At 53.8% G+C, this 85,163-nt stretch carries 71 protein-coding genes, 2 tRNA genes and 2 pseudogenes (1 of these 75 running past the window's edge); 51 read left to right on the top strand and 24 right to left on the bottom strand.

Annotated elements, in window-relative coordinates:
* The first annotated feature begins 248 nt into the window (after positions 1–248).
* The 29 genes from CA13_RS12550 (at position 249) to CA13_RS12415 (ending at position 32,723) form a co-directional block, all read left to right on the top strand.
* Positions 249–2,228 (top strand): amidohydrolase, encoded by a 1,980-nt coding sequence (locus CA13_RS12550; RefSeq protein WP_146397123.1) that lies wholly within the window; start codon positions 249–251, stop codon positions 2,226–2,228.
* Positions 2,221–3,834 carry an amidase gene (locus CA13_RS12545; protein WP_146397121.1) on the top strand — a complete coding sequence of 538 codons (1,614 nt, stop codon included), beginning with the start codon at positions 2,221–2,223 and terminating at the stop codon, positions 3,832–3,834. Before CA13_RS12550 ends, CA13_RS12545 begins: the two co-directional genes overlap by 8 nt.
* Before the next feature lie 67 nt (positions 3,835–3,901).
* Positions 3,902–5,236: a serine hydrolase domain-containing protein gene (locus CA13_RS12540; protein WP_146397119.1), complete on the top strand. Its 1,335-nt coding sequence runs from the start codon at positions 3,902–3,904 to the stop codon at positions 5,234–5,236.
* Positions 5,237–5,359: 123 nt separating this feature from the next.
* Entirely contained in the window at positions 5,360–7,180 is a 1,821-nt protein-coding gene (locus CA13_RS12535; protein WP_146397117.1) for an amidohydrolase, read from the top strand.
* 291 nt (positions 7,181–7,471) lie between these two features.
* Complete coding sequence (locus CA13_RS35050; RefSeq protein ID WP_419194248.1) at positions 7,472–7,624, top strand: DUF5993 family protein; 153 nt, start codon at positions 7,472–7,474, stop codon at positions 7,622–7,624.
* Between the two features lies 1 nt (position 7,625).
* A complete protein-coding gene (locus tag CA13_RS12530; protein ID WP_146397115.1) occupies positions 7,626–8,162 on the top strand; it encodes a disulfide bond formation protein B in 537 nt (178 codons plus the stop codon).
* Between the two features lie 704 nt (positions 8,163–8,866).
* On the top strand, positions 8,867–9,169 hold the full coding sequence (locus tag CA13_RS12525; RefSeq protein ID WP_146397113.1) for a hypothetical protein: 303 nt from the start codon (positions 8,867–8,869) through the stop codon (positions 9,167–9,169).
* Positions 9,170–9,357: 188 nt separating this feature from the next.
* Positions 9,358–12,111, top strand: coding sequence for a winged helix-turn-helix domain-containing protein (locus CA13_RS12520; protein ID WP_419194247.1), 2,754 nt, complete (start codon positions 9,358–9,360; stop codon positions 12,109–12,111).
* Positions 12,112–12,350: 239 nt separating this feature from the next.
* Complete coding sequence (locus CA13_RS12515; RefSeq protein ID WP_146397109.1) at positions 12,351–12,623, top strand: hypothetical protein; 273 nt, start codon at positions 12,351–12,353, stop codon at positions 12,621–12,623.
* Between the two features lie 106 nt (positions 12,624–12,729).
* A complete protein-coding gene (locus tag CA13_RS12510; RefSeq protein ID WP_146403625.1) occupies positions 12,730–12,903 on the top strand; it encodes a carbon storage regulator in 174 nt (57 codons plus the stop codon).
* Between the two features lie 58 nt (positions 12,904–12,961).
* Positions 12,962–15,400, top strand: coding sequence for an arylsulfatase (locus tag CA13_RS12505; RefSeq protein WP_473087508.1), 2,439 nt, complete (start codon positions 12,962–12,964; stop codon positions 15,398–15,400).
* 86 nt (positions 15,401–15,486) lie between these two features.
* Complete coding sequence (locus CA13_RS12500) at positions 15,487–15,726, top strand: hypothetical protein (RefSeq protein WP_146397108.1); 240 nt, start codon at positions 15,487–15,489, stop codon at positions 15,724–15,726.
* The gene (locus tag CA13_RS12495) at positions 15,671–16,900 is read left to right on the top strand and encodes a carcinine hydrolase/isopenicillin-N N-acyltransferase family protein (protein ID WP_146397106.1); all 1,230 of its coding nucleotides are present in this window, start codon (positions 15,671–15,673) and stop codon (positions 16,898–16,900) included. The genes CA13_RS12500 and CA13_RS12495 overlap by 56 nt, the downstream gene beginning before the upstream one ends.
* Before the next feature lie 27 nt (positions 16,901–16,927).
* Positions 16,928–17,623, top strand: coding sequence for a trimeric intracellular cation channel family protein (locus CA13_RS12490; protein WP_146397104.1), 696 nt, complete (start codon positions 16,928–16,930; stop codon positions 17,621–17,623).
* A 14-nt stretch (positions 17,624–17,637) separates the two neighbouring features.
* A complete protein-coding gene (locus CA13_RS12485) occupies positions 17,638–19,122 on the top strand; it encodes an amidohydrolase family protein (RefSeq protein WP_146397102.1) in 1,485 nt (494 codons plus the stop codon).
* A gap of 102 nt (positions 19,123–19,224) precedes the next feature.
* Positions 19,225–20,307 carry a CobW family GTP-binding protein gene (locus tag CA13_RS12480; protein WP_146397100.1) on the top strand — a complete coding sequence of 361 codons (1,083 nt, stop codon included), beginning with the start codon at positions 19,225–19,227 and terminating at the stop codon, positions 20,305–20,307.
* Positions 20,308–20,361: 54 nt separating this feature from the next.
* On the top strand, positions 20,362–21,864 hold the full coding sequence (locus tag CA13_RS12475; protein WP_146397098.1) for an amidohydrolase family protein: 1,503 nt from the start codon (positions 20,362–20,364) through the stop codon (positions 21,862–21,864).
* The gene (locus tag CA13_RS12470) at positions 21,864–22,193 is read left to right on the top strand and encodes a GTP-binding protein (RefSeq protein ID WP_146397096.1); all 330 of its coding nucleotides are present in this window, start codon (positions 21,864–21,866) and stop codon (positions 22,191–22,193) included. The genes CA13_RS12475 and CA13_RS12470 overlap by 1 nt, the downstream gene beginning before the upstream one ends.
* 64 nt (positions 22,194–22,257) lie before the next feature.
* Entirely contained in the window at positions 22,258–22,446 is a 189-nt protein-coding gene (locus tag CA13_RS12465; protein ID WP_419194246.1) for a hypothetical protein, read from the top strand.
* 416 nt (positions 22,447–22,862) lie between these two features.
* Positions 22,863–23,228: a SpoIIAA family protein gene (locus CA13_RS12460; protein ID WP_146397093.1), complete on the top strand. Its 366-nt coding sequence runs from the start codon at positions 22,863–22,865 to the stop codon at positions 23,226–23,228.
* A gap of 320 nt (positions 23,229–23,548) precedes the next feature.
* Positions 23,549–24,766 (top strand): cation:proton antiporter, encoded by a 1,218-nt coding sequence (locus CA13_RS12455; RefSeq protein ID WP_146397091.1) that lies wholly within the window; start codon positions 23,549–23,551, stop codon positions 24,764–24,766.
* A gap of 47 nt (positions 24,767–24,813) precedes the next feature.
* A complete protein-coding gene (locus CA13_RS12450; RefSeq protein WP_419194245.1) occupies positions 24,814–25,146 on the top strand; it encodes a potassium channel family protein in 333 nt (110 codons plus the stop codon).
* 341 nt (positions 25,147–25,487) lie between these two features.
* Entirely contained in the window at positions 25,488–25,709 is a 222-nt protein-coding gene (locus CA13_RS12445; RefSeq protein WP_146397087.1) for a DUF1656 domain-containing protein, read from the top strand.
* A gap of 57 nt (positions 25,710–25,766) precedes the next feature.
* Entirely contained in the window at positions 25,767–27,008 is a 1,242-nt protein-coding gene (locus CA13_RS12440) for an HlyD family secretion protein (RefSeq protein ID WP_419194244.1), read from the top strand.
* Complete coding sequence (locus CA13_RS12435; protein WP_146397083.1) at positions 27,005–29,182, top strand: FUSC family protein; 2,178 nt, start codon at positions 27,005–27,007, stop codon at positions 29,180–29,182. Before CA13_RS12440 ends, CA13_RS12435 begins: the two co-directional genes overlap by 4 nt.
* Positions 29,183–29,395: 213 nt before the next feature.
* Positions 29,396–30,949 (top strand): efflux transporter outer membrane subunit, encoded by a 1,554-nt coding sequence (locus CA13_RS12430; RefSeq protein ID WP_419194243.1) that lies wholly within the window; start codon positions 29,396–29,398, stop codon positions 30,947–30,949.
* A gap of 40 nt (positions 30,950–30,989) precedes the next feature.
* Positions 30,990–31,148 (top strand): SpoIIAA family protein, encoded by a 159-nt coding sequence (locus CA13_RS12425; RefSeq protein WP_146397079.1) that lies wholly within the window; start codon positions 30,990–30,992, stop codon positions 31,146–31,148.
* Between the two features lie 208 nt (positions 31,149–31,356).
* Positions 31,357–31,938, top strand: a complete 582-nt coding sequence (locus tag CA13_RS12420) for a DUF1254 domain-containing protein (RefSeq protein WP_146397077.1) — start codon at positions 31,357–31,359, stop codon at positions 31,936–31,938.
* Between the two features lie 536 nt (positions 31,939–32,474).
* The gene (locus CA13_RS12415) at positions 32,475–32,723 is read left to right on the top strand and encodes a hypothetical protein (RefSeq protein WP_146397075.1); all 249 of its coding nucleotides are present in this window, start codon (positions 32,475–32,477) and stop codon (positions 32,721–32,723) included.
* 500 nt (positions 32,724–33,223) lie between these two features.
* Here CA13_RS12415 and CA13_RS12410 read toward each other — a convergent pair whose 3' ends face one another.
* The 5 genes from CA13_RS12410 to CA13_RS12390 form a co-directional block, all read right to left on the bottom strand.
* Positions 33,224–34,756, bottom strand: coding sequence for a hypothetical protein (locus CA13_RS12410; RefSeq protein WP_146397074.1), 1,533 nt, complete (start codon positions 34,754–34,756; stop codon positions 33,224–33,226).
* A 63-nt stretch (positions 34,757–34,819) separates the two neighbouring features.
* A complete protein-coding gene (locus CA13_RS12405) occupies positions 34,820–35,722 on the bottom strand; it encodes a YybH family protein (protein ID WP_146397072.1) in 903 nt (300 codons plus the stop codon).
* Between the two features lie 56 nt (positions 35,723–35,778).
* A complete protein-coding gene (locus CA13_RS12400) occupies positions 35,779–37,458 on the bottom strand; it encodes an arylsulfatase (RefSeq protein ID WP_146397070.1) in 1,680 nt (559 codons plus the stop codon).
* 83 nt (positions 37,459–37,541) lie between these two features.
* Positions 37,542–39,284 carry a sulfatase-like hydrolase/transferase gene (locus tag CA13_RS12395; protein ID WP_419194242.1) on the bottom strand — a complete coding sequence of 581 codons (1,743 nt, stop codon included), beginning with the start codon at positions 39,282–39,284 and terminating at the stop codon, positions 37,542–37,544.
* Positions 39,285–39,488: 204 nt separating this feature from the next.
* The gene (locus CA13_RS12390) at positions 39,489–39,683 is read right to left on the bottom strand and encodes a hypothetical protein (RefSeq protein WP_146397066.1); all 195 of its coding nucleotides are present in this window, start codon (positions 39,681–39,683) and stop codon (positions 39,489–39,491) included.
* Between the two features lie 182 nt (positions 39,684–39,865).
* Between CA13_RS12390 and CA13_RS12385 the strand changes: the two genes are divergently transcribed.
* Entirely contained in the window at positions 39,866–40,831 is a 966-nt protein-coding gene (locus CA13_RS12385; protein WP_146397064.1) for a helix-turn-helix domain-containing protein, read from the top strand.
* Between the two features lie 90 nt (positions 40,832–40,921).
* Complete coding sequence (locus CA13_RS12380) at positions 40,922–41,014, top strand: sigma 54-interacting transcriptional regulator (RefSeq protein WP_146397062.1); 93 nt, start codon at positions 40,922–40,924, stop codon at positions 41,012–41,014.
* A 23-nt stretch (positions 41,015–41,037) separates the two neighbouring features.
* Here CA13_RS12380 and CA13_RS12375 read toward each other — a convergent pair whose 3' ends face one another.
* Positions 41,038–41,247: a hypothetical protein gene (locus tag CA13_RS12375; protein WP_146397060.1), complete on the bottom strand. Its 210-nt coding sequence runs from the start codon at positions 41,245–41,247 to the stop codon at positions 41,038–41,040.
* Positions 41,248–41,450: 203 nt separating this feature from the next.
* Between CA13_RS12375 and CA13_RS35045 the strand changes: the two are divergent.
* From CA13_RS35045 to CA13_RS12365, 4 genes and pseudogenes are all read left to right on the top strand, one after another.
* Positions 41,451–41,723: pseudogene (locus tag CA13_RS35045) on the top strand (bestrophin family protein); the annotation flags it as partial.
* A pseudogene (locus tag CA13_RS35040) lies at positions 41,672–42,133 on the top strand (bestrophin family protein); the annotation flags it as partial. The pseudogenes CA13_RS35045 and CA13_RS35040, both read left to right, overlap by 52 nt.
* 154 nt (positions 42,134–42,287) lie before the next feature.
* A complete protein-coding gene (locus CA13_RS35035; protein ID WP_419195182.1) occupies positions 42,288–42,539 on the top strand; it encodes a hypothetical protein in 252 nt (83 codons plus the stop codon).
* A gap of 212 nt (positions 42,540–42,751) precedes the next feature.
* Positions 42,752–42,976, top strand: coding sequence for a DUF4314 domain-containing protein (locus CA13_RS12365; RefSeq protein WP_146397058.1), 225 nt, complete (start codon positions 42,752–42,754; stop codon positions 42,974–42,976).
* Between the two features lie 280 nt (positions 42,977–43,256).
* Here the strand turns inward: CA13_RS12365 and CA13_RS12360 are convergent.
* The 3 genes from CA13_RS12360 to CA13_RS35030 form a co-directional block, all read right to left on the bottom strand.
* Positions 43,257–43,330 (bottom strand) — tRNA-Arg (locus tag CA13_RS12360).
* A 745-nt stretch (positions 43,331–44,075) separates the two neighbouring features.
* A complete protein-coding gene (locus CA13_RS12355; protein WP_146397056.1) occupies positions 44,076–44,744 on the bottom strand; it encodes a CDP-alcohol phosphatidyltransferase family protein in 669 nt (222 codons plus the stop codon).
* Entirely contained in the window at positions 44,737–44,979 is a 243-nt protein-coding gene (locus tag CA13_RS35030) for a hypothetical protein (RefSeq protein ID WP_419194241.1), read from the bottom strand. Before CA13_RS35030 ends, CA13_RS12355 begins: the two co-directional genes overlap by 8 nt.
* Positions 44,980–45,432: 453 nt before the next feature.
* Between CA13_RS35030 and CA13_RS12345 the strand changes: the two genes are divergently transcribed.
* Both CA13_RS12345 and CA13_RS12340 read left to right on the top strand, forming a co-directional pair.
* Entirely contained in the window at positions 45,433–46,176 is a 744-nt protein-coding gene (locus tag CA13_RS12345; RefSeq protein WP_146397054.1) for a type 1 glutamine amidotransferase, read from the top strand.
* Between the two features lie 49 nt (positions 46,177–46,225).
* Positions 46,226–47,464, top strand: a complete 1,239-nt coding sequence (locus tag CA13_RS12340) for a PQQ-binding-like beta-propeller repeat protein (protein ID WP_146397052.1) — start codon at positions 46,226–46,228, stop codon at positions 47,462–47,464.
* A 3-nt stretch (positions 47,465–47,467) separates the two neighbouring features.
* On the opposite strand, the gene CA13_RS12335 is transcribed toward CA13_RS12340, so the two are convergent.
* The 12 genes from CA13_RS12335 to CA13_RS12280 all read right to left on the bottom strand — a co-directional run bounded on the left by CA13_RS12335 (position 47,468) and on the right by CA13_RS12280 (position 67,093).
* Positions 47,468–50,236, bottom strand: a complete 2,769-nt coding sequence (locus tag CA13_RS12335) for an MMPL family transporter (protein ID WP_146397050.1) — start codon at positions 50,234–50,236, stop codon at positions 47,468–47,470.
* A 67-nt stretch (positions 50,237–50,303) separates the two neighbouring features.
* Complete coding sequence (gene mutL / locus CA13_RS12330; RefSeq protein WP_146397048.1) at positions 50,304–52,334, bottom strand: DNA mismatch repair endonuclease MutL; 2,031 nt, start codon at positions 52,332–52,334, stop codon at positions 50,304–50,306.
* Between the two features lie 260 nt (positions 52,335–52,594).
* A complete protein-coding gene (locus CA13_RS12325) occupies positions 52,595–54,064 on the bottom strand; it encodes an SGNH/GDSL hydrolase family protein (RefSeq protein WP_146397045.1) in 1,470 nt (489 codons plus the stop codon).
* A gap of 298 nt (positions 54,065–54,362) precedes the next feature.
* Positions 54,363–56,285 (bottom strand): hypothetical protein, encoded by a 1,923-nt coding sequence (locus CA13_RS12320; RefSeq protein WP_146397043.1) that lies wholly within the window; start codon positions 56,283–56,285, stop codon positions 54,363–54,365.
* Positions 56,285–58,657 carry an ABC transporter substrate-binding protein gene (locus CA13_RS12315; protein ID WP_419194240.1) on the bottom strand — a complete coding sequence of 791 codons (2,373 nt, stop codon included), beginning with the start codon at positions 58,655–58,657 and terminating at the stop codon, positions 56,285–56,287. The genes CA13_RS12320 and CA13_RS12315 overlap by 1 nt, the downstream gene beginning before the upstream one ends.
* Before the next feature lie 60 nt (positions 58,658–58,717).
* Positions 58,718–62,092 (bottom strand): outer membrane protein assembly factor BamB family protein, encoded by a 3,375-nt coding sequence (locus tag CA13_RS12310; protein ID WP_146397038.1) that lies wholly within the window; start codon positions 62,090–62,092, stop codon positions 58,718–58,720.
* 66 nt (positions 62,093–62,158) lie between these two features.
* Entirely contained in the window at positions 62,159–62,911 is a 753-nt protein-coding gene (locus CA13_RS12305; RefSeq protein WP_146397035.1) for an ExbD/TolR family protein, read from the bottom strand.
* 6 nt (positions 62,912–62,917) lie between these two features.
* On the bottom strand, positions 62,918–63,406 hold the full coding sequence (locus tag CA13_RS12300; protein WP_146397033.1) for an ExbD/TolR family protein: 489 nt from the start codon (positions 63,404–63,406) through the stop codon (positions 62,918–62,920).
* A 144-nt stretch (positions 63,407–63,550) separates the two neighbouring features.
* Complete coding sequence (locus CA13_RS12295) at positions 63,551–64,255, bottom strand: MotA/TolQ/ExbB proton channel family protein (protein ID WP_146397030.1); 705 nt, start codon at positions 64,253–64,255, stop codon at positions 63,551–63,553.
* A 61-nt stretch (positions 64,256–64,316) separates the two neighbouring features.
* Positions 64,317–64,514, bottom strand: coding sequence for a hypothetical protein (locus tag CA13_RS12290; protein WP_146397027.1), 198 nt, complete (start codon positions 64,512–64,514; stop codon positions 64,317–64,319).
* Positions 64,511–65,425, bottom strand: coding sequence for a hypothetical protein (locus CA13_RS12285; protein WP_146397025.1), 915 nt, complete (start codon positions 65,423–65,425; stop codon positions 64,511–64,513). The genes CA13_RS12290 and CA13_RS12285 overlap by 4 nt, the downstream gene beginning before the upstream one ends.
* Positions 65,426–65,491: 66 nt before the next feature.
* Positions 65,492–67,093: a hypothetical protein gene (locus CA13_RS12280; protein ID WP_419194239.1), complete on the bottom strand. Its 1,602-nt coding sequence runs from the start codon at positions 67,091–67,093 to the stop codon at positions 65,492–65,494.
* Positions 67,094–67,359: 266 nt separating this feature from the next.
* Between CA13_RS12280 and CA13_RS12275 the strand changes: the two genes are divergently transcribed.
* The 12 genes from CA13_RS12275 (at position 67,360) to CA13_RS12220 (ending at position 80,097) form a co-directional block, all read left to right on the top strand.
* Positions 67,360–67,432: transfer RNA gene (locus CA13_RS12275), tRNA-Phe, on the top strand.
* A 40-nt stretch (positions 67,433–67,472) separates the two neighbouring features.
* Positions 67,473–68,396, top strand: coding sequence for an ABC transporter permease (locus CA13_RS12270; RefSeq protein WP_146397022.1), 924 nt, complete (start codon positions 67,473–67,475; stop codon positions 68,394–68,396).
* 2 nt (positions 68,397–68,398) lie between these two features.
* Positions 68,399–69,781 carry an ABC transporter ATP-binding protein gene (locus CA13_RS12265; RefSeq protein WP_146397019.1) on the top strand — a complete coding sequence of 461 codons (1,383 nt, stop codon included), beginning with the start codon at positions 68,399–68,401 and terminating at the stop codon, positions 69,779–69,781.
* Entirely contained in the window at positions 69,775–70,974 is a 1,200-nt protein-coding gene (locus tag CA13_RS12260) for a class I SAM-dependent methyltransferase (RefSeq protein ID WP_146397016.1), read from the top strand. The genes CA13_RS12265 and CA13_RS12260 overlap by 7 nt, the downstream gene beginning before the upstream one ends.
* Positions 70,975–71,013: 39 nt before the next feature.
* On the top strand, positions 71,014–72,069 hold the full coding sequence (locus CA13_RS12255; protein WP_146397013.1) for a glycosyltransferase family 2 protein: 1,056 nt from the start codon (positions 71,014–71,016) through the stop codon (positions 72,067–72,069).
* A gap of 18 nt (positions 72,070–72,087) precedes the next feature.
* The gene (locus tag CA13_RS12250; RefSeq protein WP_146397010.1) at positions 72,088–72,540 is read left to right on the top strand and encodes a cupin domain-containing protein; all 453 of its coding nucleotides are present in this window, start codon (positions 72,088–72,090) and stop codon (positions 72,538–72,540) included.
* On the top strand, positions 72,537–73,310 hold the full coding sequence (locus CA13_RS12245; protein WP_419194238.1) for a class I SAM-dependent DNA methyltransferase: 774 nt from the start codon (positions 72,537–72,539) through the stop codon (positions 73,308–73,310). The genes CA13_RS12250 and CA13_RS12245 overlap by 4 nt, the downstream gene beginning before the upstream one ends.
* A gap of 230 nt (positions 73,311–73,540) precedes the next feature.
* A complete protein-coding gene (locus CA13_RS12240) occupies positions 73,541–74,656 on the top strand; it encodes a DegT/DnrJ/EryC1/StrS family aminotransferase (RefSeq protein WP_146397008.1) in 1,116 nt (371 codons plus the stop codon).
* A 17-nt stretch (positions 74,657–74,673) separates the two neighbouring features.
* Positions 74,674–76,008, top strand: coding sequence for a glycosyltransferase family protein (locus CA13_RS12235; protein WP_146397005.1), 1,335 nt, complete (start codon positions 74,674–74,676; stop codon positions 76,006–76,008).
* Positions 76,008–76,952, top strand: a complete 945-nt coding sequence (locus CA13_RS12230) for a glycosyltransferase family 2 protein (RefSeq protein WP_146397003.1) — start codon at positions 76,008–76,010, stop codon at positions 76,950–76,952. The genes CA13_RS12235 and CA13_RS12230 overlap by 1 nt, the downstream gene beginning before the upstream one ends.
* A gap of 184 nt (positions 76,953–77,136) precedes the next feature.
* Positions 77,137–78,807: an alanine/glycine:cation symporter family protein gene (locus CA13_RS12225; protein ID WP_419194237.1), complete on the top strand. Its 1,671-nt coding sequence runs from the start codon at positions 77,137–77,139 to the stop codon at positions 78,805–78,807.
* 3 nt (positions 78,808–78,810) lie between these two features.
* Entirely contained in the window at positions 78,811–80,097 is a 1,287-nt protein-coding gene (locus CA13_RS12220) for an alkaline phosphatase family protein (RefSeq protein WP_146397000.1), read from the top strand.
* Positions 80,098–80,107: 10 nt separating this feature from the next.
* On the opposite strand, the gene dusB is transcribed toward CA13_RS12220, so the two are convergent.
* The gene (gene dusB, locus CA13_RS12215) at positions 80,108–81,142 is read right to left on the bottom strand and encodes a tRNA dihydrouridine synthase DusB (protein WP_146396998.1); all 1,035 of its coding nucleotides are present in this window, start codon (positions 81,140–81,142) and stop codon (positions 80,108–80,110) included.
* A 24-nt stretch (positions 81,143–81,166) separates the two neighbouring features.
* Positions 81,167–82,015 carry a histidinol-phosphatase HisJ family protein gene (locus CA13_RS12210; RefSeq protein WP_146396995.1) on the bottom strand — a complete coding sequence of 283 codons (849 nt, stop codon included), beginning with the start codon at positions 82,013–82,015 and terminating at the stop codon, positions 81,167–81,169.
* A gap of 158 nt (positions 82,016–82,173) precedes the next feature.
* Here CA13_RS12210 and CA13_RS12205 point away from each other — a divergent pair, with 158 nt between their 5' ends.
* Entirely contained in the window at positions 82,174–83,223 is a 1,050-nt protein-coding gene (locus CA13_RS12205) for an SDR family oxidoreductase (protein ID WP_419194236.1), read from the top strand.
* 99 nt (positions 83,224–83,322) lie between these two features.
* Here the strand turns inward: CA13_RS12205 and CA13_RS12200 are convergent, their stop codons facing one another.
* Positions 83,323–84,654, bottom strand: coding sequence for an MFS transporter (locus CA13_RS12200; protein WP_146396989.1), 1,332 nt, complete (start codon positions 84,652–84,654; stop codon positions 83,323–83,325).
* A 403-nt stretch (positions 84,655–85,057) separates the two neighbouring features.
* Between CA13_RS12200 and CA13_RS12195 the strand changes: the two genes are divergently transcribed.
* Positions 85,058–85,163 carry the beginning of a hypothetical protein gene (locus tag CA13_RS12195; protein ID WP_146396986.1) on the top strand. 167 nt of this gene lie beyond the right edge of the window, so 106 of the gene's 273 nt are visible here — the first part of the coding sequence; it begins with the start codon at positions 85,058–85,060; the stop codon falls past the right edge of the window.

Raw genomic sequence — 85,163 nt, 5'->3', positions numbered from 1 at the left:
AATGACTTTGGCGGAGGCTACTTCGGCGACGACGACTACGGCGACTTCGGCGGATTTGACGACTTCGACTTTTAGATAGACAAACGACTCCTCTGAAGAGCGTCGGAACAACTATTGGCGGGACTGGGATGTAGGATACGCTTCCAGCCTGTCGTTTTGACCATGACAAGCTGGAAGCTTATCTCACTTATTGTTTGGACGATCCTAAATACTTATCTCTCTCCCCATCGACGCCAGCAGGAAATTCAATGAACTGTCACATAAAAGCAGTTGTGGGTTGTGTGTTCGCAATCGCGGTCTTACCGGCAATCGCGTTCGCCCAACAGAAACCAGCCGATACGGTATTCACCGGTGGCAAGGTCTACACCGTCAACGACGCTCAGCCTTGGGCCGAAGCCGTGGCAGTGACAGGCAATCAGATTGTGTTCGTTGGGTCCAGCGCCGATGCCAAAGCGCTCGTTGGCGATGACACCAAAGTCGTCGATTGCTCAGGCAATACGGTCATGCCCGGTTTTATCAGCGCTCACGACCATCTGATCGCTTCAAGTTGGACCGCCCTGGGTGCGAATCTCTATGACGCCAAGAACAAGGCCGAGACGCTTGAGCAGATCAAAGAGTATGCCGAAACGCACCCGGACGAAAAGGTAATTCGGGGCGTCGGATGGGTTGCCGATAAACTTGGGGGTCGCCCCACGGCGAAAGATCTCGACACCGCCGTCCCCGATCGCCCGGCGATCATGCTCGATTTCACCATCCACGACGCGTGGCTCAACTCAGCAGCCTTGAAAGCGGCTGGCATCACCAAGGACACCCCAGACACGCTTCCGGGCGTCACTTATTGGGTGCGGGACGACGATGGGAATCCGACTGGGGCGGCCATCGAGATTCAATGGATGCAGGCCTACATCGATATGGGCGCTTGGGACGCGGAGACGATGGTCCGCCAAAGCAGTGAAGAACTCTTCACCATCGCTGCCCATAACGGCACGACTACCATCCTGAATCCTGGCATCATCACGCCGAACGTCAAAGACACGCACGGCGGCATGGAACGCGATTTCGAGGCCGCGATGGCGATGCTCGCCGAATTGGAGCAGGCGGGGACGCTCAAGCTCCGTGTACAGGCACTGCCATTCTTTAAGAATGCGAAGGCTGACCCGGACAAATTTGTCGCTTTTGCTTCTCGGATGCAGAAGAAATTTCAGGGCGACATGCTCCGCTGTGATTTCGTCAAGATTCACCCCGATGGCAACTGGAACGGGCAGGTGTCGCCGCACCTTGAACCCTATGAAACCGGCAAGCAGGGTGCTTTCAATATCCAGCCAGAGAAGATCAAAGCGGTCACGCTAGCTGCCAACAAAGCGGGTCTGCATACCGTCATTCACACCGACGGCAGCGCAACGGGAAGGGCTGCCGTCGATGCCTGTGTCGCAGCGAAGGAGGCTGGCTACAAGGACATGCGCAATGCCATCCACCACTTCACCTGGATTCACCCGGACGACTACAAACGCACCATCGAACACAAAATCCCAGTCAACGCCACGCCCAACTTCTACAACGACTGGTCCAACCAGCGGGAAGACGCTTATCGGCTGCTTGGCAAGGAACGCACCGAATCTCAGTTCGGTCTCTACACCGACCTGCCGGGCGATGGGGTTAAAGTCAGCCTATCGGCAGATGTGCCCAGCACGCAGCCAAGCATGCAGGCGCCGCTGTTCTGTGTCGAGGGAGCGGTCACGCTGATGGACCCCAGTCGTCCAGGCGAATCAAAGCCGTTCCCTGAAAATCGTACGCCGCTGACGGTCGCGCAGGCGATTCGAGCGGTCACGATCGATGCGGCATGGCAGCTAGCGATGGATCACAAAATCGGCAGCCTCGAAGTCGGTAAACTGGCCGATCTTGTTGTGCTAGAGAAAAACCCGTTCGCGGTAAAGCCTACCGAGATCGCGGAAATTGATGTCGCGTTCACGATGATGGACGGTCGGTTCACGCACACACCAGCGGACCAAGATGTCGAGGGCGAATCGAAAGACAAGTTTCTCGATTCGCGCGAGGTCATTCCGACAGCTTCGTACAATGTGCCTCAATCCAAGGAATTGAAGGCGCTCGTCGCATCGTTGCGTTTTGCAAGCCGATTCTGTTGCGATCGACATCACGCCAATTGCCAAGAACAAGAATGCGCCGAGCAAGCGATGCTACGTGCCAGAGGGATGATCATGGATGAGTAATATCCCGCACTACCTAATCCGTGACTCAATCTTAAAAACCGACAACACAGAGCCCGATCCTATGATGCATCCCCGAACACTTGACCGCCGAGAATTTTGCAGAGCTGCCGTTGCGTCGGCTGCGAGCGTGACCGCTTGCGGACTGGGGGCAACGTCCGCACACGCCGCGACGTTTGAAGCGGATGAACTCTGCTACATGTCGGCTGCGGAATTATTGCCACTGTTTCGGTCTGGCAAACTTTCGCCCGTGGACCTGTTGAAGGCCCAGATCGCTCGGTTCGAAGCGGTCGGGGAAAAGACCAATTCGGTCACCTACACGCATTTCGACACGGCGCTGGCACAAGCGAAGGTATCCGAGAAGCGTTACGGCAACGGAACGGCTCGTGCGTTGGAAGGAATCACCGTTGGCGTCAAGGACGAGCACCACGACAAAGGCTGGATCGTTACTCGCGGCTCGGTTCTGCTGAAAGACAACAAAATGGATCGGGCTGACCCGATTGTCACCAAGTTGAAACGGGCCGGCGCGGTGCTGAACATCCAGACCACTGCTCCTGAGTTCTACATGAGCGGGGTGACCTATTCGAAACTCTGGGGCGTCTCACGCTGTCCGTGGAACACGAACTATGCGGTTGGCGGTTCCTCGGGCGGTTCCGGCGGATCGCTGGCAGCCGGACTGTGTACCCTTGCGACCGGGTCGGACATGGGTGGGTCCATCCGTCTTCCTTGTGCTTACAACGGGCTGTACGGATTCAAGCCACCGTTTGGTCGCGTGGTTACCGAGTCGACGCTCTCACATTTCAGTGGGACCGGCCCGATGGCGCGAACGTTTGATGACATGGTCGCAATGATGAATGTGCTGTCCGGCCAGACCCCGCACGAACCGGGGACGATAAGCAAGTTGTTCATGCCGCGGGAATACCGCCCCATCAAGGGTATGCGGATCGCGAACGTCGGGTCGATGGGGCTTGTGCCTCTGGACAAAGACGCCCGGCAGGGGTTTGCTGGCGGGGTGGATGACTTGAAATCGCTGGGCGCCGAAGTCGATGACGTAAGTCTTGAAGTTGATTGGGCGGAGATGGTGGAGAAGTTCATCGGCGGCGTGATGGCAGGTCCGATGGGCGCCGGTCTGGCCGCCGACATTGGCCGCATCGACGAGATGACAACGTACGCCGCCTACTTTGCGAAGAAGGCGGTCGCCCCCGGTGTCGGATCAACGCAGGCGGCCGAATTCGAAGCCTATGTCCGGTCCCTTTATGCGAAGATCTCCGATGCCGTTTTCAGCAAGGGCTACGATGCGATCGTGATGCCTTCTCTGGCGACGCCGCATGTGCCTGCGGACTATGACGTCTCCAAGGAAGGCTTCGAGCTCGAGGGCCACCAGATGCACAAGTCGTTCATCCTAGCTCTGACGGTACCATGGAACGTCCTTAATTGGTGCCCGGTCGTAAACGTTCCAACGCGTCTCAGTTCCCAAGGCATGCCGACGGGAATGCAGATCATTGGTAAGCCGTATCACGACTTGCAAACTTTTCAAATCGCCCACGCCTACAAATCCGTGGCGCCACGACTTTTCTCGGGTGAGAATATGCCCGATTTTCGTCGTTGAAGCATTTGCAAATGAGTCATCATTGGCTAATCGAAAGCAACCTGAACTGACAAAGAGAGTCTTAATCATGAGTTTTAGATATACGAAGTTTGTCCTGGCGGCTTTGGCAATGGCCGTTGGCTGCCTGTCCACGCATGTCGCTGCACAAGACGAGTTCGCGTCCGCTGCAGAGCTGAAGCTGATGGAGGGCTTCCCTCCGCCGGCGGACAAACGAGTTGATCGATCCAACGCGCTGATGACTCCGCCGTTCAATCGGTGGTCGTATCTGAACATGCGATTGCTGTATCCCACCGCTGGGATCGGCAACGCAAGTCAACCGATCAAGATGCCGGCGGAAATCGACAAAGGGATTGCCGCCTTGAAGGTGGTCAAACCGGACGCAAAGGGTGCGCCGACAAAGACAAAGGTCGACATGGAGACCTACTTGAAGGAGACCTATTCGGACGCCCTCGTCGTGGTCCAGGGTGACAAGATTGTTTATGAAAAACACCTCAATGGTATGGACGGAAATCATCCGCATCAAATGATGTCGGTGACGAAGTCGTTCGCCGGATTATTTGGGCTGCAGGCAGTTGCGGACGGAAAGGCCGATGAAGGAGAGGTCGTTTCGAAGTACCTGCCCGAATTGAAAGCTTCGGGTGCGTTTAGCGATGCGACGTTCAAGCAAGTTTTGAATATGACCAACGCAATGGACTTTTCCGAAAAGTATGCAGATCCGGAATCAGGCATTCAACACTATGGCGTCGTCTTGGGACTGATGAATCCGCAACCGGGAAAAACCTACGCGAACAGCATCTACGAATACCTCCCGACTCTGGGGAAAGACCCCAAGCACGAGCATGGCGATGTGTTCCATTACCAAACACCCAAGACGGATGTCGTTAACTGGGTTACCAATCGCGTCACCGGTGTGTCGTTTCAGAAGAACATGTTTGACAAGCTTTGGTCCAAATTAGGCACCGATGGCGAGACCTACGTTCTGTTGGATACGAACGCAACACTCTTTGCCGGTGGCGGATTGAACGCAACACCCAGAGACCTTGCTCGATTCGGAAGCATGATGATTAGCGGAGGCAAGTTTGGGGGGCAACAAGTGATTTCTAAGAACGTGATCAGTCAGCTATCCGACGGCGCTTCGGTCGAGGCTTTTGCGAATGGGCCGAGCTCAACTGGAATGATGGCGGCGGAAGATTGGAGCTACCGAGCCCAATGGTGGGTTCGCCACCAGAAGGGCAAGGAAGCATTCACAGCACTTGGTATTCATGGTCAGTGGATCTACTGCGACATCCATCGTGGAGTTGCGATCATCAAACAATCGTCTCAGCCCACATCTGCAGACGACTACTATGACGCTTACAACCTCAACGCTTGGGACGCCATCATTGGCCACTTGAGCAATTAGCGTCGGCTTTGATATCTACCGTTGATTAACGAAACAAGAAGCGTATTCCATGTCCAAGTCATCCGAGAACAGATCAAGGTATCGGCTGCTGGAAACACAAATCCAATCGAGAGGAATCCAAGTATGAGTCGTTGCGAGTTCAAACTATTACTTTGCCTGGCAGTGTTGTTGTTATCGCCCGCTTCGGCGGGAGCGCAACAGAAACCTGCCGAACTTGTCTTCACCGGCGGCAAGGTTTACACGGTCGATGAGCAACAGCCGTGGGCAGAAGCGGTGGCGGTGACTGGCAGAGACATCGTATTCGTCGGGTCCAGTGCCGACGCCAAGCTATTCATCGGTGATGACACCGAAGTCGTCGATCTTGAAGGTCGATTGATGCTGCCTGGTCTGATCGACTCGCATTGTCATTTGCGGATCGGCGGCCAAGCGAATTCGGTGATGCTGAATCTGTTCGAAACGATGACTGAACCCGCCGGCGTCTCAGCCGAAGTGATCCGCAATCACGCGAAAACGCTGGGGGAAGATGACTGGGTGCTAGGCACCGGCTGGAGTCCGAGCCAGTTCCCCAAACCGACGCGACAGGAACTTGATGCATTGGTGGGCGGTCGCAAAGCGATGTTGGCCGACGACACTCAGCACAACGGCTGGTACAGCACCGCGGCGCTTCAGTATTTTGGCATCGACGCCGATACGCCCAATCCCAAAGGCGGCGTGATCGTTCGCGAAGAAGACGGCAAGACACCCAGCGGACACTTGCTTGAAAAAGCTCACATGCTGGCCGGTTTTCGTCAGACGCCGCAACTGTTCACGCTTGCCCAACAGGAGACCGCCATCAAGAAAGGCGTCTCGCTTCAAAACGAGCAGGGCATCACGTCGATTATCGAAGCGGCCTCGATGACACGAGAGGGCGGCGACGATCCTTACAAGCGTGTCGCCGCAATGGGAGAACTCAACCTGCGAGTCTCCATTAATACAGTTCACTTTTCACCGCTGGATGACGAAGTCAATCTCAAAACGATCCAGGGCCGACCGTTCCAAGGCACCGAGATGTTGGATTGCCGAACAGTTAAATGGGCCATCGATGGAGTTCCGGGCACGATGGCGTTTATGTCCGAGCCCTACAAAGACGGAACCCACCCGCCGGCCAACTACGATCAGGATCGACTGAACAGAGAAGTCGATCGCTATACCGAAATGGGCATGAGGATGATGTTCCACTGCGAAGGCGATGCGGGTATCGACATGACACTCAAGGCGATGGAGTACGCCCACGCCACGGGCAAGCCATTGGGCATGGATGACCGGCACATCATGACTCACTTAGATCATGTTCAGCCAGACCACATTGAGCGAATGAAGAAACTGAACATCATCGCACAAGTTCAGTTCCACTGGGCGGCCGCTACCACGTACAACCAGACGACCGTATTCAAGAACGTCCGAAAGGAACTTGTCGACCAAATGTATCCGTTCACGGATCTGATCGACGCGGGTCTGCACGTGGGGGCCGGCGCCGACTGGCCAACGTCACCGGAGTGGAAACCGTGGGAATTGATGCAAGTCGGTGCAACGAGGACGATGCTCGATGGCGAAGGTGGCCGATTTCCTGGCGAATCACTTTCGGTGGAGCAGATGGTCAAAGCGTTTACCATCGAAGGAGCTTACGCGATCTGGCGTGAAGACATCATCGGTAGCATCGAGGTCGGCAAGCGCGCCGATTTGATCGTTCTCGCCAATAACATCTTTGAAATCAAGCCCGAGGAACTCAGCCAGACTCGCGTGCTGCTGACATTGCTAAATGGCAATCCAGTTTGGGGTGCAAAGAACTTTGAAAAGGTCCAGCCGACAGGAGAGAGCGTGGAATATGGCGACTATGTACCGGGCCATTTTTGCGAATTCACGCTGCCTGGAGTTTGGCGGCCCAAAAAGTCCGAATCTAAGTAGCATTCTGAGCGGTGGAGGTGACAATGCAAATTGTCTTACTCCGGTTGGCACAAAGGCTTGAGCCCATCGAGCCTTGGGGACTAGGAACGATTCGCTTTTAAACTTCACGTTAACATGTCAATGAACGAGCTGTATTGAAAAACGAATCGGTGCTGGCCCGTCACGGAACTGTTATAAGCGGTGACGCTTGAGTTTTGACGTTTCGCATTTCAGCGGTACTAACGAAAACTGAGATGGCAACAGGCGGGGCAACTAAGATGAGAACATTACTTTTCGATATCGGAGGAAAACATGGCTTTGGTATTCTTGCTTTACACGGCGGCATTCTGGTTCATTCACACTCGACGAAAATTCGCTGCGTTCATCACGCTTGGCGCCGCCACCGGAGCTAGCATCGGTGTCTTTCTCTATCACGCCGATTCGTCCCTTGGATTGAATTTCTAGGATGAACAAACAAGGTCTGTACGTCGCCAACACCTGTTGCATGCTCATCCTTGTCGGTGTCTTGTTAGGTGCCTTCTATTTCCAGTACGGCTTAGGCGAAGATCCTTGTCCTCTCTGTCTTCTTCAGAGGATGGGGATGATCGGTGTTGCACTCGGATTGAGCTTGAATACTTTCTTTGGGTTCAGCAAGAAGCATTTCGCTTTTGTCATTTTCACGGCGGTTGTCGGCTGCGGATTTTCAACGCGACAGGTATTGCTGCATATCTCGCCTGAACCGGGAGCCCCCCTTGGTTATGGAACGCCTTTCTTCGGCATGCATCTCTACACTTGGGGCGTCTTAATTTTTGTCGCCTGCATCCTTGGTTCGGCGATCTTCCTGTTTTTAATTGAAGATGAGCGCGAAGCACCACCCAGAGCCGCTTCCTGGTTCGAGAAAATCTCCTTCTATCTGATGTTCTTCATCTGCACTGCAAACCTACTATCAACGTTTCTGATGTGCGGTGTCGGTCCATGTTGCGAAAACGGTCCATGCCCGTGATGAGGGGCCTTCACCCCAATTCCCGATCGCCATGTCGGTAAAAGGGCGTGCAGATTGTCATCACGCAGCTCTGCGCGGACACTTTCGCCTGCGTTCGGTTGGACCAACCGAGATGGCGTACGAATTGACCAACTTGCGTTCGGTGGCTGACAACGAAACGAATTTCGCACGGTCGTTAAGCTACGTCAGACGTAGCGTCGCAACCCAGCGAGAAACCCCTGAAGAGTTTTCGCGATTTGCCGTCAGTTTGCCTCTGGTGCGAGTCGTTCAAGGGTTAGAGGAAGAACATTCCCGTGCCACGAATCCGCCCAAACGCATGAATAACTTAAGGGAGGAGGAGATTCTTCGCTCTTGTGTCTGAGGATTTTGTTTTCCGCCCAGAAAGAGATCCTATTCCTACCCAACACCGTCAAAGGCCGCGACCCGCTCAAGGAAGCCAGCATCCGCCCCATCGCCAAAACACTTGATTGGAAACAACAACGCAGAATGTGGCGAGCGATTAAGGACTCTCAACCTGTTAACCCGAGCCAAACATGAATCGTCCGGTTCGGTGGGGCGGAAGCAAACGGCGTGGTAACAAGCAGCCACCTTGTGAACCGAGAGCGCGCTAGTGCGCAGAGCAAAAACCATTGAGACGGACGCTGGCTCATGCGAAACTGGGACGGCCTAGTTCGAAAGAGAGGTTTCCGGCAAATCACCGAAACTTGAAAAACGCCCCAAACACGGCGTTTATTGACCTGCCAAGAATGGCTGGTGGAGACTCTCAACGTGCGGACTGGCCGGTCGGGCCAATTCCGCAGATTGAAAAGAGTACAGCGGAAGCAACGCTCTTCGTGATGACTCTCGGATCGATCGTCTTGCAGGCACGCACTCTTTCGCAGTTCATTGATGTCGCCGAGCGACTCGTCCGAATCGACTCCATCACATTTATTGTCCGAGAACTCGAACAGATTCAATCAGAATGTCGTGACAATCAAGCAGTGTCGTCGCTTTCGCTTGTCAACTAAGATAGTGGTCGCATCAGCACAAGCAGCCGTCGCGTTCGAACTTGTGGGCCGTGATGCTGCATCATCTCACTCGTTCATTCACTCATCGGTAACCGTTGTCCATGGGACCTCCGAAAATAGAGAAGCCTGCTGACACTGGGAGCACTGATTGTCGCGATCCGTCGCGTGGTAAGCAGGGCGAGCGTGTCGTGGCCAGCCAGAATCCGGTGACGACCATCCTGAAGACGAAGCTTAGGCCTCCGGTGATGGTGCCTGGGCTCGTCGAGCGGCCACGGCTTACGCACGCCTTGCAGCAGAATCCGCAGCGGCCGTTGACGCTCGTGTCGGCGCCGGCCGGCTACGGCAAAACCACGGTGGTGATTCAATGGTTGCATGCCAGCAATACTCAACCCGCCTGGCTGCAACTCGACGAACGGCAAAACGATCTCAGATCTTTTCTGAATCACTTCGTCTCGGCCATCGAAATGCACATCCCTGTGGCCTGTGTCAACACGATCGCTCTGCTGCAAGCCGCTCAAATGCCTCCTCTCGGTGTGTTGGCAGAAACATTGAGCAATGATCTGGATGCGATCGAGGAGCCCTTCGTCCTGGTGCTGGATGACTATCACCTGGTCGCCGAACCGGCTGTACATGAACTACTCGAAGACCTCCTGCGGTACCCACCCCGCTCGCTGCATCTGGTGCTGATTACTCGACACGATCCGCCATTGTCGCTCTCAGCGTTGCGGGCTCGCGGTTGGTTGACAGAAATCCGGCAGGACGCTCTCCGTTTCTCGCAGCCAGAGGTCAGAGCGGTTCTTCAGGAAATGGCGGGCACGACACTGAGTGATACGGCACTGGCGCACCTCGAATTAGAGATGGAAGGATGGATCGTCGGTCTGCACCTGGTCGGTTTGTTGTTGCGCAGCCATGCCGAACCTGAGGAATTCGTGTTGAGCTTGAAAGGGGGTTCGCAGCAGGTCCAGGATTATTTGTTGGAAGAAGTCATCTCCGCCCAGCCAGCAATGATCCGGGAACATTTGCTGAAGATATCTATTGTGGATCAGTTTTGTGCAGCGCTCGTCGAAGCGCTCACTCGTGTCGACGGTATGACGGACGCGCAAATGACGGGACGGGATTTCCTTGAGGAAATCAGACGAAGTAATTTATTCGTGGTCCCGCTGGATGTGCAAAACGAGTGGTATCGATTTCATCACTTGTTCCAAAACCTGCTGCAAGGGCAGTTGAAACGTTGCCACGGCAACGATGAAATCGCCGCATTGCATTTGAGAGCCAGCGAGTGGTATGAGGTCGAAAGTCTCATTGAAGACTCGATCGATCATGCCCTGGCGATTGGCGATTCCCAACGAGCGGCGGAAATCGTCGAGCGTCATTCCCGCGCCATGATGAATGAGGATGAGTGGCACGTCGTGGAGAAATGGCTCGCCCGGCTGCCTGACGCACAGGTGATGAATCGTCCGGAGCTGTTACTGGCCCGCGCATGGATTCACTATTACCGGCTGAATGTCACTGCGATTCCTCCGATTCTGGATCAGGTCGATGAACTGATGAGAAAGGACCCTGAGATATCGAATCTGTCCGGACAGGTGGCATTTTTTCGCGGGTTTTCTGAGCTCTTCAAGGGAGATGGCGTTACCAGCCTGAAACACATCAATTACGCGTTGGAACACATCCCGCTGACAGATCACGAATTCCACGCCGAGACCGAGATTATTTTCGGGCTGGCCGGGCAGATGCAGGGGGAACTTGTTCGAGTCACTCAAACAATCACCGGGTGGCTCGCGGCTCCGTCACCTCTGCACCCAATCCGCGAAACCCATCTCCTGATCACCTTGAGTTTTGTCTCCTGCATTGCCGGCGATCCGATGGGGGCGGCAGCAAGACTGAAAAGAATACGGTTGGTCGCCCGAGCAAACGAATTGGAATACCCGTTGGCGTGGTGCGACTATCTCGATGGCATCTTTCACCTTCAGCGCGGGGAGGTTGACCTCGCGATTGGATTTCTGAAAAAAGCCCTCAAGCGAAAACACTCCCAACACGCCCGCGCTGCTGTCGATGCAATCGTCGCTTTGGCGATCGCCTATCAGCTGCGAGGACAGACAAATCAGGCCGAAGCGACGCAGCGGACCCTCGTTGAATTCGTAAATAACCTTGGTCCGCTCTTCCAGCCTCTGGCTGACTCCTGCGCGCTGCGTCTGGCCGTCATGCAGGGACAATCGGAGGCTGTGCAGCGCTGGCTTGGGTTACCCACGCCGGGGGTCGAGGTAATGTTGTTTTGGTTCGAGATTCCCTGCGTTACCCGTTGTCGTGCGCTGATCGCAGATGGCTCGGCGGCCAGCCTCAAGACAGCGCAGGAGCGACTGCACGAATACGCGGTAGCCAATGAGGCTCAACATAATACCTGCCAATTGATCGGTATGCTGTGCCTTCAGGCGGTGGCTTACCAAAAGCAAGGGGAACAAGAGCATGCACTCAATTGCGCTGAAAAAGCCGCCCGGTTGGCCCAACCAGGCGGCTTCGTTTTCCCTTTTGTGGAGCTCGGCCCGCCGATGGCCCAGCTGCTGATTCAATTGCGCTCAAACAAGGTCGGCCTGGAGTTAATCGATCGGCTGCTGTCGGCTTTCCCCCATGAACAGGCGGATTCCAGACGGGTCGACGGTATTGAACAAACGGCCCAAGTCGTTGCGATGCCGACCAGCTCGCTGCCGCAACGGACGTCGAAATCCATCAATGCTCCAACTGACGCCCTCACCAACCGGGAACTCGAAACGCTTGAACTGCTGTCGCAGCGGCTTTACGACAAGGAGATTGCCAAAGTCATGTCGATCTCTATTTGGACCGTCAAGAGCCATGTGAAGCACATCTACGAAAAGCTGCATGTCAACAACCGCCGCCAGGCCGTGGCCAGGGCAGAGGAACTCGGGTTGTTGGCGGGCAAATAGGCCTGCGCTGGGCAGCGGCCCGAAGCTGCCGGCATCTGGCCGGCCCTGTTATGGTCACCGCAGGCAGCGACGGCAGGGCCTGAGCTGTGCGCACTGGGCGTCGATAGCTCTTCTTTTTGGGCCGTCTCCCTCGTTTATCACTCATTGTGAGTGATGCGATCTGCCTTGAAGGGCCGCATAATGATCTTCTAACGACACATAGAAACAGCGGGCGACGTGAATTGATGGAGGCGTTGAACATGCCTGACGAACAATGGCCACAAATTCAACCGGGTAAACCAGCTTGCTATCGCATCGCAGTGATGGGGCGGGTGGATGAACACTGGTCTGGACGCTTGGGTGGAATGCAGATTGCAAGCGAGCAACAAGACGATCAACCGATCACGATCATGACGGGTCAAGTAAAGGACCAAGCCGATCTCATTGGTGTTCTCAATACCCTGTACCAAATTCGCACGCAAATCCTATCGGTGAACTGTGAACCTTGTCATGAACCAGAAGCCAACCACTAGCGGGGTACCGCGAGGGTTCGACGTCACGACCACCGACAGCAATTCAAAGAAACACCAAAGTAACCACAAGCGAAGGAGAATCAAGCATGTTGGTCCGTTGTCACGGATGGAAGACGAATCGATCGTCATCAACGGAAACATCAAGGCCGTGGTGACGGCGATCCAAGGAGGAAGGGTTCGTCTCGGTATCGAAGCTCCGCAAAATGTGCCGGTTCATCGCCAGGAAGTCCACAACAGGCTGAAACGAGACACGACGGAGGAAGCACTTGGCGTCAGATGACTCACACCTGTTATTGAATCGAAAACACCTAAATTACACGAGGGATTTGAAAGTGAAAATGAAACAACAAACTGATTCGAACGCGTTTACGTCGGGTTATGCCAGGACCGAAGATGTACGAGCAACACCCGCGGCTAGAACCGTCGGCTCCATTCTGGTCGTCGCGATGCTTTTCGTATATGGACTGACGACGACAGTCGTTGTGGCTCAAGAAAAGGCACAAGTCGACCGCACGGAACTTCCCATCAAGGCGCCGTGGTATCCGCCAATCACCACACTGGACGCCCGCGATGCCAAGGCACCGCCGGTGTTCGAAGTCAAAGCACCGAAGGAGGCACCGAACGTGGTCGTCATCCTGCTCGATGATCTGGGCTTCGGTGGCACGAGTGCCGCCGGCGGCGTGATTGAAACGCCCCACTTTGACAGACTGGCCCGCGCCGGTTTGTTGTACAACCAGTTCCACACCACGGCACTTTGCTCACCGACTCGGCAAGCTCTGATCACCGGCCGCAATCACCATTCATGCAACCAGGCCAAGATCACGGAAGTCGCGACGGCCTTCCCCGGCGCGACCGGCATGCTGCCCAACGACATCGCGACAATTGCCGAGACGTTGCGACTGAACGGTTACAGCACGGCCGCCTATGGCAAGCACCACGAAACAGCCGTATGGGAAATTAGTCCCTCGGGGCCGTTTACTCGCTGGCCGAACTTCACCGGTTTCGATGAGTTCTACGGGTTCCTGGGCGGTGAGACCAATCAATGGTCTCCGGCTGTCTATCACAACCTGAACCGTGTCGAGACGCCGGAAGATCCGGACTATCACTTCATGAACGACATGGCCACAAAGTCCATCGAGTGGATGCGTTTCCAGCAGGCGCTCACCCCGGATAAGCCGTTCTTTGTTTACTTCGCTCCGGGCGCCGTGCATGCACCGCATCACGTGCCAAAATTTTACATCGAAAAACAAAAGGGCAATTTCGACGAAGGCTGGGACGTGATCCGCGAGCGAATCTTCGAACAGCAAAAGAAACTGGGCGTCATTCCTAAAGACACAAAGCTGGCGAAAAAGCCCGACGACATCAAGGATTGGAAAGATCTCTCGGCCAAAGAGCAGAAGCTTTTTGCCCGTCAGGCCGAAGTCTTCGCCGCGTTCCTCGACATGACCGATCACGAGACCGGGCGAGTCATTCAGGCGATCGAAGATATGGGTGAGCTCGACAACACGCTGATCTTCTACATCGCCGGTGACAACGGCACCAGCGCCGAAGGCGGGATGTCTGGGCTGTACAACGAGATGACGTACTTCAACAACGAACCGCAGGGTTCGGACATCGACTTCATGTTGAAGTATTACGACAACTGGGGCGACGCGAGCACCTATCCGCACATGGCGGCGGGCTGGGCTGTCGCTTTTGATTCGCCGTTCACGTGGACCAAGCAGGTCGCTTCCAATTATGGCGGCACTCGCAATGCGATGGCGATTCATTGGCCCGACCGCATCAAGGCGAAGGGCGAAATCCGCAGTCAGTGGCACCACGTGATCGACGTGGCGCCGACCATTTTGGAAGCTGCCGGACTCCCGGAACCGCGAATCGTCAATGGCACGCCACAGCGGCCGATCGAGGGAACCAGCATGGCCTACACCTGGGACTTTCCGAACGCGCCAAGTCAACACACGATCCAGTACTTTGAGATGTTCGGGAACCGCGGAATCTATTTCGACGGTTGGTTCGCCGGCACCTTGCACGTCAAGCCGTGGGCGAGCCCCGAAACTCGATTTACCGAGGACACGTGGGAGCTCTATCACGTCGCGGAAGACTTCAGCATGTCGACGGACCTTTCCAAACAACACCCTGAAATGCTGGCCAAACTGCAACAAGCCTTTCTCGGTGAAGCGGTCAAATACAAAGTGTTGCCACTGGACGATCGCCGGCAGGAGCTGTTCAATCCCAAGATCGCCGGCCGACCGGACCTGATGTTCGGACGCACCAGTCTGACTCTCTATGAGGGCATGAACGGACTGCTCGAAAACGACTTCATCAATATCAAGAACACCTCATTTGAAATCGTGGCCGAAGTTGAGAGCGGAGACAAACCGGCCAATGGGGTGATCGTCGCGCAAGGCGGACGCTTCGGCGGTTGGGCGCTGCACGTTAAAGAGGGAGTTCCGAGATACACGTACAACTATCTCGGTCTCAAGCACTCGGTCGCCGCGGGCACTGCCAAATTGCCCAGCGGGAAGTCGACCGTGAAAATGGACTTCGCCTACGACGGAGGAAAGAAACCGGGTGCCGGTGGCACGGCGACTCTCTACGTCAATGACAAGTCCGTAGCTACGGTGAAGGTTCCCAAAACGGAATTTTCAGTCTTCTCTGCCGACGAATCTGCCGGAGTCGGCATCGACATGGAAACCACCGTGTCCGAAGAGTACGACCGCGAGGGTAGCAAGTACACCGGCAAGATCGATAAGGTAACGATCACGCTGAAGAAGTAAGCCCTTCGACCCCGGGGCAACCGAACGCCGGTTGCCCCGGTTCGGTCGCGTGTTTCAAAAACTACGCTGGAGAAACGCTGTGGAACTTGACGGGCAAGGGCAATGCCTACGGCAAGGTGGGGGTGATCGAAGCAGGTGCGATGGCCGACATCGTCATCTTCAACAAGAACTTTATGGAGGATGTATCCATCATCGAAGATGCCAAGAACAACCTCAAGGTGATCATCAAGGACGGCAAAGTCTACAACAACACACTAAAGAAAGAAGACAATGAGCATTCTGAAAAACGAACCGATCTACCCCTCCAACGACGGCGACTACGCTAAACCACGGCACATCATTGTCGAAGGCACCAACGAGGAAATCGGCTTCGATCTCGGCACCCTCGCCAAGAACGAATACGGCACCAAGCTGGGCGTCTACGACGAACCGATTTATGCGGTGGCGCGACGTGAATACCTGGCCCGCAACTGGCCGGCGATGCTGGAACGTTCCCAAGGGGTGCTTCGTGCTTACGGTCTATCGGCGGACGACGTAGTGCACGATGCGACCGCTTTGCCTTACGACTGGTACGACGCGAGCCGAGGCAGAAGTCTGGAAGGGAACACCTGTTCGGCTGCCGTGCTACCCATTGAGAAGAGCGAAAACGGCGCGACGTTTGTTTCCCGGAATTTCGACCTGATGGCCATGGTGCTGTGGAGTGAACTCTTCGGCAAGCAGGCTCCCGAGGGGGCCTACCGGGGTTGGGAACGTGGCGTGGTTCTGGAGACCCGGCCCGACACGGGTTACAAAACCATTCTGATCGGTGGCCAGGAACTACTGTCGCCCTACATCGATGGCCTCAACGAAAAAGGTCTCTACATCTCGCTCTTTCACGATCCGGCAGGTGTGGGAGACGAAGCTGGCCCACCGTCAGGCCTGGCGATGTCCGGAGTCTCCATGGTCCAGGCGGTCGGGATGATCCTCGACTCTTGCGCCACCGTGGAAGAGGCCAAGCAGATGATCCTCAGCAATCGCATCATGCACATGATCATGACCGCCCACATGATCATCGCGGATGCCAAAGGCGCCGCCACCATCTTCGAGATCGAGAAGCATTCACAGGCGTACGTCTTTACTGACCGCAAAGCCAATGAACCGCTCTTCATTACCAATCACCCGGTTTACAACTATCCGACACCGCCGACGTATCCCGAGTTTGACGAGAGCAAGGAGCACAACACGTTTCAACGTCAGCTCATTTTCCGGGACGCCTACGCAGGTCTCAAGCCGCCGTTCAAGAAAGAAGATGCCACGGCAATGACCGATGCCGTTCATTGTTCTTTTGTCGATGATGAAAAGGCTGAGGCGGCACCCATGGAACGCACGTTGATCAATACGACTGCCGATCTCTCGAAGCCGGAGATCAGCGTCCGCTTTTACCTGGGGGACGTGGGTCCAATCGCCGGCACCAACCAGATGGAAGATCGCATGAGCGACTACTACACGTTTGAGTTTTGAATCACAGGCCAATCGAAAAAGGGAAAAATGTTACCACCAAGCGAACCGCTAAGCACCAGCATTCTGGCAATCATGTATGCCGGTGATGTGGTATTCGCCATCAGCGGAGCGTTGTGTGCGGCCCGGCATCGCATGGACGCGTTGGGATTTGTCTTGATTGGTACCATCACCGGAATCGGCGGCGGTACCACCCGCGATTTGCTGTTGGGGCGGACGGTCTGGTGGACGCAGGATCCAGCAGAGTTGGTGCTGTGCATGGTAGCGGCGCTCGCTACCTACTTTTTTATCAAACACGACATCTCCCAGCGGAAAGGGATGATCTGGTCTGATGCACTCGGCTTGGCCTGTTTCGGGGTAGTTGGATGTCATGTGGCGCTGGGTTTCGGCGCCCCGTTCATTGTCGCCGTGTTCCTGGGGATGGTGACTGCCACCGGCGGTGGTGTGATCCGCGATACCATGACCCAAACCCAGCCAATGATCCTCTGCGGCGAACTCTATGCGACTGCAGCCCTGGCAGGGTCTCTTACCTATGCGGTGCTGATCCAACTATCGCTACCGGAAGGCGTTGCTGAAGGACTGGCGTTTCTGATCGCGTTTTCACTACGGGCCGCAACCATCCTATTCAACATTCGAATGGGGCCGCCCGGTGAATTTATCCGCATTGGCGGTCGCAACGTTGAGCAAAATCCACAAGAAACGGTTACTCCACAGACTTTGAAATAAGAAGCAAACATAAGATGACAAAACAAAACGAACAATACGACATCGTCATCCATGGCGGCCGCGTGATGGATCCCGAGAGTGGCCTTGATGCCGTGCGCAACGTCGGCGTCAAGGGTGAAACGGTGGCGATCATCACTGAGGAAGCAATCGATGGCAAGGAAACCATTGATGCCACGGGACACGTGGTCGCTCCGGGCTTTATCGATACACACTCACATGGTCAGGATGCCTTCGCGTTCAAGTTGAAGTTGCGGGACGGCGTGACCACTCCGCTGGAACTCGAAGCGGGAGCCTATCCTGTCGATGACTTCTACAACGCATTCGAGGGGAAAGCTCAAGTCAACTACGGGGCCACCGTCAGCCATGCCTTTGGCCGCATTGCCGCGATGGACGGCGTGGATCCGAAGGGCTTTGGTCTCTACGGCGGAGCGATCAACGCCGCTGCCACTGACGGTGCGCAGTGGCATGAGAAGACAGCCGACGATCCGGAGGATTTGAAAAAGATCCTGTCCAATGTCGAAGCAGGATTGAACCAGGGCGCTCTCGGGATCGGTGTGCCAATTGGGTATTACAACAAGATTACGTCGGCGGAAATCTATGCAGTCTACGGCGTGGCGAAGCGTTACAAAACGTTTGTCGGAAGCCATGTGCGCTATATGTCCAACATCCAGCCAAGCGGTGTTCTGGCGCTCATGGAAGCGCTTTCGGATGCCTGGGTGCAGGATGTTCCGCTGCTGATCCACCATATCCACAGCACTTCCCTGGGCCGCACTCGCGAAGCTCTCGAACTAGTCGACAAGGCACGCGAACGCGGACTGAATGTCATTACCGAAGCGTATCCCTACGACTACGGTTCCTCAATCATTGGCGCCGACTATCTCGGCCCTGGATTCCAGCAGGCGATGGGGATGGATTACGAGGACATTACGTATGTGAAAACGGGAGAGAAGATGACAGAGCAACTCCTCGCCAAATATCGGAGCGGGGATCCTGGTGGCATGATGATGATGAAGCACATGAAGGAGCCCGATGTCATGGCGGCCATGAAACATGAAGGTGTCATTGTCGGTTCCGACAGCATGCCATTCATCGACGAGGATGGAAACATTCCCGCTGGGGACGCTCCTTTCGGAACGGGCCAGGGACACCCCCGTGGCGCCGGGTGCTTTGCGCGAACCTTGCGATTGGTGCGCGAGAAGGATCTTTGTCCGCTGATGACTGCGATTTCAAAGATGACCTATCTGCCGGCCAAATGGCTTGAAGAGTTCGCGCCCGACATGAAACGACGGGGCCGCTTGAGTGCGGGTGCCGCAGCCGATATCACCATTTTTGATCCGGAAACAGTGACCGACAACTCAGAGCCCGTTGCGGGAAAGATGACGCTGGCGTCCACGGGAATCCCCTATGTGCTGGTCAACGGAACGATCGTCGTCAAGGATTCGGAAGTGTTGAAGGATGTCTATCCCGGTCAACCCATTCGCAATGCAGTGCGGAGTTAAGGTGCAAAGTGGGACAGGCTTCCAGCCTGTCGTTTCAGGCATGACAGGCTGGAAGCCTATCCCACTTATTTCCCGCTCATTCCTAACCATGGGACTCACAAGATGCCTTTGAACTCGCCCGACCCTGCCAGAGAAACTGAGGAGACGCAGCGGCCGTCGCTTCCGGTGACCATTATCAGTGGCTTTCTTGGTTCCGGTAAAACGACGTTGCTCAATTATATTCTGAGCGAAGACCACGGGAGTCGTGTCGGGGTGTTGGTCAATGATTTCGGTGCCATCAATATCGACGCCAAATTGATCGTCGGTGTCGAAGGGGAAACGGTTAACCTCGCCAACGGTTGTGTCTGCTGCAGCATTCGTGACGATCTGGTGGCGGCTTGCCTGGGGATGTTGCAACGAGCGGAGCCGCCGGATCAATTGATCATCGAAACCAGCGGCGTGTCCGACCCCGTTGAGGTGGCGAACACTTTTCTGATGCCTGAGTTGCAACCCTTTCTGTCACTGAACTGCATCATCGGGGTGGTGGATGCCGAACAGCTGCCGTCGCTCACCGACGAACTGGGCGTCCTGGCACGGCAGCAGATTCGTGTCGCTGACATGGTGGTGTTGAACAAGGTGGACCTGGTCGGAACAGAAGCCTTGGCCAAGGTCCGAGCTCTCGTGCACCAGATTGCCCCGGGATCACGGATCTTTGAAACCCATCAAGCGCGGGTGCCGCTCAAATTGATGCTCGGTGCAGGACTGGACGAGGCCGGAATGCAGCACCCGGTGGCCTGTGCAGATCCCGTCGATCACGCAGATTCCCATAATCACGACTTTGATCACCCGTTCTCAACCTGGCATTGGAGCTGCGATCAGCCGCTGTCGTTGCCCAGGCTGCGGAGGGTTGTCGAATCCTTGCCGAACACGATCTATCGGGCTAAGGGCATCGTCTGTCTCGAAGAATTACCGACTTACCAGATTGCACTCCAGATGGTGGGCAAGCGAACCAGCCTCGCCGACACCGCACTTTGGGGATCCCAGCCACCGCGATCAGAAATCGTCCTGATCGCATCGCGGGGCGGAATCAACAGCGAGGCACTGCAAGCTGCTTTTGAGAACTGCATCGGGACTGGAGACGAATCGCAGTCACCGATTCTCCGACTGAAGCGATTGCTGGAAACGAGTCCCGCAGAAATCACATAACAGACTTTTCCGAAATGCCTCTTCAACAGAAAAGAACAAACCAGGAGATTTGAGATGACAAAACAAAACGAACTCTATGACATCGTCATCAACGGCGGACGCGTGATGGATCCCGAAAGTGGATTGGACGCGGTGCGCAACGTCGGCGTCAAGGACGGCCAGATCGCGATCATCACGGAGGAAGCACTCGATGGCAATGAAACCATTGATGCCGCCGGTCATGTTGTTGCGCCGGGTTTTATCGATGGTCATTCGCACTCGGCCAACGATGCCTTCGGAGTGAAGAAGGGCATCCTCGACGGACGAACAACCCAGATGGATCTTGAAGCTGGCGCCTGGCCGGTGGACGTCTGGTATGACCGCCTCGAGGGCCGGGCCCAGGCCAATTACGGAGCAAGCGTCGGCCATCTCCCGATTCGCGATGTCGTCTTCAGTGATATCACCACGACGACTGGGAATCTGTTTTTGGAGATGTGGAAATCCAAAAGCCAGTGGTCGGTCCATCAAGCCTCACCCGAGGAACTTGAGCAGATTCTTGAGCTCATCGAGCAAGGGATCCGGCAGGGTGGCTTGGGAGTGGGCACGCCGATTGGCTACGCGACCTCGGGACTCACCGCGTACGAAGTGAACCAAGCCTGGCGACTGGCGGGCAAACACGGGCTCTTCGCCACGGTGCATGGGCGTTTCTCAAGTCTGTCGCTACCTACCGAGGGTATTCTCGGCACGCTGGAGGCGATCGCCAGTGCCAATATGCATGGCGCGGGAATTCTCGTTCACCACTATCAAGCCCAGGTTCTCAGTGCGGTCGAAGATGTCGCCCGGATGGTTGATCAAGCACGGGAGTCAGGAGTGAAAGTACTTTTGGAGATGTATCCCTACACGTTTGGTTCTTCGGTGATGATGGCCGACTATCTGCATCCGGAAAACTATCAAAACAACATGGGTCACACCTATGGAGACATCACGCTGGTCAAGACGATGCAGCCATTGACCAAAGAGACTTATGAAGAAGAGGTCAAAAAGGAGCCCGGCGCCACGATCCTGTTCGAGCATTGCACGGAAAAGGATATGGTCAAGGCCATGGCTTGGCCGAGTGTCTGCCTGGGCAGCGATGCCGTGCCCTATATCGACGGTGAAGGCAGCAAGGATGCCGAGGGCGGAATGACCGTGCCCTATGGCTGTCCCGACGACGAAGCCCATGGGCATCCACGCAACGCCGGAACCTATGCCAAGGTGTTCCGGTATGTCCGCGAGCAGAAGGTCATGCCGCTGATGACCGCTGTGGCTAAGAGCAGCTACCTGTTGTGCAAGTTCATGGAAGAGTGTGGCGTGCCGCAGATGGCGGCCAAGGGACGCATGCAGGTGGGCGCCGATGCCGACATCACCATCTTCGATTCGGACACCATCACTGACAACTCCACCCGTGAGAACGGATCATTGGCATCGTCGGGAATACCCCACGTCATCGTCAACGGCGTCCCGGTTGTGAAGGACTCCAAAATTGTCGAGGGCGTTTATCCCGGCAAACCCATCCGTCGACCTGTTACGGAAGTGTGATGCAAAAAAATTCCGACATTGCTTTGGCGAAACGCCCCGATCAGGCATCGGTTCCCGTCATCGTAATCGGCGGGGTTCTCGGTGCTGGTAAAACTACGCTTCTCAATTGCGTTCTAAGTGAGAATCAGCGACATTCTGCAACGAATGCGGGGCAGCAATGGAAGGCCAACCGGGAGATTGGCAAACTCGAAAAGCGAGCGGACCATCCGGAAAATTACGCGGTGGGCGCAATTGAATTTGCCGCAGGCTGCGTCGAGGAAGCCGATCTTGCCACGCTGGAAGCAATTGAAACTCGCTTGGAAGCCGAAGATGCGAAATTAGACTCGTAGACGCAAAAAGTTAACAAAAAGCGGTAGAAGAAAGGGGGTAGGACCGGGTCAGGACCTGACCCCTTTGCACCTCGGTTGGCGGCCCCACGACATCGGATGGCTCAGTAGCGTACTGCAGTTCGTCGGCACGATTCTGTTCAACTTCAATACGTTCGACGCGATGATTCCGTCGCTGAATGGGTTCCAGCAGGACCTAGTGATCTGGGCACCCAACATCATTGGTTCGATCCTTTTCTTGCGTCGGGATACCTAACCTTCATCGAGACAATTCACGCCCATTGGGCCTAGAAACCAAAGAGTATTTCCTGGTAGGTCGTGTGATGATCGGATCACAACCTATCCGGCTTTTCCTATCGGTCCGCGTCCACAGCAGCAATCGAATTGATTTTGCTCATTGGCGTTTTCTCCTCAGGCAAAACGTGCCTCACGTTCTCTCAAAAGAATTATTGGGCGGCAATGAAAGGGATTCTCTGCACAACGCCTCACTCTTTTATCCCTCTCTATGAGTGATGTGCTTTCGCGGTTTCCACCTGCATACTGATGTGAAGACAGGACGGGCAATCCATTCCGTGGGGCGAATGATTACAAATGGTAGATGCTCGTGGAATTTTCGCATGCTGGTCCTATCACGAGAACAAATGCATCGATTGTGATTAACGGGAGCGACACATGGCTGCAGACTTAGAAATTACTTCCTCTGACATGTTGCTGCACGTGGAAGCGACGGGTCAGTTGACAAACGGATCGTATGTAACCTTTGCGGATGCTGTCGAACAGCACGCTCATGTGCACGGCAAAGTTCGTGTGTTGTTCGAGATGCGCAGCTGCATCGGCTGGACGCTCGGTTCGAATTGGAAGAACATGAAGTTCGATCTTCGGCACTGGAAAGCGATCGAGCGTCTGGCCATCGTCGACGAGGTCACATGGCTGGAAGAAATCGCATGTTTTTGCCGGCCGTTTACCTGGGGAACGATCGAGTACTTCGACCATTCCCATTTGGATGAGGCGAAGGATTGGCTGACCACATCGTTGTGAAGTCATTCGGCCAAACGACCGTTTACTCAATACCACCATGCATTTCGCCTGAAATCACTCGTTTATCCCTCTTTATGAGCGATGTGCTGTCGTGGTTTCCACCTGCATACTGATCTAATCACCGCACGGGCAATGCAATGGCCTTTGCTAACTGCGATGCAAGATCCTTTCCGTGGTCATCCACACCGGGATGTCAAGCGATTCTGCAGCAAGCCTTTGATGCCTGCGCTGTGATGGGAGACGAAACACAATTGCGGATCCTGCGGCTGACGCGCAAGCTCGGGCTTCGTGAACCAGCCGATTCAACGAAAGAGTAAACCATGTCCGGGTATCAGATCCTAACCGTTTTCGCCGCATTCGCGTTCGCATACAGTCTGATTGCGTCGCGGCTTGAGAAAACACCGGTCAATGGTGCGTTTGTTTACGTCGCAGTGGGCATGCTTTTCGGCCCCCATCTGCTCGGTCTGATTGACTTATCGGTCGATGGTGAAGCCATCAGCCGGTTGGCCGAAATTGCACTCGCGATTTGTCTTTTCACCGACTCTTCCAATGCCAACCTGAGCGTTCTGCGGCGCGTCGAGGCGATTCCCGTGCGTCTCTTACTGATCGGCTTGCCACTGACCATTGCCATGGGACTCGGATTGGCTTGGTGGATCTTTGGTGATCTCAGCTTTTTTGAAATCGCGCTGATCGCAACGATGCTGGCGCCCACGGATGCGGCGCTCGGGAAAGCGGTTGTCACGAATCCGGTCGTGCCCGCGAAGGTGCGGGAGAGCCTGAATGTCGAGAGCGGTTTGAATGACGGCATCTGCGTGCCGGTGATCTTGTTCTTTCTCGCACTGGCAGCTGGCTCGGTCGAAGCTTCCGAATCCGCCGGGCTCGTTATGCAATTGCCACTGGAAGTCATTGGGATCGGAGTGGCGGTCGGTCTTGCACTTGCGGTGGTCGGCGGATTTGCTCTGCGAAACTGCGCGAGCCGCGGTTGGGTATCGGACACTTGGTTGCAGATGCCGATCATTGCGCTCGCTCTCTTATGTTTTGGTCTGGCGCAGTGGCTGGGAGGCTCCGGATTCATCGCGTCGTTCGTTGGAGGTCTGACCTTTGGAGCCTTAACCAAGCAGCACAAAGAGCAATTTTTGGATGCTGCGGAAGGCACGGCCGACGCTGTCGCCATGGTGACCTGGTTTACATTCGGGACGGTGATCCTCGGTCTGCTGCTGCCTGGATTCAGCTGGCAAGTGTTGGTGTACGCACTTCTCAGTTTGACCGTCGTGCGGATGTTGCCGGTCTTCTTGTGCCTGATCGGAACAGGATTCCAACGTGACACGTTGCTATTCATGGGCTGGTTTGGTCCCCGAGGACTGGCCAGTATTGTCTTCGTGGTGATGGTCGTCGGCGAGAAGTTAACGGGCAACGATACGATTGTGGCAGTGGTGGTCTGGACGATCGTTTTGAGTATCGTGTTGCACGGACTTTCGGCCAATCCACTCGCAGCGAAGTACGGGGCTCGCGTCGACGCACGTGGCGGTATGATTTGACACCGTTGCGGCGATCGTCACGACAATCAAACATGGATACCTGTGATATGAACAACGAGCAAAACGAATTTTTTACCGTCGTTCGATTCTTCTCAAAGTACGTATTCATCGTCCGTCATTTGTTCATCGTACTGCTTGTGCAGATGGTATTGGGCGGCGTCTTGATCTCGTATCTCGAAGGTCTGCAAGTAGGCGAATCGATCTACTTCGCCTTCATCACGGGGCTGACCATTGGTTATGGCGATATCGAGCCAGTGACCACTTGGGGACGTGTGGTCAGCGTCGGGATCGGGATAAACGGGATGCTGTTTACGGGATTGACGGTTGCGGTTGCAACGCGGGCGTTAGCCGATACCGTCAAACAATTCAGCGGAGAGTGATCATCCGCTCACCCCAGACCCAAGCTGCGGCAAACCCACTTGGAAATGGTAAAGGGCATGTGAACAAACGCTTCGCAGCCATTTTCCATCCCAACGCCTCACTCATTTATCCCTCTTTGTGAGCGATGTACTTTCGTGGTTTCCATGTGCATACTCATTAGTGCAACAGCGACACCGTTGGCTTCACCTTCGGGAGCGGCGTTCTGATCATCGTGCCGATTCTCAACGGTACGGTCGGTCCGTATTCTGTGTATGCGATGTCGGCCGTGCCGGTAGGGTTAGTTCGACCGCCTTATTTTTGTTCGTGATTGATTCCGTGCTGCCGTCATTCGTAATGGAAAATGGCCATGTTCAACGATATTCCATGCGAAGTTGAGATACTGGGGCTGTACTTTCCGCCACTCTTTGTATCGATCTTGGCCGGTCTGTTCTGCGCATTGGTCCTCGCGAGGGTATTTGATTTGTTACGACTCGACCGCTTCTTCTGGCATCCTCCCTTGGCCTTCACTGCGCTGTGGTTGCTAACGACAACACTCATTGGTCTGTTCATTATCAGACCCTAAACAATCATGACAATACAAAGCACCCTCAAGAACGTCGCTTCGAAACTGCCAACATTCGTGTTGTTTCTCGCTGCGCTTACGGCGGCGTATTTCGTCTATCAACGTTGGACGAATCAACCGTGGACCCGTGATGGACAGGTGCGGGCGCACATCGTCGAGGTCGCGCCCCGGGTGTCAGGCTATATCGTCGAGGTGGTGGTGAAGGACAATCAATTCGTCTCCAAAGGCGACTTGCTCTTCAAAATCGATCCCAGCGACTATCAGTTGGCAGTCGATCAAGCCCAGGTCCAACTGGATCAGGCACGTGAAGACGTCGAAGCGTTGGAGGCGGGCTTGAGAGCGGCGGAAGCAACCATCAAGCAGCGTAACGCCGCTGTCACTTCGGCAGAAGGTCAGATCGCGCAGGCGGATGCTGGCATCCAATCTGCGGAAGCAGTTGTCACCGAGGCTGAGTCCGGCATCGAGTCAGCTCGCGCAATGATCGCAGAAATCGAAGCAAATTTGGCAGAAGCCCAGCGCGAGGCCGAAAGAGCGAAGCGTCTGGCGAAGAGCAAAGCTGGCTCCGTGGAAACGGCTGAAGCCAAAGCGTCAGCCGTCGATGCCGTGAAGGCTCAACTCCGCAGTGCGAATGCCGGCCTCGTCCAGGCACAAGCAGCCGTTAATCAGGCCCAAGCCGCCGAGGGAGAAGCTCGAGCCCGGTTGGTCATCTCGCAAAACGGCTTGGCCGAGGCTCAGGCCGCGGTGATTACCGTCAACGCGGACCGGGACAAGGCTCAGGCAAATCTCGGTCAGCCCGGGGATGCCAATGTACGCGTCCGGACAGCCAAAGTCCAACTCGAAAAGGCGCAGCTCAACTTGAGTTGGACCTCGGTTTTCGCGCCATGTGACGGCTACATCACCAACTTTGACGTCGATCAGGGACAGTTCGGTTCGACCGGGACACCGATCGCCGCATTCGTCGATAGCGGCTCCTTCCGGGTGGATGGCTATTTCCAAGAATCCAAGCTGAGACATATTCATCCGGGTGACCGTGCCATTGTCACCCTGATGAGCCATCCAGACATCAAACTGCGCGGCGTAGTGGACAGCATCGGTTACGCGGTCAATCCTCCGGGCATCGCCAATACCGAAGGTAGCGCAAATCTGGTGCCCCAAGTCCAGCCGACGTTTGATTGGGTTCGCCTGCCGCAACGGGTGCCAGTCCGCATTCGCCTGGAAGACGTGCCCGAGAGTATCCAACTGGTTGCCGGAACAACCGCGTCGGTGGCGATCGAACCCAACCGGCGGAACTCGAAATGAAGAGTCTGTTCTTAGGATTGGACTCCGCACGGCTGTTACTTGCGCTGAAGACTTGTCTGGCAATCGTCCTGGCTCTCGGAATCACCCTCAGTCTCGACTGGAAACCGTCCTTCATGGCCATCCTGATGGTCACCATGCAGACAGCATTTTTTGGAGCGACATTCAAAAAAACAATACTCTATATTCTCGGAACACTCAGCGGTTCGATGACCGGAGTCGCCATGATTGCGATGTTCGCGCACGATCGCCGGTTGTTCATTCTGGGCATGGTTGTGCTAACGGGGATTGGACTTTACCGCCTTCAGAAGAGCCGGGAACCGTACGCCTGGATGATCTTTCTTGTCACTCTCGCCCTTGCCGGCTGGTTGCCCGCCGCGCATCCATCGGCCGCTTTCGACATTGCAGTCATGAGGGCCACGACCATTTGTGTTGGCGTCATCGTGGTGTACTGCGTCCACGGGATCATCTTGCCCGTGCGCGCTGGCAAGGCTTTCGAACGTCAACTCAGCGCTTTCGTCGATGGCTGCCGGCATATTCACTCGCTGGTCAGCTCTGCCGTCGCTGGTAACGAGCCAGATGTGGAAGCGTTGAGACGGGCCGAAACAGCTCAAATCAAGACGATTGCAGCGCTGCGAAGCACGCTTGACGCAGCCACGGTAGATACCAAGCGTTTCAAGCAATTTCATGTCGGTTACCAGCAGTTGATCGGTCAGCTTCAGGATTTATTGCTGGCGCTCCTCAGCGTACGCAGCAGCATCACGAGTAGCCGTAACCTCACATCGCCGATCATGGGTGATCATTTGCATTCTACGATGCAAATGATCGATGGCGAATTGAGAGGGCTCGCGAGCGATCTCGTACGCGAACGCGACGCCGAGGCGCTAAATCGCGAATCCACGACGGGTGAGTCGGATCTCGGCAGACTGGACACGAGCGAATCATTGCAGGACGCGATGATCGCAGATCAACTGAACATCGTCGCGTCCAGTGCTGCAAAAGTCCGTGCGGCGCTGGCCTGTGTTGAGGATCCCGGCCAAACGTCTCCGCCGCCTCCCTCGCCAACACGCGAACCGTTCAGCCTAAGAAGTGTACAAGTCCAAAAGGCCGCGTTGGGCAGTGTGGTGATGCTGCTGACCATATTGCTTTTCATACAGACGCAATGGCCGATGGGTTTGTCGCTGGCGATGATCTTCCTGGTGCTGGCAATCTGTTTCAATTGCTTGATGCCGCTGATGATGATCAGTCGCCAGATGTTGCTCAGTCTCCTCGTCGGCCCTTTGATCGCGGCCGTTCTGTACTTCGGAATCATGCCACGCATCGACCAATACGTGGAACTCATTCCTTGGCTTGTGGTAGTGTTCGTACCGTTGCTGTATTGGCAGTCGAACCCAAAACCGCAAGCCAGCCTGCTGGCCATGTTCTCGTCACTGTTCCTGATCGCGCTGTTGTCCTTGGATGAGCAGCGGCAGTCGTACTCCTTCTCTTCGTTCTTCGAAATGTGGCTCGGCTTGTGTGGCGGATTCGGAGTTCCGGTGTTGATCTTTGGTCTTTTTTCGACGGTTGTTCCTGAACAGAAGTTCTTAACGCAGGTCCGTTCCTTCTTTGCCGGATGCGGCCAGTCGATGCAGAGTCTGACGAACACTCCGCCAGATTCGCCAGCAACAACAACGACCATTCAATCCGGTCGGAAGCAACGACTGGGTCTCATCAAGCAAATGCATATGTGGTCGAGACTGGTCAACTACCGACGGTTTCCAGACGCATACGGCCGCCGTACGCAGGCGATGGTGGAATCGATCCAGCGGGCGGCACTCTGGCTCGAATCTGCGGAGGATTCTCGTCGCAAGTCCGTTGACTCGATCCCTGATCCGCTACGCGATCCCTACCAACGACTTTACGATACCTGCGCTGCATCCTTCCAATCAATCGCTGACGCGCTTGCCAACCTCGAACCGGCACCGGATCTGCCGGACACCACAGCACGGATTCGCGACATCGAATCGCAGTGTGCCGAACTTCGCCGATCGGCTGCTGAAAACGACGAGGTTCAAGCATCTGTCTTACGGACGATGATTGCCACGGCCCACCTGCGCTGGTTGGCTAACGCGATCAGTGATTGTTGCGACAACGCGAACCATATCGACTGGAAAGAGTGGAATCGGAACCACTTCTAGTGTGAAAAGGCCTCCGATCGTAACGATTGAACCGCTTGTCCCAGCCCATTCAAGTTCGATCAATCGCTCTGTAACAATTAGCCGATTGCAAACGTTATACGGAGAATTGCGAATGTTGGAACAGTAAGTATTGGAAGGACAGCGATGCAACGCCAGCAACCTACAAGTAGACTCTCGCACCGACCGACTGCACGGACCTGGATCTGCGCGTTGATGGTCGCCTGTGTGCTGTCCACCGGTTGCTCGTTCCGACAATGGGCTCGCAATGGCTACAAGGTCGGGCCGAACTATCGCAAGCCGATCGCACCGGTGGCCGAGAACTGGATCGACAGCGACGACCCGCGGGTCCTCAGCGAGCCGCCAAAGTATCCCGACTGGTGGTCGGTCTTTCAGGATCCGGTACTGGACGGCCTAGTCGAAAGTGCCTACCAGCAGAACTTGTCCTTGCGTGAAGCGGGACAGCGTGTGCTGCAAGCTCGGGCACAGCGGGCCATTGCCGTGGGTGGGCTCTTCCCTCAATCGCAAGCTTTGGAGGGTAGTTACACAAGAGCGCAAATCAGCGAAGTCAAGCAACCGTTTCTTGAACCAGTTCCGGGGTTATTTAGTCGCAACTTCGACGCCTGGTCGCTCGGTGGCAACCTGAGCTGGGAACCGGATATTTGGGGTCGGTTCCGTCGGGCTGTGGAAGCAGCCGATGCCAATCTCGACGCCTCGGTCGAAGAGTACGATGCGATTCTCGTCTGCCTGATCGCCGAGGTTGTAACCGCCTACGTTGACCTGCGGACGTTCGAGCAGCGACTCGCCTATGCTCGCCGAAATGTCCAGATTCAAGAACAGTCGCAGGAGTTGACGACAACCCGCGCTGACGAAGGTAAGACGGGCTTCATCAGCGTCCATCTGGCGGAGTCCAACTTGGACGCGACCAGGGCAGCGATTCCCGAACTGGAAATTGGCTTCCGTCAGGCAAACAATCGACTCTGCACCTTGCTTGGGATGCCACCCATGGATCTGCAGATTACGTTGGAAGCAGCCGGCGGTATTCCCGACGCGCCGGCCGAAGTTGTTGTGGGCATTCCGGCCGACTTGCTCCGCCGCCGACCCGACGTGCGGGCTGCCGAGCGACAAGTCGCGGCGCAGAGTGCTGAAATTGGCATCGCCATTGCCGATTTCTATCCCAGTATCGCCATCAACGGAAAGATTTCGACTCAAGCCGAAGATTTTAGCAACCTGTTCAGTTCGCTTAGTAACGGCGGATCGATTGGTCCCTCCTTCAGCTGGAACGTGCTCAACTATGGCAGAATTGCCAACAACGTACGCTTCCAGAACGCCCGTTTTCAAGAGCTGGCGGTGAATTACCAAAACACCGTGCTCAAGGCCAACCAGGAAGTGGAAGATGCACTGGTGTCGTTCTTACGGACCCAGGAGCAAGTCACGTCGCTCGCCAGCAGTGTGGAGGCAACTCAGCGGGCTCTGGAACTGTCTTTAGTCAACTTCAAAGAGGGTGAGTCAGATTTTGCCGGAGTCTTCGTGCTGCAGGGTGATCTCGCTCAGAAACAGGATCGACTGGCTGCGGCCCAGGGCAACGTCGTAACGAGCTTAATTAGCGTCTATAAGGCTCTCGGCGGCGGCTGGCAGATCCGCTGCCCAAACTTTCAGCCACACGAAATCACCGAATTCGATTTCGATTCGCAGGCCGAAGAGATTCCACTGCCAGACCTTCCGACCGAGGAGACTTTTCCCGAATTGATACCTGTCATCATTAACTGAGAATTACTCCGAACCAGGCTATGATCGAGGACGCGTGGTCATGATGAAGCAACCACACTGCGAGTCCACATGGCTGGAAGAGATCGCATGTTTTTGCCGGCCGTTTTCCTGGGGAAAGATCGAGTACTTCGACCATTCCCAATTGGATGAGGCGAAGGCTTGGCTGACCGAATCGTTGTCGTCGAACTCGCCACCGTGAACGGCCCCCCAGAGGTGACGCAATGCTAAAGAGATGCTGAAAATCAGAGTTGAGCGAGTTGTCGAAGCGCAAAATCACTCTTTTATTCCTCGTTAAGAGTGAGGCCGCGTCAGGGAAAACTCCATAAAATGTGGTGTAAACAACAGCTTTACAGGAAGTCCGATTGGACGGCCTTCGATTACCGCAAGTCTACCAACGGAAGCTTTCGATGAACCGCTCCCAGCGTTTGATCGCCTCCGTCGCCGTGATTGCCCTGCTGGTGTTCTTTCCCGGCCAAGTTGCGGCCCAGGAACTGACGCCTCCGGAGGTGTTGGCGATCGCAAGAGAAGCATACGGTTACGGACTTCCAATCGTCAAAAACTACCAGACGATGTATGCCGATGCGATCGACCAAACGGGAGATCAGCACAAGGCTCCGTTTAACGTCCTGAGACATGAAGACTATGTCCTGGAAAACGAAGACGGGGTCATCGCACCCGTTGAGAATTCAGCGGTAACACCCAACTGGGATGTCTTGCGTTCCTCTCTTTGGATGGATTTGAGGGCCCAACCGGTTGTTCTTGATGTGCCGGAAATCGAAGCCGAACGTTACTACTCGATCCAGTTGATCGATCTGTTTTCTTTCAATTTTGAGTACATCGGTTCCCGAACGACCGGCAATGGTGCCGGGCGATACCTGATCGCCGGTCCTGACTGGAAAGGCGAGACGCCGGTCGGGGTGGACAAGATCATTCGCTGTGAGACGCAATTCGCATTTGCCATCTACCGGACGCAAGCAGCCACCTTGTGAACAGAGAGCGCGATAGTTCGCAGAGAATAAACCGTTGAGACGGACGCTGGCTCATGCGGATTGGGGACGGCCTAGTTCGAAAGAGAGGTTTCCGGCAAATCACCGAAACTTGAAAAACGCCCCAAACACGGCGTTTATTAACCGGCCAAGAATGGCCGATGGAGACTCTCATTCTGCGAACTGGCCGGTACGGCCAATTCCGCAGATCGTGAAGAGTACACCCGGAGGGAAGCGAGCGCACAAACGCGGGCGTTAGCTGATCAACAAAATGGGTGTTTCGAGGGGCAACAGGAGGGGCAATCAGGGCCAATCCTGAGTGATCTAGTTGAAGAATCGATAAGCGACCTACAACGCGAATTGCTAGAGATCCTACAAAGGCTAGACGAAGCTTCGCAAGCAGACCTGCTGAGCGTCGCCCGAGGTCTGGCGAGTCGAATCACCAAGACGACGTGAACGCGGTAGGGCAGCAACTGGGAGTCCAGAACGAAGCCAATGAGTCAGTGTCCTCAACAGATCGGCAATCGGACGCCAACAACATGCAACAAAGGCTGAACCGCGACCCATCCGGCGTTGTATCATCCCCCTTGGACATCAACCACGATGGAGTCTTGGCACCGCGCGATGCTCTGATCACGACCAACCACCTCAACTATCAAGCACGTAGTGTTACCCAACCGCCGACGTTAATCAATCTGCAAGCAGTGAACCAACGCTGTGCATTGGATGGCGAAGACGATGGCGATCGTTGGTTGGATGAGGAAAAGCTTGACTTGTTGCTGTCCTAAACATGGCAGCGATCGTGGTTGTTCTTGAAAAACTCAAGTGTGCTTCACCGCACACTGTGTCCGTCGAGCACGCATGGGTACCGAGTCGGCGAGATTGTGACAAAAGTCTGGTAGTCAAATATTCAGTTTTCTTGGGTGGTTGCCGTTGCACCAGAGACTCGATCGGCGTGATCAGGACATTGCCTATTCAGACTTCCTGTTCGATGGACGGACTGGGGATCTTCGTCTATCATTGCCGCAATTCGCCTTCAACTTCGTTCGGTGGCTCAAGAGACTCATCATTGATACTAAGGACGACCGCATAGGGTTCCGCGCTCTGGCTACCTGACGTAGACGCAATTTTCCGGACGGCTCCAGTTGGTCTGATGAGGTAATGTAGGCGATTCGATCGACGGTAGCCGTAAACAACGATGACCGTGCCCGGAGGGAGGGTGATGTTGAGAACCACCCACTAAGATCCCCTTCTTAGGTTGTCGTTTGGGACAGTGAAATCAGCCGCCTCAGTTTACACTGTCACCCTCCGGATCTTCTACTCGAATCATCAGCCACTGTTGGGTTTGGCCGCCGTCGAAGTGAATCAGAGCGGGTGTCTCGTCTTTAGTCAGATTGGATATACCGGTTTCCATCACCGGCCAATCTTTGCCTCCGACGGTCCAGGCCGTGCGCTGAGTTTTCTTGTCAACAACGCCCTCGATTTCCTTCGATGCATCCGTGCTGTTGTTGAAGTACGTTCCGGCGATCATGCCCTCTTTGCTGACCGCAAGTTGAATGAACAAATTGGGTTCGGGGCCGGAAGCTTGATCGTCTTGCGTCAACGCAAAGACGCCGAGCGACATCCACTCGGTATCATCGGCTGATTCATCCGGCGCTACTTCGTCTGCGCCGCTGGCAATCGCAAACGCTTCCTGGCCGTATTCCTGCTGGGTCCCGACGGCCTCGTCACCGTAGTAGACAGTGTCGCCTTCGACATAGACGTTGTCGCCATAGTTGTATTCGGTCGGCTGTGACCAACCCCACGGGAACCAGCTGGTGACCGCGCCCCAGTTGGCCCAACGGTATGGCCGCGTCCATCGCCGAGCGTAGCGATTGCCGCTCCAGAATTTATTACGAGGCGGATTCCGTCTCACCTGTTGGCGAACTTCCGTACGCCGGTCGACGCGATTCGTTTGGCGTTGGGCAACATTGTCGTGGCGATCAACGCGATTGTTGGCAAGGTTGTCGCGATGATCTTGGCGGTTATCCATTTGGTTGTCGCGGCGGTCGGAAACTGAATCTTGGCGGTTGTCACGTTGATCGGTCCGATTGTCTTGGCGGTTCTCTTGATTGCCTTGCCGATTGTCGAGCCGGTCGGGACGGTTCTCCGAAACAGGTCCGTTTCCCGACCCCGGCCGCTCACTCGGTCGGTTGCCCGCGCCGGGACGCTCGGCTGGTCTCTGACTCGCCTGGGGAGGATTGTTTTGCAGGAAGTCCGAAGCGCCGTTGCTGGGACGGCTACCCGATCCGGGTGTTCCCCCGCCCGCTTTCGGCAGATCGAGAAAATCATTTAGCTGCCCCTGCGAGGGCGCCCCGCCGCCGGGACGTGTCGACCCGCCACCGGGACGTGAGCCCGATTCAGGCCGACTGCCTGCACCTGGAGTGGTTCCGCCACCGGGGCGCGTGCCTGTGCTTGGGCGCGTGCCTGTACTTGGGCGCGTGCCTGTGCTTGGACGCGTGCCTGTGCTTGGACGATTGGAACTTGGGGGCGTTGCGGTTGGCCGACTAAAACTGCCTCCGGACGGACGGCTACTGCCGCCGGACGGGCGGCTCATCCCGCCGCCGCTCGGTCGCGACATACTTGGCGACGACCGACTCATCGATGGCGAGCGACCCGATGATCGCGACATACCGCCTCCGCCATGACTCATGCCGCCACCACCACGACTTGCACCTCCACCGCCGCGTCCTCCGCCACCCGGTCCTCGCGCCGATACGTCAGCGTAAACAAAGAGACAGATTGCTGCGAAACACAAAAACACAAATGAAAACCGTTTCATGATGAAACCTCGAAGGAGCGATTGGATTGTTGATGACTGGTCAAATTGGGTGCGATCGTAAAACTACTGCCGCACCACCAAAACTTCGTCGATGTTGGGAAGCAGCTCGCCGGCCAAGGTTCGCTGAGTCGATTGAAAGGCGAACGTTGCGTCATCGACGGGTGTGACATGATTGACAGCCGTCGTTGTTTCTCCGGCGGCGGTTGTTCCTTTCTTGTGGACGTACCAGCGATCCTTCGATTTCGACCATTTGCCCTGCGCGAATCCGCCATCGGAATCGAACGTCCAAGAGCGAATCTGTTTCGAGGCGGCATCCCATCCGATCACTTGCATTCCTGACAGCTCGACTTTGTCACCGGCCGAAACTGAGAACTTTCGAACGAGGTAGTTTTTATTCTTCGTCCAACTGCAATCGGTGACGATGCGAATGTTCTCGTCCTGATCGACCCAACTGCCAATGAACCACTCGAGTCCCTTCAGTTGCTCGTAACTGGCGCTCCTTGGCGGGGATGCTTTGTCCGTGACACGATCGAGCAGCCACTTTCCATCGCGCCGTACGTAGACGGCGGAGTATTCGGTTTCTTCTGGTTCGGCATCGGGGCTCAAGAACTTGGCCGTCCCATGTTCGGCTGCCACATTCGGCGAAACGAACTGTATCGACTCAACGTCCACTGTAAGCTTTAAGTTTGCTGCATTTTCAAAAAGACTTTTGAATTGCGCCGCGATCGCTTCACGGCCAACCACTCGTTCACCACTGATGCGGTTCACATAGACGGCCTCGGGCGACCAATAGCTGGCAAGCGTCTCGGCATCGCGTTTGTTGAACGCCTCGACGTAATTGGTGCCGGCCTTTCGCACCGCTGCTTCGTCGCTTGCTTGGCCTGGAACGTCTTGCCCGGTCAGTAAGACTGGAGTCAGCAGCACAGCGGCTAAGCCGATTTTTAGATAGGTCAAAGATCTGATCATTTTCGATTCTCTCTACGATATGAGTCTAAGTTGTCGTGTTGGTTTAGGTTGGATTCTTAGCCCGGTGGCTTGGCATAGGCCACGGGCTCGTCAGGTTCCACCACTCCGTTCTCGGATGCGTATAAATTCCATCGATCAGACAGTTGTTTGACTCGATCGGGAAATCGCAAGGAGAGGTCGGTCGTTTCGCCTGGGTCGGATGTCAAGTCGTAGAGTTGCCATTTGCCGGTCCCGTAGGGAACTGGCAACATGAGTATCTTCCATTTCCCCAAGCGGTAGGCTCGGATTCCAAACAATTCACTCCCGAATCCACGTTTTTCAAAGGCGACTGGCTCCTCGCCTTGCATCAGTCCCTGCAGCGACCAACCTTGAGTGGAAAGGGTTCTACTTTTTGGGGCGCTCGTGTCCGGTTTGACGCCTGCTGTCTCCAGTAACGTCGGCATGATGTCCATGACATGAACTGGCGCGGTGACAATTTTGTTTCGGATCTGCCAACTCGCGGGTGCTTTGATAACCAACGGACTCAATACTCCCCCTTGAGATTGATAGCCCTTCATCAATCGCAATGGCGCGGCCAATCCATAGGCCCAGCCTGGTCCAAGATCGACGTTGGAACCGGGCAGGCCACGATTGTCAATTCTGTTGTTGAACTGCTTGAGGAAGTCCGCGCCTGCGCCATCGAGTTCCAGGTAATCGGCAATTGTTGTCTTGCTCGGCCCGTTATCTGACATGACTAGGATCAAAGTGTTTTCGTATTTCTGCCGCGTTTTGAGGTGGTCGATCAGACGACCAACATTCTCGTCGATTCGATCAATCATGCCTGCGTAAACTGCGATGTCACGAACCGCACTTCGTTGTTCCGCTTCAGAAAGGTTGTCCCAAGCAGGAATCCATTCTGGTCGGGGCTGAGGCCCTACACTCTTGGGTACTAATCCACATGCTTTCAAACTTTCCAAGCGACGAAGTTGCAAAACGTCCCAGCCATCGCGAAAGGTTGACTTGTATTTTTCAATCGACTCCGCCGGCGCATGAAGCGGGTTATGCGGAGCGGTGAAGGAAAGGTACGCGAAACAAGGTTGTTCACTGTCGTCGATGGACTGAATTATCTTGTCGGTGTAGTAGTCGCTTGAATAGAATCCCGGCGGCAGTTTTTCGATCGGCTTGCCGTTGTCGACGTACTGACTCGGTTTGGACGGGAACAGCGGCGTGTTGTCTTCCCAGTGACTTGCACCACCATTGAGCAAGACGAAGCTGTCATCAAATCCACGCGCCGAGGGCCAAGTCGCAGGATCCTTGCTTCCCAAATGCCACTTGCCGGCCATCATCGTGCGGTAGCCGGCCGACTGCATGACTTCGGGTAACGTTTTCACACGGTCGTTCAAGTATCCCTCGTAGCCAGGTTTGCCACGTTGGTTTTTTGCAGTCACCGCATGCGTGCCAAGCCCGGTGCGATGATGATCCATTCCCGTCAACAACGATGCCCGCGTCGATGAACAGTTGGGAGTCACATGAAACTGAGTGAATTGAACGCCATCGTTGGACAGGCTGTCGATATTGGGCGTGCTGATCTCGCTTCCAAAAACACCAAGATCGCTGTAGCCCGCGTCGTCCAGCACAATCAGAACGATGTTGGGCCGTTCGTCGGCAATCGATCGTGACGAAAGCGGTAGCAAGGCAATCGTCAACAGCCAGAACACGCTCGCTGATCGTCTCGAAGAATGCACGAATGGTTTCATTGATCCTCAAATTAGAAGAGTGTGATAGTCGGTGATCGCTCCGCGATCAGAAACGGTTCGCGGAGCGAACCGCGACTATCAATTCACTGCCCGGGGCCAGGTTCGCTGGCCGCATCGAATGGCAGGTCGTCGAGATACTCGATGAATTCTAGCGGGTCAAACGGCAAGGACTTCAGATCAGCCGGTGGTTTTGACAAGCTAAGCGTCGCTGGTCGCGCGTTGGAGATGCCCGTATACGCTGGGCCGTGTCTGTGCTCCCGATCCGGATACTTCTGCTTCCACAACTCGTGCCGTGCACGCATGCGTTTGAAGGGTTCCTTCATGTGGAACGCCCCAACGACCATCGCATTGATCTCTCGATGATCGTTGTAGAGATCATAGACTGCAGTGAGACCTGATTTCGCTTGACCAGGATCATCGGACGTCCAATGTATCTTGTATTGATCTTTAACAGTGGCTGCCAGATCGGGTCCCTGATAGATGAAGTTGTAATCGCGTCGGCCGTGAGTGTCTCCTTTCAGCAATAACGCGGTCTGGTCGATGCCGTCGATGATTCGGTCCGTGGGAACGTGCTCGGTAGCGCCTGCCAGACGCGCGAACGTTGTGAAGAGATCGGTCTCGTGAATCATGTCTCCCGCAACCTGCCCTGGCTGAATCATGCCCGGCCAAAGTGCGGCCGCGCAAACGCGGACACCACCTTCCAAAAAATCGCCCTTGCCGCCACGGAACAGACCCTCACCAAGACCAGCTCCCGGAGGTGGATGGTGAGTCATCGGTCCGTTGTCAGCCATGGCAATGATCAACGTGTTTTCAGCAATGCCAAGTTCCTCAAGCGTTTGCCGAAGTTGCTCGATATCACGCTCGACCACACGGTTGTAGTCCTCGCCAACCATGCCGCGCTGAAGAGTGGTCTTCTGCGGCTCTGGGATGAAGCTGAACATGAACGGCCACCAGGAAACCATGAATGGTTTTTTTGCCTCCGCGTTGCTACGAATAAAGGCCAATGCACGTTCTCGACACTCGCCATCGAAATCACGATAGTCCTGTATCTCCTGGGAACCATCCCGCCATTCCTTGGCGTCCTCGCCCTTCGTCCCTTCTAGATAGAACACAAACGATTCGTCCTGAATGAAATTGCGATCACGTTGGTACGGGTTCTTGGCAAGCAGTTCCTCTTTCATCCCGATGATGGCATTTGCCGCTTCGCCCTGGTTGTTGTAGAGACTGACGATTTGGTTGTAGACGCCCCAAAAAGCCTCATCGTAACCTTGGTTGTGTGGGTAGCTTTCCTCGATGTCACCAAGATGTAGCTTGCCATAAAAACCTGTCGCATAGCCAACTTTCGAGAGCACTTCCGCAAGTGTGACGTTTTCAGCGGCCAATCCTGTGTACTCCACAGGAAATCCGATTTCGTAGTGGCCGGTACGGATGGCAAGCTGACCCGTCATCATGGCCGCACGGCTGGGAGTACACCCTGGCTCGGTGCACATCCGCGCTAAGATCATGCCGTCCTTTGCCAGTTGGTTGAGGTTGGGTGTGTCGTATCCTCGCATCTTCTGGTAGATCGGATCGCCAAAAGACATCGGCGGCTGGTCGTCCCACATGTAATGGATGATGTTGGGAGGGGTCCCGAACTTTTGCCGAAGTTCGGCAAGCTTCATATCGAGTTCACCGTTCTCGAGTTCCCACACCTTGCCGTTTTGGGCTTCCAGAATGTAGTACTCGGAGTCGTGAACGATCTTGCCGGCAGTCTGAGCGTGCAGAGGCGTCGTACACGCTATGACAAACAGGAGTAGAGAGAACTTGAACAGCGTTGCATGACTCATCGTAGTTTTCCAGGAGAATGGCACGGTGTGAATGGTTTCAATGGAGCTGCTAAACATGGATTCCTATTGTGAGCCGTGACGCGTAAGCGGCCGGGCCGTTTCATTTTGGCGACTGACCGGTTACGGCCCGGTGCCTTACGGCCCGGTGCCTTACGGCCCGCGGCTCACGTTTATAGATTCTAAATTCGCACTGCCTGCAGTCCGTCATTTGAGTCGTTTGAGAAACTTTGACACGACCTCGTGTACGAGGGCTGAGACCGACTTCTCTTCTCGGTCCGCGACCCCCGTCAGTTTTTCTAACTCAGCATCGGTCAATAACGTCACGACGCGGTTGCGACGAATCAATTTGGGATCCCGAGCAGGTCGTCCCCGTCTTGAAATCCCGGACTTGCGATCCACCGCTTTCGTCACTTCCTGCCTTCTTTTCGCCGAGAATTAACATTGCCGGTCATGTAAAGACTATTATGTAGCTTCGGGTTTTGCTGGCTATCACTTCTGAATCAAACTATCTAAACTCGATCAATGCTTTTCTGTACGGCCGTAGGGAGTCAGGCCAATTCCTCCAACACGGGGTTTCCGGCATGGCAACCGATCTCATCCAGTCCGCGAATCGTGTCGTCGCTACGACGCCAGATGCTTGGGAGCACGCCATGCAATCGGCGGTCAAGGATGTTCGCGTGATTGATGCGCCGCGGAGCGGATTCTCGGCACAGATCACTCTGTTTCAGTTGGGCCGAACGGCGTTGTTCTCGTTGAACCTGCCCAGCACAAGCGTTCACGTGCCCGCAGGTCGCGAATTCGTCTCCGTGAATATCGCTCACCGTGGTAGCGCGGAAATCGCCAGCCCCGTTCCTCGGCGACAGCTGGCTTCTGGAGCAGCGCTCGTGTTGGATCAGGATCAGGATTTCAATTTCAAGACAGACGAAGACCTAGAGACCGTGACTCTTTGTTTCTACGAACCGTTCTTGCAGGAGTACGCGAGAAAATTCAATGGGCCGGATTCCGGCGTCGGTGCGCGCAATGAGATTGGATCGAATCTCGATTCCGAGGCGGGCGCCTGCTTTTATCGGTACTTGAATTTCATCTGGGACGAGCTGCAGCGCGGCGGTGTGTTTCGTAACTCTCGCGTTGCGACCGAGGAGATCGAGGACAGCTTGTGGGCCTTGTTACTGTTGGCGACGCAACCTGGTTCTGCTGACGTCGATCGCCGGCACAGTGGCGGCTACGCCACCTATGCTGTGCCGGCTGAAGAATACATTCTTGGCCATCTCGAAGATTCCATTAGCGTCGCTGATATTGCCGCGCACGTCGGCATCAGTGTGCCCACGCTCAATCGAGCGTTTCAAAAATGCCATGCGATGGGCCCCAAGGCTTTCGTTAAGCGAAGGCGCCTTGAAAAGGCCCGCGCTGATCTGCTGAATGCTGATTCGCAACAGACCACTGTGACTTCGATCGCGTCTCGATACGGGTTCTGGCACTTAAGCCAATTTGGCATGGACTACAAAAGAGCCTTTCACGAATCGCCATCGGTCACACTGCGACGTTAGCGACCGAAAGACATCGATTGAACTCTTTCTTGAACGCAACCCGTTCTTCGTTAAGCGTAGGAAATCGTCTTGACCACAGGAGATTGTGCGATGATTTCGGTCAATTGTGCCGCTTTGACATCGACACTCATCGAGTCCGAGTTGTTTGGGCGTGAAAAGACAGTCACCCGGCTGAGATATTGAGGCAGGCGTAACCCGGTGGTTTTTTAGTAGCCATCACGCTCCGCGTGATGTAGCCCGACCAAAAACGTCTGCGTTGAGATTAATCGATTACCGGAAAACACGTTGTCAAAGCAATTCCTTCGATCCAATGCCTGCGAACTGGTACACCGAATGTCGGACTGCATCACGCGGAGCGTGATGGCTTCTTTGTTGCGCGAGTCGACACTTTCGTCATCGGCGAGGACAGCAGCCAACCAGTCACCTTCGACTACAAGCCGCCGTTCAAATTTGGCGGCACGATCGAGAAAGTCACGTTGACCCTCGATTGAGCGTCAATGTCATTCACAAATAGTCCGGAACCAAATCTAAAGGAGCGAACATGACCAACGACCAGGACAATTCTTTATTATGTTGTCATGGTATTTAATGACCACTGCCGTTTGACGCGAACGCACCCATGGTTACAGATTCATCACGACCTTTTCAGAAGCTGCTAGGTGAGCTATGGCTGCCGATGTTGCCGATTGTCGGGTATGTCGTTGCCATCTCATGGCTCGACCTTCGATATCATCTGGAGGATTTTGAGTTTCCGGTCGCAATCCTGACGGTGATTGGGACGGTGATTGGGACGGTGATTGGACTGCTGTTGGCGTTTCGAACAAACACTAGCTACGGCCGATGGTGGGAAGCAAGAACGTTGTGGGGGGGGCGATTGTCAACGACTCGCGCACTTGGGCTCGCCAACTGCTCGAATTCTCCAAGACTGGTGACGGCGAAGAGGAAACCCAGGCCACGATTCGGCGAATGGCGCTCCGTCAGGCCGCCTGGAGCTTCGCACTCAGCCGAAATCTCCGTGGACAAGATCCGACCGCCGAGTTTCAGGCGTTGATGGATCAGGATGAGATCGATTCTTATCGTTCCAGCCAAAATATTCCGAACGACATCTTGCTCCGGCAGGCAATCGATCTGCGAAATCTTGCCGATGCCGGACGGCTCGAACTTTATCAGTTTGTTGAACTCAAAAGAACGCTTTCTCGGCTCACCGACTCGATGGGTGGCTGCGAAAGAATCAGGAATACTCCCTTTCCGGCATCATACAGCCGGATGGTTCACGGCATGATCTACGGTTTCGCCGCGTTCTTGCCGTTTGCGCACACACGGGGGACATCCAGAAAGATTCAGAAACGACGCAGAGTGCTGCCAGTTTCTCTTGAGTGCTCCGCGGGATCATGGCTTCATGTGTCTGAACGCAACGGACCGAAAATGACTCAAACCTTTGCACCGGATACCAACCATGGCCAAGAAACAAGAAATCGCCGCCCGCCAAGAAGCTCTTCGTACCTCGATGCAAAAGCTCGATCCGGACACCTACCGACGCATTCGCGAAGACTTCTACCGAATCGCCGACAACCTCAAACCGCTCGCCGAAGACCTCGAAGAAGCCGATGCGGACGTCCGACCGGAAGGCCCCCTTTTGGAAGAGCACTTTATCTTCATCCAAATGTACGACCTTCTGCGAAAGAGCGAACTCGGCGCGGTGGTTTGAACGAAAGCCGAAACGCCGGCATGGACGCCGACATTTTGGTACCGCTCGAGTTCTAACCCAAACGTCGCCGAAAACGCCCGACGTTGGTAACGTGCGGGCGTTTTGTCGTGAGTGCGGAAACTGCTACCAAGCCAAACCAAACGCACCACACTGGCCGACAGCGGGCCAGGTTTTTATTCAGACCCAGCAAGCCACCAACGAGGAACTCAGCCATGACGACACCACTCAAGTCAGGCGACCGAATTCGGCTGATCTCGATGACCGACGATCCCGACCCAATCCCAATTGGAGCAACCGGAACTGTCACGGGGCTGTACCTGCAAAGCAGGTGGACCCAAATTGATGTCGAATGGTACAACGGCCGATCGTTGATGCTTTCGATTCCACCCGACGTGGTCGAACACATCGAGTCGCCGAAAGATGCTTTAACCTGTTAACCCGAGCATGATTTTTCGCCGTCCGGCTCGCAGGAGCCAAAGCAAACGGCGAATGAACTTAGAGCGCGGCTGAAAGGCGAGAGCGCGATAGTTTCGGCGAAGATTCGCCCATTTTGGGTTTCGAGGGCTCAGCCGTGCCGGCGAGATCGAGATAGCCGAGACGCTCTCGATTGCGGAAACACTGCAAAAGACGTGCGTTTTTCGCGGCGAAAGTGACGCCGCGAGCTTGGGCACTCTGAACGAACCGGCGTGGCAGCCTTGGTTCGCAGTTTGAAAAGAGTACACCCGGAGGGATTCGAACCCCCAACCCTCGGTTCCGAAGACCGATGCTCTATCCAGTTGAGCTACGGGTGCAAGTCTTTATAGGATAATGACTTATTGATTGGATGCCAGGATCATCAAACGATTGACGACAATATTGCGTCCATCACTGAGGTCTAAACATCACCAAAAATATTCTATTTGATAGTGACCATTCCCCTTGCCTAAGTTCACCACAGACCCGATTGGGCAGTCGTGCATCAGGATCGAGTCCATATTCACTTTCTTCGGCGCCTGGGATAGCCCTGCCGCCGCTGTCACAGAGTATGCCGAACCGAAAGGCGATTTGCAAGCGGGGCGTCAACCGCGAAAACTATAGGAATAAAACAGATGCCCAAGCATTCTATATTTTGCTGCTCATTCGTTTTCCTAAAATGTCGACCGATCACCGTAGCCTTCAAAAAAGACCATTTAGCCACACTGCCGACGAAAACGAGTTGACTGTCGGGGGCGATTGGACAACGGACCGGCCAAAACGGACGAATTCCCTATTGTTCACTTCATCCAATTCACAGCCAACCCGAGCACGCCAATGCTCATCGATACCCGGAATACTGTCGGCTGCAGGATTGCGTCGAAGCCTACTGCGACAGCGATATTCTCCCGCTTCGGATGCAGCCCATGCTATCGACTGATGCCAATGGGTATCGGTTTGGCCACACAAGTGTGCAGAGCATCAATCAGTGCGGCGAAACGGAAGTGGGATACTTCAAAAGAATTCTCAAATGCAACGCTTGAATCGGGGGCAATGATGGGGGAAACGTGATGAAGCCTCGGTTCATTCGCCTTGTGATTTAAGAAATTTCGCTGCTTGATTGAGACGCCGGGCAGCCGTAACGACGCAGCCAACAACCATCACCCATAGTGCAATTTGCATCATGCCAAAGCCTGCAGTCATCATCCATGGAGTTGGCAAAACGACGCCAGCAGCACAAATGGTTGTCAGTAGTGCCATGCGTTGAGGCTTGGCCATTGGTCCTAAGAACAGTTGGCCGGCACCGACCGATGCTGAAATCGATCGCGTGTAGGCGACAAACATCGCCATCACCGCGGCGGCCCAACCGGCAAGCGGGTCACCGGTCGCAGCGTAGCCCGCTGCAACGAGCAGGATCGGGTCGCTGATTCGATCGGGTACTTCGTTATACAGCGGCCCTACTGCCGACGCTTTGCCTCCTTCGACGGCAACCATTCCGTCGAGCAAGTTAGCGATCAAACGCCCCTGGATTCCAAGAACCGCTACCAGCCAACCGACACGAACCATTGCACCAGATTCGACAAGGCCAGTCATCGCCAACCCAGTCGCACCGACGATCGCAAACGCGATACTGGCGACCGAGATTGCATTGGGCGTCACCCCCGATTTTGCCAAACGTGCCGCAGTGATCTGAAACAGTGGCCACGAACGCGTCTTCAGTGGGCGACGATCCGAAACTTTGGGTTCACTCATTAATCGTTGCCTCCGTTGAAACGCTTGGGCTTTCCGATACCTGGTTCTTTGCTGTCCACCCCATGCATAACATTCCGAGAATCAGAAGTATCCACCCAAAGACATGCACCCGAGTGATCGGAGTATCATAAGCGAACCATGCAATCAACGCAGCCCATATAAAGGTACTTGCGTAGATCGGGTAGAGGACCGCTAGTGAACCACCGATGCGAAACGCGACCACGAATAAAATCATTACGACGGTGTAACACAGGACCCCACCTATGATTTTTGGCTCTGTCACAAAGCTTTCTATTCCACCGTTCGCCGCATCTGCTCCTGCTTTATACAAGTACTGTCCAATCGCCCCAAGTATGGCTGCGGCAGCGAAGGAAAGGACTGAAAAAATGGGAGTCGCGTGCATAAGGAGAACCAGGCGAATAATGGAAAAAAGCGTCCTGCAAAACGAGAGAACGCGATGAAGATAAAAAACCAGAGCCTTGGGCAACACAAGCATAGCGCAAGATTTCCCGATTTTCGCAGGGGGCATTGCTGGCTCCGCATTGCTTTCTATGATTCATAGTCGACAGATGCAACGCATGTGAGGTCCCGAGTGGAGTGATGGATAGACCTTTTGGGAATCCATTGGGTTGCAGTCTGGGACCAACCGAAAGGGCATCACCCAGAAAATTTTGTTTACTTACGAACAATGCGGATCGCTCGGCAGGGCTTAATGCGAATATTGGCAATACAACACGATGCCGCTGATCCTCCGGGAGCAGTCTCTGAAATTGCGGAGAAGCTTGGCCATACGATGGACGTGCTGCGGATGGATCGGGGCGATGTGATTCCGCGCGAACATCACGCGGACGTATTGTTGTCATTCGGCGGTGGGGTTTGTTTGTCAGACCCCGATTTCGTTCGCCCGGATTGGGTCGAAGCGGAACAGAAACTCATGCGATGGTTTATCGGCAACGATCGTAAGGTTCTCGGCATTTGCCAAGGTGCTCAGGTATTGGCATTATCGCTGGGCGCGACCGTGTATCGGAATCGTGGTCCCGAAGTTGGATGGCATCCGGTGCGCCGAATTGCCGAATTGCCCGGTGCGGCGAGCGTGTTTCCACAAGAGTTCGTTGGCTTTCATTGGCACCGCGATACGTTTTCGTTGCCTGCCGGTGCAACCGGTTTGTTTGCTTCCGAGGCAACCGAGAATCAGGGCTTTGCGATTGGTGATCGAGTCTACGGATTGCAATTTCATTTAGAGGCAACGCCGCGCACCGTTGAAATATTCTTGGCCGTCTCGCCATTGTGGCGAACACCGTCCGCGTTTGTGCAAACAGAAACGCAGCTCATGGACGGAATTCAAGATTTCCTGCCAGCTCAAAAGGCATTGCTGGAAGACTTCTTCTCTCGGTTTTTGTCTGATCAAGACGCCCCGAGGGATTCTGTGTAAACTTGGGGGGACGTCGATTTTTTGAGTTACACTTTTTCGATAGAATTTTATGCTTCCGCGTGTGTGTTTGATCGCAGTGATCCTGGTCGGTTCCTTTTCCGCATCCTTTGCTGACAATGCAACTTGGCCCGAATTTCGTGGGCCTCACGGCGACGGGATGGCGGCCAAGGCAAAGCTGCCCACTAAAATTGACGATTCGGTTGTCCGCTGGAAAACACCGATCCATGGTAAAGGATGGTCGTCGCCCGTGGTTTGGAACGATCAAATTTGGTTAACAACGGCGACCGAAGACGGCAAACAAATGTCGTTGCTCTGTATCGATCGCGAATCAGGCAAAATCCTTCACGACATAGTGCTGATCGAAAACGAGGAGCCATCGTATTGCCATCCGATGAACAGCTATGCCACACCGACGCCCGTCTTAGAAGACGGTCGTGTCTATGTTCATTTTGGTCGTTACTTGACGGCTTGTTTGGACACAAGCGATGCAAAAGTGATATGGGAAAGACGTGGTTTCGAGTGTGACCATTATCGCGGCCCCGCATCGTCGCCGATTTTGTTTGACGGCAAGTTGTTTGTTGCGTATGACGGTATCGATGTGCAGTACGTGGTTGCATTTGACGCAAAGACAGGCCAGACCGTGTGGCAAAAGAAACGCGATATCGACTATGGGACTGACGTCGGCGATCAAATGAAGGCTTACGGAACGGCAGAAGTGATTCGGGTCGATGGCCGGGATTTGTTGGTCTATCCAAGCGCCGTTGCCACAATCGCTTATGACCCTCGGACTGGTGACAAGATTTGGACGGTGTATCACGGCGGTATGAACGCATCCGCGCGGCCAATTCATGTCAACGGCATGGTTTTGATCACCAACGGTTCCGGCGGCATGATCGCGGTGCGTCCCAATGGAAGTGGTGACATCACGCGGTCGCATATCGCGTGGTCGAACAAACAAAATGTTGCGAAAAAATCGTCGCCCATTGTACTGAGCGACCTGATGTTCATGGTAAGCGACGAGGGAATCTTGACGTGCCGTGAACTGGAAACGGGGGATATTGTCTGGAAGAAACGATTGAAAGGAACCTTCGCGGCGTCTCCGATCTATGCCGACGGACAATTGGTTTTCTGTAGCATCGAAGGCGGTATTCTGACACTTGAACCAGGACGGAAATATACACCCTTGGCCGAGACGACTTTAGGGGATGGATTCATGGCATCACCGGCAGTGGTCGGCGATCAATTGTTTCTGCGTAGCAAATCAATGCTCTATGGCATTTGGAAATAACGACTACTGCCTTGCTGCCCACTTCCCTTGCAGGGCAATGTACGCTGGCACGAGGACCGTACGAACGTAGAACGTATCGATCAATACGCCGAGCCCCAACGCAAAGCCAAGTTCAACGATCCCACGAAGGGCAACGCCATTTTGCGTCGGAAATCCACATGCACTGACAAGCGGTGGAAACCAAATCGCAGCTGTCATGCTAAAGAACGTTGCTGCCATCACCAACCCGCACGCCGTGATGATGCCTCCGGTTCGCGAAACGGCTCGGCGAAGCGCCATTAACCACCCCAACCGTCGCTGCTCTTCGAGCACACGAGTGACAAGATAGACGTTGTAGTCTTGTCCAACGGCAACCAAAATTACGAACAAGAATAACGGCAATTTCCAGTCCAATCCGACGTAGTCGTCACCGTACGCGAATCGGAAAAACAGCACCGTTAATCCGAGAGTTGCGTAATAGCTTAGCAAAACCGTCACGATCAAATACAGCGACAGTCCAACTCGCCGGAGGACCAGGAAAAGGATCGCAAAGACAGCTGCGACGACGGCGAATTTTATGCGTCGATTGTCGGAAAGCGTCACTTGTCGCAAGTCAATAATCGACGGTGTCGTGCCAGCCAAGGCCCATTCCGAATGGTGCCACGCAGAACTTTCTTCACTCGTTTCGCGTGTCAAGAACTCCTGCAATTGGCTAACCTGTTTTGCTGTGTCAACCGAAAATGGATCCCCGTTCATCACGACATCGAGTCGAACGAGATTGTTTTCATATTTGGCGACATCACTAAAAAAGTATCGTTGTGCAATTCGGTGATTTTGGAGGGCGCGTCGTCGCCAAGCATCTCCGCCAAACAGACTCATGTCACGTGTCGGTGGGAAATCACCGAGAGGGTCGTCTGCGGTACGAACCGAAGCGACTCCGGATTGACCGTAAAGCTTCGTTGTGAGTTCCTTGATGTCCTTGCGCAATTCCTCGCGTGGTACCTCTTCATTACGCACCAACAAAATACTGACTGGGTTGATTTCGCCGACGTTAAAATGGTTGGCAAGTAGACGCAGGCCTTGGCGACTTGCGGCAGCGTGGTTCAATTGGCTGCTGAGGTCATAGGTGACCGACCGTTCATTGACAAAACCGTAAATACCGGGTGCGATCAGCAACGCACCTCCGATCAGCATTGCGGCCATTGGATGACGGGTCAACAACAGCGAAATCCAGCTCCATATCCCACCGTGCTGTGTATCGGACGAACTCAGCGGAGAGGGCCCAAGCAGGGATCGTTGCGTTTTTTTTTGCACATCCGCTCGTCCCGGCCAAAAGACTGCCGGTCCAAACGCTCGCAATAGTGCGGGCGTAAGCGTGGTGCAGACAAGTAGTCCCACGAGTAAGCAAATGGCAATGACGGGGCCGGTGTAATGGAACTTTCCAAACTTTGCGATCCAAAGCATCCCCAAGCCGACAATGGTGGTCATGGCACTGCCCATTAACGCACCCATCACACCGGAAATCGCTTTGCGACAGGCAACCGGCCATACTGAATCGCGAGCTTCTTCGCGTAGTCGCGAAATTAAGAACAGACAGTAATCCGTTCCTGCGCCAAACAAGATCACAACCACGAAAATTCGGCTGGTAGTAAAGACTCGCATATCCAAGCCTGGAATCGTACCATTGATCGACCCCTGAGTTAGCAATGCCACTAGCCCCATCGAAACAACGACTGCAAAACCGATCGAAATCATCGGAATCGCCACTAACAGGGGTGCCCGATAGACCGCCGTCAGAATCAATAAGATCATTCCGACAGTGATCCATTCGGTGTAACGGATTGCATCGCGAGCACCCATCAACGTCTCGCCACCAATCGCTGCCGATCCAGTCATTTTCAGTTGCAACCCGGGATCGGTAAAGTGCATGCTGTAGCGAGTCACATCGTCGATCAGCTTGGTGACTGCTTCGACGGTTTGAATGTTCCCCGTCGCGGCCAACTCACTTGAAAGTTGCAGCACTGCCAATCGTGCTCCCCTCTTTCGAAGACGCGGACCGACGACCGAGTCTTCCCAGGCCAAGACATCAAGTAGGCTTTTCCATGGTGCAAGATCACGTTCACCGATTGGGACGGCCATGGTCGGCAAATCGGGCAAGAGAACCAATGCTGCTTCATAGTCCGATCCGACCGTTTCTTCGGCACCGCCCCATTGCTCAAGCAACCGACCTCGGTCCCAATACGCTAACGCAAGTCGCGGTTCGTAGAAATTCGGTGGTGTATCGGGGACTTGCTCTGAAATTCGTTCATAGAATCGCTCGTCGATCTGTATCGATTGATCGAATGCTTCACGAGCTAATTGAATCCAGCGATCCGATGCTGACGCCCCATCTGGATTTTCCGCAGGTGGACCCGATTTATATCCAAGCTCGATAGCACGCTGCCAACTGACTTCACCTAGCCGATGATAGAGACGTCTTAGTAGATCAAGTCCCACGATATCGTCGGACTTTTTAAGGCCGACCTTTTCATCACGGAGTACCTGCTGGCGGCCAAGAACCAAGACGATTTGGCTGCGGCTTTGCACACCCGGGAATGCTTCGTTTACAAGTCGCGTCCCCGCGACGCTGGTCATTTCTGCGGGCAAGTATTCGAAGTCACCGTCGTAGGCGATTTCCTTCCATGACGGTGCCGTTACCCTGAGAACGACCGCTGCTACTATCCAAGCGATCAGTATCCATTGCCACTTTTGAATGACAAATCGTGCCCATCGATACGAAAGCGGACGTTTCATTGTGCGGATCGATTGATGGTGGGAAAGTGACCGTGGCGAGGCGATAGATTAGCGTCTTGTAGCTATTTTATCTACCACTGCCGAGACTGCGTCCTCGCGGTCCTAGCCGTCCAAACATTCGATCTAATTCATCTCGGCTAAAGAACAATGCAGTGGGGCGTCCATGAGGGCAATGGTGCGTGTCCTGGTACAAATCCCGTTGTTCGAGCAAACTGGTGATCTCTTCACGCGTTAATGGATCGCCAGCCTTCACGGCGGCCTTGCATGCGATCGTGCTCAGCAAGTGGTTTAGCAAATCTTGGGCGTCCGGTTGTTTGCCGGCCGACAAAAGCGATTCCAAAACGGTTCGCAACATATCGCTCGGCGAGATCTTAGTCAGCATCGCAGGATAGGATTGAATCAAGATGGTCTCACCACCGAAATCGTCGATTTCGATTCCAATCCGCGCGAGCGTCTCTTTCGAATCAAGTGCTGCAGTCCGTTCGGCAGGCGTCAACGAAACTGGTTCGGGGACTAACAATTTTTGCGATTCAAGCTTGCCCTGCTCATCGAGTACGCGTGCTTTTATTCGTTCGTAAAGGACTCGCTCATGCAATGCGTGTTGATCGATAACGACCATGCCTTTTTCGTCTTGCGTGACCAAGTAACGATTGTGAACTTGGAACCCCAAGTAACAAACCGTTGGGCGGTCGTCCTCAGCAGAAAGGTGTTCGGGTGATTGTGTTTTCGACTGTGGATCCCAGGGTGCAACATCGTCTGCACTTGAAACTCCGTCGATCGGTGCCGCCGGATCGGCTGATTGTGTTGGTGCCCCCGCTGAATTGCCAAGCGGATTGACATGAGTTGGATGTATAGGGAACGCTGTGTTGCCAGGGAATGGTTGGAATCCTGGGACCGAATTCGATGGCATTGTTGGTGGCGAACCCGCTGAGTGTGACGGCGACGATCCGGTCCTCGCCCAATCGATCACTTCTTGCCGCTGTTCCGATTCGACACGATGTGGCAAACCGAGCACACTTTCCCCAGGTGTTGCGACTTGATCCGGCAAGGATTCAACCACCGGTGCGGGCCCGACGCGATGCGTCATGTTGGTTTTCAAAAACTGGTATCGCAGTGTTTGTAGCAACCGTCCGTAAACTCGCCCACCATCGGTAAAGCGGACTTCCAATTTACACGGATGCACATTCACGTCCACCAATTCCGGCGGCATGTCCATTCGCAAAAAACAAACGGGATGACGACCGACCATTAGTAGACCACGATACGCTTCGGTGAGTGCATGTTGAAGCGATCGATCACGGATAAACCGGCCGTTCAAAAACAGATACTGCATTCGGTTATTGCCACGACTAACCGATGGATCACACGCGTATCCATTGATTCGGATTTCCGCATCATCGCTTTCGATAGGAATCAACGCGTCCGCAATTTCGCTACCAAAGAAGGCCTCGATCCGATCGGACCAATGCGTCGTCGGTGGCAAGTCGTGAACGGTTTTGTCACCCGAGTTCATCACAAAGTGAATTTTGGGATTGGCTAGGGCAATTCGCGTGAACGCTTCGACAATATGCCCCCGTTCGGTTTGGGCAGTCTTTAAAAAACGGTGACGCACAGGGGTGTTGAAGAACAGGTTGCGGATTTCCATGACCGTGCCAACCGGGCATCCGCAGGGCACAGGTGATTCCACCACACCGCCACGCACGTTGATTTCACTGCCACAATCGTCTTCTTCGGTGCGACTGCGAATTGTCAACTGAGAAACGCTTCCAATCGACGCCAATGCTTCGCCACGAAACCCCAACGTGTTGACATGAAACAACGAATTTTCATCCGGCAACTTGCTCGTCGCGTGGCTGGCGACCGCTAATGGCAATTGGTCGACGGTCATCCCACAGCCATCGTCGCTAATGCGAATCAATTCACTTCCGCCACCATTGATCGTCACTTCGATGCGAAACGCACCGGCATCAACACTGTTTTCAAGAAGTTCTTTCACAACCGAGGCAGGTCGTTCGATTACTTCGCCCGCAGCGATTTGATTGACGAGATTGGGCGGTAATTGACGAATGGTCCGTTTCGGTCTTGTGGTGGCAGTCATGCCCCTGAATTTACCGTTTTACAGCCATCCGGCAACCGAGAAAACAGGTTTTGTTAGCCCTTCATTCAGCGGTGTTGGTCTGTGATGTCGCGTGGACTTCGATCACCACCGAATTCATTTACGAATGGACGTTTGCATAACCCGCCGGAATCTCACCGAAACAGGGCTCACGCAAACGAAGCACCGCCACGGCCTGCAGCGATGAAAAAAAACGGCGAAAAAAAGGTGCCATGCAAGCACATGGCACCTTTGCAGATCGGTTACTTGATCGAAGTGATCGTGAGCTTGTGAGTGACGGGAACGACGGCGTCCGCGATCGCTTGGGCCAATGGTTTGCGAACCACCTCGGTTTCAATAACCGCTTTTTCAAAGTTATCTTTGCCACGGACGCCATGAAACACTTGTTTTACTTGCTTGGTTTCAAACGCTTGCTTTTCCGCAACGGCATGGTCAATGCGGTCAAACGCCTCACAAAATGGGTTCTCTGGAAATTCAACAGGCAAGTGAATTCCACCGGACAGCTCTTCTGCAGAAAAATCCTTGCTCTGCTCGCCCCACTTCACTGTGTAGCGTCCACGAAGTTTTCCGTTAACTTTCAAAACATATCGGTTCAAATCTTCCGTGAATGGTACCAGCGTCGTCCCCGACCGGATACTTGAGTCGCTGTCCAAATCACCGCGTGCACAGAACGGATAACGTGTGCTGGTGATGGTTGCGACCCCATCAGCAAAGGAATTGATCGTGTGTCCTTCCGTCGCAGAAGCCGTTTGGTTGTCCAAGTCGACGGTGATCGTACCAATATCGCCATCAAGGCCCATCGAACGAAGAAGCGACCAAGCCATGATTACGTGCCCCGCCCAGTTTGGGTGCACGCCATCGCTTCCAGCGACATCGTATGGCTTTTCATCGGTTGCGCCGTGTTGCCCAGGCGCGAAAATTTGGGCTTGATACATGGGCCAAAAAATATCGGCGAAGCGAACGTCCTCAGCTTCTGCTACTCCAATGGCAATGTCGCGAAGCGAGCAGAGGTTCAAGTTCTGCTCGTCAAGTGTTCCGTGACGCGACTTGACCCAATGTGGTACTTTGCCCGTGCAGCCGGGCGAACCAACGATGACGCCGACATTGTCTTGTGTGAATCGACGCACGATCGCGGTGTAATAGTCCTCGTACCATTGACCATTGGTAACGTCGAACGGTCGGTAGCGACAATCGTTCATTCCGTAAACCAGCGTTGCGACGGTCGGTTCAAATGTCAAACAATCCTGTTCCATCCTTCGATAAAAACCATCTGTCTTTTCACCACTCCATCCGTACTGGCGAACGGTGATATTGAACTGCGGGACACAGGCCGTTAAGTAGGTCTCTATGATCCGCGAGTACATCCGTTGTTCTGTGATCGAGTCACCACAAATCGCAAGTCGATCACCCTCTTTGAGTAACAGCGGGCCAATTTTTGGGGCGCGACGCGGATGGAAGATCTCAAACGCTTCATGGTCCGGTCGAACCTCATATTCATAGGGTCCAAATGTTACCTGCTTAATCTCATTCGAAGTTTCTGGTGTCGCAGTGCTGGTTTGCGCAGTGCCGGTTTGCGCAGTGCTGGTTTGCGCAGTGCTGGTTTGCGCAGTGCTGGTTTGCGCAGTGCTGGTTTGCGCAGTGCTGGTTTGCGCAGTGCCGTTGCAGTAACCAAGCAGAAAGAACCCTACTGAAAGGATCAATGAGTATTTCATGGAAATGATTTTGGAAGGTGGGGGCGGGTGCAAGCGATCCGAATGCCTGCGGCGTGTGAATGCTCGATTGTACCTCGGAATCGAAACGATATGAGTAGGGTACTCCGATTGTGTTTTATTATCGGATAACCGGTAGCTCGATCGACGAGAAGAGCGTTCTTGTGTTTGCGTCGGCTAGGTGAAAGCTGACGCCAAACTCTCGAGGCCTTGCTGGCCATTACGTCCGTATAGGGGGCGTGATTTGAGATGCGAACGCGTATAAACGTATTGCGGGGCGGCTGGACTGCGATCGTTCTAGCTACGGTGAACTTGTCGTGTCGACAACCTGCTTTTCTTTTTCTTCTGCGGTGAGCTGTTTCTCAGGTAAGCGTCCGTTATTGTTGCGAGCCGTGATGACGTCTTCGCCAAGATCGCGGAGCAATGCGGGATTGATATGCTTTGAGAGCAGTTCGCGTGTGATTGTGAACATCTGGTCGATCTTTCTGCGTTGACCGACATTTCGTGTTCCCAGTACTTTTAGGAAAACGGTTTGTTTCTTGCCCATGTCGTCGGCAAGTCGTTCGTTGGTCGGTTGATCGCGAAGTTCATTTAGCAAATCTTCGGCCTCTTTCATTTCTCCCGCATGGAGTCGGGCTCGGATTCTGGCGGCAAACAATTGGCGGATGGCAACCAAGTCGATAATCGCATTTTGAACACCATGAATGTAGGCCTCGGCCTGCAGACGCATGTCGTCCCCCGTCAGGTCCGCAATCTCTTTTTCCGTCAGTCCTGGAACCATTGGCAGTCGTGCCAGGATCGCGCCGCCGTTTTTCACATACATCAACCGGAGAGGACTTGCGTCACTTTTCGGGACATCCAACCGTCCATTCCAATCGGTTCTGCCGACAAAGGACATGTCGCCGGTTTCAAGATTTTTGTCATAGATTTCGTAGCCAATCAACGGGAAATCGGCGTCACCTTGTGCGTGCAATCGCAGCAGGGTCGTATCGGCCACGGGTCGCACGCGGATTGCCGTTCGGAATGTCCGTTTGTTCTTTCGTCCTTGCAGGCCACCGGCGCGACCCGCGAGGTAGTCCATTTCGAGTTGCGATTGTTCACGTTCCTTTACCAAGAGGTAAGCCCAATCGATCGGCCCCACCGTGATCGGTTTTCCGTTTCGGTCATTCTTTCGCGTCATGGGTTCAAGCACATCGCCGACACGGATCATCGCCGGCGACTCAGGGTCGAGTACCAACCCAGCTGCTCGGATCAATCCTCTGGCGTTGCGCATGCCCGCTTCTTCGATCCGTACGACCGGTCCAAAGGCTTCCGTCACTGCCACGCCGATGGACGTAGGTATTTCGGTGATCTTCATGCTTGATTGGGTTGCAACGGTTCCAAAATGTTGCATCAGTGTGTCGAATTCAATTGCACTGACCGTGAACGGCGCCACTTCATTGTCGATCCGAACGATGAAGATTTTGTCATATGATTTGATCGCGTCCGTGACCAAGCCACTTTGCGGTATCGCAATGAGTTTAGGTTCGGGGTCATGAAGTTCCGCCGTCATTCCGCGTGAAACTAAAATCGCTTCGGTCGAAGGGTCTTTCCATTTGTCAAGCACAACCATCGCGTCGCCGTCAACCGGCGTTAGTTTCGAAGCGATGCCATCGATTGACTCGTTGCCAATTTGTTTGGCGCGTTTTAAGACTTCTTCGATCTCTCCGCTTGTAGCAAGAACGGTTTGACACATCTCGCCAACGTTCTTCGCCACACGCAAACGAACGGCATCGGGATGATCTCGCTTGACCGCAATCACAGGGTCCGAAGCCGAAATTTCCTGGAAACTCAATTTGGCTATGTTACGCCTTGCCGCGGTTGCAACGGAGGCTGGCGCATCGACAACATTCATTCGCCAAACCGAATAGAAATCACGATTGAGATACAATCGCAAATCCTTTTCAATCAATTTCGCGTCGATCATCGGGTCACTCGACACGACCCAAACCAAGACACGGTAAGGCAAAAAGTCCCACGGTTGCTCGTAGGGAAGCGACGCCGATTCGGGTTTGAGCACTGTGTCAGTCACGGCGGGCGAAATTGGCCTCTCCGCCGAGACATTCTCGATCGATGCTTCCGCAGCGTCTTGTGCCGCCACGTTTGCTGCCGCCAAACCGATTAGGACCAAGTGGCACAGCAAACCGATCGGGCTGCATAGGGAGGGGATTCTATCTGTATTCATTATTGCCACCGCCATTTATCTGCGTTTTGGTAGAGCGAAACGATCTCGCTTCCGACACCCCGCAATGTTCTTCGGTAGGCATACGAATCGACCATTTGCCAAAGTGGTAAAATTGGCAATTCGCTGTTAGCGATGGAATGCAGAACAAGCAATTGGTCACGAACCTCACGCCAATTTTTTGCCTCTTCCAGTCGCCTAAGTCCAAGCCCCACTAATTGGTCTTCGCTGGCGGCCAACCCCTTGGGGCCCAATAAACGACGTGCATCGATGATCGGTTCCCAGACGGCGGCGGAGACGTATACCAAATCGGCCGTGCCTTTTTCCGGGTAGGTAATTCCGACTGGCAATTCAACTAATTCAACCTCTAGGTCAAGCAGTTGCCACTGAGACGAGATCGCTTCGCAAGCGACCCGGGAAAGATTGTCAGCCGGGAACGCGAGCCGAATGGGGGTCATTTCCGGCATTGTTTCTTTTTTGCGTTCTGCGGCTGCCTTCATTTGGTTTTCGTTAATTGCAATCAAGACTTTGGCCAACCGCGGCTCATAGTTTCGTGGAATGATTTCCTTGTCATAGGCGTAGCCAAGCGGATCGTCGGCTCCAATGCCAGCAGGGAAAGGTCCCGAAACGACTTGACAGCCGGGTGATTCGAGTCCCTCGAGTAATTCGCCTTTCAGAATGTCTTTGCGATTGGTTCCATAAAGCAAGGCACGGCGAAACGTGCTTTGAGACAAAAACGGATGGTCCGAACATGGCGCCAACATATGAACGGTTGGGAGCGGGTAATTCTGGACGCGAATGGTTCGACTTTGGCGTAAGCGAACCGCATCCGCCGGGAACAATTGGTCGAGCATGTCCAATTCGCCTTGCAATAGCATGCTGACCCCTTCGCTTGCCGATCGGGTGCGGATTTCAACGACTTCTTTAATTTGCTCGTTGTCTTGTGGTGCGCGTGCTAGCACGTATCGAACCTCGTCATCGTTCACGGTATCGCGTCGATACGTTCCGGTTGGTTCGCCTTCTTTGCCGCCGAGCCAACTGCCGTCGACGGGGATTTGCAGCAGGCAGGTTGGCAGAACGTGTGGCCGTCGAAGCAGACACTGCACTCCTTTTGTGCGATCGATTCCAATTTGATTGACCGCAGCAGCCCAGGCCGAAAAATAAGCAGGTGAAGCCCGTTGAGCTCGCGCCGCCATGACGTCGGCGAGGTAATAAGCTTGAATCTCGTTAAGCGGGGCGGGAAGTCGCTCGGGTTCGAGATTTAGATCTAGCTGCATTCGGTCGGGCGATGATGTCGTGTTCCCAAAAACAAAATCGTATTCGCCTCCTTCGGGTCCGGCACCCTTCATTTCAAACAAAGTGCGATAAACCAAGCGGCCTGATCGTCGCGATGCCCAATTGTCGATCAAAGTCGGGTCAAGTTTTACGGCCGTTTGCAGCACTCCGACGCGCACCAGAGGATAGATCGTGTCAATTTCGCGAATCAGCTTTTCGCCCCCGTCGATGTCAGGGAAAACCGCGACGCTTTCGCGGGCCAACTTGCGAGCCAGTCGATAGTTCTTTGCGTCTTTTGCTTGAATCGCCGCTGCGCGTTTTTCCGACGCCATCGCCAAGAACGTTTTGTTCCATTTCGCAATGGTCGTCATCTTCTCCGCAGGATATTCCTTTTCCAGTCGAGCCAACATTTGCTGGGCCAATTCGAGTCTTCCCTCTTGGACCAACTTGGCCATCAAGCGATCCGTCACGCCACTAAGTGCACGAAACAACGCATCGGGTTGATACTCGGGGGCATACCGATGCAATTCTTCGAGCATTGCCAGCGTCGCTTCAAAGTCGCCCCCTTGGGCTCGATGAATCGCGTCTTGCCATAGGTAATCCGAACGCAACTCTCGGAGTCCAGGACGGTTTGGAAAATCACGAATCAGGACTGACAAGAACGGGTAGGCACCAAGAAAGTCATTCTTGGCAATCATCTCTTTCGTCTCTCGCTCGAGTCGTGATTCCCAAAAATCGATATCCTCGATGTCGTCCCAATCGGCTGCAAAATTGCGAGCTTCGAGGCTAATGACACGTAATCTCAACTTGCCCCGTGGGTCGGTTGGCATACGGCGTCCACGCACATTGAGCGGAACCACTTTGACCCATCCACCGCCCGATTCTTTCGTGAAATAGACGATGTCGTGTGGTTCTTCTTGTAGCAGTTCCAAACCGACGCGTTCGGGGCGACCCGAATCGGCATAGTTGACGATTTGGGCCGAAGTCGGTGTTTGAAACGCAAACGCGCAAACCAACAACCACATTGCGACAGTTAGCCAGCGACGGGTGCGGAATTCGAAATGAGTGATCAACAGTAGCATGAATACGCTCGCGGCCAACTTAGTAGCCCCAGTAAGTGGACAGGTCCGTCAAAAGACACTTGAAAGCATGGTCGCGTTTCAAAGTTTCGACGGAATGTCCGTGACAAAAATAGCTCCTTCGGCACCGGGCACTAGCAACCGTTCACCGACCGGAAGTGGCGAGGATGAAATGGGTTGTCCAATGTCCGTTTTGCCCAACAGTTCGCCTGTGGTTGAATCCAACGCGATCACCCATCCGCTACGACCGGCCAATATTAGTGCATTTCCAGTCTGAGTCGGTGAACCAACCGGATCGCCTGTGGGGATCTGCAGTTCAAATTTCTCTTTCCCGTCACTTCCAAACGCACGAAGCTTTGAATCGTTCGTGCGGATCAAACAATATCCGTTTATAGCGACTGGGCCCCATGTTGCACGGCCATCGAGCAAGACTTTGAACTTCTCATCGAGGTTGGTCATATCGTGGCCAACCACAAAGTCGGATGCGGGGCCGCCGACGGTGGCAATGAACGTATCGCCAATCGAAGTGGTGGGGCCGAGGAACGGTTTTTCGAGATCTTTATGCGTTAACTCGCGGATTTGTTCCGCCACTCTTAGACGGTAAAGCTTGTTGCGGCTGTCGGCGATCACCACTTGGTCAGGGTCGTTTGGCAATGTTGCCATGTCGGTCCATTGGACCTCTGCCTCTGGATCCGCTGCGGGTTGGAATGGGGCACCTAGCATCGCGCCCGTTTGCCAATTCATCAACACGGCGCGTCCGGTGTTGAGCGGAACAAACAACCCACCGCCTGATATGATCGCACCGCAATTGGATTCCCCGCTACCGGTATCACTGGCATTTGGTTTTCCTGATCCAAGTCCCAACTTAAGTCGTCGCAGCTTCTCTCGATTGCGTGACGGATCGTAAACCACAATGTCACCGGATCCGGTTTGATTCATCATCACGAAACGGGTGTCATCGATCTTGATCGGGTTTTCAAACAGCATTGCGATCCCTGAACCACCGGGATTTTCAATAGGGCCTTGCGTTGAACCGCTTGTGATCGCTTCGCGGTCGATTTCAAACAAGGTCGCTTGTGTCGTAATGACGTGATAGCCACCATCGGGATTGGGTGTAATCGAAGCAATCGGTACTCCAACATCGGTTCGCCAAATCTCTTCGCCTGTTTTTGCATTTGCCGCCGTCACTCGGATTGCAGAGGTTCCGCGCAGGATGCGTGAATGGACGAGCGTGTTGTCTTTGGAGAAAGGTTCGCCAATGAAATTGTCGGCTTCGTATTTGAACCAATCTTGAACCACACGGCCGGTATTGATTTGCAATTCATAGCGACCGATACGAGTTCCCGTGACCCACATTTGGCTCTTGCCAACGGCCATTTGGGTTGACGTGGGTTGGCCATAGGAAGCGACTTGTTCGGCCACGACACTGACTTGCTCGCGTTTCGCGGTCAGTTCCACTTCACAAACCACCACTTGGCCTCGGTCGGTCAAAACAATCACACGTCGCCCCTGGATGATCGGTTTGATTTTGACATTTCCCGTTAACCGGATCGGCGCTTGGGCAGGCTTTAGATCTTCACCCGATTCGTTGAGTTTCAAGATGTGCATCCGAGCATAGTCGGTACCGGCGTTTTCAAAAACAAACAAGTGGCCCATGAGCGGAACGGGAGGAACGCTAATGGTTCCTTCTGCGTGTCCAACGTAGTAACTTTCAAGGCAAGATCCGTCCCTCGCATTGAGGACGTAAAGGTTGCTATGGTTGCCCGGTTGATAGGCCCGCGACAATGACGACTCCACGCCCGGCCCCGTTTCAATTGGCTGTGGGATCATCGTCGCCCACTTCGCATCCCCTGATTCGGTATCGAGCGTCGCCAAACGACCTGAGTCGCATGCAACGTAGATATCATTTCGATCGGCGATCGGCTCGCTGAACGGTTCTCCGATTTTCGAATGCCATCGCAGTTTGCCGTTTTCACCGTCACAACGTTGAACTTCGAGGAGTTTCGCTTCACTAAGCAGAACGCCCGATCCGCCATCGAGTCGTACTGGCAGATGGTTTTGGCCGTAGCCGACAAATTTGCGCCACAGCAATTTTCCTGTTTCGCCATCGAACGCCAACATCGACCCGCCTGCTTGAAGGTACAAAATTTCGTCCATCAAATCAGGAGCATCGGTTCCCGTGACGGTCGTCAGCACGATCGAGCGGTTGGGTGGTTCGGTCTCCGATGCAGGAACTAGCTCTGGTAAATCGGAGGATGATTTGACCAACGTTTGCTGAATCTCGCTGGCGGATCGAATCAGCGTCATCAAGCGACTGTTGTCATGAAGTTCCGGAAACTCGCGAAGCAATTCGAAGCGAGTGTCATAGGCCTCTTTCGTCTTTCTTCCTTCCAGTGCCGTTTCCATTGCTGCGACGGATTCATCGAGCCGAACATTTCGGTTGATGTCCCGTCGCACGCGGTCGCGGGCTTCTTCGACGGCACTCAATTTTCCGGACAATGTTGTTCGCATCGATCCGGTCATGTAGTTGGGGTTTTCCATCAACTCCATTTGCTCTTCCAACCGGCCTAGCAAGCGTTCTTTCTCGGGCGTCTCTTTTGCATCCGATGCGGCCTGGGCAATGTTCTCGGCGATCTCAACGAGCAGCGCAGCTAAATTGCCACGTTCTTCATTGAGTCCCAGTTCCTCTTCGATTCCCGGTAAACGATCTTGTGCGAGTTCGAGCCCACGCGTTGGGTCAGACATTTCCGTAGCGCGGTATAATTCAATCATCACGATCCGCACCCGCGAGATTGAAGAGTATTGATGGCTTTCACCGTACGATTCGAGAAAACCAGCGTAACGTTCCTGTGCCGGCACGTAATTTTGCTGGCTGTAGAGCGTATTTGCTTCTCCGATGAACTCGTCCGCACTTTGCCGAGTCAGCATGTAATACAAACCGTAGCCCATCAAAAGCAGCAAGACGATGATGCCAGCGAATCCGTAGATTTTGAACGAATCCCAAACCGATTTGTGTTCCTTCGGTTTGGGGCGTGATCGGACCGGGCGCGTCGAAGGGTCAATCGGCATCGCTGGTTCCGACGGTTCTTCTTCGATGGGCTCAACGGGAACCGCTTCGACGGGTACCGCCTCGGCGTAGACTTCTTCGGCAGGTTGTGCTTCGTCGATTGCTTCGACGGGAATTTCTTCCATCTCTTCTGGGACGATCGACAAATCTTCGAGTCCGCCAACGGGTTCGGCTTCAACGACCTCGTCTGCGTATTCGCCTGAGCGAATTTCACCGATCAGTTTACTCGCTTGGAAACGAGTCAATTGGCCATTATCGACCAACAATTTTGCGACCGCTTCGGGCGTCACACGCGTCCCTTGTTCAAGTTGTTGACGCAGCGCCTCGATGATTTCCTGATCTAGCAAACCCCGACGTTCGAGTAGGTCGATCAATTCGTTTGCAAGCATGTTCGTTAACGGTTTCGATTGATTTATAAGGCATGAAAAGAGCAGCAAGAAGGGCGAAACGCTGGGTTAATCGAATCCATCGACTTGGGTGACCTGCAATTCGGTAAAGCCAGCGATTGTTCCGGAGTCCATGGCATCGACGAGGTATTGAAGTTTTGCCATTTCGTGAACGGTGATGATCAATTTCATCCCTTCGTTGGCGTTGGTCATGGCCGACTTCAAAGCCAAGGTTAGATTTTGCTTGCCCGGTGTTTCACGTTCCCAGTCTTTTGCCATGACCAGAAACGATCCACGATCGTCGATTTGCACTTCGACGGTTTCCAATTGATCCTCATCAATCGTTTGGTGGCTTTGTGCGTCGCTCTGTTGCCGAGGCATTTCGACCGATTTTTGAAGACTGAAACTGGCGGTGACCATAAAGAAGATCAGCAACAAGAATGTGACATCGACCATCGGCGTCATGTCGAGTTCATCGTCTTCACGCGGTTTGCGACGCGGGATCGCATCGCTGTCCTCATCTTCGAGGATCCCTGGAGTGATCGGTTCGGGCGTGATGTCGGCTTTGCCCGCGCCATGTTGACCCACTGCGTGTTCGTTGTGGCCAACTGGCATCGCTGCGATCGGTTCGCTATCCGGTTCAACATCGACGATTTCGACTTCGACAATTTCGGCGGCGACCTCGTCCGCCGGGTTCACGAGATCAACTTCGGGAACATGGACGGCCGTGTCGCATTCGGGACAGCGCACCGTTCGCCCGGCCAATCGATCGTTGACTTGATGAGTGCTGCCGCACTGAATGCATTGAACTTCAATCGCCATCGTGCGCTAATCCTCTTTGACCGCAATGTAAGTTTGTTCGAGATCGTCAAACGCATCGCCAATGATTTTCTGGACTCGCGTGACTTGACCGACCGGAACATCCTTATCGCCCATGATCATCACATGGTTCTTATTTCGACCTTGTGACTTTTCGAGTTCGGCTGTGACGTATTCGATAATCTCAGACGCTTGCGTTTGTTCATCTTTACTGAACTCTCGATGGTCAAGTCGTTCCACAATTGCTTCGTCTTCCCCGCCGGGTTTGATAAAGATCACCGCCGAATCTTTTGCTGATATCGCCAACCCGTTGTCGGCTTCAGGAATGGTCCCGATTTGCGTGGGGTCCATTTTCGAGGCAACGACAAAGAAGATCAGAAGCAAAAATGTGATGTCGATCATCGGCGTGATGTCCATTTCTTCATCGTCGCGTTTCTTTCGCGGCAACAAAATGGCATCGTCGTCTTGACCCAAGTCGTCTAGTTGAGCGTTACTCATGATTTGAAAAGCGGTCTGACCCTTTGTTGGAAGGGCCGCTTGTTGGACGGACTATGTGTTGTTGAATCGTCTGTTTCTGTTACGGCTATTTCGAATGAAAGCGTTTTCTAAGAGGAGCGTCCGTCCCCCTTTCAAACACGCTGCCTATTTTGGGGATTGCATCGCCAAGTTGGGATCAACCGAGCTAGCGGCAGCCGAGCCATTCGGGGTTCGCGACAGTGCTTCGCGATAGACCGACATGAACCGGCCGAGACCCGAACCGACCAAATCTTCCATTTTGGCGATCTTGATATTGACGTTTGCGACCAAGATCATCAACGGAATTGCAATCGCCAAACCGCACGCAGTCGTTCGCAACGCAATGTTAATGTCACCTGCCAAGTCAGAGGGGTTAACCGAAGCGGAAGAGGCCAAGGTATTGAACGCACCCATCATTCCGAACACCGTTCCGAACAATCCGATCATCGGAGCGGCCTTGATCACGGTACTGACCCAAGAGAGTCTGTATTCCAAATCGCTCATCACATCGCGTTGAAAACGGTCCATGACGAATTGACGGGCTCGTTTATAGCCCAAGTCGCGATGGTGGATCGACATTTCAACAATTTGTGGGATCGCTCGTGCGTCCCCTTCACAATATTCGGCAACCCCTTCGAAATCGCCGGTTGTGACCATTTGTTCAATGTCGTCCATGAAGACGTCTTGTTCATCTTCGTTCTTGAATCGTTTTTGACTGACCCGAGTCCAAACGACCACGATGCAGTACAAACCCCAAAGCGCGACGCCGGCCAAAGCACCATAAGTGGCAGTGGATATGATGTCGAAAACAGAAATATCAGCGAGCAGCATCGAGGTTCTCGTCTTTCAAAACCGATAGAGAAAAGGGGGCAAAATACAAGGGGAACGCAAATTAAAAGGGGAACATGGTGGCTTGGCACCGATGGATGGCCGATTCCAGCCATATCGTAACGGATGGTCGCCGATTTGGCGCGGGCATCAGGTCGCAAATTGCGGGGAAAACCACCAAGCCAGGTTCGCTTGTAGCAGTCAACGCGATCAACTCACTCTCCGCATCATCCAGCCCGTTCGTTTGACTTGGTGTGCTCATCTGCGGGCTTTCCGGTAACGTTGGTCGACCACCTCAAACACATAGCCACTACCTTGGGACTTACTTTCAAAGATCGTCTTGGCAATCTCGGTAACCGACGGGTGGCCTTTGGATCTGGAATATTCTAATTCGATATTGGCGAGCTGGTTTTCTAAATTTTGAGGGATGAATTTCAGCATTTGCCGACCCGGCAGTGGGATCGACGCTTTCTGGAGCAATTGGCGGTCGTATTGCATCAGCGGCCCGACCGAAGTCCACATGAAGTACAGACGCTTTTCATTCTCTGTATCGACGATTCGGCGTTTCTTGGGGCTACCTGACACATTGCTTGCCACGTCGACCCCTTGGATGGATCCGCCGATCGCCCCGAGTTCAATTTTGTAAAAGTCCAACTGCGCGGAGTAACCTTCGAGGTTCTTGGCGCTGAACTTTAGCTGCCACCGTTCCCCACGCGGCACGATGTCGGCTCCTTCCCCCATTGGGCCCGGCGGTCGGCTGTCGCCTTTGCTGCTTCCTTGGTTGGGAGCGAAATTGGCGTCGATCGGGACGGTGCTGACCGCATCGGTGACCGCTTCGATCGTCTCTTCGAGCGTTGGTTCCATTAATTCCTGGACCTCTTCGGCTCCAGGCGGTTCGAAGTCGCGTTCGGTCCCTTCGGCATTTTCGCCTCGTCCAGCGGCGTTTTCGATAATCGCTGCGATTGGTTTCGGTGGGAATTCGAAACGAGTGAAGAGCCAAATCAGAAACAGCATCAAGACAAACGTGCCGATGAACAGAATCAGCGCCATGAAGAGGCTTGTCACCACATCAAAGCGGCTGGTCCGCAATTTTTCGCGTTCCTGCTGTCGCTCAACCCGGCGGTCTTGGAGAGACTCCGAGGGATTCGTTTCAGTTTGGACGCCGGAGGACATCAAGGGCCTATTGGGAAAATGTAGCGGAATTCAAAGCAAATTCCTGTGACATGTGCAGCTATACTATTACAAATCGTAATCGAGGAAAACGTAGCCGGGATTCATTTTTCGGTACCAAGCACGCCATTGTTTCTGTGCAAGGTCGGTTTCACCTTCGGCGGGGTCATCACTGAGCCCAAACCCTTCGAACCGTCGGGCAATCATTCGCAATCCATCTCGAGCGTAAATGGGCACCATCGGATCGGGATCGCTCAGAGCGTAGATCAATGTTGGCACCACACGAAGTTCGTCGCTTTGCCCAAGTAATCTTGCTGCGACTCGTCGAGCTTGCCACGATTGGCTGCCGCGAACCAAACGCTCCATCCGGTCGAGTTGAGCAGCACGCTCTTTCGGATTGGTCGCCAATTTCAAGTTGTCGGGAATCGATTTGCCTTCGATGTTGTTCGCATCATCTTTCTCCAAGATCTTCAGCAAGTTGGTCATTTCGGCGGCAACCGGTTTTCCTTTGATTTCGGATCCTTCGACCGTAATTTCCGTCGTATCCTTAGGCAAGCCTTGCCCCCCCGCCAACGAGCCGCTACTCGCAGCGGCAATTGCTTTTTGAGTGCTTCGGATGAGGAACAAGAGGGCAAACGAAGTGCTGGTAGTTCCGTTCATGGTGGTATAGGCGTCTTTATTCCAACCACCGTCTGCATCTTGCCTCGCCTGCAAATACGCGACGCCACTTTTGAACCAAAGTGGCGATGGGTTCGGTTTGACCTGTAACGCGATCTCCTTGAAGCTTTCGTAGCGTTCCAGTGTGTAAAGTTGGTAATAAGGATAGACGGAAGCGAGCTTATCAGGCATCGCAGAATTCGATTTCAAATAGCCGTCACATTCCTTGATCGCAGATAGAATTGGATCGCCAGGCACACGAGGGCGAACGACATTTTCGTTGCCAACATCTTCACGGAATATCTTCACCGCCTTTGGGAACCCGGGGATGTTGGGTGAGTCTTTTGCCCCGGTTTCTCCCCAAGTTCGCAGGATATCGCTGGCGATTAGCAGAGAACTGCCGCCCGCGACCGCCATCGAGACTGAAACAAGTTCCTGCTTGACTCGGCCTCCTGCACCTCCGGGATCGTGCGCCAAGTAGGGCCAACCTCCGCTGGGATCTTGAACTCGCCCCAGAAAAGCGATCGTCTTTGGAACGCTTGGGTAGTCGATCATCATCCCGGCGCGATCGAGGGTCCAAAGAGCGAGCATCGCATATTGAGTCTGTGAAATGTCGCCTTCTTCCCCGGCGAAATAACCGTACGCCCCGTTGCGATATTGGCGTCGGCTAAGAAAGTCTGCGGCCCGTTTGAGTTCTCTTTGGTAGGCAATCCGGTCAACTTCCGCCAACAACATGGCCGCGACGCTGACTGCATAGATCGTCTTGCTGGAGTGGCCTCCTGGGTCGGTCTGGGACAACATGCCTAATAGTCGTTGGGATGATCTGACCCCCTGCTGGACGACTGGGTTGTTTGGGTCGTGCATCACTTTCATGTGGGCATAGCCCATCAACGCATGTTCCCCATGGCCACCACCGGAAATCCCCTCAAATGGGTATTTCATTTTGTCTAGATGGTGCGCCTCGAGGTATCGGATCCCCTTATCGACCATCGCTTGGACGGCAGGATCTTCCATTACCATCTTCGCTTGGCTCGGCGTTGGAGTTAGCCAGACGGCTGCGAGGATCGAGATACCAAGTAAAGCAGTCTTTTGGTTGACGAAAATCCGAACAAAACACATGGATAGACGGTCTAAGTAGCGAGGGGAGAAAAGAGGCGGCGCATCTTTCAGGATTTATCGCCCATCATACCCTTGCAAACTAAGTGGGGAAGATATTAACCTTACGACACCGAAGCAGTTTTCGTGTTTTTCTGAGGAATTGTACGGATCACTGCGATTTTGGTCAGATAGCTCAGTTGGTAGAGCACGGCCCTGAAAAGGCCGGTGTCCGCGGTTCGAGCCCGCGTCTGACCACTCCCACATCACGATCTTGCTTCGCGATTCAGACCAAGCTATGTCCGGTGCTGCCCAGGAGCGAACATCCGAGACCCCTGAAGGCTTGACTTCCTCGGTCCCCGCTTCTACGGGCGATCTTACCGACGACGCCCCTTGGGATTTGGTGATCGACGCGCGGCCGTCCTTTCCGGCCGTCGAAATCCGCGAGATCTGGCGTTATCGTGACCTTCTTTTGTTGTTTGTGCACCGCGACATTGTTTCGTTCTACAAACAAACCATCCTTGGCCCACTTTGGTTTTTGATCCAACCCATTTTCACGATGCTGATCTACGTTTTGGTCTTTGGCCAAATCGCAGGATTATCGACCGAGGGTGCGCCGCAAGTTTTGTTCTATCTTTGTGGCATCACTTTTTGGAACTATTTTTCGGAATGCTTTAACAAAACCGCGACTGTTTTTCGTGACAACGCGAATCTATTTGGAAAGGTGTACTTTCCTCGCATCCTTGTTCCCCTATCGATTGTGATTTCAAACCTATTGCGGTTTGTCATTCAGTTTGGCTTGTTTCTCTGTTTTTGGGCCTGGTACGCCGCCGATGGGCAAGTTCATGCGACGTGGGCTGTGCTTTCGATTCCTGTGCTTTTGTTGTTAATGGCAAGCCTTGGGCTGGGGTTAGGGATGCTGTTCTCGGCGATGACAACCAAGTATCGAGATCTCGTTTTCTTGCTTCAATTCGGCGTCCAGCTTTTGATGTACGCTACGCCGGTCATCTATCCGATGTCCCAGATTCCAAGTCGGTTTGCCAAAATGTTGGCCTGGAACCCTTTGGCACCCATTTTTGAGATTGCTCGCCACGCGTTTTTGGGCGTTGGTCAATTTGACGCATGGATGCTTGGTTATTCGGTGTTGTTCTCAGTCGTGTTGTTGGTGGTTTCCGCTTTCATCTTCCATCGCGTCGAACGCACCTTTATGGATACGGTGTAAGTATGACGATCGCCGTCGAATTTAAAAACGTTTCGAAGCTCTACCGCCTGGGTGAAATTGGCACCGGAACACTTTCCCAAGATTTGCATCGAGGGCTGTTTCGGATTTTGGGAAAGCCAGATCCGTTTGCAAAAGTAGGCGTCCCGAATGATCGCGAACAGTCGGGTGGCAAGATGGTTTGGGCGTTGGATGACATCAGTTTCGATATCCAACAAGGCGAAGTTCTCGGGATCATTGGTCGCAACGGTGCTGGGAAATCAACGCTCTTGAAATTGCTTTCGCGAGTGACCGCACCTACCAAAGGCACGATTCGAGCTCGCGGGCGTATCGCAAGTTTGTTGGAAGTCGGAACGGGGTTCCATCCTGAATTGACAGGCCGCGAGAACATTTTTCTCAACGGTGCGATTCTAGGGATGACTCGCAACGAAACCAAAAACAGGCTTGATGAGATTGTCGAGTTCTCGGGATGCGCAAAGTACCTTGATACACCGGTGAAGCGATACAGTAGCGGAATGATGGTTCGGCTCGGATTTTCGGTCGCCGCTCATCTCGACTGCGAAGTCTTGGTCGTCGACGAAGTGTTGGCAGTTGGCGATTCTGAATTTCAACGAAAATGCATCAACAAGATGGAAAGTGTCGCTCGTCATGAAAAGACGGTGATCGTGGTTTCTCATAACTTGGGTTTGATTCGTTCGCTTTGTGAACGCTGCGTCGTCCTGGATCAGGGAAACGTTGTCGGCGACAGTGATCCGGCATCCGCGATTCAACAATATTTGAAACTGAACGAAGTGGCGGTCCAATCACAAGCATACCCGTCGTGGCTGAAACACATCTCGCTAAAGGCGGATCTCGAGGGCCAGGGTCTTAAGGGCCAGGGTCTTAAGGGCCAGGGTCTTAAGGGCCAGGGTCTTAAGGGCCAGGGTCTTAAGGGCCAGGGCGGCGCCAAGCAGCGAACCGAATTGGCTGATCCCAGTTCATCGTCTTTGTCACTGGAAAACCGGAGCATGCTTTCTCCCGGTGATCCGTTTTGCCTCGAGCTTGAATTCAATGAACCTCTTTCTCACCCGCGAGCGATCGCAGCGATCTATGATCGCAATGACTTGTTGATCGCCGATTTTGATGGTTTCGCACATTCCGCTTCGGCATTGTCGTCGCCAAACGCAAGGAAGCTATGCTGTGAGGTGGCATCTTTGCCGCTCGTGCCGGGCGATTATTATGTCAACATCCTGGTCAATGCCGACAACTTGCCAAGTCCATTGCACCTTCCCGGCGCGGTTCGGTTTGAAGTCGTTGCCGGCATGATGAACGATCGATTGGTCGATGAAAACGTGCGTGGCGTTGTAACACTCCCCTTCTCGTGGCGAACCGAAGAGTCCTCATGTTAAGCCGATGGGTCAAACGATTTTCGCGATCCCCGAAACCGACAATCGAAACCGTGCCTCTGGATAAGGTGTTGCTCGGAGGTGAAGGGCAATTGCGTGCGAAGCGGTATTCTGAGCTGATCGGCAATCCGCTTCGCCCGTCAACGCGTGCCAGTGATGGTCCCCATTTTCAATTTTTAAAACAGGCGATTGATTGGACGGATGCGGAGTTTGAAGGCGAAGCGTTCCGTGAGAGTCCTTACTTTTTGAATGCGAGAGATGTCATTCGTGTGTTCGGAGACTACTTCCAATACACACGTTGCGAGGCGGATATCGCTTTGTCCGCAAAGCGATTCATACGGCAAGCAAACCACCAATCGGTCAATGATTTGCCGGACGTTGGACACAGTGCGTCTCAGTCGCTTCCGATCCTCGGTCGAGTGTCCCATTCGGATTGTTTTCAAATTATTGAAGGCAACCATCGAATCGCATTCGCGTTGAACGATGGAAAAAAGACGATCACCGCCGAGGTTTTGCCTGAAGCGGAAACCACGCCCGTTCAAGACTTGTTGTCAACCGTCATGTGGGATGACGGGGAGCCCGTATTGTATCAACCGCTTCCGTTTCCAGAGTTAGAGCAACAGTGGACGTTGCTGCGTCAATGCAGTGATCGATTTGAAAAGATGCGAGATTTCTTAGCGGCCGACGAAGTTCTCCGCAGTCAGACGCGAACCTTGTTGGATATTGGCTCGTACTTTGGGTACTTTGTATCGCAGTTTCGAGATCTTGGCATCGACGCTAAAGGTGTTGAACGCGACCAAATCGCCATCAAACTCGGTTGCTTGGCTTATCCAAACCTTGTGGACAGCATTGTGTGGGATGACGCGTTTTTCTTTTTAGAAAAACAGCCCGTGTTTGATGTCGTGTGTTGTCTAAGCGTTCTTCATCACTTCATTACGAAGCGGGAGAACCATGATGCGGATGCCTTCTTGAAACGATTGGATGATTCAACTCGCCATGTTCTGTTTCTTGAAAGTGGCGAGACGCACGAGAATTGGTTTCGTCATCAACTGACGGATTGGAACGCCGACACGATCGAGCGATGGGTATTAGAACGGACGCGTTTTGAACGATGTGTGCGGCTAGGCCGAGACAGCGATGGGCAAGGTGACCAGCAGGGCAACTTCGGAAGAATGTTGTTCGCGTTTTTAAAATAACCCCGAACATGAATAGCCCATGATAGTTGAGACCCACTAGTGCCCACTGCAATCCCCTTGAGCGTGATCGTTCCGACGCGAAACAGAGCGGATTCGCTGCAAGGCACGTTGGCCGATTTGCAGCAGCTTGCATCGAATCACTTCGAGGTCTTGATAGTTGATAACGGTTCGACGGATCAGACACCGCAAATCGCCACACGGTTTTGCAGCGATTCAAGATTCAAAACCATCGTTGAACCAATCCCTGGGCTATTGGCCGGTCGGCATCGCGGCGCTGCGGAGGCACAGCACGACATTTTGGTGTTTTTAGATGACGACGTTGCCTTGGGGCCGGATTGGCTCACGAGCTTGATGTTGGTGTTCGACGACGCGGACGTTGTTCTGGCGGGCGGCCCGAGTGTTCCCCTATTTGAGTCACCACCGCCCGCATGGCTTCAGCCGTTTTGGCAAACGCCACCAAGTGGCGGACGAATGATGACTCAATTGAGTTTGTTAGAGCTTGCCACCGAAAAGCCGATCGAAGTTGATCCAGGCCTCATTTGGGGACTCAACTATGCAATACGCCGATCGACATTGATGGATTGCGGCGGCTTTCACCCTGATTGCGTGCCGGCGGCGCTTCAATATTTTCAAGGGGACGGCGAAACGGCATTGAGCGTTGCCATCGGCAAAACCAGCGGTAAGGTAATCTATCATCCAGGTGCCAAGGTGCTACACCGAATTGCGCCGGAGCGAATGACTCATGAATACTTTGATCAACGATATTTCTACCAAGGGGTCTGCGATTCCTTTACAAAAGCGAGAGACAATCCATCGGAAATGGTACGGCCAGTGCAGCAACCCGGTGTCGCAGGTCGCCTGACAGATGCGATGAGACGACTGAAAAATGCCGTTTTCGCTAGTCCCGATGAGCATTCCGAACTCAACGAACGATTTCGCCGATCCTATGAACGAGGCTTTGAATTTCATCAAAAATGCATGGCAATCTCTCCGGCTATCCAGTCATGGGTGACCAAAGAGAATTATTTTGATTATCAATACCCTGCCCTTGAGGCGAATGTCGTTTTACCGACGCGGCAAGTTCACGATTCCTAATTTGATATTGAGACCCAAATGAGCATTGAGCACGTAAAGCATCTTGATCAAACGATTGGGATCATCATCCGAGCGAACTTTCACTCCGACGGGATTGAGTTCTTTACTCCCTCGATGTTTTCCCAGCAACTCGGGTATATGAACCGTCCGGCCGGTCATCAAATCGAGCCACATGTTCATAATCCGGTCGAGCGTGCTGTGGTTTGGACACAGGAAGTCCTGCTGGTCAAGTCAGGCAAGGTTCGGGTCGATTTCTATACCGACGGTCGCCATTATTTGGAGAGCCGGATTTTGCATTCTGGCGATGTGATCTTGCTTGCAGCCGGCGGTCATGGATTCGAAATGCTCGAGCCAACGGAGATGATTGAGGTCAAACAAGGACCTTATTCCGGCGATCAAGACAAGACACGGTTTGATCCAATTTCGAGTGACAAAATCAAACTCCCTGAAAGCGAAGGCGAATCCCCGTGAGTGACCCGTTTGGAGCATACAGCCGGTACTACGACCTGCTGTACAAAGACAAAGATTATGCGGGGGAAGTCGCATACATTCGCCAATTGATGGATCGTTTTGCTGAGGGTGCCAGTGATGTGTTAGAGCTTGGCTGTGGCACGGGAAAACACGCCTGCTTGCTGGCCGAGTCAGGCTTGCACGTGACGGGAGTGGACGTCAGTTCGGAGATGATTGATGCGGCATCGAAGCGTGCCGCCGATACAAATCGAAAAAGTTCAGGAAGTGTCCGGGTTGTGCAAGGAGATGCTCGATCGACATCGATGGGCAAGTGTTTTGATTGCGTGCTTTCGCTGTTTCACGTCGTCAGTTACCAAACAACGAACGATGACGCCCAATCGATCTTCGGGACCGCAGCGAAGCATTTGAATCGTGGTGGGATGTTTGTCTTTGATGTCTGGTACGGCCCGGCGGTGCTTAGCCTGCAGCCAACTGTACGAATCAAGCGGATGGAAGACGACGCGACCGAAGTGCTGCGCATTGCAGAACCAACGATGGACTTCAATCGCAACCGGGTCGATGTGAATTACACTGTCCTTGTGACGGACAAGTCAAACGGTCGAGTAGAGAAACTATACGAGAGTCATCCGATGCGATATTTCTTCGCTCCCGAACTTGAGCTTATTGCAGAGTCCGCAGGAATGGAAATTGTGCATAGCGAGCAGTGGATGGACGCGGCACCCCCATCACCGGACACTTGGGGTGTTACGTTTGTGGCCAGAAAGGTTTGATGTGGCCAGAAAGGTTTGAATGAATTTGTTCCCGCCAAGGGCTAGCCAAAGCAACGTGCCTATCACGGAACCAAATCCTTGTTGTCTGTTTCGTGTGATAGACTGGATGTGGAGTCGCCAGTCGATCAAGCCACCAAATTTTATGATCCATTCAACGAAATCGGACAGGAGTTACAGATGCACGACCTCACATCTGGCGTCTCAGTCGCGAAAGGCCAATTAGTCGAACAATGATCCCCGTCAACACACCGCTGCTGGATGGCAACGAAAAGAAGTATTTGATCGAGTGTATCGAAACGGGCTGGATCAGCAGCGAAGGACCGTTTGTAAAACGCTTTGAAGAGCAATTCGCTCAAACGGTCCAACGCAGACATGGCGTTGCCTGTGCGAACGGCAGCGGTGCTCTTGACATTGCGGTTGCGGCGGTTGGAATTGGAGCGGGGGATGAAGTAATCATGCCCACGTTCACAATCATCTCTCCGGCTGCGTCGGTCGTCCGCGCCGGCGGAACCCCGGTGCTGGTTGATAGCGATCCGGTGACTTGGAACATGGATGTCGCTCAGATCGAGGCGAAGATCACGCCCAAAACAAAAGCGATCCTGGTGGTTCACATCTACGGATTACCAGTCGACATGGATCCGATTCTCGACGTCGCCAATCGCCATGGTTTGACCGTGATTGAAGATGCAGCTGAGATGCATGGGCAATCGTATCGCGGTCGGCCGTGTGGAAGTTTTGGTGTGGTCAGCATTTTTAGTTTCTACCCGAACAAACATGTCACATGCGGCGAGGGTGGCATGGTCGTTTGCGACGACGACCAGCTCGCCGAGCGATGCCGAGGTCTACGGAATCTCTGTTTTCAACGCGAACGAAGGTTTGTTCACGAAGAATTGGGGTGGAACTACCGGATGACCAATATGCAAGCAGCTGTCGGGTTGGCACAGCTCGAAAACTTACCCAAGCATGTGTTACGCAAACGCGAAATTGGAAAGCGTTATCAAGACCAATTGCGTGATCTTTCGAGTGTTCAGTTGCCGTTGTCACAGACTGACTATGCAGAAAATATATACTGGGTGTTCGGACTTGTTTGCAACGAAGATTCGGCGATCGATCGCTCGACGGTTACCAGCCGGCTTGGCGAAAAGAAAATCGGCACGCGGCCTTTCTTTTGGCCGATGCACTTGCAACCAGTTTTTCAGAACATGGGACTTTTCGAGGGCGAATCCTATCCGGTTGCTGAGCGATTGGGCAAACAAGGTTTCTATGTTCCTTCGGGACTCGGGCTTTCGGATCACGACATCCGTTGCGTGTCGACAGAACTTAAGAACATCATTGCGGACCGTTGAAGGGAACCGAGCCAACAATGACCTCGATCGCAATCGATTCAAACGAAACCGAGTCTTCACGTCCCGCTGTGGCAATCGTGTTTTACGAAACCTATCTCGGTTGCGCCCCGAGCATTATCAATGCAGCGAGAGTGCTGGACGAACGAGGTTACTCGGTCGATATTTTGATTCGGCAAGAGAGAGGACGTTTCGCCGAGCCTCCGTCGTTTGGACCCAACGTGCGAGTTGTCGCCGTTGATGGCAAGGCGAATTCGCCCCGGGTCGAGCCAGAGCCTACTTCAATGGCTTCGTCCTCGCCTAGTAACAGTTGGTTACGTCGCGTCGTCCCGCAAACACTGCGACGCTCGATCGGCTGTCTATTGCAGAGTTGCCGTGACAACATTCATGCGATGAAGCCATCGACAAAGTACGCCCGAGAGCGATTTGCGAAACAATGTGTCCATATCGCGAACAAAAAACGCTACGCCTGTGTGATTGGCGCTGACACGATCGGCTTGGTCGTTGCTCACCAAATCGCCGAACCAGCGGGCACCCAAGTTATTTACTGGTCTTTGGAGATTATGTTTGAGTCGGACTTTCCCGACAAGATTGGAAAGTGGTGGAAGCAACAAGAGCGACTTTGCCACCAACGTTCGCTTGCACTGGTCATCCAAGATAATGAGCGCGCGGCATCGTTGTCGGCGGAAAATGATGCAGAGGTTTGCCCGGTGATCCTTGTCCCCAATTCACCTCGCGGTTACCTCGATGATCAGGTGCGTCGCGATTACTTTCACCGCATGTTTGATTTGAAGGAAGATTGTCGAGTGGTGTTGCATGCTGGTTCGGTCTGCGAGGGGATGAGGTCCTATGAACTTGCCCAGGCGGCTGCGACTTGGCCAACGGACACGAAGTTAGTTTTCCATAGCCATACTCAGTTGAACCGGCACGACGACTACGCTCATTCGCTTGTGCCTGCGGGCAAAGGGAACGTGCTACTGTCAACCGATCCAGTAGACTACGACATGCTCGATGAATTGGTTTCATCCGCATGGATTAGCTTGGTCATCTATGACGTATCACTTGGACCAAATTTTGCGTTATTAGCGGGTGCATCAGGAAAGCTTGCTCACTCGCTGCGGTGCGGTGTTCCGGTAATCAGCATCGGCAACGCCAGTATAGGCCGCGTACTGACACAACACGGTTGCGGTATTTCGGTGGATTCGCCAGGCGAGATCGGCGCCGCGATTCAATCGATTTCTAATGATTACGCGACTTACCAAAAAAACGCGTTCACCTGTTACGACCAAGCGTACGAATTTGATAAGCATTTCGATCCCGTCATGAAGTTGATAGACCAGGAGGGGGGACGCTAATGCCCAAGACCTTACCACGAATTACGGTGGTTACGCCGAGTTACAATCAAGGCGATTATCTTGAAGAGACGATCCGTTCCGTCTTGGATCAAGATTACCCCAATTTGCAATACATCGTCGTCGATGGCGGCAGCACCGATCAAAGCGGCGAAATACTTGATAAGTACAGTAGCCAAATTTCGCATGTCATCCGAGAACCTGACGAGGGGCAATCCGATGCGATTTGCAAAGGCTTAGAGCTTGCCGATGGTGACTTTTTTAATTGGATCAATTCCGATGACTTATTGATGCCCGGAGTACTTTTGGAATTGGGTAAGTCATCGAATCCGGCGATAGATCTTTACACGTACTCGGTTTCTGTGTTTGGCGAAAACACCGAATCGTATTTGATGTACAACCGCAACTTGTCTGCAAAAGCAATCTTGCGATCCGATCCGTATTCGTTTAGCCAACCTGGGTTGTGGTTTCGTTTGCCAATGCTCCGCGAGTGCGGCGGGATTGACCGGAGTCTCAACTATGGCTTTGATTGGGACTTACTGATTCGCTATTTGGCGGCGCACCCGCGAGTCCATTACAGCGATAGCGTTGGAGCCCGTTTTCGCTTGCATTCCGAGTCCAAGACCATCGTCGAGTTTGCGAAAGAGGATGAGCAGGCGAACCGATTTCTTCAAGAATCGCATCGGATTCGCGACAAATTGGAATCAACTTTGGCACCGCAATTTGCCGAGGCATCAAAACTCGGACGTTTGCGAACGCCATGGAATGATTACTTGACTCAAATGCTCGATGACCGAGAGCGGTCGCCGATCGCCGCGGCGTTGGAAATCTTGTGGCGGGCCGCCACACATCCGCGCGTCGGTTGTTCAAGACGAACGATAGGCACAATCGCGAGACTGCTATCACGCTATGTTCGTCCGAAGGATTCGATTGGCACCCGCCGCTAAAGGTTGGCCTAACAGAAAAGTCATTGATCCGATTCCGATGACATGTTCTTGTTTTCGTCTCAACGCTATCGAAGCGGGAGTCCACCGGGGGGCGGGCGTGAGGAAATGTGTTACGATAGTAGGCCTTCCGTCGCCTTTTGTCTCCGTTCTATTTCATTTTGTAGCCAAGTTCGAAGAACGATCTATGTTTCTATCTATCGATCGACCGTTTTTGCATTGGCGTTCGCCAGCGTCCAACGTTCTCTTAGCTGCCGCGATGTTTTTCTTCGCGGTTTCTATCAATCTGAACCCAAACCTCGCTAATGCTCAATCGGATTCATCCGACGATACGAGTGAGGTGGTTGAAGATTCGCCAGAGATTATTGTCGCTGACCCGGAGCCTGCCGACGAAGAACTGAATTGGATGCAGCGAATCGATGGCGCGTTTGGAAAATACGTTGTCGGTCCCGCCGCCGCCGCCATCTTTTTTGATTTTGGTACCAGCCGTTGGCTCGGCACCAGTATTCCATTTGTGGTCGTTTGGTTATTGGCGGGTGGTTTGTTTTTGACGTTGCGAATGGGGTTTATTAACTTTCGCGGATTTCGGCACGCGATTGACCTAACGCGTGGGGTCTACGACACCCCAGATGAACCGGGGGAAGTGACGCATTTTCAAGCGCTCGCGGCAGCACTCTCGGCAACCGTTGGTCTAGGGAACATCGCCGGCGTGGCGATCGCAATCGGCGCCGGCGGCCCCGGTGCAACGCTTTGGATCATCATGGTGGGGTTGCTTGGAATGACAGCAAAATTCACCGAATGTACCCTCGGTCAACTCTATCGTGTAAGCGATAAGGATGGGCACGTTCTCGGTGGGCCAATGCGGTATTTGCGAGCCGGTCTCAAGGACATTGGCGTCGAACCGCTTGGTCGAATCTTGGCTGGATTGTTCATGGTGCTTTGCATCGGAGCCAGTTTTGGTGGCGGGAACGCGTTCCAAGTTGGTCAATCGCTTGAAGCGATTCGTGGGGACATTCCGGTCTTGCAATCGATGCCGTGGATCTATGGATTGATCATGGCATTGGGTGTGGGGGTTGTGATTATTGGCGGCATTAAGAGTATCGGAGCAGTCGCCGGAAAAATCGTTCCCTTCATGTGTGTCGCTTATGTGTTGGCTGCTCTTTACATTCTGCTGAATAATTTGACGGAGATTCCTCATGCCGTAATGACAATCGTCACTCAGGCTTTTTCGCCGGACGCGATGTACGGTGGTTTTCTGGGTGTGCTGGTGATCGGGATCAAGCGTGCGGTCTTCAGTAACGAGGCAGGCATCGGTTCTGCTGCGATTGCTCACTCGGCTGCAAAGACCGACGAGCCGGTCAGCGAAGGTATTGTCGCGTTGTTGGAACCTTTTATCGACACTGTTGTGGTTTGCACAATCACAGCCTTGGTGGTTGTGGTAACCGGTGCATACCAGGCACCTGAGATGGCCGATGCGATTGCGGCCGACCAAGGCGCCAAGGTGACTTTATATGCGTTCGCCAATGGTGGCCATGAATGGTTCAAGTACGTTTTGTACGTTGCGGTAGTTTTGTTTGCCTATTCGACATGCATCAGTTGGTCCTATTACGGCGAACGTTGTTGGGTGGAACTATTCGGTGTTCGTACATCTCTCGTTTACAAGGGGCTGTTTTTAGTATTCACCGTGCTTGGTTCCATCGTCACTCGCGGAAATATCTTAGCGTTTAGTGATTTGATGATTTTGGGAATGAGTCTCCCGAACCTGCTCGGGGTCTTTTTGCTCAGCGGTATTGTGCGGCGACAGCTTGATTCCTACTGGGACAAGTACCGAACAGGCAAATTGGTACGAGTTAAATAGGATATGAATCGCGTTTGTGTGATCAACGTCGTTGGACTGACTCCGACGCTACTAAAGGCAGCGCCAAATATTGCTGCAATCGGCAATGCCTCACCCTGGATCAGTCCGCTTCCAGCGGTGACGTCGACGTGCCAAGCAACGATGTTGACGGGGTTGTCGCCCCGAGACCATGGCATCGTGGGCAACGGGTGGTACTTTCGCGACACGCAAGAAATCCGGTTTTGGCAACAAGCGAACTCGCTGATACAGGGCCCGAAACTTTATGAGGGGATCGAAACAGCCAAGTTGTTTTGGTGGTTCAATCAATCCGCCGGTGTGCGTTATAGTGCGACTCCGAAACCTCATTACGGATGCGATGGTTCCAAGGAATTCGACATTCTTGACTATACCGATTGCGATCTGACCGCACGGCTCGGGGCGTTTCCGTTTTTTTCATTTTGGGGACCGGGCGCGGGATTGCCATGTTCACGGTGGATCGCCGACGCCGCTGCAATCGTGCTTCGCGAAAAACAACCTCAGCTGTCGCTCGTTTATCTGCCGCATCTCGATTATGACTTCCAACGATACTCTGAGCCAAGTCTCGAACGTGTTCGCGAAGTGGATGCATGTGCAAAGACGGTGATTGATGCGGCTCATGCGATGGATACGACTGTCGTCGTGGTTTCGGAATACGGTTTGGTGAGTGTCGATCAACCAGTGATGATTAATCGCGAACTGCGCCGCGAGGGTTGGCTTACAATCCGTAACGGTCCGTTTGGTGAGACGATGATCCCGGGCGAATGCGATGCGTTTGCAGTTTGCGATCATCAACTTGCCCATATCTATGTTCGTCGACCCGAGTTGATCGCTGATGTAGAGGCAAAACTGAAATCGATGGACGGTATCGATCGTGTGGTTCGTCCCGAAGAGATCGGACTTGATCATCCGCGAAGTGGCGAATTGGTTGCGTTGGCGAAACCCAGCGCATGGTTCGCTTACTACTATTGGCTTGATGATGCGATGGCACCTGATTTTGCGCGTACCGTCGACATTCACCGAAAACCTGGTTACGATCCTTGCGAATTGTTCATGACGAGCAAGGTGCGCGCGATGCGAAAACTCGCTCGAAAGAAGCTTGGGTTTCGCTATTCCATGGATGTGATTCCGCTTGACCCAACGTTGGTTTGCGGCAGTCATGGGCTTCATCCAGCGGCCGAACAAGGGCCGCTTATCATCGGGCCCGGCGAATTGCCCGCCGACATGGGTGGCTTTCCGCGATACGTCCGAGGTCTGCTCTGCGGCGAAGCGTAATGATCATTTTTTAGGGGGCGGCCGAGGAGGGATTTCGCGGACGTTCTTCGACGGGGAAGAACTCATCGACGACAGCGTAAAATTCCGTGGCCGATGCGATCGTCGCAACATGGCTGCGAAAATGTCGGGCCCCAGGTTTCCCTTGTGCATAACAGCACGCATATTTTCGCATCAGGATGGTTCCCTTTTCTTCGCCAAAGCGCTCGGTCACCAACTTGTAGTGATGCAACATCACGTTGCGTTGCTCTTTGAGTGTCGGTTCCGGGGGAATCGGATCGCCACGTAAGGCAGCCGCAGCTTGGGCGAACAACCACGGTCGACCTAGGCAGGCACGGGCAATCATCACTCCGTCAACTTGATAATTTTCAAACGCAGCGACAACCTTTTCTGCTGAATCAAGGTCGCCATTTCCAATCAGTGGAATATTGATTAAGTGGCTTTTGATTTGACTAATTCGGTCCCAATCGGCGTGTCCTTTGAACATATCCTTCGCGGTGCGGCCGTGAACGGTCAACGCGGCTGCACCCGCTTCCTCGACGACTCGCGCGACCTCATTGCAGTTCACGTTTTCGGGTGAACATCCCAACCGGATCTTTGCCGTTACTGGCGTCGGGCTACATGCTTTGACCAATCGGCTGATGATATCGAACATCCGCTGCGGTTCACGCAACAAGTAACTGCCGCTATGCGCCTTTTCGGTCACCTGACGCACCGGGCAACCAAAGTTAATGTCAACGATGCTGATCTTGTACTCTTCGACCAAGCGACGACCAACCTTGGCCATCGTGGCGGCGTCGTTATCCCAAATCTGAACCGCAAGTGGCCTCGCCTCATCGGCAACCCCCCAAAGTCGGTCCGGATGTTCCGCTTCGTTTTCGTCGAGCCAAACGAAACCGCGAGCGTTCACCATTTCGGTTGCGAGCAGCCCTGAGCCACCAAATTCGCGGACCATTTGCCGGAAAGCTGCGTTCGTGAATCCCGCCATCGGCGCTTGCAAAATTGGCGGATCGATTACAAGATCACCAATACGAAGAGGAGCAGGCATGAGAAAAAGACTCGCGCAATCAGTTTAAGGAGACTCGTTCGAAGACAATTCAGCGTTCTGCAAACTCTCTTTCGCCGCTGCGATCGAGATTGGATTTGGCTTTCGCTGAAGAAAGAGGGTCACTTCGTTATAACCACAATCCGCGAGCAATTCGAGTGCTGCCAAGTAACCATCGCCGACGCGATCGGGCTGGTGAGCATCCGCACCGAGAGTCACGGGGATGCCCCGCTCGGCCATTGCTTTGAGCATTTCGGGGAACGGATTCATTTCCGAAATCACTTTCTGAACACCGGACGTATTCAGTTCCATGGCCGTCCCGGTCGCTGCAATTCGGTCCAGCGCACCGTGGATACTGTCCATAATCACTTCTGGATTCCAATCGTGGGGCGTCACGTTTTTGACCAAATCAGGATGCGAGATCGAGTCAAAGAGTTTGGTCTCCGCCGCGGTAGCGAGCAAATGAAAATAGTTGCGTTGATATTCCACTGGATCATCGGTCGGATATTGCTTGCGATACTCGGCGAGTTGGGGATGGACCGACCCCAACACAAAATGAAATGGCGCCGAATTTAGTTGTTTTTCAAGGAAAGCCTCATAGCCTTCGAAGAAGTCTGCCTCGATCCCCATCCGCACGTCGACGCGTCCGAGCCAATCTTTGCGAGCCTCGTCGATGATCGAAACGTACTCGTCAAACTGATCGTCACGCATTCGAACGTGACTTGAAAAGCCGTCCGGCATCGGGTTGTGGCAGGTCACGATCATTCCCTTCAACCCTCGTTTCCAGGCCACTTCGGCATATTCGGTCGGCAAACCATCCGCATGCATGCAAAGGGGCGTGTGGCAGTGCGATTCGTAAAGCAATCTTTCGGTCACAAATTAGCTCTCGGGTTATCTCTCGGGTTAGCTCTCGGGCAACGGATGTTCGGCTTTCAACACGGGTGGTCATCCGTGGCGAATTACGGCAAACTCTCGCGAAACCATACTTCCCGACCAAACAAACTGACAAGCCCATGAATTTGGTGGAGACACCCTTGAACGCGCCATCGCGTCCTCAATTGCCGATGCTCGTCACCGGTATCGCTGGCGTTCCCGGCTATAATGCCTTTCACTTCTTTCGTGATCTCTATGGTGACCAAGTTTTCGGGATGCGGCAAACCAGCATGTGGCCGCTCGCAGGCGACGGGGTCCTCGCATGTGACTCTGACGACCCGAAAGCCGTTGCCCGCGTATGGGACCAATACCAATTCAAAACGCTTTTGAATTTTGGTGGATGTTGTCGACTCAAGTCGTGCGAATCGGATCACGCGATGGCTCATCGAGTGAATGTAACCGGCACCGAAAACATGATTGCTGAAGCAACACGGCACGACGCTCAAATCATTCAATTGTCGGTGGACTTGGTCTTTGGTGGTCGCGACGGCGGTGACTATGACGAAGTCGACTTGCCCGATCCGGTAACGGTATACGGCGCAAAAATGGTTGAAGCCGAGCAATTGGTACTTGGCCAGCGTCCCGATGCGTGTGTGCTGCGAATCTCGTTGCCGATGGGAATCAGCTTCAACGCTCACGCCGGTGCAATCGATTGGATCGCCTCGCGCTTCAAGAAAGACAAACCTGCGACCCTGTTTTTCGACGAAGTCCGGACACCGACTTACACTGATTGCATGAATCAACTATTCGCAAAACTCCTTGAAAATCCGATCAACGGTCTCTACCACGCTGGCGGTCCTCGGAAGTTAAGTCTGTTTGAGATCGGACAAATCGTCAATCGCGTTGGTGGGTATAACCCGGATCTACTGCAAGGATGCCCTCGAATCGAAGCCGGACCGATGCCACCTCGCGCGGGCGACGTGACGATGAACTCGTCAAAGCTTCAAGCGGCAATTGGGATTGATCCGTTCGACCCGTGGCCACTGTTGGACGAATTTGCGCCCGATGGCGACGATTGGCACTATGAACGATCCGACGATTCGATCGGTAGCGAAGACCAGGTTGAGCGATTGCTTTACCAAAACCCGGGCAATCCTGGCTTGGTACCACCCAACCGCCAACAGTTATGGGGTGATCGCCGGTTCCACTAAGGAAACACTTTCCCAGTCGCTCGCAAAGTGCGGCATGTTGATCGACCAATGGCGACTTGCATCATGCAGCACTCTTGAATCGTTAAGCGACGCGTGAAACTATGCTTCGTCGAAGATCTCTTCCGGCAACGGTTGGTCCTTGGTTTCCGGCGCCCAAATCAATGCGACCGCACCCACCAAGTAGACACCCGCCATGATTGCGGCCGCCGTACGGAACGAAAGCATGGTGCTCATCCAACCAAGCAAAATTGGTGCTGGCGCGGCGAGATAACGAACCGTGTTGTAGCAAAAGCCAACGCCGACGCCACGAAGCCGTGTCGGAAACAGTTCCGGGAAGTAAATCGAATAGCCAGCGAACAGCGACAATTGAGCAAATCCCATGATCGGCAACATCCAATAAGCGTCCGTTGCGGTATTCAAATTATTGAATACATAAACGGTTGTAATAAAGCTCAGCACGAATGCGCCCAAGAACGCAAGTCGTCGGCTAATGAACGACGCGACGTATGTGAACGTGATCATTCCAAAGAAAGAACCAAGGTCTTGAATCGCGGTACCCCAAGCACGGACGCTGTCGATGCGAGATTGGGGTTCACCGGCTAAGGCGGTTGAGATCAACTCAGGCGAGAAAAATCCAATCCCCCACAAGCCGACCATGCCTGCAAGACCCAGTGTTAAACCGACAAGCGTATTGCGGCGCCATCGGGGATCGCGAAACAGTTCGGTAGGCGATCCCGCGGAAAGCTTGCCTTTGCTTTCTCGTGTTGTAGCACGCATCTCTAACCACGCCTCGGGTTCACGAAGCAGGAAAATAATCGGAACCACCAATAGAGAAGGCAAAATGCCAACAAAGAATAATACCCGCCAACCGCTCAGCCCAAAGTAGGACGATTCGGCCCCCGGTTGAATCCACAAACTAACCAGCGACCCCGCCATGTTGCCCATCGCAGAGAGGACTTGAAGTAATCCCAAAGCGATCGGCCTGAATGAACTAGGGACGGATTCAGCAACAAGCGTAGTCGCTGCACCAAACAGGCCGCCGATGCCCAGCCCGACCAAGAACCGATAGATCACAAAATCAATCCACGAGACCGATACGCCTGACAGACCGGTGAATATGGAATAGATAAGCAGCGTCACAACCATTGTTTTGACACGGCCAACACGGTCGCTCATGATTCCAAAGATAATCCCGCCGGTAGCCCAGCCCAGGATCAGCGAAGTGGTTGCGTAACCAAGATAGGTTTTGATGATAGCCGGATCAGACACTTTTCCGGCGAGCAATTCGGTCAGCGCCGGTTCACGGGCCAGGACAAACAGTCGTCCATCCATGCAATCAAAAGCCCAAGCCGACGCCGCGATGATAACGACGGTCCAGTGATACCAAGTGACCGAATCGAAAACGCTGGTTTTTTCGCCTGATTCATTCATGCGACGCTAGCCTCGGATTTTGTAGAAATGGAACGCAACACGCCTCCGCGATGCGATCCAAGCATGATCTCTCCGAAGACTTTCTAATCGTGAAAGCAGTGCCCAGGGCGGGACTCGAACCGCCCCGGAAATTGCCGTCAAAATCAATTCGTCAAACGAATGTACCCCAAAATACACCCCATCGCGAGACGGGAAAGACATCTCGTTCACCGAATTGGTTGAAATTTGGAATTTGATGGATGCAAGTACTCAATTCGATTTACTCGCGACTGCGAGAGCGTTGGCGAATCGAAATCGTAGCCTGCCGAAGCCCGGTGACTGACAATCCACCGGACAATTGGGGAGTGTTTTTCTAAATTGCGATTTTGATCGAATCAGTAACGATAGGGGAGAGAATTAGAAGATGGTTAAAAATGAGCAAGTGTTGGTTGAGTATGCGAAAGAGCTGATCGAAGCGAGACGGAGTCGAGGCGACACGAAACTGGCGTTGATGGAGCGGTTCGAAATCA

The organism is Novipirellula herctigrandis, from assembly GCA_007859835.1.
GTDB classification, from domain to species: domain Bacteria; phylum Planctomycetota; class Planctomycetia; order Pirellulales; family Pirellulaceae; genus Novipirellula_A; species Novipirellula_A herctigrandis.
This window is presented reverse-complemented; position numbering and strand designations above follow the sequence as displayed.

Excerpts from the sequence above, each read along its gene's own strand:
- CA13_RS12200 (WP_146396989.1), bottom strand. The coding sequence starts at position 84,654 with ATGAATGAATCAGGCGAAAAAACCAGCGTTTTCGATTCGGTCACTTGG.
- CA13_RS12435 (WP_146397083.1), top strand. The coding sequence starts at position 27,005 with ATGAAGAGTCTGTTCTTAGGATTGGACTCCGCACGGCTGTTACTTGCG.
- CA13_RS12490 (WP_146397104.1), top strand. The coding sequence starts at position 16,928 with ATGTTACCACCAAGCGAACCGCTAAGCACCAGCATTCTGGCAATCATG.
- CA13_RS12230 (WP_146397003.1), top strand. The coding sequence starts at position 76,008 with ATGCCCAAGACCTTACCACGAATTACGGTGGTTACGCCGAGTTACAAT.
- CA13_RS12380 (WP_146397062.1), top strand. The coding sequence starts at position 40,922 with ATGATTTCGGTCAATTGTGCCGCTTTGACATCGACACTCATCGAGTCC.
- CA13_RS12385 (WP_146397064.1), top strand. The coding sequence starts at position 39,866 with ATGGCAACCGATCTCATCCAGTCCGCGAATCGTGTCGTCGCTACGACG.
- CA13_RS12510 (WP_146403625.1), top strand. The coding sequence starts at position 12,730 with ATGGAAGACGAATCGATCGTCATCAACGGAAACATCAAGGCCGTGGTG.
- CA13_RS35050 (WP_419194248.1), top strand. The coding sequence starts at position 7,472 with ATGGCTTTGGTATTCTTGCTTTACACGGCGGCATTCTGGTTCATTCAC.
- CA13_RS35035 (WP_419195182.1), top strand. The coding sequence starts at position 42,288 with ATGGCCAAGAAACAAGAAATCGCCGCCCGCCAAGAAGCTCTTCGTACC.
- CA13_RS12495 (WP_146397106.1), top strand. The coding sequence starts at position 15,671 with ATGAGCATTCTGAAAAACGAACCGATCTACCCCTCCAACGACGGCGAC.
- CA13_RS12260 (WP_146397016.1), top strand. The coding sequence starts at position 69,775 with ATGTTAAGCCGATGGGTCAAACGATTTTCGCGATCCCCGAAACCGACA.
- CA13_RS12505 (WP_473087508.1), top strand. The coding sequence starts at position 12,962 with ATGAAACAACAAACTGATTCGAACGCGTTTACGTCGGGTTATGCCAGG.
- CA13_RS12450 (WP_419194245.1), top strand. The coding sequence starts at position 24,814 with ATGAACAACGAGCAAAACGAATTTTTTACCGTCGTTCGATTCTTCTCA.
- CA13_RS12300 (WP_146397033.1), bottom strand. The coding sequence starts at position 63,406 with ATGAGTAACGCTCAACTAGACGACTTGGGTCAAGACGACGATGCCATT.
- CA13_RS12225 (WP_419194237.1), top strand. The coding sequence starts at position 77,137 with ATGTTTCTATCTATCGATCGACCGTTTTTGCATTGGCGTTCGCCAGCG.
- CA13_RS12405 (WP_146397072.1), bottom strand. The coding sequence starts at position 35,722 with ATGATCAGATCTTTGACCTATCTAAAAATCGGCTTAGCCGCTGTGCTG.
- CA13_RS12310 (WP_146397038.1), bottom strand. The coding sequence starts at position 62,092 with ATGCTTGCAAACGAATTGATCGACCTACTCGAACGTCGGGGTTTGCTA.
- CA13_RS12355 (WP_146397056.1), bottom strand. The coding sequence starts at position 44,744 with ATGAGTGAACCCAAAGTTTCGGATCGTCGCCCACTGAAGACGCGTTCG.
- CA13_RS12410 (WP_146397074.1), bottom strand. The coding sequence starts at position 34,756 with ATGAAACGGTTTTCATTTGTGTTTTTGTGTTTCGCAGCAATCTGTCTC.
- mutL (WP_146397048.1), bottom strand. The coding sequence starts at position 52,334 with ATGACTGCCACCACAAGACCGAAACGGACCATTCGTCAATTACCGCCC.
- CA13_RS12550 (WP_146397123.1), top strand. The coding sequence starts at position 249 with ATGAACTGTCACATAAAAGCAGTTGTGGGTTGTGTGTTCGCAATCGCG.
- CA13_RS12320 (WP_146397043.1), bottom strand. The coding sequence starts at position 56,285 with ATGAATACAGATAGAATCCCCTCCCTATGCAGCCCGATCGGTTTGCTG.
- CA13_RS12455 (WP_146397091.1), top strand. The coding sequence starts at position 23,549 with ATGTCCGGGTATCAGATCCTAACCGTTTTCGCCGCATTCGCGTTCGCA.
- CA13_RS12485 (WP_146397102.1), top strand. The coding sequence starts at position 17,638 with ATGACAAAACAAAACGAACAATACGACATCGTCATCCATGGCGGCCGC.
- CA13_RS12240 (WP_146397008.1), top strand. The coding sequence starts at position 73,541 with ATGATCCCCGTCAACACACCGCTGCTGGATGGCAACGAAAAGAAGTAT.
- CA13_RS12430 (WP_419194243.1), top strand. The coding sequence starts at position 29,396 with ATGGTCGCCTGTGTGCTGTCCACCGGTTGCTCGTTCCGACAATGGGCT.
- CA13_RS12365 (WP_146397058.1), top strand. The coding sequence starts at position 42,752 with ATGACGACACCACTCAAGTCAGGCGACCGAATTCGGCTGATCTCGATG.
- CA13_RS12470 (WP_146397096.1), top strand. The coding sequence starts at position 21,864 with ATGCAAAAAAATTCCGACATTGCTTTGGCGAAACGCCCCGATCAGGCA.
- CA13_RS12265 (WP_146397019.1), top strand. The coding sequence starts at position 68,399 with ATGACGATCGCCGTCGAATTTAAAAACGTTTCGAAGCTCTACCGCCTG.
- CA13_RS12270 (WP_146397022.1), top strand. The coding sequence starts at position 67,473 with ATGTCCGGTGCTGCCCAGGAGCGAACATCCGAGACCCCTGAAGGCTTG.
- CA13_RS12220 (WP_146397000.1), top strand. The coding sequence starts at position 78,811 with ATGAATCGCGTTTGTGTGATCAACGTCGTTGGACTGACTCCGACGCTA.
- CA13_RS12535 (WP_146397117.1), top strand. The coding sequence starts at position 5,360 with ATGAGTCGTTGCGAGTTCAAACTATTACTTTGCCTGGCAGTGTTGTTG.
- CA13_RS12285 (WP_146397025.1), bottom strand. The coding sequence starts at position 65,425 with ATGTCCTCCGGCGTCCAAACTGAAACGAATCCCTCGGAGTCTCTCCAA.
- CA13_RS12325 (WP_146397045.1), bottom strand. The coding sequence starts at position 54,064 with ATGAAATACTCATTGATCCTTTCAGTAGGGTTCTTTCTGCTTGGTTAC.
- CA13_RS12460 (WP_146397093.1), top strand. The coding sequence starts at position 22,863 with ATGGCTGCAGACTTAGAAATTACTTCCTCTGACATGTTGCTGCACGTG.
- CA13_RS12305 (WP_146397035.1), bottom strand. The coding sequence starts at position 62,911 with ATGGCGATTGAAGTTCAATGCATTCAGTGCGGCAGCACTCATCAAGTC.
- CA13_RS35030 (WP_419194241.1), bottom strand. The coding sequence starts at position 44,979 with ATGATTTTATTCGTGGTCGCGTTTCGCATCGGTGGTTCACTAGCGGTC.
- CA13_RS12415 (WP_146397075.1), top strand. The coding sequence starts at position 32,475 with ATGCAACAAAGGCTGAACCGCGACCCATCCGGCGTTGTATCATCCCCC.
- CA13_RS12530 (WP_146397115.1), top strand. The coding sequence starts at position 7,626 with ATGAACAAACAAGGTCTGTACGTCGCCAACACCTGTTGCATGCTCATC.
- CA13_RS12545 (WP_146397121.1), top strand. The coding sequence starts at position 2,221 with ATGAGTAATATCCCGCACTACCTAATCCGTGACTCAATCTTAAAAACC.
- CA13_RS12235 (WP_146397005.1), top strand. The coding sequence starts at position 74,674 with ATGACCTCGATCGCAATCGATTCAAACGAAACCGAGTCTTCACGTCCC.
- CA13_RS12295 (WP_146397030.1), bottom strand. The coding sequence starts at position 64,255 with ATGCTGCTCGCTGATATTTCTGTTTTCGACATCATATCCACTGCCACT.
- CA13_RS12420 (WP_146397077.1), top strand. The coding sequence starts at position 31,357 with ATGAACCGCTCCCAGCGTTTGATCGCCTCCGTCGCCGTGATTGCCCTG.
- CA13_RS12345 (WP_146397054.1), top strand. The coding sequence starts at position 45,433 with ATGCGGATCGCTCGGCAGGGCTTAATGCGAATATTGGCAATACAACAC.
- CA13_RS12335 (WP_146397050.1), bottom strand. The coding sequence starts at position 50,236 with ATGAAACGTCCGCTTTCGTATCGATGGGCACGATTTGTCATTCAAAAG.
- CA13_RS12250 (WP_146397010.1), top strand. The coding sequence starts at position 72,088 with ATGAGCATTGAGCACGTAAAGCATCTTGATCAAACGATTGGGATCATC.
- CA13_RS12425 (WP_146397079.1), top strand. The coding sequence starts at position 30,990 with ATGATGAAGCAACCACACTGCGAGTCCACATGGCTGGAAGAGATCGCA.
- CA13_RS12340 (WP_146397052.1), top strand. The coding sequence starts at position 46,226 with ATGCTTCCGCGTGTGTGTTTGATCGCAGTGATCCTGGTCGGTTCCTTT.
- CA13_RS12445 (WP_146397087.1), top strand. The coding sequence starts at position 25,488 with ATGGCCATGTTCAACGATATTCCATGCGAAGTTGAGATACTGGGGCTG.
- CA13_RS12515 (WP_146397109.1), top strand. The coding sequence starts at position 12,351 with ATGCCTGACGAACAATGGCCACAAATTCAACCGGGTAAACCAGCTTGC.
- CA13_RS12475 (WP_146397098.1), top strand. The coding sequence starts at position 20,362 with ATGACAAAACAAAACGAACTCTATGACATCGTCATCAACGGCGGACGC.
- CA13_RS12480 (WP_146397100.1), top strand. The coding sequence starts at position 19,225 with ATGCCTTTGAACTCGCCCGACCCTGCCAGAGAAACTGAGGAGACGCAG.
- CA13_RS12395 (WP_419194242.1), bottom strand. The coding sequence starts at position 39,284 with ATGAGTCATGCAACGCTGTTCAAGTTCTCTCTACTCCTGTTTGTCATA.
- CA13_RS12290 (WP_146397027.1), bottom strand. The coding sequence starts at position 64,514 with ATGAGCACACCAAGTCAAACGAACGGGCTGGATGATGCGGAGAGTGAG.
- CA13_RS12540 (WP_146397119.1), top strand. The coding sequence starts at position 3,902 with ATGAGTTTTAGATATACGAAGTTTGTCCTGGCGGCTTTGGCAATGGCC.
- CA13_RS12400 (WP_146397070.1), bottom strand. The coding sequence starts at position 37,458 with ATGAAACCATTCGTGCATTCTTCGAGACGATCAGCGAGCGTGTTCTGG.
- dusB (WP_146396998.1), bottom strand. The coding sequence starts at position 81,142 with ATGCCTGCTCCTCTTCGTATTGGTGATCTTGTAATCGATCCGCCAATT.
- CA13_RS12280 (WP_419194239.1), bottom strand. The coding sequence starts at position 67,093 with ATGGAAGATCCTGCCGTCCAAGCGATGGTCGATAAGGGGATCCGATAC.